Raw genomic sequence first — 114873 nt, 5'->3', positions numbered from 1 at the left:
GGAAAGCACCACGAAGGAAGGCACGCCGGTCTACACCGCGTTCAGCCGGTCGGCAGTGTCGGGCTGGACGGTCGCGGCTGGCGCGCCCATGACCCTGCTGACGATGGACCTATACCGGTCCATCGCCTGGTTGGCGCTGGGCACCTTGTTCGCGTTCGGCCTGGGGCTGTGGCTGGCCTTGCGCCTGGCCAGCCGCCTGACCTCGGCGGTGCAGGGCCTGGTCGGCCCGGCGCTGGCGCTGGGCGAGGGCCGCACCGTCGAATTGCCGCTGACCCGCGTGAAAGAGGCGCAAGAGGTCGGCACGGCGTTGTTGCAGGCCTCGCGGATGTTGGCGCATGCCCAGCATCTGGCGCACTACGATCCGCTGACGGGCTTGTGCAACCGGGTGCTGTTCGGCGAGCTGATCCTGCGCGAATTGGCGGTGGCCCAGCGCAGCGGAGAGTCCTTCGCCATCCTTGCGATCGATCTGGACGGCTTCAAAGCCGTCAACGACCTGCATGGCCATGCCGCCGGCGACACCGTGCTGAAGGAAGCCGCCGACCGGATGGCTCGCGCGATCCGGCTATCCGACGTGGCGGCCCGCCTGGGCGGCGACGAATTCGCGGTGCTGCTGATGGGCGTGGGCCAGGAAAACGCCCAGATCGTGGCCGAGGCGCTGGTCGAGAGCCTGTCCTTGCCCTATCCGGGTATCCGCGTCGCGGTGTCGGCCAGCGTGGGCATCGCCATCTATCCGCAGTCTGGCATCACGATGCTGCAATTGCTGGAACGTGCCGATGTGGCGCTGTACAAGGCCAAGGGGCAGGGCAAGCGGCGGGTGGCATCCGATCTGTGAGGCGGGAGCGGCTCCCAGGCGCTCAACCCGTCACGCCGGGGCAGGCGCCTGTTGCGGCGCCAGGGCCGTCAGCACTTCCCCTGATTTCAGGCGATACCGCTTGTCGCCCAAGGCGATGACGTGTTCCCCTTCCGACGTCCTGAGGATATAGCGTGTGGTGGGCGGCGGCGGGTCCATGGTTCCCGGGTCGTCCGCTTGCAAGAAGACTTCAATCCGATAAAGCCTGCCAGACTCCGTGCTGGCGAGCACATCGCTCAATCTACGTATGGAAATGGCCATGCGGATGCTACTCCCTCTTGTTCATTGTTCCAGTGGGTATGTCGCTTGTTGGCACGGATTTCCCCCCGTGCCGGCCGATCACTACGTTAACGCCTGGTATTCGCTACACTTGCCCGCCTGACGCCGCGCCTGGCTTGCAGGCAATGCGGCATGCAGCAGAGCAAGCGGAACGGTAATGCAAATTTCCCTTGGCCGGAATACGGCCACTATCCTAGGTTTGCTGGCGATCCTGCTATGGGGCACGGTGGTCGGCCTGATTCGCAGCGTCAGCGAGAGCTTCGGCGCCATCGGCGGCGCCGCGCTCATTTATACGGTGGGTTCGGTTTTTCTGGTGTGTCTGCTGGGCTTTCCGAAATTGCGCAGTTTTCCCCGGCGCTATCTTGTCGTGGGCAGTCTGCTGTTCGTCGCCTACGAGATCTGCCTGTCGCTGTCCTTGGGGTTCGCGCTTGACCGCGGGCAGGCCATCGAGCTTGGCATCGTCAACTATCTCTGGCCGTGCCTGACTGTGGTGCTGGCGATCGTCATCAATGGCCAGCGGGCCAACGCGTGGGTCGTGCCGGGAATTCTGCTGTCGGTATGCGGCATCGTCTGGGTCGTGGGCGGATCAGGCGGACTGTCTTGGGAACGCACCCTGGCCAATGTATCGAGCAACCCCCTGAGTTATGGATTGGCATTCAGTGGCGCCATTATCTGGGCCGTCTATTGCAACGTGACAAAGCGGTACGCCGACGGCAAGAATGGCGTCGCGCTGTTTTTCATGCTGACGGCGGCGGCATTGTGGATCAAGTATTGCTTCAGCGCCGAGCCGGCGCTGGCATTTACCGGATCCGCCACATTCGAACTGTGCGTCACCGGCGGTGCGATGGCGGCCGGCTATGCATTGTGGAACGTGGGAATACTGAAAGGCAACCTGACCTTATTGGCCACGGCGTCCTATTTCACCCCCGTGCTGTCCACCTTCTTCGCGGCCGTATGGCTGTCGACCCGCCTGACCCCGCCATTCTGGCAAGGCGTGGCGATGGTCACCGCCGGTTCATTGTTGTGCTGGGCGGCGACACGAGGCAAACCCGCCCGGGGCGGATAGCCCGGGCAGGTGGCCGCGATAGCGGTAGCGTCAGTCGATCAGCATGGTCTGGGCCACTGCGTAGCCCAGCGGGATCAACAAGAGCGAAGCAAAGGTTGAACTGACAATCGCCGCCGAAATCTTCAGCCAGGGCTCAGGCCCTGCGCTTTGAATCGTTTGAATCACCAACGCGACGATACCCATAACCATCAAACAGCTGATAACCACTGCTACATAAGTCATGTTGTCTCCGTCCTCGCCTGATTAAAGGGATGCGGCGCCGCTTGTGCGGTCTATATGTTTGTACTGATTGTGCGCCTGTATTCGCGGTGTGGACCCTAGGGTTTTCCTGGCGCGAACCCCGTGGTGTGGCATTTTTGCCGCGGGGCATGCAGCATGGAATCATGTGCGTCCGCAGCATTTCGAACGGCGTTCGGCGCATGGGCGGCGCGGTGCCGGTACGTTGCCGGCGATTCGCGGCTTTGCGCTACGATGACGGCATCCCATTACTGATAAGGCTGCCAGATGCCGCATAGATTGCGTCCCGGCACGCGTGCCACGCTACAGGTCAGGCAGCTGATGCCCGGCGAGTTCGCGTGGATCATCACCTTGCTCGATCCCGAATCGGGCAATGTGCATAGCACCAATTATTCCGAGAGGCGCTATGGGAGCCAGGACGAGGCGTCGGCCGCCGGCAAGGCGGCCGTGATGGCATTTCTTGGCGGCGACGGCATTAATGCCCTGGTGTTGCCCAAGGACGACAAGGCCAAGTCCTGATCCCGCATCGCTGAACGCCTTCGGCAAGCCCTCGGTAGAGGGCTTTTTTTGCGGCTGGCGGGACGGGTTTTCCGAATCGGGAACGCCAATTGCTGTAGAGCGGGCGGCGCGATTGGCGCCGGAGGAGCACACCATGACCCCATCCCCGCATCGAGAACCCGGCCTGCCCGACGACCTGTCGCCGGACGATCCCTCTCTACCCGGCAACCTGCCGCCCGACGATCCGTTGCCGGATCCCAACCAGCCGCCCGACGACCCGCCGTCGCACGATCCGACGCCGCCCGCGCCGGATCCGCGCTTGCCCGGCGCGATTGACCTGGCCTGAACGCCGGTGTCGCCGCGATTCAATGACAACCATGAGGAGTCCGATATGCGTTCCATCCTGCTGTGGCTGCTAGGGGTGCCCATTCCCATCATCATCCTGCTGGCGCTGTTCTGGCATTGACGTGCCTGCGGTTTCTTGCAACGGCACCGCTGCGGGCTTGGCCTGTGGCCGCCGCGACAAAACAATCAACAAGGAATCACCATGGAAAACGCATCTTCACTGAGCCAGCCTTATGCCGGCGCCGTGCCTCCCCATGAATCGGCTGTCTCGGCCGTATCCTGGGCCGCCGTATTCGCCGGCGCGGTGATCGCTGCCGCGCTGTCGCTGGCGCTGTTCGCCGGCGGCACGGGCCTGGGCTTCCTGTCGGTGTCGCCCTGGGCCGACGAGGGGGTGTCGGCGCCAGCGGTCGGCATCGGCATCATCGGATGGATGCTCTTCACGCAGATCGTGTCTTACGGCATCGGCGGCTATGTGGCCGGACGCCTGCGCACGAAATGGGTGGACGTGCATTCGGACGAGGTTTACTTCCGCGACACGGCGCATGGCTTCCTGGTGTGGGCGTTGAGCGCGGTGGTCAGCGCCGTGCTGCTGGGTTCCGTGATCGCCACGGTGGTGTCCGGCGCGGCCAAGACCGGCGCGACGGTGGCGGCCGGGGCGGGAGCGGCGGCCACGGCAGCCGCTGCCGCAGGCGCGAGCAGTGGTGGCATGGGTCAGGCCACGGACTACTTGACCGACACGCTGATGCGCTCGGATCGTCCCGATGCGGGCGGCGACCGCAGCACCGCCCGGGCGGAAGTGGGCCGCATCGTGGCGATGAGCCTGGCGCGCGGCGACATGGCGCCCGAAGACCGCGACTATGTCGTGAAGGTGGTGGCCGCGCAGACCGGCACGGAACCGGCCGTGGCGCAGCGCCGCGTCGAGCAGACGATCGCCAACGCCAAGAAGGCGGCCGAAGACGCCAAGCAAAAAGCCAAGGAAGCCGCCGACGCCGCCCGCAAGGCCGCCGCCGCCTTCGCGCTGTGGGGCTTTGCCTCGATGCTGATCGGCGCCTTTGTGGCAAGCCTGTCGGCAACCTGGGGCGGCAAGCGCCGCGACATGCTGCGCAAGGTGTAGTTGTTTCAGGCGCAGTTGTTTCAGGTGCAGTTGCTTCAGGCGCAGTTGCTTGGGATGTACCCCGCTTGGGATGTACCCCAGTTGCAGCGCTCGCCGCAATGCAAAAGGCCCTCACCGAAGTGAGGGCCTTTCTGAATTCTGGTGGCGCATCCCTGATTCGAACAGGGGACCTGCGGATTATGATTCCGTCGCTCTAACCGGCTGAGCTAATGCGCCAACTTGGGTCTTACTCTTGTCCTGCTTTTCCCCGCTATTCAGTGCTTGTTTTGTAGCGCTGAGTAACGAAGAACGAAATTCTAGCACGAAACTTTTTTGCCATGCAAGCGGGGGGCAAGGCAAAAACTTGAAGGGACGTGTCAGACGTCCCGGGCAAGGCGGATGCCCGAGAACTGCCAGCGGGCGTCAGGTGGAAAGAAATTGCGGTAGCTGGCGCGGACGTGGTCGCGCGGCGTGGCGCAGGAGCCGCCGCGCAGCACGTACTGGTTGCACATGAACTTGCCGTTGTATTCACCGACCGCGCCCGCGTCGGGCTTGAAGCCGGGGTAGGCGTCGTAGGCGCTTGCGGTCCATTCCCATGCGTCGCCGAACAGCTGGACCGGGCCGCCCGACCCATTGCGGGCCGGCGCGGGGCGCGGGTCCAGGTGGCCGTTTTCCAGCATGTTCGCGCGGCCGGGAAAGGCGGGGTCGGCCAGTTGGCGGGCGGCGTGTTCCCATTCCGCTTCGCGCGGCAGGCGCACGCGGGCCCAGCGGGCATAGGCATCGGCCTCGAAGTAGCTGACGTGGGTGACGGGGGCCTGCAATTCCAGTTCCTGCATGCCCCGCAGCGTGAACACGCGCCAGTCGTCGCGCTGGCCCTCCCAATACAGCGGGGCGCGCCAACCATCCGCGCACACGCGGTCCCAGCCGGCCGACAGCCAGAGTTCGGGCCGCTTGTAGCCGCCGTCGCGGATGAAGGCCAGGAATTCGTGCTGCGTGACCAGGCGGTCGGCCAGATGGAACGGCGCCAGCAGCACCTCGTGGGCGGGGCTTTCGTTGTCGAAGCCGAAGCCGCGGCCGTCGTGGCCGATGCGGGTGATGCCGCCGCCGTAGCGGGTCCAGCCGGCTGGCGTCCCGGGAGGAAGTGCCGGGGAGCCGCCGGTCACGTAGGCGGGCTTCAACGGGTTGGCCGACAGCATGTGCTTCACGTCGGTCAGGATCAGTTCCTGATGTTGCTGCTCGTGGTTCAGGCCCAGCTCCAGCAGGGCGTCGAAGTCCGGGTCATTGCCGCCCAGGCGGGAAATCAAGTCGTGCATGGCGGTGTCCACGTGCTGGCGGTAGTGCAGCACGTCGGCAAGCGACGGGCGCGACAGCAGGCCGCGTTGCGGGCGTGGATGCTTGGCGCCGATCGCGTTGTAATAGGAGTTGAACAGCACCCGGTACTGCGGATGGAACATCGTGTAGGGCGGATGGAATTGCGTCAGCAGGAAGGTCTCGAAGAACCAGGTGGTGTGCGCAAGATGCCATTTGACGGGGCTGCAATCGGGCATCGATTGCACCTGGCAGTCCTCGGGGCTGAGCGGTGCCGCCAGCGCCGTGCTGGTGGTTCGCACTGCGTCATAGCGGTCATGCTGGCCGGCCTGTCCGCTGGCATAGGGTCCGGTGGCGGGATGAGTCAGCAGGCAGGCAGGTTCCATGGCGATCCTCCAGTGGCGTTGATGGGGCGTCCGCGTCAGGCGCGGGCGCTGAAAACCGAAAACCAGCCGCGCGAATCCGACCAGTGCGCCACGTCCCGATACCCGGCGCTTTGCAGCAGGTCGGCAAAGGCTGGCGGGGTGAATTTGTAGGAATTTTCGGTATGGATGCGTTCGCCAGCGCTGAAGCCGCGTTCACCGCCTGGCCAGGCCACGCGTACCGCGCGTTTCGCTTCCAGGTGCATTTCGATGCGTGAGCTGGCGGCGTTGAACAGCGCGATGTGGCGCCAGTCGTCCACGTTGAAGTCGGTGCCCAGCACCTGGTTCACGTGGCGCAGCAGGTTCAGGTTGAAGGCGGCGGTCAGGTGCAGCGCGTCGTCGTAAGCGGGCTCCAGGACCTGCCTGGGCTTGACGCGGTCCACGCCTACCAGCAGGCCGCCGCCCTGGCATTGGGCCCGGATCCGTTGCAGCATGGCATGCGCGTCGTCGGGGCTGAGGTTGCCAATGCTGGAACCTGGATAGAAGAACAGCCGCTGTTCGGCGGGGATGCCGGGCGGCAAGGCCAGCGCTTGAGAGAAGTCCTGGCCGATCGCAGTCACGCGCAGGTCGGGATACGACAGCTGCAGGCGCCGCACGGCGGCTTGCAGATAATCGGCGGAGATATCGATCGGGACATAATGCCGCGGGCGCAAGCTGGCGAAGAGCCGTTCGGCCTTGACGCAGTCGCCCGCGCCCAGATCGATCAAGGACTGCACCGGCCCGATATGCCGCGCGATGTCTTGTCCGTGGCGCTGGAAGATCTCGGCTTCGCAGCGCGTGGGGTAGTACTCGGGCAGTTGGGTGATGGCGGTGAAAAGCGATGAGCCCAGCGCGTCGTACAGGAACTTGGGGTCGATGTGCGCCGGATGGTCCAGCAGGCCGTCGCGCAGTTCGGCCTGTTCGGCGCTGAGTGCCGGGGAGGGGCGCGCCTGATACTCCTGCGCGGTGTGGGCAAGCACTGCTGAAGGGGAAACCATGCGTTCACTTCCTTTTTTTAGGCGGTTGAATCGCATTGCAAAGGGCTATTGTTGCGGTCATGGGGGTTCCGCTGTCAAGCGCTAAGCCGCTGAATGCAATGGACTTTTACGAAATCGGAGCGGCTGGTCGGGGAATGGGGCGGCGGTTCCAGGCATTCGTCCAGCAAGTTTCGCTCCGCTGAAATATCGGATTACGGCTGGTTGCGAAAGCTCGGGCGGCGCCCGCGAATGCCCGGCACAATGGGGTCATGGTCGACCGCTTGTCGCTGCGGGCACGCAAGCGCCCCGGCACGCCGGAAGGCCCAATACCTTCACAAAAGGAGCGACTATGAATCGTAAGCACCAACGCGCGGAGATGGCTTTGCATCGCGACCGGGTCAACGACAGCTTCCATGAGCTGCTCGCCGGCACGGAAGACCTCTTGCGTTCGACGGCTTCCTATACCGGCTCCGAAATCGAATCGGCCCGCGCCCGCCTGAAGCAGCAGGTGGCGCAAGCCCGCGATCATGCGGGCGATTGGGAAGGCGCCGCGCGCGAACGCGCCCGCCGCGCCACGGCTTATGCCGACGAGTACGTGCACGAAAATGCCTGGAAGTCCGTTGGCGTGGCCGCATTGGTCGGCGCGCTGCTGGGCTGCCTGGTGGCGGGCGGCAGGCGTTAAGCCGCCTTCGCCATGAGGCCGCCCGCGCTGCCTCCGCCGCCAGCCCTGGCTGGATGCGGATCGCGATCGGGCGCGGCTTCATGGCTGCCCGCTGCCCGCCGCTGGGCGCAGGCGCTGCTGCTGGCCTGTGCCGCCGTTATTCTTGCGGCCTGCGCCAGCGTGCCGGATGCGCAAGACCGCGAGGCGCGCAAGGAGCAAGCGGGCTTGTCCGCCGATGCGGCCCGCGATAGCTACCGTCGCGGGCAGGACATCGCGGCGGATCCGAAGACTCCCAAAGACGATTTCCTGGCACGCCATCTGGCTGTCGAACAGGCCGTCAGCGGCACGCCGCTGACGGCGGGCAACCGTGTCCGCCTGCTTGCCGACGGCCCCAGCACCTATCAGGCCATGTTGCAGTCCATCGGGCAGGCCCGCCGCTACGTGCACATGGAAACCTATATCTTCGACGATGACGCTGAGGGCGCGCGGTTTGCCGAAGCCCTGATCGCGGCGCGCAACCGCGGGGTCGACGTGGCATTGATGGTGGATGCGGTAGGCACGATCAAGACGCCTGACGCACTGTTCCAGCGTCTGCGTGACGCGGGCGTGCAGGTAGCGGTGTTCAATCCCGTCAATCCCGCCGGCGCGCGGGCCGGGTGGTCTCCGAACCAGCGCAACCATCGCAAGGTGCTGGTGGTGGATGGCAAGGTGGGCTATCTGGGCGGCATCAATGTCAGCAGCGTGTACGAGTCGTCGCCGGGGGCCGGCTCGGGATCGGGCCCAGGATCAGGCTCGAGCCAGGCAGCAGGAAAAGACGCGGCGAAAACCGACGCGAAAGCGGCGCCTTGGCGCGATACGCACTTGCGCATCGAAGGCCCTGCAGTCGCGCAGCTGGAGCAGGTCATCCAGGCTGGCTGGGCATTGCAGTCCGATGAGCCGCTGGCCGGAGGCGGGGAGCGTGTCGCGCCGCCGGCCGGCGACACCCGCGTGCGCATCCTGGCCAACCAGCCCGACCGCAGTGACGGCTATACGGTTTACTTGACGCTGATGTCCGCTTTTGAAAGCGCGCAGAAGTCCATCCACATCACGATGGCGTATTTCGTGCCCGACCCGGCGTTCATCGACGTGCTGTCCGATGCCGCCCGCCGCGGCGTGGATGTGGTGCTGGTGCTGCCGGGTTTCAGCGATTCGTCGCTGGTGTTCAATGCGGGGCGATCGCACTACACCGATTTGCTGCGCGCCGGCGTGAAGCTCTACGAACGGCGCGACGCGCTGCTGCACGCCAAGACGGCTGTCGTCGACGGCGTGTGGTCCACGGTGGGGTCCAGCAACATGGACTGGCGCAGTTTCGCGCTGAACTACGAAATCAACGCGGTAGTGCTGGGGCCGGGATTCGCCGGCGAAATGGAGGCTTTGTTCCAGCGCGATGTGGCCGACTCGGTGCAGATCACGCCGGACGCGTGGCGCGACCGCGGCGCCGATGACCGTTTCATGGAGTTCTTCTCGCGGATGTTCGAACGCTGGCTGTAGCGTCCGGACATCCGCGCCGGCCCGGCTTCGGCTGGGCCTAGACGTGTTGCTCGGCCAGCGCCGTGGTGATGTCGCGAGTGGGTTGGAACGACTGCGCCTGCGCCATGGCCCAGCCCACGCGGAACACCTGGTGGCGGAATTCGCCGCGCAGCAGTTCGCCTGGCGCCAGTTCGGGGAACAGCGCCGACAGCAGCCGGATTTCACTGGAAGAGATGCGGCGCGCGATATGGTGCGGGCGCAGCTGGTTGGGATGCGTCAGGCCAGCCGCGGCCAGCAGTTCGGCCAGCGCGTGCAGCGTGTTGCTGTGGAAGTAGGTCACGCGCTGCGCCTTGTCCGGCACGACCAGCGCGCGTTGGCGCATGGGGTCCTGCGTGGTGACGCCCGTGGGGCATTTGCCCGTATGGCAGGCTTGCGCCTGGATGCAGCCGATGGCGAACATGAAGCCGCGCGCGGCGTTGCACCAGTCAGCGCCCATGGCCATCACGCGCGCCATGTCGAAGGCCGTGATGATCTTGCCCGACGCGCCCAGCTTGATGCGGTCGCGCAGGTTCACGCCGATCAGCGTGTTGTGCACCAGGCGCAGCGCTTCGCGCAACGGCGTGCCGACATGGTCGACGAACTCCACCGGCGCGGCGCCGGTGCCGCCTTCGGCGCCGTCCACGACGATGAAGTCCGGCGTGATGCCGGTCTCCAGCATGGCCTTGACGATGGCGAACCATTCCCACGGATGGCCCACGCAGAACTTGAAGCCCACCGGCTTGCCGCCGGACAGTTCACGCAGGCGCGCCACGAACTTCATCAGTCCGATGGGCGTGTCGAACGCCGAGTGGCTGGCCGGTGAATTGCAGTCCTGCCAGGCGGCCACGCCGCGCGCTTCCGCGATCTCGGGCGTGACCTTGCCCGCCGGCAGGATGCCGCCATGCCCCGGCTTGGCGCCTTGGGACAGCTTGATCTCGATCATCTTCACCTGCGGCGTACAGGCGTTCTTGACGAAGGCTTCTTCCGAAAACGCGCCATGCTCGTCGCGGCATCCGAAGTAGCCCGAACCGATGTTCCACACCAGGCTGCCGCCGGGCTGGCGGTGATAGCGGCTGATGCCGCCTTCGCCGGTGTCGTGCGCGAAATCGCCCTGGCGTGCGCCTTCGTTCAAAGCCATGATGGCGTTGGCCGACAGGGCGCCGAAGCTCATGGCCGACACGTTGAACGCCGACATGGAATACGGCTGCTTGCAGTCGGGGCCGCCCACGGTGACGCGGAAATTCGTGTCGTTGATGTGCGAGGGCGACATGGAATGGTTGATCCATTCATAGCGGTCGCCGTAGACGTCTTCCTGCGTGCCGAAAGGGCGCTTGTCGATCTCGCGCTTGGCGCGCTGGTACACGATGGAGCGTTGCGCGCGCGAGAACGGCGCGGCCTGGGTATCGTCTTCCAGGAAGTACTGGCGGATCTCGGGGCGGATGAATTCGAACAGGAAGCGCAGGTTGCCCAGAACGGGGTAGTTGCGCCGGATGGCATGGCGCGTCTGGATCAGGTCATAGACGCCCAAGGCGCCCAGCATCGCAAGCGGGACGGCGGCCCAAAGCCACCAGAGCGAACTCGTGAACGCCAGCACGGCGGTGACCGCCGCACCCGCCAGGGTCAATATAAAAGCCGTGTAGCGGCCGACAATCCAGCTCATAGTCCTCTCCGTGTTGCGGAATGGAGCAACCATACACCAGCTGAACCGTCGAAAAAAAAGAAAGCCCCCTAAACAGGGGGCTGTTCCTGGAACACTGTTTTCCGGCAGCGGGCCTCAGCAGCTGGAGGGCGGCGGAGTCTTTTCGACCGCCAGCCCGAAGGCGGGGCGCAGGCGCACGCCCAGCGCGCTGCCGGCGAACGCGGCCGGCAGCCACACCCACGCGTGCAGGCTGCCCGACAGGATACCGCTGAAGTAGGCGCCGATGTTGCAGCCGAAGGCCAGGCGGGCGCCATAGCCCAGCAGCAGGCCGCCGATGACGGCTCCTGCCAGCGAACGCGCCGGCACCTTCCAGATGGGGGCGAATTTGCCGGCGGCGCTGGCGGCGGCCAGCGCGCCCAGCATCAGGCCGATGTCCATGACGGTCGTGACGTCCTGGCGCAAGGGCGCGGCCAATGCCGGCTGCTTGCTCCAGTAAGCCCAGGTCGCCACGTCGCCGGCAACCGCGTTCCAGGCCTTGGCGCCCCACAGCGCGAAGGCCGAGGTGATGCCCCAGGGGCGGCCGGCCAGCGCCAGCGTCGCGAAATTCAGCACCACCAGCGCCACGCCGCCCCAGATGAGGGGCCACGGGCCTTGCAGCAGCGAGACTGGCCGCGCGGTGCGCGACGCGAACGAGATCACGTGGCCATGGCGGCGCTTTTCAAGCGCGGTGGCGCCCCAGGCGATCAGCGCGAACACCGCCAGGTTGGCGATGAGCGCAGGCGCCAGGCCCCAGGTTTTGATCAGCGATGTCGGTGCCAGCGCGGGCAGGGCGGACCACCAGCCGAAATTGGCGGTGGCGACCACGGAGCCGACGATGAAGAACAGCAGGGTGACCAGCATGCGCGTATTGCCGCCGCCCACCGCGAACAGCGTGCCCGATGCGCAGCCGCCGCCCAATTGCATGCCGATGCCGAACAGGAATGCGCCCAGCACGACCGACACGCCCGGCGGGGACACCAGTCCCGCGACGGGTTGGCCGAAGAGCGAACCCGAGGCCAGGAAGGGGAAGAACAGCAGCACGCCGACGCCCAGCATGAACATCTGCGCGCGCAAGCCGGCGCCACGGCGGTCGGACACGAACACGCGCCACGCCTGCGTGAAGCCGAACGAGGCGTGATAGAGCGTCACGCCCAGCAGCGCGCCGACGACCCACAGCGCGCCCTGGCGCCAGCTGACGGTCTGGTTCAAGTACAGCGCGCCGGCCAGCACCAGCAACAGCGCGATCCAGAGTGGTGCGCGGTTGATGCGGATGGGCGGCAGGGCCGAGGGTAGGGGCAAAGTAGAGGCGTTGGAGCTCATGGGGCGTCCCGGTGGGATCTGAATCGTCAATGCAAACGGGCGCGTAAGGGGCGCCCGTCGGAATGTTGGAAGTGTAAGGCGGGCCTTAACGCCCTCAAACCATCAAATAATCAGTCAATAATAACTAAAAGTTATATGGGGGTGCCGTGGCGCCTATTGCAGTCGCCAGACCAGGGCGGCCAGGGTCAGCAGCAGCACCGGCAGCGTCAGGACGATACCTACTTTGAAGTAGTATCCCCACGTGATGCGCAAGCCTTTTCGCGCCAGCACATGCAGCCAGAGCAGCGTGGCCAGGCTGCCGATCGGGGTGATCTTGGGGCCGAGGTCGCTGCCGATGATGTTGGCGTAGATCATCGCGTCCTTCACCGGACCCGTGACGCTGGTGTCCGCGATCGACAGCGCGCCGATCAGCACGGTCGGTAGGTTGTTCATGATGGACGACAGGAACGCCGTGATCAGGCCGGTGCCCATCGCGGCGCCCCACAGGCCGTATTCGGCGCAGCGGTCCAGCACTTGAGCCAGGTGCGCGGTCAGGCCGGCGTTGCGCAAGCCGTACACGACCAGGTACATGCCCAGCGAGAAGATCACGATGTGCCAGGGCGCCTCGCGCATGATCTTGCGCGTGCCCACGACGTGCTGCCGCCCGGCGATCAGCAGCAGGCCCAGCGCGCCGGCCGCGGCAATCGCGCTGACGGGGATGCCCATGGGTTCCAGCACGAAGAAGCCCGTGAGCAGCAGCGCCAGCACGATCCAGCCAGCGCGGAACGTGATCGGGTCGCGGATGGCCGAGGCGGGCGCCGGCAGCTGGCTCACGTCGTAGCGCGGCGGGATGCTCTTGTGGAAGAACAGCAGCAGCACGGCCAGCGTGGACGCGACCGCCATCAGGTTGACCGGCAGCATCACGGACGCGTATTCGCCGAAGCCGATGCCGAAGAAATCCGCCGACACGATGTTCACGAGGTTCGACACAATCAGCGCGATGCTGCCCGTGTCGGCAATGAACCCGGCGGCCATCACGAAGGCCAGCGAGGCGCCCGGCCCGAAGCCCAAGGCCAGCAGCATCTCCATGACGATGGGCGTCAGGATCAACGCCGCGCCGTCGTTGGCGAACAGCGCCGACACGGCGGCGCCCAGCAGCACGATCAGCACGAACAACAGTCGCCCGCGCCCGCCGCCCCAGCGGGCGACGTGCAGCGCCGACCATTCGAAGAAGCCCGCTTCGTCCAGGATCAGGCTGGTGACGATGATGGCGATGAAGGTGGCGGTGGCGTTCCAGACGATGCGCCACACGTCCGCGATGTCGGCCACGTGGACCACGCCCGTCGCCAGGGCAAGGCCGGCGCCGATCACGGCGCTCCAGCCGATCGACAGCCCTTTGGGCTGCCAGATCACCAGCGTGATGGTCAGGACGAAGATGGCGGCGGCAAGTAGCATGGGGGCGGTCAGGGCAAGGGGTGGGCGTTGATCCAGGCGACCAGCAGGCTGACGGTCAGCACCGACGCCACGGTCGATACGAGGATGGCGCGCGACGTCACCCGGGCGTCGCGGCCATACATCTTGGCCAGCATGAAGGGGCCGGTGCCGATCGGCAGCGCGCTCATCAGCACGGCGGTCCAGGCCCACAGGGGGGGCATGGAGAAAACGGCGAAGGCCAGTACGGCAGTCACGGCCGGCTGCAGCAGCAGCTTGCCTGTCACCAGGCGCAGCACGCCGGGGCCTGCCGTGGACGTTTCCGTCTGCGCCAGGAACAAGCCGATCGTGACCAGCGCGCAGGGGCTGGCCGATGCGCCCAGCAGCGACACGTAGCGGTCCACGCCTTCCGGCAGCGCCACGCCGGTGGATGCCCACGCCAGGCCCAGCACCGGGGCGGCCAGCAAGGGGTTGCGCATCAGCGCGCGGCCGACCTTGAGCAGGGTGGCCGCGATGTTGGGCGTCTGCTGGCGGTCGAATTCGATCATCGCGATGGCGAAGCCGAACAGGACGCTGGCGGTCAGAAGCGTGGTGAAGGCGGCCGGCGCCAGGCTTTCAGCGCCGAACAGCGCCAGGCAGAGCGGGATGCCCATGTACCCGGCGTTGGCGTAGGACGCGGCCAGGCCTTCGATGCTGCGGTCGGTCAACGCGCGCCGGCCGCCCCGTCCCGGCAGGAAAGACACGAGGAACGTGACGGCGATGCCGCCCGCGAACGCGCCGACGAAGCCCCAGTGCGCCATATGCGCCAGGTCCACCTGCGTCATCGCCCGGAACAGCAAGGCGGGCAGGGAAAGGTAGACCACGTAGCGGTTCAGCGCATCGGTGGCGCCGGGCCCCAGCAGCTTGAGGCGGGCGGCCAGCCAGCCAGTCAGGATCAGCGCAAAGACCGGCAAGGCGGCGGTGACGACGGCATTCATGGGTGAAGGTGCGGGCAGGCCAGAGGCGCGGGAAGGCGCCTATTCTACTTGCGGCGCCCGCGCGCTGCGGGTGACCAGCAGGATCCCGACCGCCGCCAGCGCCATGCCCGGCCACGCCAGCATCGGGACGGGCTCGCCCAGCGCCAGCAGGGCAAGGACAGCGGTGCAGGGCGGCACCAGGAAGAACAGCGCCGACACGCGCGAGGCTTCGCCGTGTCGGATCATGGTCAGCAGCAGCGTGATGGCGATCAGCGAATTGCCCACGACCAGATAGGCCAGCGACGCCAGTAGCGGGCCGGTCCATTCGATGCGCATGGGTTCCAGCCAGACGGCCAGCGGCGCCGACACGGCCAGCCCGACCGCGTACTGCACCAGGTTGGAGGTGACCGGGTGCGTCTGCGCGCCATAGCGCTTTTCGTACAGGGTGCCGCCCGTGATGCACAGCAGCGCGCCCACGGCGAACAGCAACCCCAGCGGCGCCAGCACGTCGATGGACGCTTTGGCGACGATGACGAGCGCGGCGCCCGCCACCCCCAGCCCCAGCCCGGCCCAGCGCCGGGCATCGACGCGTTCGTGCGCGATCAACGGGGCCAGCAGCCCGATCAGGATCGGCTGCAGCGAGGCGATCAGCGCCATGCCGCCCGCCGACATGCCCAGCTTCAAAGAGAGATAGGTGAAGCAGAAGTAGCCGGCCTGCAACAGCAGGCCGACCATCGCCAGATGGCCCCATGCGCTGGCGCCGTGCGGCAGGGGCGGGCGCAGGATCAGTATGAAGGGCAGCAGGATGAGGACGACGCAGGCGTAGCGCACGGCCAGGAACGTCATGGGGTCGGCGTAGGCCAGCCCGATCTTGAGCACGACGAATCCGCTGGACCACAGCAGCAGGAAAAGCGCGGGTGCGGCTTTCAGCCAAGCCGGTGGGGCGAGGGGCGTCATGTCGTGCCTGGGCAACGTGGGCAAGCCGCGATCGTACCCCTTTTCGTCCGATTGCCATCCCTGAGAGAATGCGGCGTAGGATATTTATTATTGATGCGCTGCACGCGAGGGAACGGAGATGTCGACCAACAAGCAATCAACGGTGCGTATCGCATTGGGTACGTGGGACCGGCTGCGCGAAGATGCCTACTCGGTTCGCTACGAGGTATTCGTCGTCGAGCAGCGGGTGCCGCCCGAGATCGAGCTGGACGACGACGACGCCGTGTCGGTGCATGCCGTGGCGTACGGACCGGACGGCACGCCGATGGGCACGGGCCGCCTGCTGCCCGACGGCCACATCGGCCGCATGGCCGTGCACAAGAAGGCGCGCGGCATGGGTGTGGGCGGCCAGTTGCTGGATGCACTGATCGGGCAAGGCCACGGCGACGGCCACCGCATGCTGGTGCTGCATGCGCAGACCCATGCGGCCGGATTCTACGAGGCGCACGGCTTTACCGTGGAAGGCGAGGAATTCGTCGAAGCCGGGATGCCGCACGTCGTGATGACGCGCGTGCTGAGATAGGGCAGCGAGGGCCCCGGTGATGCCGGGGCCGGAAAAGAAAAAACCCCGGTCGTTTTCACGAACGGGGTTCTTCTTGGCGCATCACGACAGGTACCTCGTGATGTAATAATTGGTGCCCAGGAGAGGACTCGAACCTCCACACCTTGCGGCACACGGACCTGAACCGTGCGCGTCTACCAATTCCGCCACCTGGGCGCTGATGCTTCACTTGTTGCGTCGCTTTCGCTTCGTTTCTTGTTCAGCAGCAGAGAAACGAGATTATGCATACTTTTTTTATGGCGTGCAAGTGACGACGGCGGCTGTTTTTCATTTTTTCCCGCATTTTTTCGAGCGGGCCAGTTTCGATATAGTGTCGCCCCATGTCCCGATCCCTTTGCACGCGTTGCCTGCGTCCTGAATCGCACTGCCTGTGCGCGCTTATTCCTTCCTTGTCATGCCGCACCCGCGTCGTGGTCCTGCAGCATCCCAGCGAATCGCGCCATGCGCTGAACACGGCCAGGCTGGCTGTATTAGGGCTGGCCGGCGCACGGCGCGTGGTGGGTGAATATTTTTCAATCGCCGATTGGGCCGAGCCGGGCTACGCGCCGCGCCTGTTGTTTCCCGGCCCCGCGGCCGACATCCTGAATCCGGGGTATGGCCAGGATCTGGGTCAACCGATCCAATTGATCGTGCCGGACGGAACCTGGGGGCATGCGCGCAAGCTGCTGCATATCAATCCCGAGCTTGCGGCGCTGCCTCGCGTGATGCTGCCGGCGGGGCTGTCGACGCGCTACCGTGTGCGGCATGCCGACATCCCGGGCGCGTTGTCCACGATCGAAGCCGTGACGCATGCATTGAACGCGCTTGAGGCGCCGATGCGTGCCGATGCGTTGCTGCGGCCTTTCGAGGCCTTGATCGACGGTCAGATCGAAGGCATGGGCGAAGATTTATACGCTCGCCATCATTTGCAGCGAAAAGTGCCGTGGCGTTGAGTGTTAATGCCAAAAAACCACAAACGCCACAAAGCAAAAGCCCCGAACATCTTTCGATTTTCGGGGCTTTCAGCCTTGCTATCCAAACCCAACTGAATGCGGGTCAGACTTATATGCGGGTGGTGCCCAGGAGAGGACTCGAACCTCCACACCTTGCGGCACACGGACCTGAACCGTGCGCGTCTACCAATTCCGCCACCTGGGCACTGGGAAGCGCTTGCGCGCTTCACTTCTGCTTCACTTCTTCTACTGACTGTACTGCTTTGTTTACCGCTTTACCTGTCAGGCCAGCCCGAAAGCTGATCCGATCTAAATTCCGTGGTGCCCAGGAGAGGACTCGAACCTCCACACCTTGCGGCACACGGACCTGAACCGTGCGCGTCTACCAATTCCGCCACCTGGGCACTGAAAGATACTGTCAGAACTATGTGATACGCTGCCGCTCTAGTTGCTTTGTTTTTATTAAGGGCTGTACGTTGTTTCCAGCGTACTGACTTAACTAAAACATGCGTCCCGAGCGCAGTTGGTTTTACAATGGGTCTTTCGACCCCTCTGACCATTTCTGCTTCAGTGTTCAGCCTTGGGCGAACCACAGAAGCTGCGCATTATATACGGAAATTTCAGCTTTGGCAAAACGATCGAATAACGAATCGAAAAACAATAGATCAACACCCTTGCCCGAAGCGCCGCCGGACTTCGATCCCGATGTCCCGTCCCGTGAAGCCATTTTGACCGCGCTCCGAGCCGCGGGTTCGCCGTTGTCTCCGGTGGAATTGGCCGAACGCATGGGCGTCGAGCGTGCCGCGACGATGGTCGGGTTCGAGCGCCGGTTGGGCGCCATGGAACGCGACGGGCAGTTGATGCCCAACCGCAAGGGCGTGTTGCTGCTGGCCACCAAATTGGACTTCGTCGCCGGCAAGGTGCTGGGGCACCGCGACGGCTTCGGCTTCCTGCTGCGTGACGACGGCGGCCCGGACCTGTTCCTGTCGCCGCGCGAAATGCTCAAGGTGCTGCATGGCGACCGCGTGCTGGTCAAGCCGGCGGGCGAATACCGCGGCAAGCCGGAAGGCACCATCGTCGAAGTCATCGAACGCCGCACCAACAAGCTGGTGGGCCGTTTCCTGCACGAGCACGGCTTGTCCATCGTCGTACCCGAAGATCAGCGCATCAAGCACGACATCCTGATTCCGCCCAGCGACACCAACGGCGCCCAGCACGGGCAGGTGGTCGCGGTCGAGATCATGGAGCAGCCCACCCGCCATACGCAGCCGCTGGGCCGCGTGGCCGAGGTGCTGGGCGAAATCGACGACCCCGGCATGGAAATCGAGATCGCGGTGCGCAAGTTCGACGTGCCCGTCGAATTCTCGGAAGCCGCCCGCAAGCAGGCCGCGCGCCTGCCGGACGTGGTGCGCAAGAGCGACCTGAAAGACCGTGTGGACTTGCGCGATGTGCCGTTGATCACGATCGACGGCGAAGACGCGCGCGACTTCGATGACGCCGTCTATTGCGAACCCGTCGAGCTGGGTTCGGGCCAGCGCAAGCGCCCGGGCTGGCGCCTGCTGGTGGCGATTGCCGACGTCAGCCACTACGTGCGTCCGGGCGACGCGCTGGATGACGATGCGATCGAACGCGGCACTAGCGTGTACTTCCCGCGCCGCGTCATTCCGATGCTCCCCGAGACGCTCTCCAACGGCTTGTGTTCGCTGAACCCCGACGTAGACCGCCTGGTGCTGGTCTGCGACATGGTGATTCCCGCTACCGGCGCCAAGGCCGGCACGGTCACGGCCTACCAGTTCTACAACGCGGTGATGCACTCGCATGCCCGCACTACCTATACGAATATCTGGGCGGCATTGCAGCAGCCCGGCGGCCCGGCCGCCGCGGCGATGCGCGCCGTCATGCCGCAGGTTCAGCATCTTTACGAGCTGTTCCAGCTGCTGGTGCAGGGCCGCAAGAAGCGCGGCGCCATCGATTTCGACACGGTCGAAACCAAGATCGTCTGCAACGAGCTGGGCCGCATCGAACAGATCGTGCCGTCGGTGCGCAACGACGCCCACAAGCTGATCGAAGAATGCATGCTGGCCGCCAACACGTGCGCGGCCGACTTCATGACGCGCAGCAAGCATCCTGGCCTGTACCGCATCCACGAAGGCCCCACGCCGGAACGCCTGCAATCGCTGCGCGAATTCCTGCGCACGATGGGGCTGTCGATGGGCGGCGGCGAAACGCCCACCGCCAAGGACTACGGCGATTTCCTGGACACCGTGCGTGGCCGTCCCGACTACCAGCTGCTGCAGACCATGTGCCTGCGGTCCATGCAGCAGGCCGTCTACAGCCCGGACAACATGGGCCATTTCGGCTTGTCGTACCCGGGCTACAGCCATTTCACGTCGCCCATCCGCCGCTATCCCGACCTGCTGACGCACCGGGTGATCAAGGCCTTGCTGGCCGGGCAGCGTTATGTGCCCAGCCTGGACGATCACCAGGCGGTGGTCATCGGCCGCACGCAGAAAGAGCACGAGCACGCCATCTGGGAAAAGATGGGCCTGGTGCTGTCGGCCAGCGAGCGCCGCGCCGACGAAGCCTCGCGCGATGTGGAGGCCTGGCTCAAGTGCTGGTTCGTCAAGGAGCGCGTGGGCGAGGACTTCAGCGGCACCGTCACCGGCGTGGCCAGCTTCGGCATCTTCGTCACGCTGGATACGCTGCACGTCGAAGGGCTGGTGCACGTCTCCGAACTGGGCGGCGAGTACTTCCAGTTCAACGACGCCCTGCACGAATTGCGCGGCGAGCGCACGGGCATGCGCTACCGTCTGACCGACAAGGTGCAGGTGCAGGTGGCGCGTGTCGACCTCGAAGCGCGCCGCATCGAATTCCGCCTGGTGCAGGGCACGAGTTTCGACGCGTTGCGCAAGGCAGCGGCCCGCGGGCCGGAAGAGCCGATGCGCCGCGTGAAGAAGGCGGCGGCGCCCAAGCCCGCCGCGCTGAAGGGACAGACCGCCAAGGAGCGGCGCGCCGACGCCAAGAAGGCGGGCAAGCCGCCCAGGGCGGCCAAGCACGCCGCGCCCGCCAAGAAGGCGACGCACAAGCGGCATTGACCCCGGCGATGTAAAACCCCTTCATGGCCGGCCCGCCTCCGGGCGGCGTGGCCATGCGGCCTGGCCATAAGGGGTAACATTGCGCTGATGGCCGGCTTGGTCCGGTGGCCCGCCCCCTTTGGGGCGGGTATTCGTTTATCTAAAGGTATTGCATTTATGGCGTCGACCCAAGTTCTGGCCGGGTTTCACGCGGTTGTCGCGCGGCTGCGCCACGCGCCCGAGTCGATCAAGGAAATTTATGTAGAGGCGTCGCGCCGCGACAAGCGGATGCAGACGCTCATCGAGCAGGCCGAGAAGGCGGGTTGCCGCCTGCATCCGGTGCCGATGGAGCGTCTGGATGGCCTGTCGCGCGGCACCCGCCATCAAGGCGTGGTGGCGCTGGCCGACGAACGCCAATTGGCGGTGGATGTGGACGAGGTGCTCGACGTGATCGAGGGCCCGCCGCTGCTGCTGATCCTGGACGGCGTGACCGATCCCCACAACCTGGGCGCCTGCCTGCGCACCGCGGACGCCGCCGGCGTGCATGCGGTGATCGCGCCGCGCGATCGTGCCGTGGGCTTGAACGCCACGGTGCAGCGCGTGGCCTGCGGCGCGGCCGATACCGTGCCGTACGTGATGGTCACCAATCTGGCGCGCACGATGCGCAGCCTGAAGGACCGCGGCGTGTGGCTGATCGGCACCGACGACCAGGCGACCGGCAGCATGCACCAGATTGATGCGCGCCAGCCGATGGCGTGGGTCATGGGCGCGGAAGGCGAGGGCATGCGCCGCCTGACCCGCGAGACCTGCGACCAGCTGGTCAATATCCCGATGCTGGGTTCGGTGGAAAGCCTGAACGTCAGCGTGGCCAGCGCCGTCTGCCTGTACGAGACCGTGCGCCAGCGCCAATCCTGATCCGTCCCGATCCGACCTATCCGTAGCTCTTCTTTTACGCGTCAGCCCATCATGCACCAGAACGGCTTTACCACCACGATCCTCCATTCCGACCGCCAACAATCCGTCGAGCACGGAGCGGTGCACAAGCCGATGCATCCGTCGTCGGAATTCGCCTACGACGACGCCCGAGAGCTGGCGGCGGTGTTCCAGGGCAAGGCGGGCTTCACGTATGCGCGCCAGGGCACCCCCACGACCACGGCGTTGGAAGCGAAGATCAACCATATGGAAGGCGGCAAGGGCACCGTCAGCTTCGCCACGGGGATGGCGGCGTTGTCGGCCATCTTCACGACGCTGCTGCGCCGGGGAGACCATCTGGTGTCCAGCCAGTTCGTGTTCGGAAATACCAACAGCCTGCTGGGCACGCTGCTGGAGCTGGGCGTGGAGATCACCTTCGTGGACGCGACGGATTCGGCCGAGGTGCGCGCCGCTATCCAGCCCAATACGCGCATGGTCTTCACCGAGACGATCGCCAACCCGGGCACGCAGGTTGCCGACCTGGCCGTCATCGGCGAGATCTGCCGCGAGAAGAACCTGGTCTACGTCGTGGACAACACGCTGACCTCGCCGTGGATGTTCCGTCCCTCGACGGTGGGCGCGTCGCTGGTCATGAATTCCCTGTCGAAGTACATCGGCGGCCACGGCAACGCGCTGGGCGGTGCCGTGACGGATACGGGCCTGTATGACTGGTCCGGCTACGCCAACATCTACGAGGCCTACCGCAAGGGGCCGTCGACCGGGTGGGGCCTGACGCAGGTCAAGAAGAAGGGCTTGCGCGACATGGGCGGCACGCTGGCCGCCGAGCCCGCGCACCGGATCGCCGTGGGCGCCGAGACGCTGGCCCTGCGCATGGCCAAGCACTGCGCCAACGCCCTGGCGCTGGCGCGCTTCCTGGAAGCGCATCCTGGCGTCGCGAAGGTGCACTATCCGGGCCTGGCCGGCCATCCGCAGCATGCGCGGTCGGCGGCGCTGTTCGGCGGGCGCTTCGGCGGCCTGCTGGGCGTCGAGCTGGCCGACGGCGTGGACTGCTTCGATTTCCTGAACCGCCTTCGCATCGTGCTGATGGCCACGCACCTGGGCGACACGCGCAGCCTGGCGCTGCCTGCCGCGCAAACCATCTATTACGAAATGGGTGCCGAGCGCCGCAAGCAGATGGGCATTGCAGACAGCCTCATCCGGGTGTCGGTGGGCATCGAAGACGAGGCCGATCTGCTGTTTGATTTCGATCAGGCACTAATGGGCTGCCTGAAGGGATAATGCGGCAAGCGCGCGCCGGGCGCGAAGTCGCGCCGGCTTTGCCGTCCGGAAAGGTCACATGCTTATACAAATCGCAGAAGTTTTCACGCCAGACGAGGCCGCGGACATCCGGCGCAGGCTGGACGCCGCCGACTGGGTGGACGGCAAGGTCACCGCCGGCTACCAGTCGGCCGAAGTCAAGCGCAACCGCCAATTGCCCGAGCAGCATCCGCTGGCCGAAGAACTCGGCAATCTGATCCTGCAGCGCCTGGCCGCGAACAACCTGTTCATGTCGGCCGCATTGCCCCGCAAGATCTTTCCGCCGCTCTTCAACCGCTACGAAGGCGGCGAAGCCTTCGGCTATCACGTGGACAACGCGGTGCGCGGCGTCCCCGGCACCGCCGAGCGCGTGCGCACAGACCTGTCCGCCACGCTGTTCTTCTCCGAGCCCGACTCCTACGACGGCGGCGAGCTCGTCATCGACGACACCTACGGGCCGCGGGCGGTGAAGCTGCCGGCGGGGCACATGGTGCTGTACCCCGGCACGAGCCTGCACAAGGTGAACCCCGTCACGCGCGGGGCACGCGTAAGTTCGTTCTTCTGGATGCAGAGCCTGGTGCGCGAAGATAGTCAGCGCGCCTTGTTGCTGGACATGGACGTAGCCATACAGCGTCTGAATCAGGACGCCGCGGGGCATCCTTCCATCGTGCAGTTGACGGGCATTTATCACAATTTGCTGCGTCGTTGGGTCGATGTTTGATAGAGGCTTGAAGTGATGTCGGGACGGTGTCGCGCAAACACCGAAATGCGCGTTTTTGTATATTGCGAAATCAGCTAAAAGCTAGTATTGGCGCGGGTTGTGGTGAGGTTTTCGCTTGACAGCCGCGCCACGCCAAGGCCTAATACATGTCTGCGTCGCTGACGGTTTGAAGGCATTAAAGCCATCAAATCCTAAGCGGCGCAGCAGTTTAAAAGTTGTGCTTTGCAGCGCAAGAAAAAAGTTTATCCACTGTCTGTTCGTCGTTTGTCGGGCCATGCGTTGGTTAGTGGCGTCCCATCATGACAGCCATGAACCGCACGGCCTCGCCGGACTCAATACCTTGTGAGGGGTACACCTGAATGAACAAAACCGAACTCATCGATCACATCGCCAGCAAGGCCGATATCTCCAAGGCTGCCGCCGGTCGTTCGCTCGACGCCTTGATCGGTGCCGTCAAGACCACCCTGAAGAAGGGCGGTACGGTCACGCTGGTTGGCTTTGGCACGTTTGCCGTGTCGGCTCGCGCTGCTCGCACCGGCCGCAATCCGCGCACCGGCGAAACCATCAAGATCAAGAAGGCCAAGGTGCCGAAGTTCCGTCCGGGCAAGGCCCTGAAGGACGCCGTCAACTAAGGACGGCATGGCGGTCGCCGGGCATTGGCCCCACGCGATTTGCCGACAACTACGCGGTCCGGTATACTCCGGCCCGCGTATTGCTTTTGAGTACCCCGAGTTAGCAGTTGCTTCGCAGGAATCGTCGCATTGACGGCCACCGCGTGCAGCCGCAAGCAGTCAGGATCGGGTGCTTAGCTCAGTTGGTAGAGCGGCGCCCTTACAAGGCGTAGGTCACAGGTTCGACCCCTGTAGCACCCACCAGAAGCCCACGCAGGCGGTTCGGCTCCTTCAAGGATCCGAAGCGCGCCGCACAGAAAACCCGCACACGTCGCCGTGGCGGGTTTTTTGTTTTCCGGCGCCGCTGGCGCGCTACAGGCGCCTCGTGCGCGCGGCCTGGGCGGCCCCAGGGGACGGACTTTTTCGTAAACGTTTTATGCAGCCGGATTGGATGTGCATCAAGGGTGCTACGCTAGCCCAGACGAAATAGGACGTGCGAATCATTCGCATTTGAGATATTATGTTCGGCTTGTACCGGTCAGCCGGCGTCACCATTTCGTGTGCGTCATTTCCCTGGCTGGCCGGATAAGTCAATGCACCCCTGGCTGATTCATGCCTAGTTTTCAACGCGGTTGGAATTCTTCTTCGCCGTCTTCATTTGGTATACGTGCAGGCGCTGGCCTGGCGGTTGTCGCCCTTCATGCGGCAGTAATCGGCGCCATTTTCATGGCCCCTGCGAATCTCCCTGAGCTGGAGGAGCCCGAGGCCGTCATGGTCAGCCTGGTGGATGCGCCCATCCCGCAGATCGCAAAGGCCGAGCCCACGCCGGAAGTGCCGCAGCCGGTGGTCGAGCCGCCGCCCGAGCCGCAGCCCGAGATCGAGCCGGAACCCGAGCCCGAACCCGAATTGAAGCCCGAGCCGGAGCCGGAACCCGAACCGGTGGTCGAGAAGCCGCCGATGCCGGCGCCCAAGCCCAAGCCCAAACCGAAGCCCAAACCCAAGCCCCAGCCCAAGCAGGAAGTCAAGCCCGAGCCCAAGCCGGAAACGCCGCCGCCGCAGACGCCGCCCGCCGGCGCGACGGATGGCGCGCAGGCCTCGCAGAGCCCGCAGCAAGGGCCGCCGCCGGACCAGCCGATCCTGGTGTCGAGCATTGAGTTCCAGGGCGCGCGCCCCATGCCCGTCTATCCGCAGACCTCGCGTCGCATGCGGGAAGAGGGACGGGTGCTGGTGCTGGTGGAAATCAATACGCAGGGTCTGGTGGACCGCGCTTCGATCGACACGTCCTCGGGTTTCCCGAGACTGGACGAATCGGCGCTGACCGCCGCCCGCAAGGCCAAGTTCAAGCCCTATACCCGTAACGGCGTGGCCTATCCCGCCAAAGCCAAAATTCCGTTCGATTTCGTAATGAGGAACTGAGATGTCCAACGCACTGCATAGCGCCACCCTGGTGGCGCAGGCGACCACCAGCCCGGCAGCGCCGGCTGCTGCCGGCGCCGCTGCGCCCGCCGCCGCCGCGGCTGCGCCTGCGGCCCAACAAGCCGCGACCGCCGCTGGCGGCGTCGTCCAGCAATCGGCGGACGCGCTGCACAGCGCCGCCGCCGCGCTGCCGTCGCTGCCGCCGGCTCCGGCCGCCGTGCCCGACATGGGCTTCCTGCACTTTGTCGCCCAAAGCGACTTCGTGGGCAAGAGCCTGTTCATCATTCTGATCCTGATGTCGCTGGTGACCTGGTACCTGATCCTGGTCAAGGCCGCCAGCAACGTCAGCATGCGCAAGCGCTCGTCTGACTTCCTGAACAAGTTCTGGAACGCCAGCTCGCTGGAGCAGGTCGAACACGAGATCAGCACGCACGGCGCGCGCGATCCGTTCTCGCACCTGGCCAGCCACGCCATGCACGCCCAGGCGCACCACAACAAGTTCGGCGCGACCAAGCTGGAAGAGTCGGGCACCAATTCCGATTTCGTCACGCGCACCATGCGCAAGGTCATCGACGAAGAAACCGCCAAGCTGGAAAACGGCCTGACGGTGCTGGCCTCGGTGGGTTCGACGGCCCCGTTCGTCGGCCTGTTCGGCACGGTGTGGGGCGTGTACCACGCGCTGGTGGGCATCGGCCTGTCGGATGGCGTGACCATCAACCGCATCGCCGGTCCGGTGGGCGAAGCCCTGATCATGACGGGCCTGGGCCTGGCGGTGGCCATTCCCGCGGTGCTGGCGTACAACACGTTCGTGCGCAACAACCGCGTGTTCCTGTCACGCCTGGATGCGTTTGCGCATGACCTGTTCGCGTTCCTGACCACCGGCCAGCAAGTGTCGCTGTCCGACGGCAAGGTGCGCGCCCTGCGCCGCCAGAACGGCAATGGCGCTGCGGCTCAACGCGGGAGCGAATAATGGCCTTTGGCAGCTTCGAGGGTAAAGGATCCGGGAGCCATACGGTTTCCGAGATCAACATGGTGCCCCTGATCGACGTCATGCTGGTGCTGCTGGTGATCTTCATCATCACGGCGCCGCTGCTGGCGCACTCGATCAAGATCAACATGCCCCAGGTGGCCGCCGAGCAGATCGAGGAAGAACCCAAGACCGTGGACCTGGCGATCGATGCCAGCGGCGCGCTGTTCTGGGACGAAAAGCCGGTCAATATCGATGACCTGCCCAATCGCTTCAAATCGATCGCCGGCACCAAGCCGCAACCGGAAATCCGCATCCGCGCCGACCAGAACACCCGCTACGAAACGCTGGCCAAGGTCATGGCCTCGGCTCGCCGCAGCGGAATGTCGCGCATCGGCTTCGTCACGACACCGCCTTCGGGCGGGGCTGCCGCCACCGAAGCGCCCGCGGGCACCGCCCCGGGCGGCGCCACCCCGGCTCCGGCCGGGGCACCGTCCGGCCGGTGAACGGATCCTGAGAGAAGGGGCGCATTTCGCGCCCCTTTTTTTTCGGATCGCGCTAGAATCGCGGCATGCGAGTACTGGTAATCGAAGACGACACCACCCTGGGCCACGCGCTCCAGGAATTCCTGGCCGACCAGGGTTATGCGGTCGACTGGCTGACTGAAGGCGACCGTGTCCTGGGCGCTTTGGCTGGCCAGCCGTATGACCTGATGCTGCTCGACCTCAATCTGCCCGGCATGAGCGGGCTTGATGTGCTGCGGCAACTGCGCCAGGACGGCAATCAGGTTCCCGTGCTGATCCTCACCGCCCGGGACGGTATCGAAGACCGCGTCGCGGGACTGGATGCCGGAGCCGACGATTACGTCACCAAACCTTTCGAACTGCCCGAGCTGGCGGCGCGTGTACGCGCCTTCGGCCGGCGCCGTGCCGGTCAGGCGCAGCCGCTGATCGAAGTCGGCCCGCTGGTGTTCGATACGGTCGGTCGCGAAGTCCGGGCCAATGGCCAGCGCCTGTCGCTGTCCGTGCGCGAGCTCTCCGTGCTGGAGATGCTGATGGCCCGCGTGGGCCGGGTCGTGACCAAGCGCCAGATCGTCAACTCGCTGTCCGCCTGGGACGCCGACTTCAGCGAAAACGCCGTCGAAGTGTATGTGTACCGCCTGCGCAAGCGCCTGGAAGGCACGGGCGCCAGCATTCAGACGGTGCGCGGCTTCGGCTACATGCTGGATGTGGAAACGGCCTGACGGGCCGGACGCGGCCGGCATGCTCCGGCTGCGCGCTTCCATCCGCTCAAGCGAGGGTATCGCGTCATGACGCAGGAACGCACTCCTTCCGCTCTTCCGAAAGCACGCCCCTTGCTCCCTTCCCGTTCTCTGGCGCGGCATCTGGTGATCCGCCTGATGCCGCCGATCCTGCTGCTGGTCCTGCTGGACCTGGCCGCCACGTGGGTCATCACCCACAAGATCGACATGTCGCTGTGGATGCTGGAGGATTTCTTCTGGCTGATGGTGGTGGGGCAGGTGGCGTTGATCGCCCTGTTCACCTGGGTGGTCGTGCAGGGCGTGCGCTCCGGGCTGCGGTCCGTGAACCATCTGTCCGAAGAGATCCGCCAGCGTTCCATCGACGACATGCAGCCGCTGGAAGTGGCGGGCGTGCCGGTGGAGATCGAACCGCTGGTGACCCACACCAATGACCTGCTGCTGCGCCTGGACGCCTCGCTGGCAGCGCAGCGCCGCTTCATCGGCCATGCCGCGCACCAGCTGCGCACGCCGCTGTCGGGCCTGAGGCTGGAATCTGAACTGATGTTGGCCCGGCCCCTGCCCGACGACGTGCGGGCCCGCGCCGAGCGCATCAAGGCCGTCAGCGACCGCATGATCCGGCTGGGCCAGCAGTTGCTGGTGCTGGCGCGCGCCGACCCCAATGCCCGTCCCCAGGACAGCTTTGTGCGCATCGACCTGTGCGAATGGGTCCGGGTGCACGGCGCCGAGTGGTTTCCGAGGGTGCGCGACGCCCGCTATGAGCTGGATCTGGTGGCGCCCGACGCGCCCATCTGGATCGACGCCGACCCCTTGCTGCTGGCCGAACTGCTGGGCAACCTGATCGACAACGCCTTGCGCTACGGCAACGAGACCGGACGCATCACGCTGATCGTGGGGGCCAACCCGCCGTCGCTGACGGTCGAGGACGACGGGCCCGGGATTCCCCCCGATGAGCGCGACCGCGTGTTCGAGGCCTTCTACCGGTCGCCCACCGCCACGGCGGGCGGCTCCGGCCTGGGCCTGGCGATCGTGCGCGAAATCGCGCACGCGCACGGCGCCTGGTGGAAGTTGACCAGCCGCCCCGATTTTTCCGGCACACGGCTGTCCGTCGTGTTCCCCGGCCCCCGCAAAGGGGCTCAACTAACTCGTCAAGAACCCACATCATGAGCCAAGCCACGGCTGGTGTTCCTTCATCGCCCGGTGCGCATGCGGGCGGCGCGCACGCGCCCTCGTCGCGCGCGGCGCTCATCATGGGCGCGCTGGGCGTGGTGTACGGCGACATCGGCACCAGCCCGTTGTACACCCTGCGCGCCTGCCTGACCGGCCTGAGCGTGCACACCGACCTCGAACCCGCGCATTTGCTGGGCGTGCTGTCCATCCTGTTCTGGATGTTGATGGTGGTGGTGTCGCTGAAGTACGTGACGCTGGTGCTGCGCGCGGACAACCGCGGCGAGGGCGGCACGCTGGCGCTGCTGGAGCTGGCAGTGCGCAACCGTGAAGGCAAGATGCGCTGGGTGCTGATCGTGCTGGGGATATTCGGCGCGGCACTGTTCTACGGCGACAGCATGATCACGCCGGCCATTTCGGTGTTGTCCGCGCTGGAAGGCATCGGGATCGTGTCGCACACGCTGGATAGATGGGTGGTGCCGATTGCGCTGGTGGTGCTGGTGGCGCTGTTCGCGATCCAGTCGCACGGCACGGGCGTGATGGGCAAGCTGTTCGGCCCGGTGATGCTGGTGTGGTTCAGCACGCTGGCCGCATTGGGCGCCTGGCAGATCTGGCAGGCGCCGGAAGTACTGGCCGCTTTGAATCCGATGTGGGGGCTGCGCTTCATCGTCGAGTTCCCGCTGATCAGTTTCGTGCTGCTGGGCGCGGTGGTGCTGGCGTTGACCGGCGCCGAGGCGCTGTACGCCGATATGGGCCACTTTGGCCGGCCGGCGATCCGCAGCGCCTGGTTCAGCATGGTGCTGCCGGCGCTGACGCTGTGCTATTTCGGCCAGGGCGCGCTGCTGTTGCGCGATCCCTCGGCGATCCGCAACCCGTTCTTCCTGATGGCGCCGGAGTGGGGTCTGGCCCCGTTGGTGGCGCTGGCCACCATCGCGACGATCGTGGCGTCGCAGGCGGTGATCTCCGGCGCCTATTCCGTGACGCGCCAGGCGGTGCAGCTGGGGTTCTGGCCGCGCATGCAGATCCTGCATACGTCGGCGGTCGAGAAGGGCCAGATCTACCTGCCGCAAGTCAATGCGCTGCTGTTGTGCGCCGTGCTGGTGCTGGTGCTGCTGTTCCGCAATTCGGACAATCTGGCCGCGGCCTACGGGTTCGCGGTGACGGGCACGATGCTGACGACGTCGGTGCTGGCGTTTGCGGTGCTGCCGCGCGGCACCACCGGCATCAAGCGCATGCTGTGGTTTACGGTGCTGGGGCTGTTGCTGTTGTTCGACGTGCTGCTGTTTTCAGCCAACGTGTTCAAGATCCACGAGGGCGGCTGGTTGCCGTTGCTGGTGGCGATCGTGGTGTTCACGCTGATGATGACGTGGCGCCGCGGGCGGCATCTGCTGTCGGACATGCAGCACCGCGACCGGCAGCCGCTCAAGGAATTCATGGAGCAGCTGGAGGCGTATCCGCCGTCCCGGGTGCCGGGCACGGCGATCTTCATGACGATGAATTCGAGCAATGTGCCGCCGGCGCTGCTGCATAACCTGAAGCACAACAAGGTGCTGCACGACCACGTGCTGTTCCTGACGATCCTGGTGGCGGATGTGCCTTTCATCTCGCCGGAAGAGCGTTTCGTGGTGAACAAGTTGAGCGCGTCCAGCTGGACGGCGACGATCAACTACGGCTTCAAGGAAGATCCCGACGTGCCGGACGCGTTGCGGCTGGTGGCCGAGGCGTATCCGGAATTGGATCTGGAGCCGATGCGGACGTCTTATTTCCTGTCGCGCCAGACGGTGGTGGCCGCGAGGAAGCCGGCGTTGTGGCGGTGGAGGCGGGCGGTGTTTTCGTTCATGGCCCGGAACTCGACGCGGAGCACGAAGTTTTTCAAGATTCCGGCGAATCGGGTGGTGGAGATGGGGATGCAGGTGGAGTTGTAGGGCGCTCTGATTTTTGTTGGTTCGCGGTTGATTGGTCCTTTAGACGCCCTGCGCGTCGGGGGCCTGGGGCGCGCGGGGCAACAATTGCGGTCCGGAGCCTTCGCTCCGGACTTCCCCTTCGTCATCTTCGTTGTTGCCTTCGGCAACTGCCTTCAGATTCCCTCGGGCTTATCGACGCCCCGCGCACCCCAGGCCCCCGCCGCGCAGGGCTCCAGTAGTTGAAACCTGACGGACGCTGGGGCGAGTGGCTTGCTTAGGGTTCGCGCCTACGGTGGCGGGTGATGGAAGAGCTTGCGGGGCCCGCGCCAGGCCGGCCGCGCGGGCGGCCTTTTGGCGCTTACGCGGCGTCTTGCGTCGAGGTGGGGGCGCTTCGCGAATGCGCGAAGGGGCGTTGGGGCGTGGGTCGAAGGATGGGTGGAGCGCGGGGAAATCTCTGCAATTGATCTGGTGCCCAACGCGCGCAACCCATCAAGCTGCCGTCACCACACGACGGTCCCCAACGAATCATCAGATTGCGCCCGCGCCGCCACGACGCCCGCACAATAAAAAAGCCCCTCGGGTTCGCCGAGGGGTTTTTTTTCGGGCGGAAGAATTACTTCTTTTTGCCGTCGTCCTTCAACTGCGGCAGCGAGGTGCCGCTGGAGGCCAAGAGGCCGGTTTTGACGTAGGTGAACAGCTTTTCGCGGGTGTCGACGATGTCGAGGTTGCGCATGGTGAGCTGGCCGATGCGGTCTGCCGGGGTGAAGGGGGCGTTTTCCACCTTTTCCATGGACAGGCGCTCGGGGGCGTACGTCAGGTTGGCCGATTCGGTGTTCAGCAGCGAATAGTCGTTGCCGCGGCGCAGTTCGATGGTGACTTCGCCGGTGATGGCGCGGGCGACCCAGCGTTGGGCGGTTTCGCGCAGCATGATGGCTTGCGGGTCGAACCAGCGGCCCTGGTACAGCAGGCGGCCCAGCTTGCGGCCGTTTTCGCGGTACTGCTCGATCGTGTCTTCGTTGTGGATGCCGGTGACCAGGCGTTCGTAGGCGATGAACAGCAGGGCCAGGCCCGGGGCTTCGTAGATGCCGCGGCTCTTGGCTTCGATGATGCGGTTTTCGATCTGGTCGCTCATGCCCAGGCCGTGGCGGCCGCCGATGCGGTTGGCTTCCAGCAGCAGTTCGACCGGGTCGCTGTATTCCACGCCGTTCAGGGCGACGGGTTGGCCTTCGTCGAAGCGGACGGTGACTTCTTCGGCCTTGACGGCCACGTCGTCGCGCCAGAATGCCACGCCCATGATGGGCTTGACGATGCGGATGCCGGAGTTCAGTTGCTCCAGGTCCTTGGCTTCGTGGGTCGCGCCCAGCAGGTTGGAGTCGGTCGAGTAGGCTTTTTCGGCCGACATCTTGTAGTCGAAGCCGGCTTGGCGCATGTATTCGGACATTTCCGAACGGCCGCCGAGCTCGTCGATGAAGCGCTGGTCGAGCCAGGGCTTGTAGATCTTCAGGTCCGGGTTGGTCAGGAGACCGTAGCGGTAGAAGCGCTCGATGTCGTTGCCCTTGAAGGTGCTGCCGTCGCCCCAGATGTTGACGTTGTCTTCCTTCATGGCGGCCACCAGCATCGTGCCGGTGACTGCGCGGCCGATCGGGGTCGTGTTGAAGTAGGTGATGCCGGCGGTCGAGATGTGGAACGCGCCCGCTTGCAGGGCGGCGATGCCTTCAGCCACCAGCTGCGCGCGGCAGTCGATCAGGCGGGCGTTTTCGGCGCCGTAGGCCAGGGCCTTGCGGGGGATCTCGTCGTAGTCGGACTCGTCGGGCTGGCCCAGGTTCGCCGTGTAGGCGTACGGGATGGCGCCGTTGTTGCGCATCCACAGGAGCGCTGCGCTGGTGTCGAGGCCGCCGGAAAAGGCGATGCCGACCTTCTGGCCGGTGGGAAGGTTCGGGAGGATAGTGGTCATTGTTTGAGGTGAGACGCCAACAGGACTTTGACAGCAACGAGCCGCCAAACAAGAAAGGTGACCGCATTTTAACTCTTTTGACCGGGGCGGGCGGCGCTGGGGGCCAGGGCGCCCGCGCGGACGCGGCGGAGGGCCGGGCATCCGTCCCCGGCCGCGGCGCCGAACCTGTCCGAATTGTCAGGATCCGGACAGCGTGGAGTCCCGGACGCCTTCCTACAGTGGGGGCGTACTGACTGTCGGCCGCGCGGGCGGCGCTGAAAATGAACACTGGAATGCGGATCGCGCCACGCTGGGCGGCGGCAGGGCTGGCGGCCTTGCTGGGTCTGGCCGGCTGTGCGGCGGGCCCCGATTACCGGCGTCCGGCGATGGACCTGCCGGACGGGTACAAGGAATCGGGGCCATGGAAAACCGCCGAACCCGGCGTGGTCGACGGGACAAGGCCCTGGTGGGAAGCCTATGGCGACCCGACGCTAAGCGGGCTGATCGTGCAGGCCAACGCCGCCAACCAGACCATCCAGCAGGCCCAGGCGCAATACCGGCAGGCGCGCGCCGCCGCCGATGCGGCCCGGGCGGGCTTCTGGCCCACGGCGGGCGTCAGCGCGTCGACGCAGCGGGCGCGGGCCAAGAGCAATGGCATGACCGGCGTGTCCAACGGCTATGCCGCCGCGCTCGACGTGTCATGGGAGCCCGACCTGTGGGGCGCGGTGCGCCGGCAGGTCGAGGCCAGCGATGCGTCGACCCAGGCCAGCCAGGCCAGCCTGGCCGCTGCCCGGCTGAGCATCCAGGCGGCGTTGGCGCAGGACTATCTGCAATTGCGGGCGGTGGACCGCGAAAAGGACCTGTATGCGCGGACGCTGGACGCCTACACGCGCACGCTCAAGCTGACGCAAAGTCAGTATGACGCCGGCGTGGCGCTGCGCTCGGACGTGGCGCAGGCAGAAGCGCAGTTGAAGACCGCCGAAGCCCAATCGATCGACCTGGACGCGAGCCGCAGCCAGTTGGAACATGCGATCGCCATCCTGACGGGGCGGGCGCCGGCGCAGTTCAGCCTGCCGCCCGTGGCCGCCGGGCAACCCTGGATGTTCCGGGTGCCCGCCGTGCCCACCGGCCTGCCGTCGGATCTGCTTGAGCGGCGGCCGGACATCGCCGCGGCGGAACGCGACGTGGCGTCGGCCAACGCCGGCATCGGTGTGGCGCGCGCCGCGTATTTCCCGTCGCTGGTGCTGTCGGCCAGCGGCGGCTTCGGCGCCGCCAGCTTTGCGCAATGGTTCAACGCCCCCGGCCGCGTCTGGTCGCTGGGCGCGCTGTTGGCGGAGACAGTTTTCGACGGCGGGTTGCGCAAGGCCCGAGATGCGCAGGCGGTGGCGGTCTTCGACGCCAGCGCCGCGCAATACAAGCAGACGGTGCTGGGCGCCTTCCAGGAAGTGGAAGACAACCTGTCCACCTTGCGCGTGCTGGACGACGAGGCCCGCGCGCAGGACGACGCGGTGGCCGCATCGCTGCTGAGCGAGCGGCTGGCCCTGGCGCAATACCGGGCTGGCACGACCACTTTTCTGACCGTCGCCGTCGCTCAGGCGCTGACGCTGTCCAACGAACGTGCCGCCGTGCAGTTGCGCGGCCGCCAACTGGTGGCCAGCGTGGCGCTGGTCAAGGCGGTGGGCGGCGGCTGGAGCGCCGACGCGTTGAAGACGCCCGATACGCAAGCGCTGGCGGTCGCCGGCCAGCCCCAGGCAGCAAACCAACCTACCGAGAACGAGTGAGTCCATGGACAAGGCGGTGACTTTCCCCAATCGACGCGCGGGATGGCGCGCGGGCGCCGCGGCGCTGGCCGTCGTGGCCTGCGTGCTGGTGGCCTGGCTGTTCCTGCGCGGGCGCGGCGGGCCTCCCGCGGCGCCCGAGCCCAAGGTGCCGGTGGCGACGACCGAGGTGCGCCAGCAAGACGTGGCGCGCTACCTGACGGGCGTGGGCACGGTCACGGCCGCCGCCAGCGTGACGGTCAAGGCGCGCATCGACGGGCAATTGGACAGCGTGGGTTTCGTCGAAGGGCAGGACGTCAAGGCCGGCCAGGTGCTGGCCAACATCGACCCTCGCGCCTTGCAGGCGCAGTTGTCCCAGGCGCAGGCGCAGCGGGCGAAAGACCAGGCGACGCTGCTGAACGCCCGCCTGGACCTGCAGCGCTATACCCGCCTGCAGCGCGAGGACGCGGCCACGCAGCAGACGCTGGATGCGCAGCGCGCGCTGGTGGCGCAGCTGGAAGCCGCCATACAGACCGACGACGCGCAGATCACCTACGCCCGGGTGCAGCTGGACTACACGCGTATCGTGGCGCCGATCTCGGGCCGGGTGGGCGCGCGGCTGGTGGACCCAGGCAATATCGTGCATGCATCCGACGCGAACGGCCTGGTCGTCATCAACCAGATCGATCCGATCACCGTGCTGTTCTCGGTGCCCGAAGAGGCGGTCCCGGCGATCAACGCGGCCATGGACCGGGGGCAGCCGCTGCCTGTCGTGGCTTATGCGCGGGACAGCAACGAGCCGCTGGAAACGGGAACGCTGGTCCTGCTGAACAACCAGATCGACACCACCACGGGCACGGTGCTGTTGAAAGGCCGCTTCGACAATCCCCACCACCGCTTGTGGCCTGGCTTGTATGTGAACGCCCGGCTGGTGCTGGACGCGCATGAAAGCGCGCTGACCGTGCCGGCCGCGGCCGTGCAGCGCAGCCAGACCGGCACGTATGTGTACGCGGTGGATGGCGAGGGTGTGGCCCAGCCGCGCGCCGTGCAGGTCGAGCGGATGCAGGACGGCGTGGCGGTCATTCAGGACGGGTTGTCCGCCGGGCAGCGCGTGGTGGTGGACGGGCAGTACAAGCTGAAGCCGGGCAGCAAGGTGCGCGAGCTGGCCGCAGCCCCGGCCACGGCTCCGGCAGGGGGGGCGAAATGAGCATCTCGGCCAGTTTCATCAAGCGGCCCATCGGCACGTCGCTGCTGGCGCTGGCGATCCTGCTGGTGGGGATCGCGGCGTGGCCGCTGCTGCCCGTGGCGCCGTTGCCCCAGGTGGATTTTCCCACCATCCAGGTGCAGGCGAACTTGCCGGGCGGCAGCCCCGAGACGATGGCGTCCAACGTGGCGCAACCGCTTGAACGGCAGTTTTCGCTGATCGCCGGCCTGTCGCAGATGACGTCCGTCAGCGCGATCGGCAATACGCAGATCACCTTGCAGTTCGACCTGAACCGCAGCATCGAATCGGCGGCGGTGGACGTGCAGGCGGCCATCAACGCCGCGACCGGGCAATTGCCGGCCAACCTGCCGAATCCGCCCACCTTCCGCAAGGTCAATCCCGCCGATGCGCCCATCATGGTGATGGCGGTGCAGTCCGACACGCTGCCGCTGATCCAGGTGAACGATTTCGCCGACAACATCCTGGCGCAGCAGATCTCGCAGATCTCGGGCGTGGGGCTGGTGAACATCGGCGGCCAGCAAAAGCCCGCGGTGCGGATCCAGGTGGATCCGGGCAAGCTGTCGGCGCTGGGCCTGAGCCTGGAAGACATCCGGGGCGTGATTGCCACCACCACGGTCAACCAGCCTAAAGGCACCATCGACGGCGCGCGCCAGAGCTTCACGACCTACACCAACGACCAGTTGCTGTCGGCCGCGCAGTGGAACGACATGGTGCTGGCCTATCGCAACGGCGCGCCGATCCGGGTGCGCGACGTGGGCGTCGCGGTGGACGGCCCCGAGAACACCAAGCTGGCGGGGTGGGCCTACGCGGGCAAGGCGTCGCCGCCGGACAACACGATCACCAATGGCCGTTCGATCGTGCTGCAGATCAGCAAGCAGCCCGGCGCCAACGTGATCGAGACCGTGGACCGCATCCGCGCGGCGCTGCCGCGGCTGGAGGCCTCGATTCCGCCATCGGTGCACGTCAACACCATCATCGACCGCACCCAGACGATCCGCGCGTCGGTCACCGACGTGGAGTTCACGCTGACGCTCACCATCATCCTGGTGGTGCTGGTGATCTTCCTGTTCCTGCGCAACGTGGCGGCCACGCTGATCCCGTGCGTGACGGTGCCGCTGGCGCTGATGGGCACGGCTGCCGTGATGTACGTGGTGGGCTTCAGTCTGGACAACCTGTCGCTGATGGCGCTGACGATTGCGGTCGGCTTCGTGGTAGACGACGCCATCGTGATGCTGGAAAACGTCTACCGGCACGTGGAGGCCGGCATGTCGCCGATGGAGGCAGCCTACAAGGGCGCCGGCGAAATCGGCTTCACCATCGTGTCGATCTCGGTGTCGCTGATCGCGGTGTTCATCCCGCTCTTGCTGATGGGCGGCATCGTCGGCCGCCTGTTCCGCGAGTTCGCGGTGACGGTGACGCTGGCCATCGTGGTGTCGGTGCTGGTGTCGCTGACGCTGACGCCGATGCTGTGTTCGCGCTATCTGAAGAACCATCACGGCGAGCGGCATGGCCGGCTGTACCAGATGTTCGAACGGGGCTTCGACGCCATGCTGCACGGCTACGAGCGCGGGCTGAAGCTGGTGCTTCGGCACCAGTTCGCCACGCTGTGCGTGTTCCTGGCGACGGTCGCCTGCACGGTGGCGTTGTTCCTGGTGATCCCGAAGGGCTTCTTTCCGCAGCAGGACACGGGCTTCATCTTCGGCTTTGCGGAGTCGGCGCAGGATTCGTCGTTCTCGCTGATGAACCAGCGCATGATCCAGATGGCCGAGGTGATCCGGCAGGATCCGGACATCGCAAGCTTCGGTTTCAACGGCAGCCAAAGCACCTATAACACCGGCAACTTCTATATCGGCCTGAAGCCCAAGGACGAAGGCCGTACGGCGTCGGCCGACGAGGTCATCGCGCGGCTGCGTCCGCAACTGGCCAAGCTGGAGGGCGTGACGCTGTTCATGCAGGCGGGGCAGGACATCAACGTGGGCGGGCGTTTGTCGCGCACCCAATACCAGTACACCCTGACGGACTCCAGCCTGGACGAGCTGAACGTCTGGGCGCCGAAATTGTTGACGGCGTTCCGGGGCTTGCCGCAATTGACCGACGTGGCTTCCGACCAGCAGAACGCGGCCGCCACGGCGTCGTTGACGATCGATCGCGCGCGGGCATCGTCCTTCGGTATCTCGCCCGCGCTGATCGACGCCACGATCTACGATGCGATCGGCCAGCGCCAGGTGGCGCAGTACTTCACGCAGATCAACAGCTACCACGTGATCCTGGAGGTGAGCCCCAAGCTGCAGCAGGACCCCAGCCTTTTTTCCAAGCTCTACCTGACGTCGCCGCTGACGGGCCAACAGGTGCCGCTGTCCACATTCGTGAAGCTGGATACCGACAAGACGGCCTATCTGTCCATCAGTCACCAGGGCCAGTTTCCGGCCGTGACCATCTCGTTCAACCTGGCGCCCGGGACGTCGCTGGGCGACGCGGTGCAGGCGATCCAGCAGGCGCAGAGCCGGATGGGCGTGCCCGCCAGCCTGGCGGGTGCGTTCCAGGGCACGGCCAAGGCCTTCGGGGATTCGCTGTCGACCCAGCCGTACCTGATCGCGGCGGCGCTGATCGCCGTGTACATCGTGCTGGGCCTGCTGTACGAAAGCTACATCCATCCGCTGACCATCCTGTCCACGCTGCCGTCCGCAGGCGTCGGGGCGCTGCTGATCCTGATGGCGGGGGGGTACGACCTGAGCGTGATCGCGCTGATCGGCATCATCCTGCTGATCGGCATCGTGAAGAAGAACGGCATCATGATGATCGACTTCGCGCTGACTGCCGAACGCGAGCACGGCATGGCGCCGGCCGAGGCGATCTACCAGGCTTGCGTGCTGCGCTTCCGGCCCATCATGATGACGACCATGTGCGCGCTGCTCAGCGGCTTGCCGCTGATGCTGAGCCACGGCCAGGGCTCGGAGCTGCGGCGTCCGCTGGGGTATGCGATGGTGGGCGGCCTGATCGTGTCGCAGGCGCTGACCCTGTTCACGACGCCTGTGGTCTACCTGTATCTGGACCGCGCGCATTACTGGTACATGGAGCGCAAGGCGGCACGGGCGGCCAGGAAGGCGAAGGCGACCGGGGCGAACGCAGCGACCGAGACAAACGGGGCGAACCCGCCCGCTATCGCGCCGGCGGACGGACTTGGGTCAAAATAGGGGTCAACCGTAGGGCTTGCGGGGCGGCACATGAAAATCCTGATAGTCGAAGACGAACTGAAGACGGCGGATTACCTGCGCAAGGGCTTGGGCGAGCAGGGCTGCGCCGTCGACGTCGCGCATAACGGCATCGACGGCCAGCACCTGGCCATGGAGCACGACTACGACGTGATCGTGCTGGACGCCATGCTGCCGGGCATGGACGGCTTTGCCGTGCTGCGTTCGCTGCGCACGGTGCGGCAGACGCCCGTCATCATGCTGACCGCCCGCGACGGCGTCGAAGACCGTATCCGCGGGCTGCACGACGGGGCGGACGATTACCTGGTCAAGCCTTTTTCCTTTCTGGAACTGCTGGCGCGCCTGCAGGCGCTGACCCGGCGCGGCCGCGCCCAGGAACCGGTGCAACTGCGCATCGGCGATCTGCAGATCGACCTGATCAGCCGCAAGGCGTGGCGGGCGGGCGCGCGCCTGGATCTGACCGCCAAGGAATTCGCGCTGCTGGCGGTGCTGGCGCGTCGCCAAGGCGAGATCCTGTCCAAGACGGCCATCGCCGAGCTGGTGTGGGACATGAACTTCGACAGCAATGTCAATGTGGTGGAAGTCGCCATCAAGCGCTTGCGCGGCAAGGTGGACGCGCCGTTCGGCCGGCGCCTGCTGCACACGATCCGGGGCATGGGCTATGTGCTGGAGTTGCGCGACGACGGGTCGCCGGAATGAGGGGCGCGTGGTGAGGACCTCGTTGAAAGCCTCGTTGAAGGCGCGGTTGCTGGTCCTGTACGCGGTGGCGGCGGCGACGACCTTCGCGCTGACCGGCGTGGCGCTGTACGGCGTGCTGGACCGCCAGCTGGACCGCATCCAGCAGGACGCGCTGCGCACCACGGCGCAAGAGGTCGGCTATTCGCTGACCCGCAGCGTCGACCCCGAGCGCTGGGGCCGCTTCAAGACCAAGCTGGATACCCTGACGCCCGCCGACGGCAGCCTGCGTTTCTGGGTGCTGTCGGATGATCCCGCCTACGAGTACGGCAAAGGGCTGGCCGACATCAGCAGCCTGGAGCGTCATTCCGACGGCTTCGGCAAGATCACCCTGCCGGACCGCGAGGACGCGTTGCTCACGCTGAGCGTCACGGTGGAGGCCAACCAGGCCCGCCCGCAGGTGCGCCTGATCGTCGGCATGGATTCCGCGCCCTATGCGCACACGCTGCGCTATTTCCTGTGGGCGATGGCGGGCTTGTCGCTGACGGCCATCCTGCTGATGGCACTGCTGGGATTCTGGGTGACCCGCGTGGGCCTGCGGCCGCTGAATCGCTTGTCGGCCGAAGCCCGCGCCCTGCGTCCCAGCGCGCTGTCGCAGCGCCTGAGCATGGCCGAGCTGCCGGTCGAACTAGAGGATCTGGCCACGTCGTTCAACGGGGCCCTGGCCCGGCTGGAAGGCGCCTACAACCAGCTGGAGGCCTTCAACGCCGACGTGGCGCACGAGATGCGCACGCCGCTGACCAACCTGATCGGGCAGACCCAGGTGGCCTTGTCGCGCCGCCGCAGTTCGGACGATCTGCAAGAGGTGCTGCAATCCAATCTGGAGGAACTGGACCGTCTGCGGACCATGATCAACGACATGCTGTTCCTGGCGCGCGCCGATCAGGGCGAGGCCGCCACCGGGCGCATCCATGCGGTGCTGGCGGATGAGGTCGGCAAGACGGCCGAGTTCTTCGAATTCCTGCTGGACGAGGCCGGCATGCGGGTGCGCATCGACGGCGACCGCGAGGCCAGCGCCTTGATCGACACGGCCCTGTTCCGGCGCGCGGTGACCAATCTGCTGCAGAACGCGATCCAGTATTCCGCTCCGGGGGCAGAGATCGCGGTCGACATCCTGCGCAGCGGCGACAAGCTGGAAGTCGCTGTCAGCAACACCGGTCCGCCCATCGCGCCGGAACACCTGCCGCACTTGTTCCAGCGCTTCTACCGCGTGGATGCGGCGCGGCGCGGAGACGGCGTGGAGCATAGCCACGGGCTGGGGCTGGCTATCGTGAAGGCCGTGGCCGCCATGCACGGCGGCGCGGTATCGGCCAGCAGCGCCGGCGGCACGACGCGCGTCGCGTTCAGCGTGGACGCGACGCCTCGTCAGGCCGGGCACCGTTAAGCCGCACAACGTTAAGCCGCGCACCGTTAAGCCGCCGGCGCGAACAGGCGGCCCAGCTCCAGTTGACGGATCAGTTGGCCGGTGGCCGTGGCCAGACGGGTCGCCGGCCGGTGGCGGGCGCTGGCCAGCACCAGGTTGTTGGTGATCCGGGGCGAGCCGATGTCGCAAAGCGACAACGCGTGTTCGGCGGCCGGGCCCCGGGCGGCGGAACGCGGCAGGATGGCATAGGCATCGCCTTGCGCCGCCAGTTCCACGATGGTCTGCACAGCGTCCACCTCGGCGGCCACTTTCAGGCGCACGCCTTGCGCGCGGCAGACGCTTTCCACCAGCGTGCGGATGGCGTTGGGCAGGCTGGGAAGCACCAGCGGATAGCCGCCCAACTGCGCCACGGAGACGCGGGCGGGCAGCGGCGGTTCGTGCCCGGCGGCGGCGGCCAGCACCAGGTCTTCCCGGAACAGCGATTCATAGGCCAATTGGGGGGAGGGCGCCGGGTCGTACAGCAGCGCCAGGTCCACCCGACCGGCCAGCAGCCACTCGCGCACCTGGGCGCTCAGGCCCTCGGCCACGGCGATGGACGCGTCGGGGAAACTGCGGCGGAAGGCCTGCACAAGCGGCGGGGTCAGCACGCGGGCGATGCGCGGCGGCAGCCCCACCACGACCTTGCCGGTTGGCGTTTCGCGCAAGGTTTGCAGGTCTTCCTTGGCGCGGTCGGCCAGGGTCAGGAGGGCGCGGGCATGTTCCAGGAAGCGCAGGCCGGCTTCGGTGGGCTCGGCGCCGCGGCCGTTGCGGTACAGCAGATGCTGGCCCAGCTCCAGTTCCAGCAGGCGGACCTGCCGACTGAGCGTGGGTTGCGCCACGTCCAGCATCTCGGCGGCGCGCGAGAAGCTGCGCCGCTCCGCGACCCTGACGAAATACTCGATCTGCTTCAGATCCATGGGATATTTAATTTAGCTATATCTGAAATCAAAGATATAGCATTGTTTGTCAGCCCGCAATCCGGGACGATGTCGTTTTTCACGCAGGAAACCGCCGTGCCCGATTGCCGTCCCCCGCTTGCGTCGCCCACCCGCCCTCGCCACGCGCTGCCGCCGGGCGCGTGCGACACCCATTGCCACGTCTTCGGGCCGGGCGACGTGTTCCCGTACGCCGAGGGCCGGTCTTATACGCCGCCCGACGCGCCCTACGTGAAGATGGCGGCGTTGCACGCGCTGCTGGGCATCGAGCGCGCGGTGGTGGTGCAGGCCAATTGCCACGGTTCGGACCACAGCGCCTTGCTGGACGCGCTGGCCCGAAGCGGCGGTCGTTATCGCGGCGTGGCGTTGCTGGGGCCGGATGCCACGGCGGCCAGCGTCCAGGCATTGCATGACGGCGGCGTGCGCGCCGCCCGGTTCAACTTCGTGCCGCATCTGGGCGGCGCGCCCGAGCCTGCGGTGTTCGACCACGTCGTGTCCCTGATCGCACCGCTGGGCTGGCACCTGTGCCTGCATCTGGACGGTGCGATGTTGCCCGGCCTGTTGCCGCGCCTGCAGGCGCTGCCGGTGCCCTTCGTCGTGGACCACATGGGCCGGCTGAAGGCGGCCGACGGGCTGGAGTCGCCCGCGATGCGCGCCTTGCTGAGCCTGGCCGGCGTGCCGCAGGCCTGGGTCAAGGTGTCGGGCATCGACCGCATCGCGTCGGGCCAGCGCCCGTTCGCCGAAGGCATCCCCTTTGTCCGCGCGCTGGTCGAGGCCTTGCCGGACCGGACCCTGTGGGGCACCGACTGGCCGCACCCGAATGTGGCGGGCGACATGCCCGACGACGGCGAATTGGTGGACACGTTCTTCCAGGCATGTCCGGATGCCGCGCTGCGCCAACGCGTGCTGGTGGACAACCCGGCGCGGCTTTACGGTTTCATGTAGACGGCAAGGCCAGCCTCCTGCGGGCGGCTGGCGACAAAAAAACCCATTCAACGAGGAGACACCATGTTCAAGAAAATTCTCTCGGCCACCGTGCTGAGTCTGGCCGCGTTCGGCGCGGCGCATGCCGACGGCCCCGTCCGCCTGATCATCGCGTTCCCGCCCGGCGGTCCGGTGGACCTGGTGGGGCGCGTGCTGGCCGAGCAATTGGGCAAAGAGCTCAAGCAGCAGGTCATCGTCGAGAATAAGGCCGGCGCTAACGGCAACATCGCCGCGGCGTATGTGGCCAAGGCGCCGGGCGACGGCTCGGTGCTGTTCCTGACCAGCGTCGGCGCGGTCGCGATCAGCCCGGCGCTGTACAAGGACCTGCCCTACGATCCGGTGCGCGATTTCGCGCCGGTGTCCAGGGTCGTGAACAACGCCACGGTGTTCGTGGTGAACCCTGCCAATCCGGCAACGGATGCCGCCGAATTCGTGAAGCAGTCGCAGGCCGCCAAGCAGTCCGTGGCGATCGGCTCGTCGGGGATCGGCAGCATCCCGCATCTGACGATGGAAATGTTCGCCGACGCCAGCAAGGCCAACGTGCTGCATGTGCCGTACAAGGGCGCGGCGCCCGTCATCAACGACGTGATGGGCAATCAGGTGGCCGGCTTCTTCGGTGACGTGCCGGGCCTGATCGGCCATATCCAGGGCGGCAAGCTCAAGCCGCTGGGCATCGCCTCGCCCACCCGCCACCCGCTGCTGCCGGACGTGAAGACGCTGGCCGAACAGGGCATCGCGGGCGTGGAATCGAACAACTGGTACGGCATCGTGGCGCCGTCGTCCACCCCGGCGGCGACCGTCGACAAACTGAACCAGGCGGTGCGCGCCGCCTTGGGCAACGAAGCCGTGCGCGCCAAGCTGGAGAAGTTCGGCGCCCAGGCCGCGCCCAGCTCGCCCCAGGAACTGGCCGCGTTGATCGCCTCTGACCGCGACAAGTGGACCGCGCTGATCCAGCGCAAGAACATCCGTCCGGAGTAAGCATGAGCGCCAGCCGAGTCACGCCCGTCGAGCCGGGCACCCGTCAGGAACTGGCCACGCTGGAGGCGCGCATCAGCGCCGCGCGCGGCCGGATTTCGCCGCTGTACCAGGTGCTGCTGAACAGCCCCGCCGTGGTCGAGGGCTGGGAGGCCATGCTGACGGCCATCCGCCAAAAGACGTCGCTGGCGCCGCGACTGCGAGAGCTGATCATCCTGCGCGTGGCGACGTTGAACAACGCGCCCTACGAATTCGAGGCGCACGTGCCGCACGCATTGGCGGGCGGCATGCCGCAGGCGGTGATCGATGCGTTGCGCGCCAGCCCCGCGCCGGACGCCGTCGCGGGGCTGGCGCCGGGCGAAGCCGAGGTGCTGGCGCTGACGGATGCGATGACGCGCGATATCGAGGTGCCGGACGCCGTGTTCGCGCCTTTGCGCGCGCGCTACGACGACACGCAACTGGTGGAATTGACGGCGACGGTGGGGGCGTACAACATGGTGTCGCGCTTCCTGGTGGCGTTGCGCGTTGGCCATTGAAAGGAGAAGAGCATGCAGGAAACGGTATTGCTGGTGTCGCTGGGTGAACGCTTCGACGAAGCGCGCGCGGCGGACATGGCCCGGCGTTTGACGCAAGGGCTGGCGGGCGTCGCGGTCAGCGCGTTCGCGGCGCTGGACGAAGAAGAGACCTACGTGTATCTGCGCGGCGCGCCGGATGCGCTGCCCGAGATCCAGGCGCGCCTGGCGGAAAGCTTTCCCGGCGCGCGGGCGCGGGTGCTGCATCAGACCCTGGACCTTGCGGGCGCGTCGGCGGGGCAGGACGCCCCGTGGCACTACATCGTTGAAACCGATGTCGTGCCCGAAGCCGAGGCGGACTTGAACGCCTGGTACGACCAGGAGCATCTGCCAGGTCTGGCGTCGGTGCCGGGCACCGTGCGCGCGCTGCGCTACGAATGCCGCGACGAGGCGCCGCGCTATCTGGCTTGCTACGACCTGCACACCCGCGAGACTTTCGGCAGCCCGCCGTGGCTGGCGGTGCGCGCGACCGACTGGAGCAGCCGGGTGCGGCCGTCGTTCCGCAATACGCACCGGACGATGTTCCGGAAGATCCTGTAGACGCGAGCGGGCATCAGACCCGGACGGAGGAGACATGATGATGAAGCAAATGCTGACCGGCCTGGCACTGTCGTGCGCGGTGGCGGCGGCGTCGCCCGCACTGGCCGATGCGCCCCGGCGCGTCAATGTGCTGGTGGGCAACGGCGCCAGTATCGAAGTGCTGGAAGAGGGGCAGGGCCCCGCCCTGGTGCTGCTGCCTTCGCGCGGCCGGGGCGCGGACGATTTCGATGATCTGGCCCAGCGTTTCGCCGCGGCCGGCTACCGGGTGCTGCGGCCGCAGCCGCGCGGAATCGGAGGCAGCACGGGGCCGATGTCCGGCATCACGCTGCATGATCTGGCCGAGGACCAGGCGGCGGTGATCCGCAACGTGGCGCGCCAGCCGGTGGTGATGGTGGGCCACGCCTTCGGCAACTGGGTGGCCCGCACGACCGGCGTGGACCATCCCGAGCTGGTGCGGGGCGTGGTGATCGTCGCCGCGGCGGCCAAGCAGTACCCCAAGGGCCTGAGCGAACATGTGGACCGCAGCGCCGAACTGTCGCTGCCGGATGCCGAACGCTTGAAGTCCATCCAGTACGCGTTCTTCGCGCCGGGCAACGACGCCCGCGTGTGGCTGAACGGCTGGTATCCGGACGTCAGCGAAAGCCAGCGCCTGGCGGGCAAGGCCACGCGGCAATCCGACTGGTGGTCGGGCGGGACCAAGCCGTTGCTGGACTTGCAGGCGGGGCTGGACCTGTTCAAGCCGCCCGCCACCCGCAACGAGATCAAGGACGAATTCGGCGGCCGGGTGTCGGTCGTGGTGATCGACGGGGCCGGGCACGCGCTGGTGCCCGAAAAGCCGCAGGACGTCGTGGACGCCATCGCGGCCTGGGAACACACGCTGCGCTGACCGCCGCCGGCGCGATGTAAAAAGGGCCTGGACACCTTGCGGTATCCAGGCCCTTTTCTTGTGCCGGACCGGCTTACTTGAGCTGGCCCAGCAGCAGGAACTCCATCAGCGCCTTCTGCACGTGCAGGCGGTTTTCGGCTTCGTCCCAGACCACGCTTTGCGGGCCGTCGATGACTTCGCCGGTGACTTCCTCGCCGCGGTGGGCGGGCAGGCAGTGCATGAAGACGGCTTCGGCGTCGGCTGCGGCCATCATTTCGGCGTCCACGCACCAGTCGGCGAAGGCGGCGCGGCGCTCGTCGTTTTCGGCTTCGTAGCCCATGCTGGTCCAGACGTCGGTCGTGACCAGGTGCGCGCCCTGGCAAGCTTCCATCGGGTCCTTGAACTGGCGCAGCACCTGGGGCGAGGGCGTGCCGATGCGCGACGCCTCAAGCTCGTAGCCGGCGGGCGTGGACACGTGCAGTGTGAAGCCCAGCATTTCGGCGGCGTGCAGCCACGTATAGGCCATGTTGTTGGCGTCGCCCACCCAGGCCACCGTCTTGCCGGCGATGGGGCCGCGGTGTTCGATGTAGGTGAAGATGTCCGCCAGGATCTGGCAGGGGTGGAATTCGTTGGTCAGGCCGTTGATGACCGGCACGCGCGAGTGCGACGCGAAGCGCTCGATGCGGGTCTGCTCGAACGTGCGGATCATGACGATGTCGACCATGCGCGAAATGACGCGCGCGGTGTCTTCGATGGGCTCGGAGCGGCCCAGCTGGGAATCGTTCGAGGTCAGGTTGATGACCGAACCGCCCATCTGGTACATGCCGGCTTCGAAGGACACGCGGGTGCGGGTGCTGGCCTTTTCGAACACCATCGCCAGCGTGCGGTCGTGCAGCGGCATATGGGGTTCGTATCGCTTGAATTTTTCTTTGATCAGGCGTGCGCGGTCCAGCACGTAGGCGATCTCGGCGGACGAAAAGTCCTTGAACTGGAGGAAATGCCGCAACGGGCCGTTTTGAGTCGTGGGAGGAGTCATGGTGATGTCGCAGGTCATTGGACCCGGCCGGGCTCGTGGCCCGGACGGGAATGGGATGTTTCGGCCAGGAACTGTTGGATGAGCGGAACCAGCGTGCTGACGATCTGGCCCGCCTCTTGCTTGTTCAGGATCAAGGGCGGCAGCATGCGGATGACGCGGTCGCGCGTGACGTTGATGAGCAGGCCGGCCTCAAGCGCGCGCAGGGCCAGCACGCCGCAGGGGCGCGCCAGCTCGATGCCCAGCATCAGGCCGCGGCCGCGCACGTCGGCGACGCCGTCGGTGCCTGCCAGGGCGCCAGCCAGCGCCTCTTTCAGATAAGTGCCCACCGTGTGGGCGTTGTCCAGCAGGCGCTCGGATTCCAGGGCGTCCAGCACGGCCAGCCCGGCCGCGCAGACAAGCGGGCCGCCGCCGAACGTGGTGCCGTGGCTGCCCGGGGTGAATACGCCGGCGGCGGGGCCCGCCGCCAGCATCGCGCCGATCGGCACGCCGCCCGCCAGGCCCTTGGCCAGCGTCATGACGTCGGGCGTGATGTCCGCCCATTGATGGGCGAACCATTTGCCCGTGCGGCCGATGCCGGATTGCACTTCGTCGATCATCAGCAGCCAGCCGCGCTCGGTGCACAGGCGGCGCACTTCCTGCAGGTAGGCGATGTCGGACGGGCGGATGCCGCCTTCGCCCTGCAGCACTTCCAGCAGCACCGCCGCGGTGCGCGGTTCGGCGTCGCCGGCGGCGCGCACGGCGCCGATGTCGTTGTAGGCAACCTGGATGAAACCGGTCGGCAGGGGTTCGAAGCCCTTGCGCGCCTTGTCGCTGCCCGTGGCCGCCAGCGTGGCCAACGTGCGGCCATGCCAGGACGAGTCCATGGTGATGATGTGGGCGTGCTTGTTGCCGCGCTGGTAGGCGTAGTAGCGCGCCAGCTTGATCGCCGCCTCGTTGGCTTCCGAGCCGCTGTTGTTGAACGCGACTTCCTGCATCCCGGACAAGGCCGTCAGGCGCGCGGCCAGCGCCGCCTGTTGCGGCACTTCATAGATGTTCGAGGTATGGATGACGCGCGCGGCCTGCTCGCTGATGGCGGCGACGAGTTTCGGGTGGGCATGGCCCAGGCACGACACGCCGATGCCGGCCAGCGCGTCCAGGTACTTGCGGCCGTCGGCATCCCACAACCAGACCCCCTGGCCGTGCGTGAACGCAACCGGCAGACGGGAATAGATATTGGCCAGAGGCGAGGTCATTGCGGATCCTCCTGGGGGATTACCAAAAAAGCCGGCCCTTTTTTCATGGTGTTTCCAGTCAGAAACGCCATTTGGAAGAGGGCAAAGGATCAATCATATACAATTCGCGGCGCAGGGCGCATGTTTGATCACGCCGAAGATCCGGCTTTCGTGAAAGGCGCGCTGTAGTGAAAGAACTCATGGCAACTCGCGTCAGACAATTCGTAATTCATGGCGTTACCGAAAGCGGTAGCCGATTCCGCCCCAGTGATTGGGCGGAGCGGCTCGCTGGCGTAATGGCACAGTTCCGGCCCGCCGGCTGTGCTGGTAACCACCTCACCTATTCGCCCTATGTGCTGCCCGTCGTCATCGACGGCGTGCGCGGAATCGTGGTCGACCTGCGTTTGCGCGACCTGGAGCCGCTGGCGTACAAGTTCGTGGTGGATTTCGCTCGCGACAACAACCTCAAGACGGAAGAACGCGAAATCTAGGCCCCAGAACCGAAAAGCGCCCCGACCGGGCGCTTTTCTCATTATTGGGGACTTCCTGCACGCCCATCGGGCGGGTCCGCGCCTAGGCGCCCCATCCGTGCGCGGCGCGCCTGCGCATTTGGGGTGCAGACGCGTCTGCGCGACTGCGGGTTCAGGTCCCGTAGCGGTCCAGGATCTTGCGGATGTCGCGCACGCCCGAGCCGTCCGTGCTCAGCAGCGCCCGCGCGGTGACCGACTCCAGGTGATGCTCCAGCAGATGCAGCACGTGCTTTTCATCCCGCGCGCGCAGGCCTTCGACGATCTCCATATGCTCGCTGACCGCGCATTCGCTTGAATGCGGTCGGCCGTAAAGCGCCAATATCAGCGAGCACCGCGAGACGATCTCGTTCACATAGCGGGCATACACCGCATTGCCCGACAGTTCGGCCATCAGAATGTGGAATTCACCCGACAGCCGGATGGATTCGTTCGTGCTGTTGCGCTTGCGGGCCTCTTCTTCTTGCGCCACGTGCTGGGCCAGGCGCGTCAGCCCGGCTTCGGTGATGTGCTGTAGCAGCCGGCGGGCCACGTCGCGTTCGAGGCAGCGGCGTGCCTCGAAGATATCGTGCGCTTCTTCCAGGCTGGGGCGGGCGACCGCGGCGCCCCGGTTCGGGCGCAGATCCACCAGGCCTTCGCTGAACAGGCGCGTCAGCACCCCCCGCACGATCGTCCGGCTGACGCCGAAGCGGTCGCCGATGACGTCTTCCGGCAGCTTGTCGCCGGGCAGCAGGGCTTGCTCGATGATGGCGCGGCGCAAATTAATGTATACGATTTCGCTGCGATTTATGTCTTTCTTGGCGGGCTCGTTAGCCGGCGGCGCGAGAGGTTTCATCTTCTTCTTAGGCTCCTGTGCATGCGCGTTTTCATTGTGTTGGAAAGGTCCGGCATCCGCTGCCGGCGCGCACGGCGGGGTGTAGGCAAGCATACTACACCGGGCGATAAGGGTTAGCGATAGCTTGAAGGCAGCATTGAAGCGCGTACATTGTCGGCATAAATCGTATACAAATATTTATACAAAATGGCATACGAAAGGCTAGTTTGTGAAATGTATTTGTATACAAACCGACTGAGGTTTGTTCCATGTCCGCCACGCCCGACGCCGTCGCCTTCGACCGGCCCGATTTCACGCCTTACCGCCTGCTGGTGGTCAACGGCAACACCACGTCCGACTTGACCGGCAGCCTGGCCGAGCAGGCCCGCGCCTTCTTCGGGGGCGCGGCCAAGGTGCATGCCGTCACTGCCGCGTTCGGGCCGGCCTACATCGCCAGCCGCGTCGAGGCGGCGGTGGCCGCCCATGCGGTGCTGGAAACCGTTGAACGGGAAGTGGCCCGGGCCGACGCTCCGTTCGATGCCTGTCTGCTGGCCTGTTTCGGCGAACCCGGCATCGGCGCCGTGCGCGAATGCCTGCCGGTCCCGGTCGTGGGCATGGCCGAGGCCTCCATCATGGCCGCCATGCAGCGCGGCGACCGCTACGCCATTGTGACGGTGGGCCAGCGCTGGCCCGGCATGTTGCGCGAGCAGATCCGCCAATTGGGGCTGGAGTCCCGCTGCGCGGGCATCATCGCCTTGCCCGGCAACGCGCTGGATTACGTGTCGCGTTCGCCCGAATCGGCGGCCGAGGTCAGCCGCGCGCTGGACGCCGCGGTGGCGCAGGGCGCCGACGTGGTGATCGTGGCGGGCGCGGCCCTGGCCGGCTATCTGCCCGCGCTGCCGCGCCGGCCGGCCGTGCCCATCATCGATTCCTACCGCGCGGCCCTGGCCCAAGTGCTGGCCCTGGCCTCGCTGGACCGGGCGCAGCGCCTGTACGCGCCGGCCTGACCTGCCAGGCCGATCCGATTGCTTCACACATCGCGCCGGGCCCGGTCCCGGCGGCATCAAACCCGTATTTCAGACCGCTAGACAAGGGAGAGTTGCAGCCATGAAGACGTTGCTCAAATGGACCGCCGGGGCGGTGATCGCGCTGTCCGCCATCACCGGGGCCGCCGCCGCCAACACGCTGAAGTGGGGCGCCGCGCGCGACCTCGATTCGCTCGACCCGTACTCCTACGGCAGCACCTTCAATCTGGCGTTCCTGAACCATGTGTACGAAGCGCTGATCCGCTACGACGACAAGTTCAACATCACGCCCGCGCTGGCCGAGTCCTGGGAGGCCGTCTCACCCACCGTGCTGCGCTTCAAGTTGCGCCATGGCGTGAAGTTCCACAACGGCGCGCCGTTCACCGCCGACGACGTGGTGGCATCGATGACCCGGGTGTCGGACGACGCTTCGCCGCTGAAGGGCAACCTGCCCGCCTTCAAGGCGGTGCGCAAGGTCGACGACTTCACGGTCGACATCGAGATGACGCATCCGTACCCGCTGATGCTCAACGATCTGACCAACATCTTCATCTTCAACCGCCAGTGGCTGGTGGACAACAACAGCACCAAGCCGACGGATGCCGCGAAGAAGATCGAAGGCTACGCCACGCACAACGCGAACGGCACCGGCCCGTTCAAAGTGGAGTCGTACCGCCCCGACACGCGGACCGTGCTGGTCGTGAACAAGGACTGGTGGGACACGCCGCGCCACAACCTGGACCGCATCGAATTCACGCCCATCGCGTCGGCGCCGACGCGAGTCGCGGCGCTGCTGTCGGGCGACATCAACTTCACGGAAAACGCGCCGCTGCAGGATCTGGACCGCCTGCGCGCCGCGCCGAACGTGAAGGTGCTGGCGGCAACCGAACTGCGCACGCTGTACTTCGGCTTCAACCTGGGCGACAAGCTTGTCGGCTCCAACATCACCGACAAGAATCCGCTGAAAGATGTACGCGTGCGCCAGGCGCTGTATATGGCGCTGTCGCCCGATCTGCTGCAAAAGCGCGTGATGCGCGGCCTGTCGCGCACCACGGGCGCGCTGGTGGCGCCGTCCATCCCGGGCTACGAGGCCCGCCAGGACGAGCGCCTGCCGTTCGATGCCGCGCGCGCCAAGACACTGCTGGCCGACGCGGGCTACCCCGACGGATTCACGCTGTCGCTGCTGTGCTCCAACGACATGTTCGTGAACGAGGAAGAGCTTTGCCAGGCTGCCGCGTCGATGTGGGCGCGGATCGGCGTGAAGGCGACGCTGGCCAGCGGCCCGCGTTCGCTGCAGAACCCCAAGCGTTCGCGCGGCGAGTTCGACATCACCATCCACGGCTGGGCCAACGAGCCGCAGATCGACGCGTTGTCGATTCTGCTGCAGGTGATGCACAGCCGCACGGGGCCTGCGGGCGTCTTCAACTGGGGGCAGTGGGGCGACGCCGCGCTGGACGCGAAGATCGATGCGGCCGCCGCCGAGATGGACCGCCCGAAACGCATCCAGATGATGGCCGAGGTGCTGCAGACCCTGCATGACGACGTGCGCTTCCTGCCGTTGCACCAGCAGCCCATGGCCTGGGCCGTGGGCGCCAAGGTGGGCGACGTGCTGCAGATGCCGGACAACAAGGCCCGGCTGTGGAACGTGCGCATGCAGTGACGCGTGCCTGAGCGGGCCGCCGCGCGCCGCAAGCGGCGCAGCGGCCCTGATTCCGACTTCGGGTCTGAAAGGAGCCGCACATGCTGGCATTCATTGTTAGACGGGTCGTAAACGCGGTCGGCGTGATGCTGGCGGTGGCGTTGCTGGCCTTCGTGATTTTCCGTTTTGTCGGCGACCCCGTCGACATGATGCTGAACGAGCAGGCCTCGCAGACGCAGCGCGACGAGCTGCGCGAGCGGCTGGGGTTGAACGCGTCGGTGGGCATGCAGTTCGTGCACTTCGTGACCAACGCGGCGCAAGGCGAGTTCGGCATTTCGTACCGCAACCAGCAGGACGTGTTCGCACTGGTGGCCGAACGCTTTCCTGCCACCTTCGAACTGGTGATGATGGCGACGCTGCTGTCGCTCGTCATCGGGGTGCCACTGGGCGTGCTGACGGCCATCTACCGCAAGTCGCGCCTGGCGCAGGCGTTGCAGTTCGTGTCCATCCTGGGCATTTCGCTGCCCAGCTTCGTGGTGGGCATCATGCTGATCCTGATCTTCTCGGTGCAACTGGGCTGGCTGCCCGGATTCGGCCGCGGCGACACGGTGAAGATCGGGTGGTGGTCCACGGGCCTGTTGACGCCGTCGGGCCGCGCGGCGCTGGTGCTGCCGTCGATCACGCTGGCGCTGTTCCAGATCACGCTCATCATGCGGCTGGTGCGGGCCGAGATGCTGGAGACGCTACGCACCGAGTTCATCAAGTTCGCGCGGGCCCGGGGCCTGCCGGACCGCGTGGTGCATTTCCGGCTGGCGCTGCGCAATTGCCTGATGCCGGTCATCACCGTGACGGGCATGCAGATCGGCAACCTGATCGCGTTCGCGCTGATCACGGAAACCGTGTTCCAGTGGCCGGGAATGGGGCTGCTGTTCATCCAATCGGTCATGTTCGTGGACATCCCCGTCATGGCCGCCTATCTGGTGATCGTGTCTTTCATCTTCGTGGCCCTGAACACGCTGGTGGACATGATGTACGGCGTGGTGGACCCGCGCCTGCGCAGCCAGCACGTCAAAGGAGGCGCCAATGCTCACTAAACCTTTTTCGGGCGGCGCGCAGAGTCGGCTGTCCCGCTTCCTGCAAAGCGACCTGTGGTGGAGCCTGCGGCACGACTATGTGGCGATGGGCGCGGGCATCGTGCTGGTAGTGGTGGTGCTGTTGGCCGCGTTCGCGCCGTGGATCGCACCACAGAACCCCTACGACCTGGCGCAGCTGGACCTGCTGAACGCCGAGCTGCCGCCATTCTGGGTGGACGGCGCCGACCCGCAATTCCTGCTGGGCACCGACACGCAGGGCCGCGACGTGTGGTCGGCCATCCTGTATGGCTCGCGCATGTCGCTCGTGATCGGGCTGGCGACGGTGGTGCTGTCGCTGGCGATCGGCCTGCTGGTGGGGCTGGCCGCGGGCTACTTCGGTGGCTGGATCGACAACGCGCTGATGCGGGTGGGCGACACGCTGCTCAGCATCCCCACCATTCTCGTGGCCATCCTGGTCACGGCGGTGTTCCGGCAAATGCTGCCGCCAGGCCTGCGCGAAACGCTGTCGTCCGTGATCCTGATCCTGGCCATCTCCATGACCAACTGGGTGCAGTACGCCCGCACGGTCCGGGCCTCGGCGCTGGTCGAACGCGGCAAGGAATACGTGCAGGCGGCGCGCCTGATCCGGGTCAGCCCCTTGCGCATCATGCTGACCCACATTCTGCCCAATACGCTGACACCCGTCATGGTGACCGCCACGCTTAACCTGGGGCTGGCCATCCTGATCGAGGCCACGCTGAGCTTCCTTGGCGTGGGCATGCCGCCCACCGAGCCGTCGCTGGGCACCCTGATCCGCCTGGGCAACCAGTTCCTGTTTTCCGGGCAGTGGTGGGTGGTGGTCTTCCCCGCGCTTTACTTGAGCCTGATCGTGCTGGTGGTGAACCTGCTGGGCGATTGGCTGCGCGACGCCCTGAATCCCCGTTTGCGCTAAGGCGCCTTGTTGAATAGAGGTCAAGCATGGAAAACGCAACGCTGTATACCCGAGTGCGCCCGGCGGGCGGCGAGCCGACGTCGGTGCTGGTGCGCGACGGGCGCATCCAGGCGTGGGGCGGCGACGCCCCTGCGGGCGTGCCGGTGGTGGACGGCGGCGGCGCCCTGTTGCTGCCGGGGCTGATCGACGCCCACGCGCATCTGGACAAGACGATGTACGGCATGCCCTGGTACCGCAACGACGTAGGGCCGCGGCTGATCGACAAGATCGAGAACGAGCGCGCGGAGAAGAAGCGCCTGGGCATCGACCCGTACCGCCAGTCGGCGCGGCAGATCGTCATGTCGATCGCCGACGGCACCAGCCATATCCGCAGCCATGTGGACGTGGATACCGACATCGGGCTGGCGGCCATCGAAGGCGTGATGCGCGCCCGCGAGCAGTACCGCGACCAGATCGACGTGGAGCTGGTGGCTTTCCCGCAAAGCGGGCTGCTGATCCGCCCGGGCACGCTCGAACTGATGGACGAGGCCCTGCGCATGGGTGCGGAAGTCGTGGGCGGGCTGGACCCGGCCGGGATGGACCGCGACCCCAAGGGACATCTGGACGCCATCTTCGGCCTGGCCGACAAGCACGGCAAGCCGATCGACATCCATCTGCACGAGGCGGGCGAGCTGGGCGCGTTTTCGATGCAGATGACGATCGACCGCGTGCTGGCGCTGGGCATGCAGGGCAAGGTCACCCTGTCGCATTCGTTCTGCCTGGGGATGACCGACACGCAGGCGGTGCAGGCGCTGACCGACGGCCTGCTGGAGGCGGGCGTGCACATCATGACGACCGGTTCCGCGTCGCGCCCGGTGCCCAACGTGGCGCGCCTGCGCCAGGCGGGCGTCACCGTCTGTACGGGCAACGACGGCATGCGCGATACCTGGGGCCCCTATGGCAAGCCCGACATGCTGGAACGCACCATGCTGGTCGGCTTGCGCAACAACTTCCGCCGCGACGACGAGCTGGCGCTGGCGCTGGACGTGGCTACCTATGGCAACGCGCGCGTCATGAATCTGCCGGACTACGGCCTGGCGCCCGGCTGCCACGCGGACTTCGTGCTGGTGGACGCTGAAACGGTCGCCGAGGCGATCGTGGCGCGGCCGGTTCGCAAGCTGGTCGTCAAGCGCGGCCGCGTGGTCGCGCGGGATGGCCGCGCGCTGGCGGAGGCGCCCTGATGCGCGCCGCCGAAGGTCCCATCCTGCTGACCGCCCGCTGGGTGGTCGGCCATGAAAACGGGCGCCACTGCCTGTATGAGAACGGCGAGGTCGTCTTCGAAGGCGACCGCATCGTCTACGTCGGCCACCGCTATCCGGGGCAGGCCGTGCGCCGCCACGACTACGGCCGGGCGGTGATCGGCCCGGGCTTCGTCGACCTGGACGCGCTGTCCGACCTGGACACGACCATTCTGGGTTTCGACAATTCGCCCGCCTGGCGCAAAGGCCGCATCTGGCCGGACACGTACATGAAGCAGGGGCCGTACGAGATGTACACCCCCGCCGAACTGGCCTTTCAGAAGCGCTACGCGTTCGCGCAGCTGATCCGCAACGGGATCACCACGGCGCTGCCCATCGCGTCGCTGTTCTACCGCGTCTGGGGCGAGACCCGCGACGAATTCCTGTCGGCGGCCAACGCGGCCGGCGAGCTGGGGCTGCGCGTGTATCTGGGGCCGGCGTACCGCAGCGGCCATACGTATGTGGATAGCGCGGGCAAGATCCGCTGCCACTACGACGAGGCGCGCGGCATGGCCGGCCTGGCCGAGGCCGTGGCGTTCTGCGACGAGATCGAAGGGCGCCACGACGGCCGCGTGCGCGCCATGCTGTCGCCCGACCGCATCGAGACGTGCACGCCCGGCTTGCTGCGCGCCTCGGCCGCGGCCGCGCGCGAACGCGGTATTCCGATCCGGCTGCATTGCTGCCAGTCGCGCCTGGAATACGACCTGGTGCTGGAGCAGCACGGCATGAGCCCGCCGGAGTGGCTGCAAAGCCTGGACTTCCTGTCGGAGCGCGCCTTGCTGCCGCACGGCACCTACGTGTCCGGTTCGCGCCATATCGACCGGCCCGGGCACGATATCGAGATCATCCGCGACGCGGGCGCCAGCATCGTGCATTGCCCGCTGGTGTCGGGGCGCCACGGCGCGACGCTGGAATCGTTCGCGCGCTACCGCAAGATGGGCGTGAACATCGGCATGGGCACCGACACCTGGCCGCCCGACATGGTGTTGAACATGCAGGTCGGGATGATGCTTTGCCGGGTGGCGGATGGGTCCACCGAGGCCGTCCGATCCGAAGACTACTACGACGCCGCCACCGTCGGCGGCGCGGATGCCCTGGGCCGGCCGGACCTGGGCCGGCTGGCGGCGGGCGCCAAGGCGGATATCGTCGTGTTCGATTTTTCGCACGGCCGCAACGGCCAGATGATCGATCCGATCCAGACGCTGATGGTCAGCGGCAGCGGGCGCGACGTGTCGCAGGTGATCATTGACGGCCGCTTCGTGATGGTGGACGGCCATATCTCCGGTTTCGACGCGCGCCTGGCGCAAGAGCAGGCGCAATCGCAGTTCGACGGCATGATCGCGCGCTACCCCGACCGCACCTGGGGCCATCCCCCGGTCGACCAGATTTTCTCTTCCAGCTATCCGCGTCCCGCAAGGAGCCCGTCATGATGGCAATCCTGTCCCGGCCGGCACCGCCCGCCGCCCACGCCGTGCCCGCCGGCATCCCGACCTTGTCGGTGCGCGGCCTGTCCGTGGAATTCCCCACGCGCCACGGCGTCCTGGTCGCCACGCGCGACATCAGTTTCGACATCCAGCCCGGCGAGATCCTGGGCATGGTGGGCGAGTCCGGCGCGGGCAAGTCACTGACCGGCATGGCCGTGATCGGCCTGCTGGAGCCGCCCGGCCGATTGGGCGGGGGCGAGATCCATCTGGCGGGCAAGCGCATCGACAACCTGCCGCCCAAGGCACGCCAGCGCTTGCGCGGCAAAGAGATCGGCGCGATCTTCCAAGACCCGCTGACCAGCCTGCACCCGTTGTTCACGGTTGGCGACCAGCTGGTCGAAACCATCCGCCACCACGACAAGTCTTCGGCCGCCGCCGCGCGTGCCCGTGCGCTGGAACTGCTGCTGGCCGTGGGCATCCCTGCGGCCGACAAGCGCATCGACCACTACCCGCACCAGTTTTCGGGCGGCATGCGCCAGCGCGTGGTCATCGCACTGGCCTTGGCGGCGCGCCCCGCGCTGATCATCGCCGACGAGCCCACGACGGCGCTGGACGTCTCCGTGCAGGCGCAGATCACGGCGCTGTTGCGCCGGCTGTGCCGGGAGCAGGGCACCTCGGTGCTGCTGGTGACGCACGACATGGGTGTCATCGCCGAAACCGCGGACCGTGTGGCCGTGATGTATGCCGGCCGCATCGTCGAGGTCGGCCCGGTGCTGGACGTGCTGCGCCGCCCCGGACATCCCTATACCCAGGGCCTGATGAACGCCATTCCGGGCCTGCGCAAGCGCGCCGCGCGGCTGAACCAGATCGACGGCGCCATGCCTCGCCTGCACGCCATGCCCGACGGCTGTGCCTTCCACCCCCGTTGCGCTGCGGCGGGACCGCGCTGTGCGCAGTCCCGCCCGCCATTGGCCGCGTCCCCCGCGGGCGCCACCGTCAGCGCCTGCTGGCTGCACCAAGGAGGAGTCGCTCATGCCGCGTAACGATGACCTGCTGTTGCGGGCGGATGACCTGGCCTGCTGGTTCGACGTGTCGCCGCCCTGGCTGGAACGCACGCTGTCGCGCCAGTCCGAACAGACGCTGAAGGCGGTGGACGGCGTGTCGCTGGCGGTGCCCCGAGGCACCACGTTGAGCATCGTGGGCGAATCCGGCTGCGGCAAGTCCACGCTGGCAAAGCTGCTGGTGGGCCTGGTCGCCCCGACGCGCGGCAAGCTGGAATACGGCCGCAACCGCACGGGCGGCGTGCTGCACCCCCAGATGATCTTCCAGGACCCGTACGCCAGTCTGAACCCGCGCTGGCGCGTCGGCAACATCGTGGCCGAACCCATCATCACGCTGGGCCTGCGGGCCACCCCCGCCGACACGCGCCGCCGCGTCGACGAGCTGCTGGAACTGGTGGGCCTGTCCGCCAGCGACGCGGGCCGCTTCCCCCACGAGTTCTCGGGCGGCCAGCGCCAACGCATCTCGATTGCCCGCGCATTGGCGACGGAAGCCGAGTTCCTGGTCTGCGACGAGCCCACCTCCGCCCTGGACGTATCGGTGCAGGCGCAGATCCTGAACCTGATGGGCGACCTGCAAAAGGAATTCGGCCTGACTTACGTATTCATCAGCCACAACCTGTCGGTGGTGCGCCATGTGTCGGACAGCGTGGCGGTGATGTATCTGGGCCGGATCGTCGAGCAGGCCTCCGCGGACCAGCTGTTCGATTCGCCGCAGCATCCGTATACGAGGATGTTGCTGGACACAATTCCGGACTTGGAAGATCCCAGGCGGGACCGGGAACCAATGGGCGGCGAAGTGCCGAACCCGATCCAGCCGCCGGCTGGGTGCACGTTTCATCCCCGATGCCCGGATGCCCGGGAAGAGTGCCGCGTGGATGTACCGGAGGTTAGTAGCGTGGGTGGGCGGCAGTTACGGTGTCATGCGGTGAGGTGGGAGAAGAGGGCGGTGGCGGCTTAGTTGTTGTTGTTGTTGTTGTTGTTGTGCTGCTTGCGGAGCGAGGGAGTTCTTTTGACGCCCGGCGCGTCGGTCGCCTGGGCAGTGCGGGTCAACGATTGCGGTTCGGAGCCTTCGCTCCGAACTCCCCCATCGTCATCTTCGTTGTTGCCTGCGGCAACTGCCTTCAGATTCCCTCGGGCTTATCGACGCCCCGCACCGCCCAGGCGACCGACGCGCCGGGCTCCAGCAGTCGCAATCTTGCGTCAGCAGGGGCGGGCGGCTTGCTTGGGGTTCCCACCCACGGCGGGTGGTGGTGGAAGATCTTGCGGGGCCCGCTCCATGCCGGCCGCGCGGGCGGCCTCGTGGAGCTTACGCAGCGTCTTGCGTCGGGGCTTTTTTCGCTTCGCGTGTGGGAGATGTTGTTGAACGTGTGCGTGATGCCGTCAATCGTGTGGGGCATTGTCGATGGTGCGAATGACGCTGTCGACCGTGCCGCAGGATGGGTGGAGTGCGTCCCGGCCGGCATGAACACATGGACGCGTGCCGCACGCAACCCATCATCGATGCGTGCAGCCATGATGGGTTGCGCGCGATGGGTGTTCCGATCCTTCTGCGAGGTTTGCCGCGCTTCACCCATCCTTGTATGTTTTTATAGCACTTACCGATCTCACGTCGGGGGTGCTGGGGACCGGGACGCACCCATCCATCAGCCGTCATTAGCGGACTGACGTCGGTAGATATCCCACCCCGCCCAAATACGTCGATTAAGAATCTAGCGGCCGTGACCGCCGATTGATCGCAAGGTAACGCATCGGGCGCGGCTTCCCCAGCAGACACAACGCTATCGCAGGGAGCCTAGAGATGCAAACTTCTCAATCTTTCTTTGGTGTGGATGTGGGGAAATCCGAAGTTGTTGTGGCGATGCACGGGGCGGCCAAGCCGTTGACCAGGGTCGTCAAAAACTCAACGACTGGCTTGGAAAAATGGTTGCAAACGCTGCCGCCCGGAAGCGTTCTTGCCATGGAGTCCACCGGTGGCTACGAGCGCCTGTTGGCCGACCTGGCATATGAACGTGGGCTACGCGTCTATGTGCTGAACCCCAAGGCCTTGCACCATTACGCCAAGTCGCAGGCTCAACGGGGCAAGACCGACCGACTCGACGCTGTGATGATTGCGCGTTACGTGGCGCTCGAGCACGAGCGGTTGCACAGCTACGAGCCCTGCCCGGAGCACATCGAGCGCCTGAGTCAGATCCAACGCTTACGCAAGGTGGCGGTCACGACGCGCACGAGGCTGCGCCTGTCCAGCGATCGGCATAAGCACGTGGGATCGCAAGCTCAGGTCCAGCACGCGTTGGATGCCTTGGCGCAGTTGGCAGATGCTCTTGAGCGCGAAATGCTGGATCAGATCGCTGCCGAACCCGCCTTGGCCGACGACTTCAACTTAATCACTAGCATTACCGGTGTGGGAAAGCTGACTGGGGCCGCTCTGGTGACGGCCTTCGCCCGCATCCCGTTCGCCTCTTCGGACGCAGTGGTGGCCTACGCGGGGCTAGACCCCAGGCCCAAAGAATCTGGAGCCTACAAAGGCCTGCGCAAACTCAGCAAGCAGGGCGATGCGGCCCTGAGAAGCCTTGCCTATAACGCGGCAACTTCAGCCAGCCGAACGGCTGCCTTCAAACCCCTCTATGCAGCGTTACGAGCCAAGGGCTGGGCCTCAACACAGGCCCTAAACATCATCGCCAGAAAACTCCTACGCATCGCCTTCGGCGTATGGAAATCGCGCAAACCCTTCGACGTCAATCGATTTATCGCCAACCAGGCTTGCGCCAAACCATAGAATCTACGAATGGTGGTTGGTCCGTTCGATGAACGACGGCCTTTCTATTAGACGGGTGGCGCGCGTACAGGTCGGCAAAAACGTGCGGTTGCTTGCCGCGCGCCACCCGTCGCTCCACTCCCCCAATGACTGCGGGAAGCACCAAAAAACCACCTGTCACCCGCGCGCAAGCGAGCATCGCAACGACGTATCCACAGCGCGTATGCCGATTGCGGCCGCCCGGGCGGCCGCAATCGGCGGGCCCCGCAGCACTCGTCAGTCATCCCACCCCTAGCAGCGGACCAAGCCAAGACGACGGCAGCCCGTCGGCGGGGGCGCCATGGCTGCGAGCAACCTCGATGCGCCCGAGGGAATCTGAAGGGAAGGCCGCAGGCCTGGACGAAGATGACGAAGGGGGGGCCGCCGAGGCAAGTCCGGCGCCTGGGCGCCGGACCGCAATCGTGGGCGCGAGCGGCCATGGCGCCCCCGCCGATGGGCGACCTACGAAGCACTGCCCGGACCTACGAAGCACTGCCCCGACCGATCCAAGCAAAGACCGCCCCAAGAACCCAACTTCACTTCCCGTAAACCAAATCCCTTAACCCCAACGACAACCCCGGCCAATAAGTAATCACGATCAAGCAAACAATCACCACCCCGACAAAGGGGATCAACGGCCTGATCAGTCGCTCCAACGGCAACTTCGCCACCGCGCACGCCGCAAAAAGATTCACCCCGAACGGCGGCGTAATCATCCCCAGCGCCAGGTTCACCACCATGATGATCCCGAAGTGCACCGGCTCCACCCCGAACTTCAGCGCCACCGGCAGCAGCAGCGGCGCCAGCACCACGATCGACGCCGACGTCTCGATGAACATCCCGATCAGGAACAGCGCTGCATTCACGCCCATCAGGAACGTGAACTTGGTATCGAAGACCTGCGACAGCCACATGCCCAGGGCATCCGGGATGCCTGCGCGGTTCAGCAGGAAACTGAACACGCCCGCGTTCGCGATCACGAACATGATCACCGCCGTGGACACCACCGACTTGTGCAGCGTCGCCGACAGCTGCTTGAACGTCAGCCGGCGGTAGATGAACTTGCCCACCACCACCGCGTACATCACCGCCACCACCGACGCCTCCGTCGGCGTGAAGACGCCGCCGTAGATGCCGCCCAGGATGATGACGGGCATCATCAGCGCCAGCCAGGCGTTCTTGAACGCCGGCCACAGCGGCAGGCGGCCTTCGCCGTCGCGCTTGCCCAGGTTGTTGCGCTTGGCGTAGAACCACACGTAGAACATCAGCGCCACGCCGATCAGGATGCCGGGCATGACGCCGGCGATGAAGAGCTCGCCGGTCGACGTGTCCGTGGATACGGCGTACAGGATCATCGGGATGGACGGCGGGATGATCACGCCCAGCTCCGCCGCGCTGGCCTGCAGCGACGCGGCGAACGGGGCGGGGTAGCCATGGCGGATCATCGCCGGGATCAGGATCGCGCCCACGGCGAAGGTCGTGGCTACGCTGGAGCCGGCGACCGCCGCGAAGATCATGCAGGTCAGCACGCAGGTGCAGGCCAGGCCGCCCTGGATGCCGCCGACCACGCTCTTGGCGAATTCGACCATGCGTTCGGAAATGCCGCCGGCTTCCATCAAGTTGCCGGCCAGGATGAAGAAGGGGATGGCGACCAGCGGGTACTTGTCCAGCGCGGCGAACAGCTGCTGGGCGACGACCACCCAGGGCAGGCCGGCGGTGCCGACGCCCGCCAGGCTGGCCAGGCCGATCGACACGGCGACCGGCACGGACAGCCCGAAGAAGATCAGCATCGAGACAATCATTATTTGGGACATGGCGATATCTGCTGCTCAGGTTCGATAGGGGGCGGCTTAGCCTTGCGCGTCGTTGCGCACGGGCACGTCTTCTTCTTCGCCCGCGCACCAGCGGGCCAGCACGGCGATGGCGGCCAGCGTGGCGCCCACGGGAATCGCCAGGTAGATCCAGGAAATCGAGATGTCCAGGCTGGGCACGGTCTGGAAGCGCACGCGGTAGGTCATGTTGCCGCCGATCCAGGCCAGGAATCCCAGGAAGGTGGCGCAGATCAGGCCGATGATGGCTTCAAGCACGCGACGTTTCGTGCCGCCCAGCAGGTTGCGCAGCAATTCCACGCTGATCATGGCGCCGTGGCGGAAGGCCAGGGCCACGCCCAGCAGAACGGTCCAGATCAGCAGGGCGCGCGTCAGCACCTCGCTCCAGTCGGCGGGCGAATGCAGCACGAAGCGGGCAATGACCTGATAGAAGGCGGCTGCGGCGGCGGCCACCAGCAGGAGTTGGGCAAAGACCGAGACCAGCTTGAACAGGCCGCGGTCGAAAGCGCAGAGCAAACGCATGATGAATCCCGGTAGCGATGGGCGTATAAGGCAGGGGGACGGCAAGCGGCGGGATATCGATCCCGCCGCTGGGCCGAACCGGGGCGGTGGCCCGGCTTACTTGGTGTCGCGGATCGAGTCGATCAGCTTCTTGTCGAACTTCTTGTAGTACTCGGGGTAGGCGGGTTCGACGGCGGCCGCGAACGCGGCGCGATCTACCTCGGACACCTGCATGCCTTCCTTCTTCAGCTGCTCGACGCCCGTCTTCTCGATGTTGTCCACATAGGCGCGCATGGCCAGCGCGGAGTCCTTGCCTGCCTTGTCGAAGTTGGCCTTGTCGGCGGCCGACAGGCCGTCATAGACGTTGGCCGACATCAGAACCAGGGCGGGGCCATAGACGTGGCCGGTCAGGGACAGGTACTTCTGCATCTGCGACAGCTTGGCCGACGTGATCACCGACAGCGGGTTTTCCTGGCCGTCGATGGTGCCTTGCTGCAGGGCGGTGGCTACTTCGGGCCAGGCCATGGGCGTGGGCAGGATGCCGATCTGGCGGAAAGCCGTGATGTGGATGGGGTTTTCCGTGGTGCGGATCTTCAGGCCCTTGGCGTCAGCCGGGGTCTTGACCGGGCGCACGTTGTTGGTCAGGTGGCGGAAGCCCTGTTCGCCCCATGCCAGCGCGATGATGCCGCGGCTGGGGAACTTGGCCAGCATGTCCTGGCCGATCTTGCTGTCGAGCACCGTGCGGGCGTGCTGCAGGTCGCGCAGCAGGAAGGGAATATCGAAAACCCCAGTCTCGGGAACAAAATTGAGGGTAGCGCCTGTCGAAACGATGGCCAGGTCGATGGTGCCGATCTGCAGGCCTTCGATGACTTCGCGCTCGCCGCCCAGCGCGCTGTTGGCGAATTGCTGTACTTTGTACTTGCCGTTGGTCGAGGCCTCGATGGACTTGGCCATGGCGTCGGCGCCCGCGCCGTAGTGCGACGACGTCGACAGGGCGTAGGCCATCTTCAGGGTGGTCTGGGCTGCCGTGGGCAGGGAGGTGGTGGCCGCGCAGGCGGCCAGAATCGTGGCCGCAAGCCAGGATTTACGCATTGTCTTCTCCGGTATTAGGTATCTTTATGGGCGGCTTCGCCTCCCGCCCCGGGATGATATCGGGATTCGGACGCCTTATAGGCGGTTAGTTAACATTGATGAATGATGGATTTCCCTGATATGTCACAGGCCAAGCGCCCCGGTTTCTGGTCCACCCTGCGTCTGGGCGCCAGGATGATGATGCGCGACGCCCGTGCGGGCGAACTGCGCTTGTTAGTGCTGGCTCTGGTCGTGGCGGTGGCTGCCGTCACCAGCGTCGGCTTCCTGGCGGACCGCGTCGGGCGGGCGCTGGAGCGCGACGCCGGGCAGATGCTGGGCGCCGACCTGGTGCTGGACGCCGATGAGCCGGTGCCCGCCGCGTTCCTGGATCAGGCGCGGGAACGCGGCCTGGCGCTGTCCAGCACCTGGCAGTTCCCGTCCATGGTCGGGGCCGGCGACGGCGCGCAACTGGCGGCGCTGAAGGCCGTCGAGCCCGGCTATCCGCTGCGCGGGGCCCTGCGCGTGGCCGACGCCCCGTTCGCGCCGGACGCGCCCACCCGCGACATCCCGCCCGAGGGCGCCGTCTGGGTGGACGCCCAACTGCTGTCGCTCTTGAACCTGAAAGTGGGCGGGACGCTGAACGTGGGCGATGCCCATCTGCGCATCGACCGCGTGATCACCTACGAGCCGGACCGCGGCATGCAGTTCGTCAACGTGGCGCCGCGCGTGCTGCTGCGCGCCAGCGACCTGCCGGCCACCGGCCTGATCGCGCCGGGCAGCCGCATCGGCTACGCCATGCTGGTGGCCGGCCAGCCTGACGCCGTGGCCGGCTATTCGGCCTGGCTCAACCAGAACCTGAAGCGCGGCCAGAAGGTCGCCACGCTGGAGTCCGGCCGGCCGGAGGTGCGCCGCACCCTGGACCGCGCGCAGCGCTTCCTGTCGCTGGTGGCCCTGCTGGCCGTGCTGATCTCAGCGGTGGCGGTGGCGCTGGCCGCGGGCCGCTACATGACCCGGCACCGCGACGGCATCGCCGTCATGCGCTGCCTGGGCGCCGTGCAGTCGCAGGTGTCGCGGATGCTGACGCTGGAGTTCACGCTGGTCGGCCTGTTCTCTTCCGCCGCCGGCTGCCTGCTGGGCTACGCGGTGCACCAGGTGCTGGTGATGCTGCTGGGCTCGCTGATCGATACCCAGTTGCCCGCGCCCTCGGCCATTCCTGCGCTGCAGGGCGTGCTGACGGGCCTGTTGTTGCTGCTGGGCTTCGCCTTGCCCGCGCTGGCGCAGCTGCGCCATGTGCCGCCGGCCCGGGTGCTGCGGCGCGACGCCGACACGATCAGCGCCCGCAGCGCCTTCGGCTACGCGCTGGGCGCCACGGGGTTTGCCCTGCTGATCTGGTGGTTCGCGGGCGACGCCAAGCTGGGCGGCGTGGTGGCGGGGGGCTTTCTGGGCGCCTTCGCCGTGTTCGCGCTGGTGGCGTGGCTGTGCATCCTGGGCCTGGCGCGCGTGCGCGGGCTGGCCGCGGGGCTGCCCGCGCTGCGTTTCGCGCTGGCCGGGGTGGTGCGCCGGCGCGCCGCCACGATCACGCAGGTCTGCGCGCTGGCGGTGGGGCTGATGGCGCTGCTGCTGCTGACCATGACGCGCACCGACCTGATCGATGGCTGGCAGCGCACCATGCCGCCGGATGCGCCCAACCGTTTCCTGATCAACGTGCAGCCGGACCAGCGCCAGGCCGTGACCGATGCGCTGACCCGCGAGGGCCTGGGCCGCATCGCGCTGTCGCCGATGGTGCGCGGGCGGCTGATCGCCATCAACGGCAAGCCGGTGGGGCCGGACGACTACGAAGAACCCCGCGCCAAGCGGCTGGTGGACCGCGAGTTCAACCTGTCCTACGGCGACGAGATGCCCTCATCCAACAAGATCGAGCAGGGCCGCTGGCTGGCGCCCGGCTCGTCCGAGGTGTCGCTGGAGTCGGGGCTGGCCAAGACGCTGGGCCTGAAGCTGGGCGACAAGATGACGTTCGACGTGGCCGGCCAGCAGGTCGAGGCGGCCGTGTCCAGCACCCGGCGCGTGGATTGGGATACGATGCGCGTCAATTTTTTCGCCATCCTGACCCCGGCCGCGCTTGCCGACATGCCTCAAAGCTGGATCACTTCCTTCTATCTGCCGCCTGAAAAGGCGGCGGTGCTGCCCGCGCTGGTGCGCGAGTTCCCGAACCTGACCGTGTTCGACGTGGGCGCCATCCTGCAGCAATTGCAGTCCGTGCTGAACGAGGTGGGCAAGGCGGTCCAGCTGCTGTTCCTGTTCACCCTGGCGGCCGGCGTGCTGGTGCTGTCGGCGGCGTTAACGGCCACCCGCGACGAGCGCATGCGCGAAGCCGCGGTGCTGCGGGCGCTGGGCGCCACGCGCAGCCAGCTGGCGCGCTCCCAGCGTATCGAGCTTTGGGCCGTGGGCGGTCTGGCCGGCTTGCTGGCGGCCGCCGGCGCCACCGCGATCGCATGGGTTTTATCAACCCAGGTGTTCGATTTCACCATTACCCTCAGCCTCTGGCCGTGGCTGGCGGGCATCGGCGCCGGCATGCTGGGCGCCTGGGCGGGCGGCGCCCTTGCCCTGCGCGGCGTGTTGCGCACGCCGCCCCTGGTCACCCTTCGAGAAACCTGATGACGTCCCGCGTCCAAACCATTACTGAACCCGTGGAAAATACCCGCAGCGTTTTTGACCTTCTTGGCGGCGAGCCCGGCGTGCGAGCGCTGGTCGACCGTTTTTATGACCTGATGGACATGGAGCCCGACCTGAAGGAGCTCCGCGCCGCCCACGGGCCCAGCCTGGACCAGGCGCGCGACAAGCTGTTCTGGTTCCTGTGCGGCTACTTCGGCGGCCCCGACCACTACATCGAACGCTTCGGCCATCCGCGCCTGCGCGCCCGCCATTTGCCGTTCTCGATCGGCGAGGTCGAGCGCGACCAGTGGGTGACCTGCATCGGGCGCGCCATGGAAGACCAGGGCATCGCCCCGCCGCTGGTGGAGCGACTGCTGGAATCGTTCTATGGCGTGGCCGACTGGATGCGCAACCGTGAAGGCTGACGACCTGGGAGGCGCCCAGCGCCAGGCCTGGCCCGGCCCGCTTGCCGGCGCCATGCTCAGCGACGCGTCCCGCCTGGCCGGATCCGGCCCGGAAATCTTCAACCCCGCGCACTATGGCGACCGGGCCCGTCCCGTGGACGCCGGCGGCCGCCAGGCGGCCTGGTTCGTGCAGGGGCAGGGCTGGCAGGGCGTGCTGCGCCGCTATCGCCGCGGCGGCATGATCGCCCGCGTCAGCCGCGACGCCTATCTCTGGAACGGCGAAGACCGTACCCGCAGCTTCCGCGAATACCGGCTGCTGGCCGCCATGCGCGCCCAGGGGCTGGCCGTGCCTGCGCCGCTGGCCGCCGCCTACTGGCGCCAGGGGCCCATCTACCGCGCGGCCATCGTGGTCGAACGGATCCCTGGCGTGCGGCCCTTGGCCCACGCGCTGGCAGACCCGATCTGGGGCGCGGTGGCGCACGCCATTGTGCGCATGCACCGCGCGGGCGTCTGGCATGCGGACCTGAACGCCTTCAACATCCTGATCGGCGGCGACGGGCAGGTCTGGCTGATCGATTTCGACCGGGGCACCCAGGGCGGGTTGTCGGAGCGGCAGCGCCAAGGCAACCTGGACAGGCTGCGCCGGTCGCTGGTCAAGGTGGCGGGGGAAGAGGGCGACCGCTTCTGGATGAAGCTGCGCGACAGCTACTGGACGGCCTGGGGCGTCGGCGTCCAGCCCTGATCCGCGTGCAGGCGCCCATTTGCCGTCATCGGGCCCTAATTGCGTCGAGTCTCTCCCAAAGTTGGGCGGGCGACCGCTAAAAGGCTTTATGATTTCGCCTTTTGGTAGTCCTGACATACACGGCATACGGCTAAGGGGGCACGTAATGGAACTAAGGGCGGGAATGCGCTGGGCGCTAGGCGCGGTGTTGGTCGCGGCATCGGCATCGTCGGCGGTCGCGCAGAACAAGGTCGTCAACGTCTACAACTGGGCCGAATACACGGCCCCGGACACGATTCCGGGTTTCGAAAAGGAAACCGGCATCAAGGTCCGCTATGACGTCTACGACAGCAACGACACGCTGCAAGCCAAGCTGCTTGCCGGCAAGTCGGGCTACGACGTCGTTGTCCCGTCCACCCATTACGCCTCGCGCCAGATCGAGGCGGGCCTGTTCCAGAAGCTGGACAAGTCCAAAATCCCGAACTGGAAGTACCTGGACCCGGAAGTGATGGCGCTGGTGGCGACCGTCGATCCCGGCAACGAGCACGCGATCCCCTGGGGCTACGGCACGAATGGCCTGGGCTACAACGTCACCAAGGTCAAGCAGATCATGGGCGACAACGTCGACCTGGCCAACTGGGACATGATCTTCAAGCCCGAGAACGCCGCCAAGCTGAAAGAGTGCGGCATCTCGATGCTGGACGAGGCCGCGCAGGTGTTCCCGGCGGTGCTGAAGTACCTGGGCAAGGATCCCAACAGCACCAATACGGACGACTACAAGGCCGCGCTGGACGTGCTCAAGCAGATCCGTCCGTACATCCGCCAGTTCAGCTCGTCGGGCTATATCGACGAACTGGCCGTGGGCGACCTCTGCATGGTCTACGGGTTTTCGGGCGACGTCATGATCGCCAAGAAGCGCGCGCAGGAAGCCAAGAAGACGTATGAAGTGAACTACTTCATCCCGAAGGGCGGCGCGCCCGCGTGGTTCGACCTGATGGTCATCCCCAAGGATGCCCCGCATCCCGAAGAGGCGCTGGCGTTCATCAACTACATCGAAACGCCCAAGGTCCATGCGGCCATCACCAACACCATGTTCTACCCGAATGCCAACAAAGAGGCGCGGCAGTACGTGGTGAAAGACGTGGCCGAGAACCCCATGATCTACCCGCCGGCCGAAGTCGCGAAGACCCTGTACGTGATCAAGGCACTGCCCTTGAACGTGCAACGCCTGCAAAACCGGATGTGGTCCGAGCTGAAGTCTGGAAGATAAGTCATCATGAGCGATAGCCGTTACTCGGCGCCGCATGCGGTCGACCCGGACGAGTTCGTCCGGGTCTCCGATGTGGTCAAGATTTTTGGCGATGTGGTCGCCGTGCGTTCCGTCAACCTGTCCGTCAAGCGCAACGAGATCTTCGCGCTGCTGGGAAGCTCCGGCAGCGGCAAGTCCACCTTGCTGCGCATGCTGGCGGGTTTCGAGGAAGCGACGTCCGGGCAGATCCTGCTGGACGGCGAAGACATCACCAGCGTGCCGCCGTACCGGCGCCCCGTGAACATGATGTTCCAGTCCTATGCGCTGTTCCCGCATATGACGGTCGAAGCCAACGTCGCTTTCGGCCTGAAGCAGGAAGGCGTGGACCGCGCGGAAATCCACGACCGCGTGTTCGAAGCCCTGGACCTCGTCCAGATGGCGGGCTATTCGCGCCGCAAGCCGAACCAGCTGTCGGGCGGCCAGCAGCAGCGCGTGGCCCTGGCGCGCAGCCTGGTCAAGCGGCCCAAGCTGCTGCTGCTGGACGAGCCCATGTCGGCGCTGGACAAGCAGATCCGCCAGAAGACGCAGATCGAACTCGTGAAGATCCTGGAGCAGGTCGGCGTGACCTGCATCATGGTCACCCACGACCAGGAAGAGGCCATGACCATGGCGCATCGCCTGGCGGTCATGACCGAAGGGCAGATCGTCCAGTGCGGCACGCCGCAGGACGTCTACGCGTTCCCGAATTCGCGCTTCGTGGCCAGCTTCATCGGGTCGACCAACATGTTCACCGGCGTCATCGTGGTCGATGAACCCGACCACGTGGCGATCGAATGCCCCGAGCTGACGCGGCCGCTGTTCGTGAACCACGGCGTCTCTGAACCGCTGGGCATGGAAGTGCACGTGTCCATCCGGCCCGAGCGCCTGGTGGTGTCGCGCGAACAGCCCGCGGGCGAATACAACTGGGCCCACGGCATGGTCAGCCACATGGCCTGGATGGGCAGCTACGCGCTCTATCAGATCCGTCTGGATTCCGGCAAGACAGTCGAGGCCAGCGTGCCCAGCCTGCTGCTGGCCCAGATGGATGCCCCAGGGATCGACGAAGAGATCTTCGTCAGCTGGGACGCCGACAGCGCGACGGTGCTGGCGTCATGATCCGGTTCTCGCCCCGCGACTGGTTGCCGTCGGGCCGGGCGCTGGCGGTGGTGCCGCCGTTCGCCTGGCTGGTGCTGTTCCTGCTGCTGCCCTTCCTGCTGGTGCTGAAGATCAGCTTCGCCGAAGTGACGTTCGGCATTCCGCCTTACACCGCGCTGGCGGAATTCAAGGACGAGGCGGTGCAGTTCAGCCTGCACCTGCGCGGCTATATCCTGCTGTTCACCGACAGCCTGTATTTCAAGACCTACCTGAGCTCGGTGAAGATCGCCGGCATCACCACGCTGATCTGCGTGCTGATCGGCTATCCCATCGCGTACTACATCGCCCGATCGTCGCCGCGCGTGCGCAACCTGCTGCTGCTGGGCGTGATCCTGCCGTTCTGGACGTCGCTGCTGCTGCGCGTGTATGCCTGGGTCGGCATCCTGCGCAACGACGGCCTCTTGAACAATCTGCTGCAAAGCCTGGGGCTGATTTCCAGCCCGCTGGAAATCTACCGCACCGATGTCGCCGTCTATATCGGCATGGTCTATGCGTACCTGCCGTTCTTCATCCTGCCGCTGTACGCGACGCTGGTGAAGATGGACCTGCGCTTGTTGGAAGCCGCCTACGACCTGGGCGCCAAGCCCTGGCAGGCGTTCTGGCAGATCACCGTGCCGCTGTCGCGCCAGGGCGTGATCGCGGGCGCCATGCTGGTGTTCATCCCGGCCGTGGGCGAATACGTGATCCCCGAAATGTTGGGGGGCGCCAATACGCTGATGATGGGCCGCGTCATGTGGAACGAATTCTTCAATAACGCCGATTGGCCCATGGCGTCGGCGGTGACCTGCGTGATGGTGCTGCTGCTGCTCGTGCCGCTGGTCTACTTCCAGTACAACCAGGTCAAACAGCAGGAACAAGCCGGCGGAGGCCGCAAATGAAGGGTCCCAACAAGACAATGCGCGCCGTCGTGCTGGGGCTGGGGTACCTCTTCCTGTATGTGCCCATCGTCAGCCTGATGGTGTTTTCGTTCAACGAGTCGCCCACGGTCACGTCGTGGGCGGGCTTTTCGTTCCGCTGGTATCACGCGCTGTTCAATGACGACGCGCTGCTGCGGTCGGCCTGGCTGTCGTTCCGCATCGCGGCGATGACGGCGACAGCGGCCGTCATCATCGGCACGTGGGCAGGGTACGTGCTGGGGCGCATGGGGCGCTTCCGCGGGTTCTCGCTGTACGTCGGCATGCTGAGCGCGCCGCTGGTCATCCCCGAGGTCGTGCTGGGCATTTCGCTGCTGCTGATGTTTGTCGAGCTGCGGGGCAGCCTGGGCTGGCCGGCCGAGAACGGCATCTTCACGATCTGGGTGGGGCACGTGACGCTGTGCATGGCGTTCGTGGCCGTCGTCATCCAGACCCGCATCCGCGACCTGGACCGGTCGCTGGAAGAAGCGGCGCTGGACCTGGGCGCGACGCCCATCACCGTGTTCTTCAAGATCACGCTGCCGCTGATCGCGCCCGCGCTGGCCTCGGCGTGGCTGCTGTCGTTCACCCTGTCGCTGGATGACGTCGTCCTGGCGTCGTTCCTGTCCGGCCCCAGTTCCAGCACGCTGCCGATGGAAGTGTTCTCGCGCGTGCGGCTGGGCCTGAAACCCGAGATCAACGCGCTTGCCACCCTGTTCATCCTGGCGGTGGGCACGTGCGTGATCCTGGCCAACCGCCTGCAATGGCGCAAGGAGTCCGAATCCAAATGAAGCAGCAAACCACCCTGTATGGCCTGACCAAGTGCAGCACCTGCATCAAGGCGCGCGACTGGTTGTCGGAACATGGCGTCGAGCACGCGTTCATCGATTACCGCGACCAACCTGTGCCGGCGGCCACGCTGAAGGCCTGGTCGGACCAGGTCGGCGGTTGGGAAAAGCTTGTCAACCGCACGTCGATGACGTGGCGCAACCTGCCCGAAGACCGCAAGACGGCGCACACCGATGCCCAATGGAGCCAACTGATCGCGGAATATCCCGCGCTGGTGCGCCGCCCCGTCACGGTGACGCCGGACGGGGAAGTTACCGTGGGCTTCAGCGAAAAGCGCTACGGCGAACGCTTCGCCTGACACGGCGCCCGCGGCGATGGCAGCCTCCATCCAGGCATCAGGCAACGCCGGACCGGCGTTGCCTGATGCCTTTTTCGACCGCGACGCCGCCGAACTGGCGCGCGACCTGCTGGGCAAGGTCATCCGACACCGGCTGGACGGCCAGTGGTTGTCGGTTCGCATCATCGAGACCGAAGCCTATTACCTGGAAGAGAAGGGCAGCCATGCATCGCTGGGCTACACGCACAAGCGCCGCGCCCTGTTCATGGATGGCGGCGTCATCTACATGTATTACGCGCGGGGCGGCGATTCGCTGAATTTCAGCGCCGCGGGCCCCGGCAACGCCGTGCTGATCAAATCCGCCCACCCCTGGACGGACGCGCGGTCGGGCCCTGATGCGTTGGCCCGGATGCAGCAGTTGAATCCGGATGCGCAAGGCCAGCCGCGCCCGCCGTCGCGGCTGTGCGCCGGGCAGACGCTGCTGTGCCGGTCGCTGGGTTTGAAGGTGCCGGAGTGGGACGCGCGCCGCTTCGATCCCAACGCGCTCTATGTCGAAGATGTGGGAGACTCGCCCCAAGCCTTGATCTGCACGACGCGCCTGGGCATCCCGCCGGGGCGGGACGAACATCTGCATTACCGCTATGTGGATCCCGCCTACGCCGCGGTCTGCACGCGCAATCCGCTGCGGCGCGGGCAGCGCGCCGGGCACGACTACGTGTGGGTGGATCGCCAGGGCGTGGTGCTGCCCGAGGATCCCCGGCCGGGCATGCGCTAGGCGCGGTCCACGCCCTGGATGCGTCTCAGCAGGGCGGCGCGCATTTCCCTGTATTTGCGGGCGATGCGCATGCGGTTCAGCGACTTGCTCCATGCGTAGAGCGGAACCAGTGGCAACACCCCGAACCCGTCGATCAGGTACAGGCCCTGTTTGCCGTCGGCATTCAGGCCACAGGCGATGTTGCTGGCCGACACGTCATGCAGCACGACGTGGGCGTCGGCCAGATCTTCGAAGAACTCGTCCAGTTGTCCGAAGAAGGTGTCGTCCACCTTGCCCTGTTTGGCCAGATCGGCCACGGTGGGCGCGATGTTGCCCGCCGGGTCCGTGATTTTCTCGACCAGCAGGCCGAGTCCCAACGTGGTTTGCGCCACGCCCAGGATGCGCGCCATGGGCACCTGCCATACGCCGGAGGGGCGGGTGGTCGTGGTGACATACTCGGAAAACTCGTTCAGATAGACACGATAGGCGCTTTCACGCTGGTACTGCTTGTACCAGCGCTTGAACGGCCGTGCTTCCAGGTACACGGCGCGGGCGCGCATGTCCATCACCTTGACCAGCAGCGAAGGCGCGTGCGGGTGCTGGAAAATGTGGCGGTCGCCGCCCGTCGCAAGAGGGCGCTCGGTGTTCAGGTCCAGCGGGCCGAACACCGACTGGAACGACACTGAGGGTCGACAGGAAGGGAGATCAGCGGGATTCAAATGGAGCCGAGCGATCAGTTCAGGGTCCCCGAAGTTTAATCCCGTTGCCGGCCGGCTGCGCCGAAGCGAGCCGCAAACTGATGTCGTTTGGTTACAGCGCGGCGCTGATGCGTCCTACAATCCCGGCTTTGGAGATGCCTCTTTTGAACGACATTCTGCTTTGGGTTGCCGCCGGTGGCGCGGTGTTGGCTTGCCTGGCGGCCGTGCTGGCGTGGCTTCGGCCCCCCGCAAGGGATGCGCGGCTGGACGCGCTGCTGGAAGGCCTGGAACGCACCGAACGCGCGCTGCGCGCCGACATCACCGAAGGCCAGCGCGGCTTGCGCAGCGAGTTCGCGGAGTCCACCCGCGCATTGCGGCTGGAACTCTCGCAATCGCACGGCGACCTGCGTGCCGGCTTGTCGCGCGACGCCCAAGCCGCGCGCGCGGAGTCGGCCGAGTCCCTGGCCCGGTTCGCCGCCGGATTCGGCGAGCAGCTTCAGGGGCTGATTCAGATCAACGAACGCCGCCTCATGGAGGTGCGCGCCACCGTGGACCAGCGCCTGCAATCGTTGCAGGCGGACAATAGCGCCAAGCTGGACGAGATGCGCCGGACCGTGGACGAAAAGCTCCATGCCACGCTGGAGCAGCGGCTGGGCGAGTCTTTCAAGCTGGTGTCCGACCGGCTGGAGGCAGTGCATAAAGGCCTGGGCGAAATGCAGGCCCTGGCGGCCGGGGTCGGTGACCTGAAACGCGTGCTGACCAACGTGAAGTCGCGCGGCACCTGGGGCGAAGTGCAACTGGCCCGGCTGATCGAAGACAACATGACGCCCGATCAGTACGCCAGCAACATCAAGCCGGTGCCGGGCAGCGACGCGGTCGTCGAATTCGCCATCCGCCTGCCGGGTCGGGGCGATGGCGGAGAGCCGGTCTGGCTGCCGATCGACGCGAAGTTCCCGAAGGAAGAATACGAGCGGCTGATGGACGCCCAAGAGGCGGCGGACACGGAAGGCGTGAAGGCGGCCGGCGCCGCGCTGGGCCGCGCCGTCGAGGTGCAGGCCAGGCTGATCGCCAGCAAGTACGTCGCGCCGCCGCACACGACCGACTTCGCCATCATGTTCCTGCCCACGGAAAGCCTGTACGCCGAGGTGCTGCGGCGGCCGGGCCTGCTGGACAAGCTGCATGACCTGCGCATCAACGTGGCGGGGCCCAGCAATCTGGCCGCCTTGCTGAACAGCCTGCAGATGGGATTTCGCACGCTGGCGATCGAGCAGCGGTCGTCCGAGGTCTGGCAGGTGCTGCGCGCGGTCAAGACTGAATTCGGCAAGTTCGGCGAAACGCTGGCCAGCGTCAAGAAGACGCTGGATACCGCCAGCAACAAGATCGGCCAGACCGAGGTGCGCACGCGCGCGATGCTCAGGAATCTGAAAAGCGTCGAAGCCTTGCCCGAGGCTGATGCATTGAGGTTATTGGGGGCAGGGCCGGAAGCCGAAGCCGAAGCCGAGGGGGACGCCGATGGCGGCTTGAACGACGACGCCGAGGGCGTGCGCGCACCCGCCAGCGGCGGAATCTGATCCGGTTGGCGGGGCCGGGCGGTCGCCAAGGCGGTGCAGCCCGGCCGGCAAGCTTGTTGCCTGCGCGGACTGTCGATATCCTGGCACGTGCGGCATGTTGCCGTCGAACCCTGGAGCATCGTAAGCATGAGCACCGCTGAACGCCATGATTCCTCTTCCCTCGACGCGACGGCGCTGGGCGCCGAGATCGCCCAGGGGGTCACGACCGCGCTTGCTGCAATGCAGCAGGCGGTGGACCGGGTGGCGGCGCGCAATCCCTCGATCAATGCCGCGTGCGGCATGCAGCCCGAAGCCGGGCTGCGCCTGGCTCAGGCGCTGGACGCCGAACTGGCCGCGCTGACGCCCGAGCAGCGCGTGGCGCAATTGCAGGACCGGCCTTTCCTGGGCGTGCCCACCTTGCTGAAAGACCTGGGTACGGCGGCGCTGGGCCTGCCCAGCGCGATGGGCTCGGTGCTGTATGGCCACGTCGACTGGAACGTCGACGCTGAAATCGTCAAACGCTACCGCCGCGCGGGCCTGATCCCGTTCGGCCGCACGACCAGCGCCGAGCTTGGGTTAAGCCCCACCACCGAATCGCCGGCCTACGGGCCGCCCACGCAGAACCCCTGGAAAGCCGGCCATAGCGCGGGCGGGTCCAGCGGCGGCGCGGGGGCGGCGCTGGCCAGCGGCATGGTGCGGATCGCGCACGGCAGCGACGGCGGCGGCTCCATCCGCATCCCGGCTTCGTGCTGCGGCGTGCTGGGCCTGAAGCCCTCTCGCGGGCTGATGCCGCTGGGGCCGCTCAAGGGCGAAGGCTGGGGCGGACTGGCGACCGAACACATGATGACCTTGTCGGTGCGCGATTGCGCCGCGTCGCTGGATATCAGCGCGGGCGCCGACGTGGGCGCGCCCTATGCGGCGCCGGCGGTCCCGCGGGAATCCTTCCGTGCCGTCGCGGCGCGGGTGGCGGCCGATCCGCACGCGGCTCCGCGCCGCCGCATCGCATTCATCAACACCACTTACGAAGGCGGTGCGATCCATCCGGAAGTGGCCGAAGCCGTGGACGAGGCCGCGCGCCTGTTCGCCAGCTTGGGGCACGAACTGGTGTTGGCCGCGCCGCCGGTCGGTTCCGAAGAGGTGCTGTCGCCGATGCTGCCGCTGATCGCCAGCGCCGCGGCCAATGCCATCGACAGCTTCGTGGCCGCGCGCGGCCGCCGGCTGGCCGCCGACGAATTGCAGCCCACCACGCTGGGCGCGCGCGAGTACGCACGCGCCATTTCCGGCGCGCAGTACGTGGCCTGCGTCGACACCTGCCATGAAATCACGCGCCGTATCGGACGCTTCCTGCATCGGGACGGAACCCAGGGCTACGACCTGTTCCTCAGCCCCGTCCTGGCGCAACCGCCGGCGCCCATCGGACGCTACGCCATGGACAACGCCGACTACCTGGCCTACCGTCTGGGCAAGAAGGGCGTGATCGGCTATTCGCCCTTTGCACCCCTGGCCAACCTGACCGGCATGCCCGCGATTTCGATCCCGTTCGCCGTGTCGTCCGACGGATTGCCGATCGGCATCCAGGTCATGGGGCCGCTGGGCAGCGAGGCGCTGCTGCTGGAATTGGCGGCGCAGGTCGAAGCATTGCGGCCCTGGGCCCTGGTGGCGCCCATGGCCAGATAGCGGGGTTTCCACGGAGCAGCCATGTCATCGTTTGCGACGCACACCGTACAGAACCAGGTTCCGCCCCTGGAAGACTATTCGCTGTACGACACCGACCCCGCCCTGCGCGAGGCGGTGCGGCGCGAGGGGGCGGAAAACTGGGCGGGCGACCTGTCCGCGCATGGCGCCTGGCTGGGGCGCGCGCAGACGCTGGCCGCAGGCGCCGAGGCCAACCGCTGCCCCCCCAGGCTGGTCGGCTACGATCGCGGCGGCCATCGTATCGATCATGTGGAATTCCACCCCGCCTGGAACCTGCTGATGGGCGGCATCCTGGCTCGGGGCCTGCACAGCCGTGCGTGGGCGCAGCCCGTGCCGGGTGCGCAGGTCGCGCGGGCCGCCGCCTACCTGATGCAGGGCCAGGTCGAAGCCGGCACGCTGTGCCCCACCACCATGACCTTCGCCGCAGTGCCGCTGTTGCAGCGCGAACCGGCCGGCGCCATCGACTTTGCCGGGCAATGGCTGCCCGCGCTGTATTCGCGCGAATTCGACGGGGCGGATGCGCCCCTGTCGGCCAAGCGCAGCGCGTTGATCGGCATGGGGCTGACGGAAAAGCAGGGCGGTTCGGACTTGCGCGCAGTCAGCACCCGCGCCGTGCCGCTGGGCACGCCGGGCCGGGGCAACGCGTACGAACTGGTGGGCCATAAATGGTTCTTTTCGGTGCCGCAGGCGGATGCGCATCTGGTGCTGGCCCAAACGGATGAAGGGCTAAGCTGCTTCTTCGTGCCGCGCTGGATTCCGGACGGCCCGCGCAATGCCATCCGCGTCCGCCGCCTGAAAGACAAGCTGGGCAACCGCAGCAACGCCAGCGGCGAAGTCGAATTCGAAGGCGCGTGGGGCGTCATGGTGGGCGAGCCCGGACGAGGCCTGGCCGTACTGCTGGAAATGGCGGCCACGACCCGGCTGGACTGCGTGCTGGGCAGCGCGGCCCTGCTCAGGCAGGCGCTGGTGCAGTCCGTTCATCACGCGAGGCATCGCATGGCCTTCGGCAAACCGTTGATCGAACAGGCGCTGATGCGCAACGTGCTGGCCGACCTGGCGCTGGAAAGCGAAGCCGCCATGGTCCTGGCAATGCGCCTGGCGCGGGCGGTGGACGCGCGCGCCGATGCCCAGGCGCGCGCGCTGGTGCGCGTGGGCACGCCCGCGGCCAAGCTCTGGATCTGCAAGCGCGCCATCCATGCGGTGGCCGAGTGCATGGAAGTCTGGGGCGGCAACGGCTACGTGGAAGAGGGGCCGATGCCCCGGATTTACCGCGAAACCCCAGTCAACTCCATTTGGGAAGGGTCCGGCAACGTCATGGCGCTGGACGTGCTGCGCGCCTTGCAGCGCGAGCCCGAGGCCTTGCCCGCGCTGGAGCAGGAATTCGCGCAGGCGTCCGGGCAGCATCCGGCGTTCGACGAGGCCGTGACGCGCTGGCGGTCCTTGCTGGCCGACGGCGCGCAGGCGGAATTCCAGGCGCGCCGCGTCGCAAGCGGGCTGGCGCGGTTGTGGCAGGCCACCTTGCTGATCCAGCATGCGCCAGGGCCCGTCGCGCAGGCCTTTGTCACCAGCCGCCTGCAAGCGGACGGTGGCATTTTCGGCGAGCTGGCGGCCGGCGTCGACACCCGGGCGATCCTGTCGCGGGCCTGGCCTGCCGCCGCATGCTAAATTTCCCGGCTTGACCAACCTACCCGCATTCTTCACCGCCATGCTCTCCCAACAAGCACTCAAGCAACAAGCCGCCGACGCCGCCCTGGAATTCGTGGAACAGGTCGCCGGCCCGGACGCCATCATCGGCGTGGGCACCGGCTCCACGGCCGACCTGTTCATCGATGGCCTGGCGCGTTTCAAGGGTCGGATCGCCGGCACGGTGGCCAGTTCGGAGCGCAGCGCGGCCCGCCTGGCGGGCCATGGCCTGAAGGTGCTGGACTTGAACGACGTGTCGACCATGCCGATCTACGTGGACGGCGCCGACGAAATCGATGCCAACCTGCACATGATCAAGGGCGGTGGCGGCGCGCAGACGCGTGAAAAAATCGTGGCGTCCGTCGCCGAGCGCTTCATCTGCATCGTCGACGAATCCAAGCTGGTCCAGACCCTGGGCAAGTTCCCGCTGCCGCTGGAAGTCATCCCGATGGCGCGGGAATCGGTGGCGCGCGCGCTGGCGGCCCTGGGTGGCCTGCCGCGCCTGCGCGAAGGGTTCGTCACGGACAACGGCAACATCATCCTGGACGTGTCGGGCCTGGCCATCACGGACGCGCCGGCATTGGAAGCCCGCGTGAACAATCTGGCGGGCGTTGTCACCTGCGGCCTGTTTGCGTTGGCCGGCGCCGACGTGGCGCTGTTGGCCACGCAGAACGGCATCCGCCGCCTGGATCGCGCCGCGTAAGCATCCTGGTCCGTCAGCGGCCTGGCCGGCGCGGCCTGCGACCCGCCCCGTTTTCCCGCCTTGCGGGGGGCGGGGCCTCGATTCATAATCTTGTCACACTTGGGTCATAACCTTGCCGGTTGTGCAGGCCCATCTCGTAACTCTCTTATTTCGGGGCAATGCAATGAGATCAACCACGCAGGGAGCCCGGATGACGGAGCATACAAACAAGCAGTTCGACGCCGATCTGGAAAGCGTCCGTTCGCAGTTCTTGCAAATGGGCGGCTTGGTGGAAGCCATGATCCAGGAAGCGATCGACGCGCTGGCCACGGGCGACTTGTCGCTGGTGGAAAAGGTCCGTGAGCGGGAAAAGGAAGTCAACCGCCACGAAGTCGAGATCGACGAAAGCATCAGCCGCATCCTGGCCCGGCATCAGCCCACGGCCATCGACCTGCGCATGCTGATGGCCGTGTCCAAGATGCTGACCGACATGGAGCGTTCCGGTGACGAGGCCGAGAAGGTGGCTACCGTCGCCCGCCGCATCCACGAAGCCGAAATGCGCCACATCCCGGTGATCGAGCTGCGCCACATGGCCGCTAATGTGCGCACCATGCTGCACCAGGCGCTGGACGCGTTCGCCCGCCTTGACCCGATCCAGGCCGCCGCCGTCGTGCGCAGCGACAAGGAAGTGGACAAGGAATGGAAGGGGGCCTTGCGCCACCTGATCACCTACATGATCGAAGACCCGCGCACCATCTCGCGCGCCATCGACATGATCTTCATCGCGCGCGCGCTGGAACGCATCGGCGATCATGCCAAGAACATGTCCGAACGCGTGATCTACATGGTCAAGGGCGCCGACGTGCGCCACACCGGCGTGAAGAACACCGAGCGCCTGGCGCGCGGTGACGAGGGTCCGGAAGAAGAAGACCAGCCCCCGGGTCAATAAGCTACAACGGCAGCGCGGCGCCCTGGCACAGGCGCGGATCCGGCACGCCGGGCTTGCCGGCGTCGACGCGGCCCGCCAGGCGTCGCCCGAACGCGGGCAGGGCAGGGGCGCTGATCTCCAGGTCGTACCAGCCTTCGCTGCCCGCGTACTTGAGCTCCAGCGCGCCGCCCGCCTGCACATGCGCCATGGCGCGCCAGCCATCGCCCATGTGGGATTCCACTTTCACGGGTTGCGGCGTATCGCTGTGATTGACCAGCCGCAGACGCAGGCCTGACGTCACCGGCACCAGTTGCGTTTCAAGCATGCCGGCATCCCGCGCATCGCCGCGGAATTGGCGGTGGAAACCGTCGGGACCCAACAGCCATAGATCGTAAGCACCGTGCTCGGCCAGGCGCCAGCCGTCATCCAGCCGCGCACCCTGCCCCACGGTGTAGCGCCGGGGCGCATGCGCCAGATCCAGGCGGTCGTACACATGCAGCACGGCGCCCGCATTGCCCGGGTTGCGCAAGGTCAGCCGGTAGTGCTCACCGTCGGCCGTCATGCGGCCCACGGCTTCCAGCGCGTAGGGCAGCGGGCAGGCATGGCGGTGGCTGTCGGGATGGAGCACGCCGCGGTCGCCGGCGAAGTCGAATGCCGAGGTCAGATCGCCGGCCACGGTGCGGCGCCAAGGGCTGATGTTGGTTTCGGCTACCCCGAAACGGGCTTCAAGAAAGCGGATCACCGAGGTGTGGTCGAACACTTGCGAATTGACCCAGCCGCCGCTGCTCCAGGGCGAAACGACCAGCATCGGCACGCGTGGGCCCAGCCCGAAGCCGCGGCCGTGCAGGCTGGCGGGATCGTCGTTCGAGCCGGCGCTGGGGCCGTGGCGGGTGTCGTGGTATTCACCGTCCAGTTCCACCGTGGACAGTCCGCCCGAGCGGTCGCCGGCGTGGCGGGAGGGCGGCGCGGGCGGCGGCATGTGATCGAAGAAGCAGTCGTTCTCGTCGTAGGTGACGAGGAACACGCACCGGCTCCAGACCTCGGGATTGCGGGTCAGGATTTCCAGGACGCGTTCGGTGTACGCCCCGCCCTGGCGGGGCGAGGAGACCTCGGGATGCTCGGAGTCGGCCGTGGGCGCGATGATCCAGGACACCTGGGGCAGCGTTCCCTCGTCCACGTCGCGGGCCAGGTCGTCCAGCGTATGGGTGGACAGGCCGCGGTCGCGCAAGGGAGCATCCGCCGCGCCGCAAGCGTGTTCGCGCCGGTACTGCCGGAAGCCGGCCAGCGGGTTGTCGTGGAAATTGTCCGCCATGTCCTGATAGACGCGCCAGTCCACGCCGGCCGCTTGCAGGCGTTCGGGGTAGGTGGTCCAGGCGTAGCCTTTATCCGGCGGGCCCAGGCGGTCGTGGGTGTTGACCAGGGCGGGGCCGCCGGCCTGCCCGAGCGGATCGTTGGTGCCGGTCCACAGGAACAGCCGGTTGGGATTGGTGCCGGCATGCAAGGCGCAGTGGTAGGCGTCGCACACGGTGAAGGCGTTGGCCAGCGCCGTCTGGAAGGGCACGTCGGCGGCGGTGTAGGCGCCCAGCCCCAGGCGGCCCTTGGCGGGCAGCCATTGGTCCATGCGGCCGTCGTTCCAGGCGCGTTGCGCGTCGTCCCAGGTGTGCGGGGTGATGTAGCCCACCGGCGTGCCGCTGGCGTATTCCGGTTGTAGCGCATACGGCCGGCATTGCGTGCCGCCATCCGACTGCGTCAGCACGTTGCCGGCGGCCGTGGGCACCGGGTGCGGGTCCGCGAAACCGCGCAACCCGGGCAGCGTGCCGAAATAGTGGTCGAACGACCGGTTCTCCTGCATCAGGACGACGACATGCCGCACGTCGGCAAGCGTGCCGGTTTTGCGGTCCGGGGAAATCGCCAGCGCGCGTGCGATGGACGGCGGCAGATCGTCGGAGGAAGGCAAGCGCGATTCTTCTTTCATGACAGCATTAATACGGCCAACAATGTTCGAATCTTAAGCGCAGCAGGGGACGGCGTCTTGGCGATGCGCGGCCAGGGTCCGCAAACACGAAGCCCCTCGCGGGCGAGGGGCTTCGAACGTGGCCGTCCGACGCCGTCAGGCACCGGTGGCGCGGCCGGAATCAGGCCGAGGGCGGGACGTAGCCGTGGGCTTCCACGGTGCCGTCTTCGAACAGGAAGCGTTCCATTTGTTCTTTCAGGTACTTGCGCGCGCGGGCGTCGGCCAGATTCAAGCGGTTTTCATTGACCAGGCGGGTCTGGATGGCCTTCCATTCTTCCCAAGCTTCCTTGGAAATGCTCTGCCAGATCTTCGTGCCGAGCTCGCCGGGGTAGGGAGGAAAGTCCAGCCCTTCGGCTTCACGCTTCAATTTCACACAGTTGACGATACGGGACATGGTTCGCTGCCGGAAAGATAGATAACGGCGTATTTTAACGGGCTTGGCGTCCAGAGGGCGCCAAGCCCCTTCGAACCCTGCGGTCAGGGCCCGATGCGGCGGTTACAGCTTCTTGATGAAGACCATGCTGTTGCGCGACCGGTTGTAGTTGTTCTGCTTTTCGCGGGGCAGGTCGGTGACGCCGCCCTGCACGAATCCGCGCTTGATGAACCAGTGGGACGTCCGGGTGGTCAGCACGAACAGCCGTTTGGCGCCGGTGGCCCGTGCGCGGGACTCCATGTGGCGCAGCAGGATTTCGCCTTCGCCGGAGCCCTGCCATTCGGGATGCACGATCAGGCAGGCCATCTCGGCCATCTGTTCGTCGGCGAACGTGTGCAAGGCGGCGCAGCCGTAGATCACGCCGTCGTGCTCCAGCACCGTGAAGTTCTCCACGTCGCGCTCGATCACGCTGCGCGGGCGCGGCACCAGGGTGCCGTCGGCTTCCAGCGGTTCGATCAGGCTCAGGATGGCGCCCACGTCGTCGATCGTCGCGGCGCGCAGATCGTCCAGCGTGTCTTCCACCACCATGGTGCCCACGCCGTCGTGGGTGAAGATCTCAAGCAGCACGCTGCCGTCCAGCGCGAACGGCAGCAGGTGGGCGCGGGCCACGCCGCGCTTGACGGCTAGCGACGCGTATTGCAGGAAGGCGTGGGTTTCTTCGTCCAGTTCGCCGCCGGCCAGCAGCGCGTCGGCATCCACGCGGGCCAGTTCGGTGTCCAGCGTGCCGTCGTCGTTCAGCACGCCTTGCGAGCTGGACAGGAAGATCAGTTTTTCGGCGCGTAGCGCCACGGCGACGCTGGTAGCCAGGTCTTCCATGGCCAGGTTGAACGCGTCGCCCGTGGGCGAGAATCCCAGCGGCGACAGCAGCACGACCGACGAGCCTTTCTCGATGGCGAACTTCAGCGCGTCGATGTCGATCTTGCGCACCTGGCCGGTGTGCTTGTAGTCCACGCCGTCCAGCACGCCGGTGGGGCGCGCCGTCACGAAATTGCCGGAAATGACGCGGATGTGCGCGTGCGACATCGGCGTGTTGGGCAGCCCCTGGCTGAACGCGGCTTCGATGTCCAGCCGGATCTCGCCGGCGGCTTCCTTGGCGCATTCCAGCGCGGCGGCGTCGGTGGGCGCCAGGCCGCGGTCGAATTGCTGCGTGAAACCCTTCAGACGCAGCTGTTCATTGACCTGCGGGCGCGACCCGTGCACCAGCACCAGCCGGATGCCCAGCGACGACAGCAAGGACAAGTCCTGCACCAGCGTGTTCAGCGCGCCGGCCTGCACCAGTTCGCCGCCGAACGCCACCACGAACGTCTTGCCTCGGAAAGCATGCACATAGGGCGCCACGTCTCGAAACCATCGGACGAACTGGGCGGGTGCGAATTCTGGGGCTTCGAGGGCGGAGACGGTGTCTGGTTCCAGGTCGGGCATGATGGGCGGAGGGATTCCTGAGAGTCGGTAAAAACGCGGCGCTTTGCCGCGCCATAGCGCCGTCCGGTGACGGCGTGGCGAAATTATATGACCGTCGGGGGCGGGCGCAGGCGGAAAATCAGCGCTTATTTCGTACCCGTTTTCCAAGCCGTCAGGCCGGCCTTTGGTCAGGGGCGCCATAGAAATTTATAATGCCGGGCTAACCGGACTATCGTACATGCCTGAATCCTCCCGCCCGCGGGCGCCCAAGACGGCTTCCCCGGGGGCTCCTGCCGCCGCGGCCGACGCCGCCCGTGTGGCCAATGCCCCCCGCGAGGCCGACGCCTCCCGGGCCGCCAAAAGGCCGCCGCGTCCCCAGCGGCCCGAACGCCCCGAACGTCCCATTCCTGTGGTGACCTACCCCGAAGACCTGCCCGTCAGCGCGCGGCGGCAGGAGATCGCGCGCGCGATCGCCGGCCACCAGGTCGTGATCGTCAGCGGGGAAACCGGCTCGGGCAAGACCACTCAGTTGCCCAAGATCTGCCTGGAGCTGGGCCGCGGCCGCCAGAAGATGATCGGCCATACCCAGCCGCGCCGCCTGGCGGCGACCTCGGTGGCCAAGCGCATCGCCGAAGAGCTGAATACACCGATGGGCGAAGTCGTGGGCTATCAGGTGCGTTTCAACGACCGCACCGGCCCCAACGCGTCCATCAAGCTGATGACGGACGGCATCCTGCTGGCCGAGTCGCAGCGCGATCCGCTCTTGCGCCGCTACGACACGATCATCATCGACGAGGCGCACGAACGCAGCCTGAACATCGATTTCCTGCTGGGCTACCTGAAGCAGCTGCTGCCGCGGCGTCCGGACTTGAAGCTGATCATCACGTCGGCCACCATCGACGCCGACCGCTTCGCCCGGCACTTTGCCGCGTCCGAAGACAAGCCCGCGCCCGTCATCGAAGTGTCGGGCCGGCTGTACCCGGTCGAAGTCCGCTACCGTCCCGTGCGCGAGGAGCTTGCCCAGGACGAGGCCGCGCCGGCCGCCAAGCCCGGCCGCGACCGCGAGCGCATGTCGGGCGACGAGGAACGCGATCTGATCGACGCCATCGTGGACGCCGTGGACGAATGCGCCCGGCATGGACCGGGCGATGTGCTGGTGTTCTTGCCCGGTGAACGCGAAATCCGCGAATCGGCCGAGGCGTTGCGCAAGCGCCATCCCGCCGGCACCGAGGTGCTGCCGCTGTATGCGCGCCTGTCGCAGGCCGAGCAAGAGCAGATCTTCCATCCGCGCACCAATGCGCGGCGCATCGTGCTGGCCACCAACGTGGCGGAGACCTCGCTGACCGTGCCCGGCATCCGCTTCGTGGTCGACAGCGGGCTGGCGCGCATCAAGCGCTATTCCTGGCGCAACAAGGTCGAACAGCTGCGGATCGAGCCGATCAGTCGGGCTTCGGCCAACCAGCGCGCCGGCCGTTGCGGCCGCGTGGGGCCGGGCCTGTGCATCCGCCTCTACGACGAGCTGGACTTCAACAACCGCGCGGCCTTCACCGACCCGGAAGTGCTGCGTTCGTCGCTGGCGTCCGTCATCCTGCGGATGAAGTCGCTGAAGCTGGACGATATCGAGCAGTTCCCCTTCGTCGAGGCCCCTCCCGGGCGTGCCGTGGCCGACGGCTACCACCTGTTGCAGGAGCTGGGCGCGATCGAGCTGGCCTCCGCCTCGGACGACGAGGCCGAGGCGACCCGCACCGGCGCGTCGTTCGTGCTGACCGAGACCGGGCACGAACTGGCCAAGCTGCCAGTCGACCCGCGCATCGGCCGCATGATCCTGGCCGCGCGAGAACACCAGTGCCTGGCCGAAATGCTGATCATCGCGTCGGCCCTGTCGGTGCAGGACGCGCGCGACCGCCCCATGCAGGAGCGCGAGGCGGCCGAGGCGGCGCACGCCAAGTTCGCCGATGACAAGTCGGAATTCATTTCCTTCCTGAAACTGTGGCGCTGGTACGGCGAACAGGTGCAGCACAAGGCCTCGCAGCGCAAGCTGGTGGGCCTGCTGCGGCAGAACTTCCTGTCGCCGATCCGGCTGCGCGAATGGCACGACGTCCACACGCAACTGGCGGCGCTGGTCGGCGAGCAAGGCTGGCGCGTCAATCAGGTGGAAGCCACGTACGAGCAATTGCATCTGGCGCTGCTGTCCGGGCTGTTGGGCAATATCGGCTTCAAGAGCGACGAGGGCGGCCACTACCAAGGCGCCCGCGAGATCCGCTTCCACATCCACCCGGGCTCGCGGCTGGTGAAGAAGGCGGGGCGCTGGATCATGGCGGCCGAACTGGTCGAGACCACACGCCTGTACGCGCGCTGCGTGGCGCGGATCGATCCGGTGTGGCTGGAAAAGATCGGCGCCCACCTGATCCGCAAGAACTGGTCGGACCCGCGCTGGGAAAAGAAGGCCGGGCAGGTCGTGGCCAACGAGCGCGCCACGCTGTACGGGCTGACCATCTACACGGGCCGCCGCATCCACTACGGCCGCGTGAACCCGACCCATGCGCGAGAATTGTTCATCCGCCAGGCGCTGGTGCCCGGCGAGATCGACACGCGGCTGCCCTTCGTGGCGCACAACCGCAAGCTGATCGCCGGCATCGAAAAACTGGAGCATCAGACGCGCCGCCCGGACATTCTGGTGGACGATGAGCTGATCTTCGCCTTCTACGACCGTCAGTTGCCCGCCGACATCTCGCAGACGGCGTCGCTTGAGAAATGGGTGTCCGGCCTGGACAAGGCGGCCGCCGCCAAGCTGATGCTGACCCGCGACGAGCTGATGCGGCACGAAGCCGCCGGCGTCACGACCGACGTGTTCCCCAAGAAGGTGGAATGGCAAGGCGTGTCGATGGCGCTGGACTACCACTTCGAGCCCGGTTCCCCACGGGACGGCGTGACGCTGTCGGTGCCGTTGTTCGCACTGAACCAGATCGATCCGGAGCGTTGCGAATGGCTGGTGCCGGGCATGCTGAAGGAAAAGGTGCATTTGCTGCTGAAGTCGCTGCCGCAAAAGCTGCGCCGGCATTGCGTGCCATTGCCCGACTATGCGGCCGGCTTCTACGAGCGCTGGTTCGAACGGCAGGGCGATCCGAAGCAAGGGCTGGTGGACGCCATCATCGCCGACATGTGGGACCAGGTGCAGGTGCGTCCGGCAGTGGGCGACTTCAAGCTTGAAACCTTGCCCGCCCACCTGTTCATGAATTTCCGCGTGGTCGACGAGCACGGCCGCATGCTGGCCGCCGGGCGCAATCTGGCGCAGCTGCGGGCGGAGTTCGGCAAGCAGGCGCAGGCCACCTTCCAGCAATTGGCGGCCAGCGATACGCAGGTCGCCCAGGCGTTGGCGCACGAGAATCTGACGACCTGGTCGTTCGGCCCCTTGCCGGAGATCATGGAGATCAAGCGGCGCGGCCAGTCCGTCATCGGTTATCCGGCGCTGGTGGACCGGGGCGCGTATTGCGACCTGGACGTGTTCGACGACCCGGACGAGGCGCGCAAGCACCATCGCGCGGGCCTGCTGAAACTGTTCCGGCTGGGGTTGCGCGAGCAGGTCAAGTTCCTGGAAAAGAACCTGGCCGACCTGACCAAGATCAGCATGCTGTACATGACGCTGGGCACGCAAGAGGAACTGCGCGACCAGGTCATCGATTGCGCACTGGGGCAGGCCTGCCTGGCCGAGCCGTGGCCGGTGAACGAACAGCAGTTCGACGCGCGCCGCACGGAAGGCAAGGGCCGGCTGGGCCTGCTGGCGCAGGAAGTGGCCAGGCTGGCCGGCGCGGTGCTGACGGAGTACGCGGCCCTGCAACGCAAGCTGCCGCAAGCCAAGCCGCACGCGGCGGCGTACGCCGACCTTCAGCAGCAGATCGGCGCGCTGATGCCGAAGATGTTCATCCGCGACACGCCATATTCGCAACTTTCGCACTATCCGCGCTACCTGAAGGCGGCCGTGGCCCGCATCGACAAGCTGCGGGCGGACCCGGGGCGCGATGCGAAGCTGGTTTCGGAAATGGCGCCGCTGGTGACGCAGTATCAGCGGGCGAGGGCCGCGCTGAAGGGCGCGTCGGATCCGCGGCTGGACGAGTTCCGCTGGTTGCTGGAGGAACTGCGGGTGGCGTTGTTTGCCCAGGAACTTCGGACGCCGATGCCGGTGTCGGTCAAGCGGTTGATGAAGAGTTGGGAGTCGTTGAAGCGGTGATCGCGAAGCTTCGGCTCTTCTTGCTTCGTGGTCCATGCGTTGTGCTTCGTAGGCCGCTGGTCGGCGAGGCGGCCTGACTGCGCGCGCCCACGATTGCGGTCCGGAGCCTTCGCTCCGGACTCGCCTCGGCGGCCCCCCCCGTCGTCATCTTCGTCCTCGCCTTCGGCGACTCCTTCAGATTCCCTCGGGCGCATCAAGGTTGCGCGCAGTCAGGCCGCCCCGCCGACCACCTGCCGCCGTCTTGGCTTGGTGCGCCGCCAGGTCCAGGATCCTTGACGAGTCTTACGGTGCCCGCCGATTGCGGCCGCGCGGCCGGCCGGGGACGGGCCCCGCAAGATCTTCCTCACCCTCTCCATCCGGGGCAAGAACCCTAAGCACCCGGTCCTCCCCCACTGACGTGAGATTGCACCTGACCGAGCCTGGTGTGGCGGGGGCCTGGGGGGCGCGGGGCGTCGATAAGCCCAAGGGAATCCGAAGGCAGTTGCCGCAGGCAACAACGAGGATGACGCAGGGGCAGTCCGGAGCGAAGGCTCCGGACCGCAATCGTTGCCCCGCGCCCCCCAGGCTCCCGCCACGCCGGGCGTCTCAAGAACCCCACCTCGTAAACCCATCTCAAGAACCCACCTTTCCAAACAACACCCCAAATCCCCAAACCCCAAAAAAACCGACAAAAACCCTAATTCAGACCGCCGTCATCTCGTTATGCTCCAATGCGCTGGCCTCTCCCCTTGCGCCCTGGAACATCCCCGATATGTTCGAGTTATTCAGCCCCCGGACCCGCCCGAAAACGGGCTCCCGTTCCACCCCTAACCGTTGGGATTGGGCGCTATTGCCCTTGGTGCTGGGCATCCTGGCCGTGATGGCTTACGGCGCCTCCCAGATGAGCCGCCCGTTCGCGTTGGGCGAGGAGCTGCCGATCTCGCTGGATCCGGCCTACCTGCCGTATTACCTCCTGCGCACCATCCTCCGGATGTTCACGGCGCTGGGCTTCTCATTGCTGTTCAGCTTCGTGTTCGCCGCCATCGCCGCCAAGTACCGGACGGCTGAAAAAGCGATGATCCCCATGCTGGACATCCTTCAGTCTGTGCCGATCCTGGGCTTCCAGGCCATCGCTATCGCCCCGTTCATCGCACTGTTCCCAGGCAACCTGCTGGGCGTGGAGTGTGCGGCGATCTTCGCGATCTTCACCTCGCAGGCCTGGAACATGGCGTTCAGCCTGTATCAATCCATGCGCACCGTGCCGGCCGAACTGAATGAAGCCGCGCGGATCTTCCGGCTGTCGGGCTGGCAGCGGTTCTGGCGGCTGGAATTGCCCTATGCCACGCCCGGGCTGCTCTGGAACATGATGATGTCCATGTCGGGCGGCTGGTTCTTCCTGGTGGCCGCCGAAGCCATTTCGGTGGCGGGGCAAGACATCAAGCTGCCGGGCATCGGGTCCTACATCGCGGTGGCGATCCAGGCCGAGGACGGCCGCGCCATCGCCTGGGCCATCGGCGCCATGATGGCGGGCATCCTGCTGTACGACCAGCTGTTCTTCCGGCCGCTGCTGGCCTGGGCGGACAAGTTCCGGTTCGAAGAATCGCAGGGCGATGCCGCGCAGCAGTCGTGGCTGCTGGACTGGACGCGGCGCAGCCGCTGGATGCAGGCGGTATCGAACGCGTTCTGGGCGTGCATGCGGCGTGCGCTGGGGTGGTTCAGCGTGCCGTACGACGGCACCTCCATTCGGGCGCGGGCGAAGACGCCCGATCCGCGTTGGACCCGGGTCTGGGATGCCTTGCTGGCGGCGGCGGCCCTGCTGGCGACCTACAAGCTGGTGGTGTTCGTCCACCAGGACGTGGGCTGGGGTGAAGTGCTGCATGTGCTGGGCCTGGGCGGCATCACGCTGGTCCGGGTCATGCTGCTGATCGCGCTGGCGTCGGTGGTCTGGGTGCCGGTCGCCGTGTGGATCGGGTTGCGTCCCCGATATTCGCAACGAGTCCAGGCAGTCGCGCAGTTCCTGGCGGCGTTCCCCGTCAACTTGCTGTTTCCCGCCGTGGTCTACATCATGGTGGCCTGGCGCCTCAACCCCAATATCTGGCTCAGCCCGCTGATCATCTTCGGCACCCAGTGGTATATCCTGTTCAATGTCGTGGCCGGGGCGTCCACCATTCCCAACGAATTGCGGCTGGCGGCCGATAACCTGGGGTTGAAGGGGTGGCTGCGCTGGCGCCGGGTCTATCTGCCCGCCGTCTTTCCCAGTTTCATCACGGGCGCCATCACCGCCAGCGGCGGCTCCTGGAACGCCAGCATCGTGGCCGAGTACGTGTCTTGGGGCAAGACCTCGCTGGTCGCCGACGGCCTGGGCAGCTACATCAAGCAGATGACCGAGCTGGGCGACTTCCACCGCATCGCGCTCGGCATCGGCGTGATGTGCGTGTTCGTGATGCTGTTGAACCGATTTTTCTGGCGCAAGCTGTATCTGCTGGCCGAAGACCGCGGCCGCTAGGAGTTGTCATGACCCCCAATGTCTTGATCGATCTGCACGACGTCGGCAAGTCTTTCCGCGCCGCCGACGGGACGGCGAGGCATGTGCTGGAGCATGTGGATTTCACGCTGAAAGAAGGCGAAATCGTGGCCCTGCTGGGGAAATCCGGCTCGGGCAAGTCCACGTTGCTGCGCATCATGGCCGGGCTGGTCAATGCCGACCAGGGCACGGTCACGTACCGCGGCCAGCCGGTGTATGGGCCGGCCGCGGGCATCGCGATGGTGTTCCAGTCGTTCGCCCTGTTCCCGTGGCTGACCGCGCAGCAGAACGTCGAGCTGGGCCTGGAAGCCCAGGGCGTGCCGGCCGCCGAACGCGCCAAGCGTGCCGACGCCGTGCTGGACCTGATCGGCCTGGGCGGTTTCGGCGGCGCCTTGCCGCGCGAATTGTCGGGCGGGATGCGCCAGCGCGTGGGCATTGCGCGCGCGCTGGTCATGAATCCCGACGTGCTGCTGATGGACGAGGCGTTCTCGGCGCTGGACGTGCTGACCGGCGAGACGTTGCGCGACGACATGCTGGAGCTCTGGGACGAAAGCCGCATCTCGACCAAGGGCATCCTGATCGTGTCGCACAACATCGAGGAAGCGGTGATGATGGCCGACCGCATCATCGTGTTCGACAGCGATCCGGGCCGCGTCCGCAGCCAGGTGCTGATCGGCTTGCCGCGTCCACGCGACGCGGACTCCCCCCAAGTACGCGCGCTGATCGACGAGGTCTACGCCTTGATGACCATGCGTCCGGCGCACGGCGTGCCCACGCCGCGCCAGCAAGGGCTGGGCTACCGGTTTCCGCAGACAGAGGTCGAACGCATGGAAGGGGTGCTGGACGTGCTGGCCGAGGCGCCGTTCAACGGCCGAGCCGACCTGCCTAAACTGGCCGAAGAGGCCGAGATCTCCGACGACGATCTGCTGCCGGCCTGCGAAGCGCTGGGCTTGTTCGGCCTGGCCCAGATCGAGCGCGGCGACATCTTCCTGACGCCGCTCGGTCAGCGCTACGTGCAGGCCGAACAAGGGCAGAAGCAGGCCATCTTCGGGCGCCAGCTGCTGGCGCACGTGCCGCTGGCCGCGCATATCCGCCACAGCCTGGAACAGGAGCCCGCGGGCGCCTTGCCCGAGAAGGACTTCCTGGATTCGCTGGAGGAATTCCTGAAGCCCGACGAGGCGGAGCGGGTCTTGAAGATCGCGGTGGAGTGGGGCCGGTACGGCGAGATCTACGGCTACGACTACCACACGGGGCTGTTGACGCTGCCGGTACGCGAAGCGGCCTGACTTTCGGGACGGCGACGCCCGGGGGGGCGAAGCCGCCCGGGGATCCCTCGGGATTACAGGGCGATGAAGCCGATGACGACCAGCGCGATCAGCGCGTACTTGGTGGCCTTGTAGACGGTGCGGTTCCACGCCTTGAAAGCCTTGCGCTTCTGGTCGATGACCCAGTGCGCGTGCGTCAGCTTGTTGATGGCGCCGGTCTGGTCGCCGCCGTCGTTGGGCGAGCTGGCGGCAGACATCACCACCCGGCCGAACCAGCGGTTGAACGCCTCGGCCCAGCCCCATTTCAGCGGGCGCTCTACGTCGCAGAACAGGATGATCCGGTTCTGGTCGGTGTGGTTGTAGGCCTCGTGCACGTAGGTTTCGTCGAACACCACGCTTTCGCCGTCACGCCAGCTATAGGATTCGCCGTCAACGATGATGTGGCAGCGGTCGTCGTTCGGCGTCACCAAGCCCAGGTGGTAGCGCAGCGAACCGGCGAACGGATCGCGGTGCGGGTTCAACTGGCCGCCGGGGGGCAGTTCGGCGAACATCGCGGCCTTGACCTTCGGCAGGGTCTTCAGGATGGCGACGGTCTTGGGGCACAGTTCTTCGGCCGACGGGTGGCGGGCGTCATACCACTTCAGGTAGAAGCGCTTCCAGCCGTACTTGAAGAAGGAATTGAAGCCAATGTCGTTATGGGAGTCGGCCGCCTTGATGCGCCGCATTTCGGCCATCTGCACCGCTTCCTCGCGGATGGTCTCCCAATGGTCGTCCAGTACCTTGAGTTCGGCGATTTCGCTGGTCGTCAGATAGGGGGTGGACGGCACGCGGGATGCCAGCACCATGAACGCGTTGATCGGGGCCAGAAGCACCGAATGGTCCAGCATCTGCCGGCCCAGCGGCAGTCTGACTCGGCCTCGGAAGTGCGCAAACAGGATGGCGGCCAGCCAGATCCCGGGAATTAGCCATTTCATACGTAATCGATGTCCTGAGACAGGTGGGTCATGTCTACCTAGTATTGTTACACAAGGTCCAGGGGGCGCCCTTTGAGGAATCTCAGGCACATCGGCTTGGACCAGGATCACTAGGTACAATTCCCGGTATGTCCGAAGCCGTAACAACCCCGATCCCTTTTGTGCATCTTCGCGTCCACTCCGAGTTTTCGGTGGTGGACGGCATCGTGCGCATCTCCGACCTCATCAAGCGCGTCGCCAAGCTGGGCCAGCCAGCCGTGGCGCTGACCGATCTGTCGAACCTTTTCGGCCTGATCAAATTCTATAAGGGCGCGCGCGGCGCAGGGGTAAAACCCATCGCCGGCTGCGATGTCTGGCTGACCAACGACGACGATCCGGCCAAGCCGTTCCGTTTGCTGTTGCTTGTGCGCAACCATCAGGGCTACCTGAACCTGTGCGAACTGCTGTCCAAGGCTTTCCTGACGAACCAGGGCAAGGGCCGGGCGGAAATCCGCCGTGAATGGCTGCAAGGCCAGCAAGGCCTGATCGCGCTGTCCGGGGGACGGATGGGCGACGTGGGCCAGGCGCTGGACGCCGGCAACGCCGTATCGGCGCTGGCCCTGGCGCGGCAATGGGCGCACTTGTTCCCGGGGAGCTACTACATTGAATTGCAGCGCGCCGGCATGGACGGCGACGAAGCCTATACGCAGGCGGCCATGCGGCTGGCGGGGGAAGCCGGCCTGCCGGTGGTGGCCACGCACCCGGTGCAGTTCCTGGACGAATACGAATTCCAGGCCCACGAGGCCCGCGTCTGCATCGCCGAAGGCGAAATCCTGGCGAACCCGCGCCGCGTGCGCCGCTTCACCAAGGAACAGTACCTGCTCAGCTCCGAGGAAATGGCCCGGCGCTTCGCCGACGTGCCCTCGGCGCTGGCCAACACGGTCGAAATCGCCAAGCGCTGCAACCTGAGCCTGGTGCTGGGCAAGCCGCGCCTGCCCAATTTCCCTACGCCCGATGGCGTGACGCTGGATGACTACCTGGTCCAGTTGTCGGAAGAGGGCCTGGAGAAGCGCATGGCGTTCCTGTTCCCCGACGAGGCGGAACGCGAGTCCAAGCGCGAGCAGTACTACGAACGCCTGCGCTGGGAATGCAAGACCATCATCCAGATGGGCTTCCCGGGCTACTTCCTGATCGTGCAGGACTTCATCAACTGGGGCAAGAACAACGGGGTGCCGGTGGGGCCGGGGCGGGGCTCGGGCGCGGGTTCGCTCGTGGCTTACGCGTTGGGCATCACCGACCTGGACCCGATCCGCTATGACTTGCTGTTCGAGCGATTCCTGAATCCCGAGCGGGTCTCCATGCCCGACTTCGATATCGATTTCTGCCAGGACAACCGCGAACGGGTCATCGACTACGTCAAGGAAAAGTACGGCCGCGCCGCCGTGAGCCAGATCGCCACTTTCGGCACGCTGGGCGCCAAGGCCGTGGTCCGCGACGCCGGCCGCGTGCTGGACATGCCCTACATGTTCTGCGACGGACTGTCCAAGCTGATCCCATTCAACCCGATGGATCCCTGGACCCTCGAACGCACCCTGAAGGACGAACCGGCCTTCAAGGACCGCTACGAGCAGGAAGAGGAAGTGCGCGCGCTGGTCGACCTGGCCAAACCGCTGGAAGGCCTGACCCGCAACATCGGCATGCACGCGGGCGGCGTGCTCATCGCGCCCGGCAAGCTTACCGACTTCTGCCCGCTGTATTGCCAGCCGGGCCAGGAGAACAGCGCCGTTTCGCAGTTCGACAAGGACGACGTCGAAGCCGCCGGCCTGGTGAAGTTCGACTTCCTGGGCTTGCGCAACCTGACGATCCTGGACTGGGCCGTGCGCTATGTGCGCCAGTTCAACGAGGGCAAGCGCGACTTCGACGTCATGGCGCTGGAACTCGACGATCCCGCCGCCTACAAGATCCTGTGCGACGCCAACACCACCGCCGTGTTCCAGCTGGAATCGCGCGGCATGAAGGAACTGCTGAAAAAGCTGCGGCCGAACACCTTCGAAGACATCATCGCCATGCTGGCCCTGTACCGCCCGGGGCCGCTGGAGTCGGGCATGGTGGACGACTTCGTCAACCGCAAGCACGGCCGCGCCGCGGTGGACTACTTCCACAACGACCTGGAAGGCACCCTGAAGAGCACCTACGGGGTCATCGTCTACCAGGAACAGGTGATGCTGATCTCGCAGATCATCGGGGGCTACTCGCTGGGCGGCGCCGACCTGCTGCGCCGCGCCATGGGCAAGAAAAAGCCCGAAGAAATGGCCAAGCACCGCGAGCTGTTCGAGCAAGGCGCCAAGGAAAAGGGCCACGACCCTGACCTGGCGGTGAAGCTGTTCGACCTGATGGAGAAGTTCGCGGGCTACGGCTTCAACAAGTCGCACTCGGCCGCCTACGCGCTGATTTCCTACCAGACCGCCTGGCTCAAGGCCTATCACCCGACCGAGTTCCTGGCCGCCACCATGTCGTCCGACATGGACGACACGGACAAGGTCCAGATCTTCTGCCGTGACGCCCAGGACAACGGCGTCGAGGTGCTGCCGCCGGACGTCAACTTCTCGGGCTACCGCTTTGAGCCGGTCGCCGACAAGCACACCGAAAAGGGCAAGCCGCCGCGCACCATGCGGTACGGACTGGGCGCAGTCAAAGGCACCGGCCAGGGCGCCGTCGAAGACATCCTGCGCGCACGCAAGGAAGGCGGGCCGTTCCTGAACCTGTTCGACTTCTGCCGCCGCGTGGGCAAGCAGGCGGTCAACCGGCGCACCATCGAGGCTCTGATCAAGGCGGGCGCATTCGACACCATCGAGCCGAACCGCGCCGCGATGCTGGCGTCAGTGCCTACGGCCATGGAAGCCGCCGAGCAGGCGGCCCGCAGCGCCAACCAGGCGTCGCTGTTCGGTGACGACAGCGGTGACGTGGTCGCGGGCGAGCTGGCCAAGGTCGCGCCCTGGGACCTGCACAAGAAGCTGACGGAAGAAAAATCCGCGCTGGGCTATTACTACAGCGGCCACCTGTTCGACGCCTGGCGCGACGAAGTGCGCCGCATCGTGCCGATGCAACTGGCGCGCGTGGAGCCGCAGCGCGATCTGCAATGGATGTGCGGCGTGCTGGCCAGCGTGCGCGTCATGATGACCCGCCGCGGCAAGATGGTGTTCGCCGTGCTGGACGACGGCACCGCGCAGGTCGAGATCTCGGTGTTCAACGAACTCTACGAGAAGCACCGCAACCGCTTGCGCGAAGACCAGCTGGTCATTGTCCAGGGCAAGGTCAGCAACGACGACTATTCCGGGGGCATGCGCATCGTGGCCGACCAGTTGTACGACCTGCAGCTGGCTCGCGAAGCGCGCGCCAAATCCTTGCGGGTCAAGCTCAACGGGGCGGCCGATGCGGCGCGCCTGCGCCAGATGCTGAACCCGTTCCGCGCCGAGCCCGAAAACGGCATCCCCGGCGTGCCGATCGATATCATCTACACCAAGAACAATTTCCTGTGCACGGTCCGGCTAGGCGAGGAATGGCGGGTCCGCATGGCGGACACGCTGCTCGAAAACCTGAACGCCTGGACCAAGCCAAACGGAGTGGAGGTCACTTATTGATGCCAAAGTTGCGTATCGTGCATTCGGAAGCCGCCACCAGTTTTGGCGGCCAGGAGGGGCGGATCTTCAAGGAAATGACGGCCATGCGCGCGCGCGGCCATCATGTTGAAGCCATTTGCCAGCCTAGGGCCTTGCTGGTCGAACGTCTTTCCGATGCCGGTTTCACCGTGCACAAGGTCAACATGGACGGGCCGGTGAACTACCTGAAGGGTGTGGCCGCGGTCCGCGGCATCCTGAAGGAAGGGCGCTTCGACGTGCTCAACACGCACAGCCGGCGCGATACGGTCATTGCGGCGGTCGGCGCCAGATTGGCGGGCACCCCGCTGATCGTGCGGACCCGCCACCTGTCCAACAAAGTGGGGTCGATGTGGTCCTACACCTGTCTGCCGCACAGGGTCACGACGGTCAGTGACCATGTGCGCAAATACTTGATCGAACGCGGCGTGCCGGCCAACAAGGTGGCCACCGTCTATTCGCCCATCGTGCTGCCGCCGCCCGTTGAGCGGTCGACCCTGCGCGACGAGCTCGGCCTGGCCGACGACGACGTCGTCGTGGGCTGCGTGGCGGTCATGCGCGCTACCAAAGGCCACAAAGACCTGATCGACGCGATCGTGCCGCTGATGACCGACCGGCCCAAGCTGCACCTGGTGTTCGTCGGAGGCGGGTCGCCTGTCTTCGAACAGACGCAGGACTACATCGCAGCACTCGGCCTGCAAGACCGCATTCACCTGATGGGCATGCGGCGCGACGTGCCGAACCTGCTGGCCGGATTCGACGTCTTCGCCCTGGCCACGCAGCAGGAAGCGTCCGGCACCGTCTATGTCGAAGCGCAGGCCAGCGGCCTGCCGGTGATCGGCACCGACGTGGGCGGCGTGTCCGAGATGTTCCGCAATGGCGATACCGGCTTCCTGGTACCCCCGAAGGATCCCCAGGCCTTGACCGACGCCCTGCAGCGCCTGATCGACGACCCGGCGCTGCGCCGGCGCATGGGCGACGCCGGCCGCAAGATGGTCTGGGAAGAAGCGGTGTTTTCGCCTGCCCGCCTGGCTGAAACCACCGAAGCCATCTATCTCAAGTGGCTGGCGGAGCGCGCGGGATGAACGCGCCCAACGTCCCCGTGCTGATGTACCACCATGTCACCCCTGCGGGCGGCATGATCGCGGCGACGCCGGACGTGTTCGACGCCCAGGTCTCGCGCCTGGCGCGGGCGGGATATCAATCGCTGTCCGCCAGCCAGTTCGCCGCGTACCTGGCGGGCGGTCCGGCGCCAGAACGGTCGGTGCTGATCACCTTCGACGACGGCTACCTGAACAATTGGGTGCACGCGCACCCGGTGCTGGCGCGCTACGGCATGCGTGCCGTGCTGTTCACCATCACGGGCTGGATCGGCGACGGTCCCGTGCGGCCGCACGCGGGGCAGGGCGGCCCGCTGCCGGCCACCCCCGACCACGACGCCTGCAAGCAGCTGGTGGCCGCCGGCCGTGCCGACGAGGCCATGCTGCGTTGGAGCGAAATCGAAGCCATGCAGGCCGCGGGCACGTTCGAATTCCATTCCCACACACATACCCACACCCGCTGGGACAAGGTCTGCGGCGCAGACGTGGACGCCAAGCGCGACCACATCGCACAAGAGCTGCACGATTCCCGCGACACCTTCGTGCGCCGCCTGGGCGCCGTCAGCGACCATCTCTGCTGGCCGCAAGGCTATTTCGATGCGGATTACGTGGCCGCCGCCCGGCAGGCGGGTTTCGTGCACTTGTACACTACCGACCCTTTCGGACAGAACACCCCTGGCGCCGACCCCGGACACATCTTTCGTTTCGCGGTTCGCAATCAGGGCGGAACCTGGCTGAACCGGCGTATCTGGCTGTCGCGCGACCCCTTCTGGGGGCCCCGCTACCACGCCTGGAAAGCCTGGAAAAAGCGTCTTAGGAATCGCGGATGAAGCTATCGGTCATCATCATCACCAAGAACGAAGCGGCGAACATCGCCGCCTGCCTCAAGTCCGTGGCCTTTGCCGACGAATTCATCGTGGTGGATTCGGGCAGCACCGATGGCACCGTCGAACTCGCGCAGGCGCTGGGCGCTCGCGTTGAAATCACGTCCGACTGGCCCGGCTTCGGCCCCCAGAAGAACCGTGCGCTGGACTTAGCGACGGGCGACTGGGTGCTGTCGATCGACGCCGACGAGCGCGTCACGCCCGAGCTGGCCCGCGAAATCCAGGACGTGCTGGCGAACCCGCGCGCCGACGCCTACGAGATCGCCCGGCTGTCGAATTTCTGCGGGAAAGACATCCGCCATAGCGGCTGGTGGCCGGACTACGTGCTGCGCCTGTTCAAACGCGGCACGGCACGCTTCACCGACGCCGCCGTGCATGAACGCGTCGTGCCGGCCAACGGCCAGCCCCTGAAACTGCAGGGCTATTTCAACCACTATCCCTACGACAACCTGGATGCGCTGATCAACAAGGTCAACCGCTATTCGTCCGACGCGGCGGCCATGATGTACGCCAAGGGGCGACGCACCTCGATCTTCGGCGCGCTGGGCCATGGCTTCTGGACGTTCGTGCGCATCTATCTGATTCGGCGCGGTTTCCTGGACGGCAAGCACGGCCTTGTGCTGGCGGTGACGGCGGCGGCAGGCAGTTTCTTCCGCTATTCCAAGCTGATGTTCCTGGCCGAGAAGCAGAAGTGAAGATCCTGTACACGAACTTCCACGCCGGCAACGGCGGGGGGCACGTCACCTACATCATCAACCTGGCGAAGGCCTTGGCGCGCGACCACGAGATCACCGTGGCGGCGCCGCCCACCAGCCGGCTGTTCCGCTACGCCCGTGCCATTCCCGGTGTGACCGTGGTCGACATGCAATACAAGACCCGCCCGTCGTCCTGGTTCAAGGACCGCGCGCAACTGCGCCGCTTGATCAAGGCCGGGCGTTTCGACATCATCCACGTCAACGGCTCGGCCGATCACAAGCAGGTGATGCTGGCCACGCTGGGCATGGCTCGCCGCCCGCGCATCGTGTTCACCAAACACAACGACCATCCGCTCTCCAGCTTCGGCCACAAGTTGCGCGTCGCGCTGGCGACCGACCACGGCATCGCCGTCAGCGACTACGTGCATGGCCTGATGCAGGATTCGCCTTACAACAAGCGTCCCATCACCACGATCCGGCACGGCATCGACACGAATTTCTTCGCGCCGCCGCCGCCCGAAAGCCTGGATAAGCTGCGCGCGCTGATCTTTGGCCCGGCATGGCAGGGCAAGCTGCTGCTGGGCAGCGCGGGCGGGACCGACTACGACAAGGGCTGGCTGGATCTTGTCGCCGCCGTGGCCGCCTTGCCGCCGGCCGACAAGGCGCGCGTGCTGCTGATGGTGGCGGGCGATCCGCCGTCCGAGGCCAAGCTGGCCCGCGTGCGCGAGCTGGGCATGATCGACCAGGTCCGGTTCCCCGGATTGCTCGACGACGTGCGCGCCGCGCTGGCGTCATGCCATGCCGGCTTCGTGCTGTCCTACCGCGAAGCGCTGTCCTTCGCATGCCGCGAGATCATGGGCCTGGGTCTGCCCGCGCTGGTGACCGACGCCGGCGGGTTGCCCGAGAACGTCACGGACGGCGTGGACGGCTGGATCGTGCCGGTGCGCGACGTGCCTGCCATGACGGCCAAGCTGCGTTTCATGCTGGACCACCCGGACACGGTGCGCGCCATGGGCGCCCGCGCCCGCGAAACCAGCCTGCGCGACTTCAATCTTGACCGTTTCGCCGCCGCCACAGTCGAGGTCTACCAACGTACGCGGGATGGACGCCGGGCCCTATAATCCGGTCCTATGTCTATCCCCATTCTCATGTACCACCAGATCGGCGAGCCCAACCCCAAGGGCACGCCGTTTCGCGGATTGACCGTACATCCCGACAGCTTCGCCCGCCAGATGCGCTGGATGCGCCGGCTAGGCTATCGCGGCCTGTCCATGCGCGACGTCATGCCCTATGTGCGCGGCGAGCGCCAGGGCAAGGTGTTCGGCATCACCTTCGACGACGGCTACCGCAATGTGCATCACAACGCGATGCCCGTGCTCAGTGAACTGGGCTTCACCGCCACCAACTATTTCGTCGCGCGCCAATTCGACGGCGGCAACGTCTGGGACCTTGAAAAAGGCATCCCGTTTTCGGCCCTGATGACCGTGCAGGAAATGCGCGAATGGGCGCAGGCCGGCAACGAGGTCGGTTCGCATACGCTGGACCACGTGCATCTGCCCGAAATGGCGCCCGAGGAAGCCAAGCGCCAGATCGTTGAATCCAAGGACGAACTGGAGCAGGCGCTGGGCGGGCCTGTCACGGCTTTCTGCTACCCCTACGGCGACCATGGGCCGGAACATCGCGCCATGGCCCGCGAGGCCGGCTACGACAACGCCACGCTGACGCAGCGCGGCCTGGCTGCGGCGTCCGACGATCCGTTCGGGCTGCCTCGGGTGACAGTGGCGCGTTCCACCAACATCATCCGCTTCCTCCAGAAGTGCCTGACCCGGTATGAAGACACCCGCCGGCGCCGCTGAGCGGCGGCTTCGCATCGCGTTGCTGGTCGACCGCTTCGGCAATCGCTTCGGAGGCGCGGAGGCCTATGGCGTCGAGCTGATGCGCGTCCTGAGCCAGCGCCACGACGTCTCCATCGTGGCGCGCGACTTCGACTGCGACCTGCCGTTCCGATTCCTGCCGGTGCGCTTTCCCGGTTGGCTGCCCAGCTGGATGCGGGTGCTGTACTTCGCCTGGCGGGCCGACCGGCTCACGCGCGGCAAGTTCGACATCGTGCATTCGCACATGAACGGCTGGGCCGGAGACATCCAGGTGATGCACGTGACGCCCGTGCGCTACAACCGCATCACGCGCGTCAGGCCGCTCGCCCGGGTGACGGCGTGGCTGAGTCCGCGCCTGGTCACCTATCTGCTGCTGGAAAAGCTGCGCGTGCGCTGCGTGCCCGCGCGGCGCGTGGTCGCCGTGTCCGGCTTGATCATGGATCAACTGCACCGCAGCTACGGCCCGCAATTGCGGGTGGACATCATCGCGCCCGGGGTCAAATTGCCGTCGGGCGAGGATTCCCGCGGCCGCGACGCCACGCGTGCGCGCCTGGGCTGGGACGCGGGCACGATGGGTTGCCTGCTGGTGGCCCGCAACCCGTTGCGCAAAGGGCTGCCGGCTTTGCTGGATGCGCTGGCGCAGTTGCCTGGCCATTACAAGCTGCTGGTCGTGGGCGCGGATGCGCCCACTCGCGACCGGGTCCGCGCCGCCAGCGGCATCGCGCACCGCGTCACGCTGGTCGACCCGACGCCGGAAGTGGCCCAGTATTTCAGCGCGGCGGACATCTATGCGCATCCCACGCTGAACGACAGCTACGGCATGGCGCCGCTGGAAGCGATGTCGCACGGGCTGCCGGTCGTGGTCAGTTCCCCGGCGTATTGCGGCTTTGCGCAATATCTGTCCGCCGGCAAGGACGCCCTGATCCTGCAAGATCCGCGCGATGGCGCGCAATTGGCGCAGGCGCTGGAGCGCTTGGGTTCAGAGCCCGAATTGCGGGCGGCATTGACCGAGCGCGGCCTGGAGATCGCCCGCGATCAGAGCTGGGAAACGGTTGCCTCAAGATATGAGGAACTGTACGAAAAGGTGCTGCAAGCGCGCCCAAGCCGGGTTTGACCTTTCCCCGCGCGGCGCTCGCCTCAGTGGCCAGGTGCTGTCGCCCGTTCCAGCTCCCCCAGCCACAGGACCGCGTGTTCGCGGTCGGGGCCGCACATGTCGTGCTGGGGTTGCAGGCCGCCGCAGAAATCCGGCCGTGAGGGCTGGCCGAAGATCGCGCAGCGCATGTCCGGCAGTAGCTGGATACACGGCACGCCCGCCGGCTTGCCGTCAGGCATGCCCGGAATCGGCCGGGTGATCGACGGCGCGATGCAACAGGCGCCGCATCCCGCCCGGCAGTCCAGCGCGGGCGCGGACCGCCCGGTCAAACTCATACCCATCCGCGCAGCCAATACACGAACAGGCCGGCGTATTCCTTGATGATGGAACGGCTGGCGTCGAAGGTGCGCTCGTCGGGCACCCACAACGACAGCGAACCGTCCGTGGGCGCCACGATCTGGGGCGGGGCGGGGGCGGCAATCGCTTCCACGCCCTGCTTGGAGAAGGCGGCCATGGCGCGCGGCATATGCAGCGCCGACGTCACCAGCAGCACCTTGCCGATACCGCGCGATTTGAGCTGGTCTTCGGTCAGGGCGGCGTTCTCGTAGGTGGTGCGGCTGGCGTTTTCCAGGATCAGCGCGGTTTCGGGCACGCCTTGCTGGCGGATGGCGTGCGCCATGCCGCGGGCTTCGCTGATATCGCCTTCCAGCGCGCCGCCCGACAGCACCACCTTGGGCGCGCGTCCGGCCAGGTAAAGCTGGGCCGCCGTGTCCACGCGCACCACCGCCGTGCCCTTGTCATAGGGCAGGAACCAGTTCGCGCGGCCATTGGCCGTATTGCCGCCCAGCACCACGATGGCGTCGGCGGTCGGCGAATCCTCTGGAGGCAAGTGCGGGTAGCGGCTTTCCAGCGCGCCGCCCAGCCACAGCGAGGTGGCCGGCAGCGACCACGCCAATGCCCAAAGCAGGCCTGCGGCAATGATGGCGCCGCCGGTCTTGCGCAGCCGGAACAGGCACAGCACCAGACCGATGATGACAAAGGTCACGCACAGGTTGTAAGGGATGATCAGATTCGTGAGGTAGCTGGAAAAGGTCATGTCAAAACTATCCTGATTACTTCGTCCCGCCCAACAGGGTGATGGCCTGCTGTTCCACTTCTTCGACGGACGGCCAAGCTTGATCCGATCCGACGCAGACGGCCCGCGGCGACCACGGGCCGGTTCGTCCTGGCCGGGTCACACCAAACAGCGCAAGTTCCCGGGCGGAAGCCGCCGCGGCGACGTGCGAGACGCCGGAATCGTTACAAATCACCAACGCCGCCTGGGCCGTCAGCGCGGCAAATGCGCCCAACGGCAAGGGCGGCAGCAGTTGCGCCGTCGGCGCATTGCGCCGGGCCTCGTCGGTTTCAGCCGGAGGGGGGCACATTACCACGGTATGGCCGCGCGCTTGTAAGGCGCGGGTCAGTGTATCGAATCCTGGCCAGACCTTGATCTTGCCCTTGTGCAGCCCGGTGGCAGTCGGGGCGATCAGCACGAAACCGTGGGGCGCCAGCCCGGCGGCCTGCAGCGCCTGGCCGGCGGCTTCCTGGTGGGCGGGCGTCAGCGGCAGGTCCAGGGTCGGGCCGGGCTGGGCGGGGCCGGACGGCAGGCCCCAGCGGGTCAGGGCTTCGCGGGTCAGGTAATGCCAGGACTGGACGGCGTGCAGCGACTCGTCGGGTTTGGCGACGGGCCAGCGCAGCAGGAAGCTGCGGCCGTCGTCCCGGTAGCCCGCCGAAGGCAGGCCCGCCAGCCGGAAGACCAGCGCGCTGGACAGCGAATCCGGCAGCAGCAGGCCGCGGGCGCGCCGCCCCAGGGCGCCCAGGCTGCGCCGGTGTGCGCTGACGGCGGCCCGGTCGGGGCCGACCTTGCCGCGCATGGGGATGAAATCCTGTTTGGCCACGCCATCCAGCAGGTCGCGGGCCCAGGGGCGGGCGCAAATGACCAGGGGCAGGCCAGCGGCCTGCAGGGCGCGCAGGCTGGGCAGGCTCATGCAGACATCGCCCACCCAATTGGGCAACCGGACGTATAAGCAACTGATTTCGGACATGGGCGGATGAGGGGAAAATGAGGCTGGAATGAGGGGGGGCGCTACAGCGCGTCGGCGCGTAGCCGGTACAATCCCGGGCACAATTGTATAAAAGCGAGTGTTCCCTTTGAATTCTGCCGCACGCAACGCACCCGCGGATTCCAACCCCGTCAAGTCTGAACTCTGGAGCCGGATATACAGCCGGGTGGGTTCTTACTGGAAGGGCTTGCTGCTGGCTGTCCTGCTGATGGCGGGCGCGGCGGCCACGCAACCCGTTCTGGCCGTCATTATGAAGCCCTTGCTGGACGGCGGCTTTTCGGGGGCCAAACCCTATTATGTCTGGGCCTTGCCGCTAGCGGTCGTGGGTTTGATCCTGCTGCGCGGGATCTGCAACTTCTTCAGCGACTACCTGCTGGCCTGGGTGGCCAACAATGTGCTGCTGGGCATGCGCCGCGACATGTTCGAACGCCTGCTCGGCCTGCCTGATTCCGATTTCAAGCGCGGCGACACCGGCCGGCTGCTCAACCGCTTCACGATCGATGCCGGCAACGTCACGGGCTACGCCACCGACGTCATCACGGTGCTGGTGCGCGAAACCCTGGTGGTGCTGGCCCTGATCGGCGTGCTGCTCTACATGTCGTGGGTGCTGACGCTGATCATCCTGATCATGCTGCCGGTGTCGGTGCTGATCTCGCGCTTCTTCATCAAGCGCCTGCGCCGTATCAACCGCGACACCGTCAACATGAACGCCGAACTGACCCGCGTGGTCGGCGAAGGCATCGACGGCCAGCGCGTCATCAAGCTGTTCGACGGCTATGAAGTCGAACGCGGCCGTTTCGATTTCGTCAGCCGCCGCCTGCGCCGCTTCGCCATGCGCACCGCCACGGCGGATGCCGCGCTGACGCCGCTGACGCAGGTCTGCATCTCGATTTCGGTCGGCGCGGTCATCGCCGTCGCGCTCAGCCAGGCCAACAGCGGAGCGCTCACCGTGGGCAGCTTCGCGTCGTTCATGGCCGCGCTGGCGCAGATTTTCGACCCCATCAAGCGCCTGACCAACGTCGCGGCGCGCATGCAGAAGATGCTGGTGTCGGCCGAAAGCGTGTTCACGCTGATCGACCAGACGCCCGAGAACGACACCGGCACCAAGGAACTGCCCGAACCCGTGCGCGGCAAAGTGGAGTTCCGCAACGTCACGCACCGCTTCCCCGATGCCGACCGCGACACGGTCAATGACATCTCCTTCACCGTGGAACCCGGCCAGACCGTGGCCCTGGTGGGCCGTTCGGGCAGCGGCAAGACGACGCTGGTCAACATGTTGCCGCGCTTTGTGCTGGCCGACAGCGGCACCATCCTGGTGGACGACACGCCGATCAACGACCTGACTTTGCGCAGCTTGCGTTCACACCTGTCGCTGGTCAGCCAGGACGTCGTGCTGTTCGACGACACCATCGCGGCCAACGTCGGGTATGGCGCATTGGGCAGCTCCAGCGAACAGAAGGTGCGCGACGCCCTGGCGGCGGCCAACCTGCTGGAGTTCGTGGAAGGCCTGCCGCAAGGCATCAACACGCAGGTGGGTGAAAACGCCGCCCGCCTGTCGGGCGGCCAGCGCCAGCGCCTGGCGATCGCCCGCGCACTGATCAAGAACGCGCCGATCCTGATCCTGGACGAAGCCACCTCGGCGCTCGACAACGAGTCCGAACGCCAGGTCCAGGCATCGCTGGAACGCCTGATGAAGGGTCGCACTACGCTGGTCATCGCGCACCGCCTGTCCACGGTCCAGAACGCCGACCGCATCATCGTGCTGGACGCGGGCAAGATCGTCGAACATGGTCCCCACTCTGAACTGCTGGCCGCCAACGGCCTGTACGCTTCGCTGTACAAGATGCAGTTCCGCGACGACTGAGCGCGACGCCACCGCCCCGACCGCCGCCTTTCGCGGCGGTTTTTTTTGTCGCGGGCCTGCCGTAGTTCCGGATTGCCAATCCCCCGGATTGACGGAAAATGGGGCAGGCCCCCCCGCCGCACAACCTGGAGCGCCACATGGCTCTGCCCGCCGAAGGCAATCAACTCGTCAACGTCGTCGTCCTGCTGGGCGCGGCCGTCATCGCCGTTCCGATCTTCAAGCGGCTGGGGCTGGGGTCCGTGCTGGGCTACCTGGCGGCCGGCCTGGCCATCGGCCCGTTCGGGATCGGCTTTTTCTCCGATCCGAAATCCATCCTGCACGTGGCCGAACTGGGCGTGGTGATGTTCCTCTTCATCATCGGGCTGGAAATGCAGCCGTCGCGCCTATGGAAGCTGCGCGGCGAGATCTTCGGCCTGGGGGTGGCGCAGGTGGTCACCTGCGGCGGCCTCCTGACGGTGGTCGGCCTTCTGGCCGGCCTGTCCGGCCCCGCCGCCTTCATGGCGGCGATGGGCTTCGTGCTGTCGTCCACCGCCATCGTGATGCAGATCCTGGGCGAACGCGGCGACAGCGCCACCGCGCAAGGCCAGCGCATCGTCTCCATCCTGCTGTTGGAAGACCTGGCCATCGTGCCCTTGCTGGCGCTCGTCGCCTTGCTGGCGCCAGCAGGTGGGGCCGAGCACGGCGATCCGTGGATGCAGTCCGCCATCGCCGTCGGGTGCATCCTGGCCCTGTTGGCGGCGGGCCGCTGGCTGCTGAATCCGCTGTTCCGGCTGCTGGCGGCGGCCCATGCCCGGGAAGTCATGACCGCAGCCGCCTTGCTGGTCGTGCTGGGCGCGGCGCTGCTGATGGAACTGGGCGGCCTGTCGATGGCCATGGGGGCGTTCCTGGCCGGTGTCCTGCTGTCGGAGTCCACGTTCCGTCACCAATTAGAGGCCGAAGTCGAGCCCTTCCGCGGAATCCTGCTGGGCCTCTTCTTCCTGGGCGTGGGCATGTCGCTCGACTTGTCCGCCGTCGCCCGGGAATGGCCGCTGATCCTGGCGGCCGTGCTGGTGTTCATGCTCGTGAAATCCGTGGGCGTCTACGTGGTGGCGCGGTTGCTGCGCGCCTCCCACGCCGAGGCCATGACCCGCACCGCGCTGCTGGCCCAAGGCGGCGAATTCGCCTTCGTGCTGTATGGCGCGGCGGCTGCGGCCGGCATTTTCGATGCGCATACCGGCGCCGTGCTGACGGCCGTCGTCATCATTTCGATGGCGTTGACGCCGCTGTGCGTGCTGGCGCTGCGGTGGCTGCTGCCCAAGCCCGCGCCGTCCATGGACGGCGTGGATGTCGCCAAGGATCTGGACGGCTGCGCCCTGATTGTCGGATTCGGCCGTTTCGGCCAGATCGTCACGCAGGCGATGCTGGCCCGCGACCTGACGGTGTCCATCCTGGATACCGACACCGACGCGATCCGGGCAGCGGCCAAATGGGGGGTCAAGGTCTATTACGGCGACGGCACCCGCATCGACATGCTGCGCACCGCTGGCGCGGAGCACGCCTGCGCGATCCTGATCTGCATCGACAATCCCCAGGCCGTGAATCACATGGTCAAGCTGATCAAGGCCGAATTTCCGCTGGTCAAGGTGGTGGTGCGCGCCTATGACCGGATCCATTCCCTGGCGCTGGCCAAGGAAGGGGTGGACTATCAGGTGCGCGAAACCCTGGAATCCGCGCTGGTCTTCGGCGAGGCGGCGCTGCGCGCGATCGGGGTGCCGGCCGACGAGGCGTCCGAGGTGGTGGAAGACGTCCGCAGGCGCGACACCGAGCGGTTCGACCTCGAAGTGGCCGGCGGCCTGTTCGCGGGCCGTTCGCTGCTGTACGGGAACATGACAGGCCCGGCGGACGGCAGGAATGACCAGCCCGACCGAGAAACGGCCGAGGCGGCTGCTAACCCATTGGCATGACAGTCTTATTTCGCGCGCTATATTTCCGCATCTTTGCATTACTTTACGTATCATTTCACGCGCAAAACCAAAAGACTGCGGTAGTCTCAATCGCACTGACTCTTCACTGACGAAGAGCATTTGCCAGGGGGCTGCCATGCTGCAATCGGATCGTAGTTTCGCGACGCCGCACGCTGTGGGTGTCGAGCTTGCCCGGCGCCAGGCCTTGGCCTTGCAATGCGGGTTTTCGGCCGGCGCCATGCGCCAGTTGATGTCATCCACTGGCGGGGCCGGGCCTGCCTGGGCGATCAACGCGCAACGCGAGACCGACAAGGTACGGGGCGTCCGCGCCTTCCCCTTCCGCATCGCCGCCACGGCGGTGTCGTAAGGGCGGCTCCGGGCGCGGGGCGTCCGGAGTTCAGGCCTCGGCCATCGCCGTCCGGCGTTTGCCGGCGGATTTCGCCAGGTAAGCGCCTGGTCAGCGGCGTGCAGCACGGCCGCGGTATCGGCGCCGTGGCGTGGAATCAGCGCAATGCCGACGCTTCCGCCAATCAAAACCGGATTTTCTTCTTTCACATCATAGGGTTGCGAGACCGATTGCACGATTCGGTCGCCAATCGCCTGCGCTTCGGTCTGCGGACTTTGGCGGATCAGCAGCACGAATTCATCGCCGCCGATGCGCGCCGCCACGGCACCATCGGGCATCAGCGCCAGCAGGCGTTCGGATACCTGCTTCAGCAGTGTGTCGCCGGCAGCATGCCCGTAGGTGTCGTTGACCGCCTTGAATCCGTCCAGGTCCAGATACAGCACGGCGAATTCCATGCGTCCCGGGCGGGCGTCCGCCACGGCCTGGTCCAGTGCCTGGAACAGCCCGTGGCGGTTCAGCAGGCCGGTCAGCGAGTCCTGGCGCGCGTGCCGCTCGTTCTCGCGTTCGGCCAACATGGTCGCCACCAGCATGCCGTTCAGCCGGTAGGACGCCATCGACATCGACGTCATATAAAGCGGCACCTGCACCAGGACCAGCCAGAAAATGGGCTCTTCAGTGAAGAGGGCACCCATCGCACAAGGTCCGACGCTTAGCGCGACCATGACGGCCGACATCCGCGGCGCGCCGAAATTGCGCACGCAGATGCCGCCCACCATCGATGCGGCGGACAGGCAAGCCACCGTCGCCGCGATCCAGTCGCCGCTGATCAGGCTGATGAACGTGCCATAGCCCACGCTCAATGCCCAAAGCAGGGCCAGCACCACGTACAGGTCGGTAGGGGTGGGGCGGCCGGCCAACGCCGCCTTGCGGGCGGTCACCAGGACTTTGATCCGGGACAGGCAGACAAGCAGCTCCAGGCCCAGCCACAGCAGGAATGGTGGCTCGGGATGGCGGAATGTGATCAGGGCCGCCACCAGCAGCGTGTTGATGATGCCGCCGAAAAAGATGGGCAGTGATCCGAATAGCCCGCCGATCAGCGCGACGCGGATTTCCGCCGGCACATCCCCTCCGGGATTGACCAGCCATTGGGTCGCCCGCCAGCGGGGCAGGGTGTAGACGCGATCATTGTGATTCATAGGGGCCACATCGTAGCTGGGCGGCGCTGGCGATGCACGGGATCGTGCTCTGCTTGCCTTGCAGCGATCTTGCGCAGGCAGCAGGGTAGCGGCATTATCTTGCCGCATGGGCTGCCGAAGGCATATGCCACGACATTTCCGACCGTCCTCGTGAAGGAGCGCCGCATTGAAGTCCCGTGGATTTTTGCATCGCACCCTGTACGCGCTGGCCGGGCTGGTCGCGATCGGCATCTGTGCGGCCGCGGTGGCGTTGCTGTGGATCGACCGGCGCCTTACCTGGGAATCTGCCTATACGGCGGGGCATAACCTCACCGGCATGCTCGCGGCGGACATCGGCCGCACGTTGCTCTTATACGACTTGTCGCTGCAAGGCGTGGTCGAACGCCTGCGCGAACCCGGCATCGAACGCATTCAAGGCGAAGCGCTGCACCGTTTCCTTTTCGACCGGTCGTCGTCGGCGGAGTACCTGGGTGCCATCGCCGTGCTGGACGAAAACGGCAACGTGCGCTATGCCTCGATGGACATCAGTCCCTCGGAACGGAATTTTTCCGACTGGGACTACTTCCAGGTCCATCGCGACGCCGATGACGTCGGCATGTACGTCAGCCGTCCGTATCGCAGTCCCTTGCGCGGCGGAGACGAGAGCATCGCCATCAGCCGGCGAATATCTCGTCCCGACGGAAGTTTCGCGGGCGTCGTCGTCGGATCGCTGCGGCTGGCGTATTTCCGCGACCGCTTTGGCACGCTGTCGATCGGCGAACGCGATGCCATCACGGTGTTCCGCAATGACGGCGTGGTGCTGGTCCGCAATCCCTACTCGCTGTCGGACATGGGCCGCGAACTCGAATTCCCGCAGGACTTCCAGCAATTCCTGGTCCGCCGCGAGGGCGCGTTCGTCGGCACGTTGTCGCGGGACTCCATCAACCGCCTGCACACGTTCCAGAGGATTGAAAACACGCCGCTGGTGATCAACGTGGCCCTGGCGGTGGACGATATCCTGGAGCCCTGGGTCAGGCGCGCCGTGCTGGTCATTCCAGTCACGCTTGCGCTGTTCCTGTCGGTCATCGCGCAGATCGTGCTGTTCCGGCGCGAAATGCGCTTAAGGCGTGCGTTCGAGGCGCAGCTGGAAAAGCAGGCACGGACGGACGGCCTGACGGGCATCCCCAACCGACGCACGTTCGATGAGGCGCTGACGCGCGAGTGGCAGGCTGCCCGGCGCGACGGCCATCCGCTGTCGCTGCTGTTCCTGGATGCGGACCGGTTCAAGCTCTACAACGATCGCTACGGTCACCAGGAAGGCGACGAATTGTTGAAGGCGATGGCGTCGACGCTGAAGAAAAAAGCCCGCCGTCCGCGCGATCTGGCGGCGCGCTACGGGGGCGAAGAATTCGTGGTGCTGTTGCCCAACACCAGCCGTCAGCGTGCGATAGGCATTGCGGAAACCATCCGGCGCGCCATTGCGGATCGGCAGGTCCCGCACCAGGACAACGACAGCGGCATCGTCACGGTCAGCATCGGCGTTGCGACCGTAGTCCCCAAGGCGGACCAGGAATCGTCCACCTTGGTCGAAGCCGCGGATGCCGCCGTCTATCAGGCCAAGAAATCCGGCCGGAACCGGGTGGTCGCGCTGTAGCGGGCCACGGCAACCAGGCGGGCGGTCAGCGGCCCAGCATCACCGCTTGCATGCGCGTCTGCGCCTGCTGCAGGTTCTTGGCCTGGGCATTCAGGTCTTGGAGCAGTTGGTTCAACTCGGTCTGCACCGCCGGATCCTGGACCTTGACGATCGACCCCGAGATGTCGATCTGCGCCTTGTGGGCTTCAACGTAATCGGCGATCTTCAGGCTGCTGTCGAACGTGGCGTTCAGTTGCGGCAACACGTCGCGGAACGTATCGGCCGGCAGGCTCACGGTCTTGTCGTAGGCCTTGTCGTACACGGCTTTCAGGTCGTCGGGCTGCTTGAGCTGGGCGCGTGCGGCGTCAGCCTTCGATTTCTGTTCCTTCAGCGCGGCGCCCATGTCGTTCAGCGACCCTTGCATGCCCTTCAGGTCGTCGCGGCGCGTCAGGATATCGTTCAGTGAACGCACGGAGCCCTTCTGCATGATGCCGGACAGCGGCTTGACCGATGCGTCCATGCCCGAATTGAAGTCGGTGATCACCGCGTAGTGCGCGGCGTAATCGCCAAAAGATCTCTTTTCTTCATCCGTCAACGCGGGCACGCGCACGCCGGGCTTGTCGACGATGCGGGTCTGCAGGTACTGCGTGAACGCGGCGCGCTGCTCGGGTTCCTTGTCGCCGCAGGCTGCCAGCACCAGCGGCAACGCCGCGACCAGCAGTAGGAACGGACGGAATAGGGACTTCATTGCATTGATCTCCGAAAGCAAAAAAAAGGGCGCCAGGCAGGGGTAGACCCCGCAAAAGCGCCCGCAGCTTATCGGCTACCCCTGATTGCCGCCATGGGTTTCAAACTTCATTTCAATCGAACCATTAGGACACACAATCCATACAGGTTGAGTTGAAAAGGAGCCTGTAACCTGCTAACGCGCGTGCCGCGCTAGCGCTGATGCCTGGCCAGTGGTCCGGAAGACTAGACCAGGATGATGTCGTACTTCTCCTGGGAATACGTGCTTTCCACTTCCAGCGACACGCGCTTGCCGACGAAGTCCCCCAGCATCGCCAGGTGTTGGCTTTCCTCTTCCAGGAACAGGTCCACCACGTCTTGCGAGGCAAGGATGCGGAATTCCTTGGGATTGAACTGGCGTGCTTCGCGCAGGATCTCCCGCAGGATTTCATAGCAGACCGTGCGCGGCGTGCGCACGTTGCCGCGCGATTCGCACATGGGGCAGGGTTCGCACAGCTGATGCGCCAGCGAGTCGCGCGTGCGCTTGCGCGTCATCTCCACCAGGCCCAATTGCGTAAAGCCATTGACGGTCATACGCGTGCGGTCGCGCGACAAGGCTTTCTTGAGTTCGGCCAGAACGGTATCGCGGTGCTCCTGTTCCTCCATGTCGATGAAGTCCAGGATGACGATGCCGCCCAGGTTGCGCAGCCGAAGCTGGCGGGCGATGGCCTGCGCCGCCTCCAGGTTTGTCTTGAAGATGGTGTCGTCGAAATTGCGGCCGCCCACGAAACCGCCCGTGTTGACGTCCACGGTCGTCAGCGCTTCGGTCTGATCGATGATCAGGTAACCGCCGGACTTCAAATCCACCCGCCGCGACAGCGCGCGTGCGATCTCGTCGTCCACATTGGCGGTATCGAACAGCGGCCGTTCGCCGCTGTAGTGCTGGATGCGGTCGACCACCGACGGCGTGTAAATGCGAGCCCACTCCAGCATGGCCGCGCTGGTCGTGCGCGAATCCACCAGGATGGTCCCCGTGCCCGGGCCCACCATGTCGCGTAGCACGCGTTGCGCCAGCGTCAGGTCCTGGTGAAGCAGGGCGGGGGCGGGCTGGGTGCGGGCGGCGGCCTGGACGCTGGCCCACAACTTGCGCAAATACTCCAGATCAGCCGTCAGCTCCTCGTCATTGGCGCCCTCGGCTTGGGTGCGGACGATAAATCCGCCTTTCTCCTCGGCCGGCATCAACGCCTGCACGCGTTCCCGCAGCTGGATGCGTTCGGATTCGGAGTCGATCTTCTGGGAAATCCCGATGTGCGGATCATGCGGCAGGTAGACCAGCATTCGCCCGGCCATGCTGATCTGGGTCGAGAGCCGCGCGCCCTTGGTGCCCAAGGGGTCCTTGACCACCTGGACCATAATGGTCTGTCCCTCGAATAGCAGCTTCTCGATGGGCGTGGGCGTCAGGCCCTGGCTGCGTTCTCCCCGGTTCTCGCGCAGGTCGGCGATATGGATGAAGGCGGCCCGCTCCAGCCCGATGTCGATGAAGGCGCTTTGCATGCCGGGCAGCACACGCACCACCCGTCCCAGATAGATATTGCCGACATGGCCCCGCTGGATGCTGCGTTCCACATGCAGCTCCTGCACGGACCCCAGTTCCACCAGCGCAACGCGGGTTTCAAAGGGGGTGACGTTGATCAGGATATCTTCGCTCAGGGCGATGGCTGGGGGCATAGCGTGTTCGTCTCCAATTGGGTGCGGCGTACAGGCGAATAGTAAACGTACCCCAAGCGTAGGCAAGCCGGGCGCGGCAACTATATATAGAGGGGGGAGGAAAGCCGGCCTCTATAAGTCGGCCTCTATATATAGGGATGCAGAGAGGAAGCTGGGGGTTCGCTTGCGAAGCCCATAATTTTCTTGGCTTTCGCGGATGACGGCCCAAAAACTTGTGCTATAGTCTCGCTCCTTCGCAGTTCAGACAGTTTTTGAACTGCGGGGCCAGGCAAGCACAACAGGCAAGGCAAGGTGAAAACCCGGGGTAACCCAGCCAAGTCTGCCGCGACGGGTTCAGGAATGAGCGCCCAGCGGTTGTTGCAAGGATTGACGCAAATCAGGCAAAAGCCAGTTGCACAATCTGCAAAAATCGTGCTATAGTCTTGGGCTTGGCTGGTGATAAGAATTCAGGGTTTACCCGGATCGAATCGCTAGCCGCCTGAAGTAGTAACCAACCCCTGAAATTCAGGGCTGCCGCGAAAGCGGCGGGGTTGCAAGATAGGATGCAAGTCAGGCAAAAGCCGGTTGCATAATCTGCAAAAGTTGTGTTATAGTTTCAGGCTTGGCAGTTGCCGAAAACTTAGGGTTAACCCTGATGGGTTGTTCTGATGTTTCGATAGCTGCTAAAGAGAGCAGACCCGAGAGCAGACCTGAAGGGGTCGCAAGCAAGAAAGCAGGGGCGCGAAAGCGAACGACGCTGACTTGACAAGCGATAAAAACTCCTTCATAATCTTGCCTCTCTGCTGCTGAAAACAGCGAGCGACGCAAAGCGAAAGCAGCGCGAAGCTGGCGGGTTCAGCGAAATGGCAGTGAAGAATTTAGCAGTACCGCTCTTTAACAATTAAACAACCGATAAGTGTGGGCGCTTGATGCGATGCACTGTGATTAGGTTAGGCGTTAAACCCTGACCTCTTCACAAGCACAATGAAATCAAGTGCTCACTAGAAGTGAAGTACCTTAGACGTCAAGTTTAAGAACATACCTCACTTCCTTTGAGTAGCGACGTATGACCTGGTTCGGATTTATTCGGACCAAGAATACGAAACAAATACAGAGATTAAACTGAAGAGTTTGATCCTGGCTCAGATTGAACGCTAGCGGGATGCCTTACACATGCAAGTCGAACGGCAGCACGGACTTCGGTCTGGTGGCGAGT

General features: G+C 66.0%; 95 protein-coding genes, 5 tRNA genes, 1 rRNA gene and 1 pseudogene (1 of these 102 only partly in view). 70 read left to right on the top strand and 32 right to left on the bottom strand.

Annotated features, from left to right (window positions below; all coding sequences use genetic code 11):
- Window positions 1-832: the 3' portion of a sensor domain-containing diguanylate cyclase gene (locus A9973_RS23670; RefSeq protein WP_183016101.1), read on the top strand. Its footprint begins 743 nt before the window's first position; 832 of the gene's 1575 nt are visible here — the last part of the coding sequence; its start codon lies off the left edge, out of view; its stop codon occupies window positions 830-832.
- 30 nt (window positions 833-862) lie between these two features.
- Here A9973_RS23670 and A9973_RS23665 read toward each other — a convergent pair whose 3' ends face one another.
- A complete protein-coding gene (locus A9973_RS23665; RefSeq protein ID WP_183016100.1) occupies window positions 863-1111 on the bottom strand; it encodes a 6-phosphofructokinase in 249 nt (82 codons plus the stop codon).
- A 175-nt stretch (window positions 1112-1286) separates the two neighbouring features.
- Here A9973_RS23665 and yddG point away from each other — a divergent pair, with 175 nt between their 5' ends.
- Window positions 1287-2195 carry an aromatic amino acid DMT transporter YddG gene (gene yddG, locus A9973_RS23660; protein WP_183016099.1) on the top strand — a complete coding sequence of 303 codons (909 nt, stop codon included), beginning with the start codon at window positions 1287-1289 and terminating at the stop codon, window positions 2193-2195.
- A 30-nt stretch (window positions 2196-2225) separates the two neighbouring features.
- Here yddG and A9973_RS23655 read toward each other — a convergent pair whose 3' ends face one another.
- A complete protein-coding gene (locus A9973_RS23655) occupies window positions 2226-2417 on the bottom strand; it encodes a hypothetical protein (RefSeq protein ID WP_105558470.1) in 192 nt (63 codons plus the stop codon).
- Window positions 2418-2699: 282 nt separating this feature from the next.
- Between A9973_RS23655 and A9973_RS23650 the strand changes: the two genes are divergently transcribed.
- From A9973_RS23650 to A9973_RS23640, 3 genes are all read left to right on the top strand, one after another.
- Window positions 2700-2951 carry a hypothetical protein gene (locus A9973_RS23650; protein ID WP_183016098.1) on the top strand — a complete coding sequence of 84 codons (252 nt, stop codon included), beginning with the start codon at window positions 2700-2702 and terminating at the stop codon, window positions 2949-2951.
- Between the two features lie 133 nt (window positions 2952-3084).
- Complete coding sequence (locus tag A9973_RS23645; RefSeq protein WP_183016097.1) at window positions 3085-3276, top strand: hypothetical protein; 192 nt, start codon at window positions 3085-3087, stop codon at window positions 3274-3276.
- A gap of 201 nt (window positions 3277-3477) precedes the next feature.
- Window positions 3478-4389, top strand: coding sequence for a hypothetical protein (locus A9973_RS23640; protein WP_183016096.1), 912 nt, complete (start codon window positions 3478-3480; stop codon window positions 4387-4389).
- A 139-nt stretch (window positions 4390-4528) separates the two neighbouring features.
- On the opposite strand, the gene A9973_RS23635 is transcribed toward A9973_RS23640, so the two are convergent.
- The 3 genes from A9973_RS23635 to egtD form a co-directional block, all read right to left on the bottom strand.
- Window positions 4529-4605: transfer RNA gene (locus A9973_RS23635), tRNA-Met, on the bottom strand.
- 140 nt (window positions 4606-4745) lie between these two features.
- Window positions 4746-6062 carry an ergothioneine biosynthesis protein EgtB gene (gene egtB, locus A9973_RS23630; RefSeq protein ID WP_183016095.1) on the bottom strand — a complete coding sequence of 439 codons (1317 nt, stop codon included), beginning with the start codon at window positions 6060-6062 and terminating at the stop codon, window positions 4746-4748.
- 35 nt (window positions 6063-6097) lie between these two features.
- Window positions 6098-7075 (bottom strand): L-histidine N(alpha)-methyltransferase, encoded by a 978-nt coding sequence (egtD, locus tag A9973_RS23625; RefSeq protein ID WP_183016094.1) that lies wholly within the window; start codon window positions 7073-7075, stop codon window positions 6098-6100.
- A gap of 328 nt (window positions 7076-7403) precedes the next feature.
- Here egtD and A9973_RS23620 point away from each other — a divergent pair, with 328 nt between their 5' ends.
- Window positions 7404-7736, top strand: coding sequence for a YqjD family protein (locus A9973_RS23620; protein WP_183016093.1), 333 nt, complete (start codon window positions 7404-7406; stop codon window positions 7734-7736).
- 12 nt (window positions 7737-7748) lie between these two features.
- Window positions 7749-9245, top strand: a complete 1497-nt coding sequence (locus A9973_RS23615; protein WP_370539527.1) for a phosphatidylserine/phosphatidylglycerophosphate/cardiolipin synthase family protein — start codon at window positions 7749-7751, stop codon at window positions 9243-9245.
- A gap of 37 nt (window positions 9246-9282) precedes the next feature.
- Here the strand turns inward: A9973_RS23615 and A9973_RS23610 are convergent, their stop codons facing one another.
- The 5 genes from A9973_RS23610 to A9973_RS23590 form a co-directional block, all read right to left on the bottom strand.
- The gene (locus tag A9973_RS23610; RefSeq protein WP_183016092.1) at window positions 9283-10923 is read right to left on the bottom strand and encodes an FMN-binding glutamate synthase family protein; all 1641 of its coding nucleotides are present in this window, start codon (window positions 10921-10923) and stop codon (window positions 9283-9285) included.
- A 114-nt stretch (window positions 10924-11037) separates the two neighbouring features.
- A complete protein-coding gene (locus A9973_RS23605; RefSeq protein WP_183016091.1) occupies window positions 11038-12261 on the bottom strand; it encodes a YeeE/YedE family protein in 1224 nt (407 codons plus the stop codon).
- Between the two features lie 153 nt (window positions 12262-12414).
- Window positions 12415-13695, bottom strand: coding sequence for an arsenic transporter (locus A9973_RS23600; protein ID WP_183016090.1), 1281 nt, complete (start codon window positions 13693-13695; stop codon window positions 12415-12417).
- An 8-nt stretch (window positions 13696-13703) separates the two neighbouring features.
- Window positions 13704-14648 carry an AEC family transporter gene (locus A9973_RS23595; protein ID WP_183016089.1) on the bottom strand — a complete coding sequence of 315 codons (945 nt, stop codon included), beginning with the start codon at window positions 14646-14648 and terminating at the stop codon, window positions 13704-13706.
- Window positions 14649-14687: 39 nt separating this feature from the next.
- Window positions 14688-15584: a DMT family transporter gene (locus A9973_RS23590; protein ID WP_183016088.1), complete on the bottom strand. Its 897-nt coding sequence runs from the start codon at window positions 15582-15584 to the stop codon at window positions 14688-14690.
- 118 nt (window positions 15585-15702) lie between these two features.
- Here A9973_RS23590 and A9973_RS23585 point away from each other — a divergent pair, with 118 nt between their 5' ends.
- On the top strand, window positions 15703-16146 hold the full coding sequence (locus A9973_RS23585; RefSeq protein WP_183016087.1) for a GNAT family N-acetyltransferase: 444 nt from the start codon (window positions 15703-15705) through the stop codon (window positions 16144-16146).
- 110 nt (window positions 16147-16256) lie between these two features.
- Here A9973_RS23585 and A9973_RS23580 read toward each other — a convergent pair.
- Window positions 16257-16341: transfer RNA gene (locus tag A9973_RS23580), tRNA-Leu, on the bottom strand.
- 164 nt (window positions 16342-16505) lie between these two features.
- Between A9973_RS23580 and A9973_RS23575 the strand changes: the two genes are divergently transcribed.
- Window positions 16506-17117, top strand: a complete 612-nt coding sequence (locus tag A9973_RS23575) for a tRNA-uridine aminocarboxypropyltransferase (RefSeq protein WP_183016086.1) — start codon at window positions 16506-16508, stop codon at window positions 17115-17117.
- Between the two features lie 120 nt (window positions 17118-17237).
- Here the strand turns inward: A9973_RS23575 and A9973_RS23570 are convergent.
- Window positions 17238-17322, bottom strand: a tRNA-Leu gene (locus tag A9973_RS23570).
- Window positions 17323-17436: 114 nt separating this feature from the next.
- Window positions 17437-17521 (bottom strand) — tRNA-Leu (locus tag A9973_RS23565).
- A gap of 222 nt (window positions 17522-17743) precedes the next feature.
- On the opposite strand from A9973_RS23565, the gene rnr reads away from it, so the two are divergent.
- The 12 genes from rnr (at window position 17744) to A9973_RS23505 (ending at window position 30485) form a co-directional block, all read left to right on the top strand.
- Window positions 17744-20212 carry a ribonuclease R gene (gene rnr / locus A9973_RS23560; RefSeq protein ID WP_183016085.1) on the top strand — a complete coding sequence of 823 codons (2469 nt, stop codon included), beginning with the start codon at window positions 17744-17746 and terminating at the stop codon, window positions 20210-20212.
- Between the two features lie 156 nt (window positions 20213-20368).
- On the top strand, window positions 20369-21106 hold the full coding sequence (gene rlmB, locus A9973_RS23555) for a 23S rRNA (guanosine(2251)-2'-O)-methyltransferase RlmB (RefSeq protein ID WP_183016084.1): 738 nt from the start codon (window positions 20369-20371) through the stop codon (window positions 21104-21106).
- Between the two features lie 51 nt (window positions 21107-21157).
- Entirely contained in the window at window positions 21158-22402 is a 1245-nt protein-coding gene (locus tag A9973_RS23550) for a cystathionine gamma-synthase family protein (protein ID WP_183016083.1), read from the top strand.
- Between the two features lie 58 nt (window positions 22403-22460).
- Window positions 22461-23141: a Fe2+-dependent dioxygenase gene (locus A9973_RS23545; RefSeq protein ID WP_183016082.1), complete on the top strand. Its 681-nt coding sequence runs from the start codon at window positions 22461-22463 to the stop codon at window positions 23139-23141.
- A gap of 359 nt (window positions 23142-23500) precedes the next feature.
- On the top strand, window positions 23501-23773 hold the full coding sequence (locus tag A9973_RS23540) for an HU family DNA-binding protein (RefSeq protein WP_003812968.1): 273 nt from the start codon (window positions 23501-23503) through the stop codon (window positions 23771-23773).
- 167 nt (window positions 23774-23940) lie between these two features.
- Window positions 23941-24016, top strand: a tRNA-Val gene (locus tag A9973_RS23535).
- 348 nt (window positions 24017-24364) lie between these two features.
- Complete coding sequence (locus A9973_RS23530; RefSeq protein WP_183016081.1) at window positions 24365-25168, top strand: energy transducer TonB; 804 nt, start codon at window positions 24365-24367, stop codon at window positions 25166-25168.
- A 1-nt stretch (window position 25169) separates the two neighbouring features.
- Complete coding sequence (locus tag A9973_RS23525; protein WP_183016080.1) at window positions 25170-26138, top strand: MotA/TolQ/ExbB proton channel family protein; 969 nt, start codon at window positions 25170-25172, stop codon at window positions 26136-26138.
- Window positions 26138-26641 carry a biopolymer transporter ExbD gene (locus A9973_RS23520; RefSeq protein WP_183016079.1) on the top strand — a complete coding sequence of 168 codons (504 nt, stop codon included), beginning with the start codon at window positions 26138-26140 and terminating at the stop codon, window positions 26639-26641. The genes A9973_RS23525 and A9973_RS23520 overlap by 1 nt, the downstream gene beginning before the upstream one ends.
- 65 nt (window positions 26642-26706) lie before the next feature.
- Complete coding sequence (locus A9973_RS23515; protein WP_006218435.1) at window positions 26707-27378, top strand: response regulator transcription factor; 672 nt, start codon at window positions 26707-26709, stop codon at window positions 27376-27378.
- A 66-nt stretch (window positions 27379-27444) separates the two neighbouring features.
- Window positions 27445-28560, top strand: coding sequence for a HAMP domain-containing sensor histidine kinase (locus tag A9973_RS23510; protein WP_255469272.1), 1116 nt, complete (start codon window positions 27445-27447; stop codon window positions 28558-28560).
- Window positions 28557-30485, top strand: a complete 1929-nt coding sequence (locus tag A9973_RS23505) for a potassium transporter Kup (protein WP_183016078.1) — start codon at window positions 28557-28559, stop codon at window positions 30483-30485. The genes A9973_RS23510 and A9973_RS23505 overlap by 4 nt, the downstream gene beginning before the upstream one ends.
- A 592-nt stretch (window positions 30486-31077) precedes the next feature.
- Here A9973_RS23505 and argG read toward each other — a convergent pair.
- The gene (gene argG, locus A9973_RS23500; protein ID WP_183016077.1) at window positions 31078-32418 is read right to left on the bottom strand and encodes an argininosuccinate synthase; all 1341 of its coding nucleotides are present in this window, start codon (window positions 32416-32418) and stop codon (window positions 31078-31080) included.
- Between the two features lie 260 nt (window positions 32419-32678).
- Here argG and A9973_RS23495 point away from each other — a divergent pair, with 260 nt between their 5' ends.
- From A9973_RS23495 to A9973_RS23475, 5 genes are read left to right on the top strand one after another with little or no spacing between them, the layout of a single operon-like run.
- A complete protein-coding gene (locus A9973_RS23495; protein WP_183016076.1) occupies window positions 32679-34178 on the top strand; it encodes an efflux transporter outer membrane subunit in 1500 nt (499 codons plus the stop codon).
- 4 nt (window positions 34179-34182) lie between these two features.
- A complete protein-coding gene (locus tag A9973_RS23490) occupies window positions 34183-35361 on the top strand; it encodes an efflux RND transporter periplasmic adaptor subunit (protein WP_183016075.1) in 1179 nt (392 codons plus the stop codon).
- A complete protein-coding gene (locus tag A9973_RS23485; RefSeq protein WP_183016074.1) occupies window positions 35358-38573 on the top strand; it encodes an efflux RND transporter permease subunit in 3216 nt (1071 codons plus the stop codon). Before A9973_RS23490 ends, A9973_RS23485 begins: the two co-directional genes overlap by 4 nt.
- A 30-nt stretch (window positions 38574-38603) precedes the next feature.
- Window positions 38604-39290 carry a heavy metal response regulator transcription factor gene (locus A9973_RS23480; protein WP_183016073.1) on the top strand — a complete coding sequence of 229 codons (687 nt, stop codon included), beginning with the start codon at window positions 38604-38606 and terminating at the stop codon, window positions 39288-39290.
- A 22-nt stretch (window positions 39291-39312) separates the two neighbouring features.
- On the top strand, window positions 39313-40710 hold the full coding sequence (locus tag A9973_RS23475) for a heavy metal sensor histidine kinase (RefSeq protein ID WP_183016139.1): 1398 nt from the start codon (window positions 39313-39315) through the stop codon (window positions 40708-40710).
- A 26-nt stretch (window positions 40711-40736) separates the two neighbouring features.
- Here the strand turns inward: A9973_RS23475 and A9973_RS23470 are convergent, their stop codons facing one another.
- Window positions 40737-41645: a LysR family transcriptional regulator gene (locus A9973_RS23470; protein WP_183016072.1), complete on the bottom strand. Its 909-nt coding sequence runs from the start codon at window positions 41643-41645 to the stop codon at window positions 40737-40739.
- Window positions 41646-41741: 96 nt separating this feature from the next.
- Between A9973_RS23470 and A9973_RS23465 the strand changes: the two genes are divergently transcribed.
- The 5 genes from A9973_RS23465 to A9973_RS23445 all read left to right on the top strand — a co-directional run bounded on the left by A9973_RS23465 (window position 41742) and on the right by A9973_RS23445 (window position 45620).
- Window positions 41742-42608 carry an amidohydrolase family protein gene (locus A9973_RS23465; protein ID WP_183016138.1) on the top strand — a complete coding sequence of 289 codons (867 nt, stop codon included), beginning with the start codon at window positions 41742-41744 and terminating at the stop codon, window positions 42606-42608.
- Window positions 42609-42671: 63 nt separating this feature from the next.
- Window positions 42672-43625, top strand: coding sequence for a tripartite tricarboxylate transporter substrate binding protein (locus tag A9973_RS23460; RefSeq protein WP_183016071.1), 954 nt, complete (start codon window positions 42672-42674; stop codon window positions 43623-43625).
- Between the two features lie 2 nt (window positions 43626-43627).
- Window positions 43628-44158, top strand: a complete 531-nt coding sequence (locus A9973_RS23455) for a carboxymuconolactone decarboxylase family protein (protein ID WP_183016070.1) — start codon at window positions 43628-43630, stop codon at window positions 44156-44158.
- 12 nt (window positions 44159-44170) lie between these two features.
- The gene (locus A9973_RS23450) at window positions 44171-44734 is read left to right on the top strand and encodes a DUF4286 family protein (protein ID WP_183016069.1); all 564 of its coding nucleotides are present in this window, start codon (window positions 44171-44173) and stop codon (window positions 44732-44734) included.
- Between the two features lie 34 nt (window positions 44735-44768).
- On the top strand, window positions 44769-45620 hold the full coding sequence (locus A9973_RS23445; protein ID WP_183016068.1) for an alpha/beta fold hydrolase: 852 nt from the start codon (window positions 44769-44771) through the stop codon (window positions 45618-45620).
- A gap of 73 nt (window positions 45621-45693) precedes the next feature.
- Here A9973_RS23445 and argF read toward each other — a convergent pair whose 3' ends face one another.
- Together argF and A9973_RS23435 are read right to left on the bottom strand one after the other, a co-directional pair.
- The gene (gene argF, locus A9973_RS23440; protein ID WP_183016067.1) at window positions 45694-46635 is read right to left on the bottom strand and encodes an ornithine carbamoyltransferase; all 942 of its coding nucleotides are present in this window, start codon (window positions 46633-46635) and stop codon (window positions 45694-45696) included.
- 14 nt (window positions 46636-46649) lie between these two features.
- The gene (locus A9973_RS23435; RefSeq protein WP_183016066.1) at window positions 46650-47867 is read right to left on the bottom strand and encodes an aspartate aminotransferase family protein; all 1218 of its coding nucleotides are present in this window, start codon (window positions 47865-47867) and stop codon (window positions 46650-46652) included.
- Between the two features lie 179 nt (window positions 47868-48046).
- Between A9973_RS23435 and A9973_RS23430 the strand changes: the two genes are divergently transcribed.
- A complete protein-coding gene (locus A9973_RS23430) occupies window positions 48047-48337 on the top strand; it encodes a DUF3579 domain-containing protein (protein WP_013392635.1) in 291 nt (96 codons plus the stop codon).
- Window positions 48338-48488: 151 nt separating this feature from the next.
- On the opposite strand, the gene A9973_RS23425 is transcribed toward A9973_RS23430, so the two are convergent.
- Window positions 48489-49208, bottom strand: a complete 720-nt coding sequence (locus A9973_RS23425; RefSeq protein ID WP_006224914.1) for a GntR family transcriptional regulator — start codon at window positions 49206-49208, stop codon at window positions 48489-48491.
- A gap of 248 nt (window positions 49209-49456) precedes the next feature.
- On the opposite strand from A9973_RS23425, the gene A9973_RS23420 reads away from it, so the two are divergent.
- The 9 genes from A9973_RS23420 to A9973_RS23380 all read left to right on the top strand — a co-directional run bounded on the left by A9973_RS23420 (window position 49457) and on the right by A9973_RS23380 (window position 60414).
- The gene (locus A9973_RS23420; RefSeq protein ID WP_183016065.1) at window positions 49457-50194 is read left to right on the top strand and encodes an aspartate/glutamate racemase family protein; all 738 of its coding nucleotides are present in this window, start codon (window positions 49457-49459) and stop codon (window positions 50192-50194) included.
- 100 nt (window positions 50195-50294) lie between these two features.
- Complete coding sequence (locus tag A9973_RS23415) at window positions 50295-51872, top strand: ABC transporter substrate-binding protein (protein ID WP_183016064.1); 1578 nt, start codon at window positions 50295-50297, stop codon at window positions 51870-51872.
- An 80-nt stretch (window positions 51873-51952) separates the two neighbouring features.
- Window positions 51953-52945 carry an ABC transporter permease gene (locus A9973_RS23410; protein WP_183016063.1) on the top strand — a complete coding sequence of 331 codons (993 nt, stop codon included), beginning with the start codon at window positions 51953-51955 and terminating at the stop codon, window positions 52943-52945.
- Entirely contained in the window at window positions 52935-53876 is a 942-nt protein-coding gene (locus A9973_RS23405; protein ID WP_183016062.1) for an ABC transporter permease, read from the top strand. Before A9973_RS23410 ends, A9973_RS23405 begins: the two co-directional genes overlap by 11 nt.
- Before the next feature lie 26 nt (window positions 53877-53902).
- Window positions 53903-55096: an amidohydrolase family protein gene (locus A9973_RS23400; protein WP_183016061.1), complete on the top strand. Its 1194-nt coding sequence runs from the start codon at window positions 53903-53905 to the stop codon at window positions 55094-55096.
- Window positions 55096-56583 carry an amidohydrolase family protein gene (locus tag A9973_RS23395; RefSeq protein ID WP_183016060.1) on the top strand — a complete coding sequence of 496 codons (1488 nt, stop codon included), beginning with the start codon at window positions 55096-55098 and terminating at the stop codon, window positions 56581-56583. Before A9973_RS23400 ends, A9973_RS23395 begins: the two co-directional genes overlap by 1 nt.
- Window positions 56580-57620: an ABC transporter ATP-binding protein gene (locus tag A9973_RS23390; RefSeq protein ID WP_183016059.1), complete on the top strand. Its 1041-nt coding sequence runs from the start codon at window positions 56580-56582 to the stop codon at window positions 57618-57620. The genes A9973_RS23395 and A9973_RS23390 overlap by 4 nt, the downstream gene beginning before the upstream one ends.
- Window positions 57610-58596, top strand: coding sequence for an ABC transporter ATP-binding protein (locus A9973_RS23385; protein WP_183016058.1), 987 nt, complete (start codon window positions 57610-57612; stop codon window positions 58594-58596). The genes A9973_RS23390 and A9973_RS23385 overlap by 11 nt, the downstream gene beginning before the upstream one ends.
- An 840-nt stretch (window positions 58597-59436) precedes the next feature.
- Window positions 59437-60414, top strand: a complete 978-nt coding sequence (locus A9973_RS23380; RefSeq protein WP_183016057.1) for an IS110 family transposase — start codon at window positions 59437-59439, stop codon at window positions 60412-60414.
- Window positions 60415-60968: 554 nt separating this feature from the next.
- On the opposite strand, the gene A9973_RS23375 is transcribed toward A9973_RS23380, so the two are convergent.
- From A9973_RS23375 to A9973_RS23365, 3 genes are all read right to left on the bottom strand, one after another.
- Window positions 60969-62246 (bottom strand): TRAP transporter large permease, encoded by a 1278-nt coding sequence (locus A9973_RS23375; RefSeq protein ID WP_183016056.1) that lies wholly within the window; start codon window positions 62244-62246, stop codon window positions 60969-60971.
- Window positions 62247-62282: 36 nt separating this feature from the next.
- Window positions 62283-62783 carry a TRAP transporter small permease gene (locus tag A9973_RS23370; protein WP_183016055.1) on the bottom strand — a complete coding sequence of 167 codons (501 nt, stop codon included), beginning with the start codon at window positions 62781-62783 and terminating at the stop codon, window positions 62283-62285.
- A gap of 96 nt (window positions 62784-62879) precedes the next feature.
- Window positions 62880-63854 (bottom strand): TRAP transporter substrate-binding protein, encoded by a 975-nt coding sequence (locus tag A9973_RS23365; protein WP_183016054.1) that lies wholly within the window; start codon window positions 63852-63854, stop codon window positions 62880-62882.
- A 102-nt stretch (window positions 63855-63956) separates the two neighbouring features.
- Between A9973_RS23365 and A9973_RS23360 the strand changes: the two genes are divergently transcribed.
- The 9 genes from A9973_RS23360 to A9973_RS23320 all read left to right on the top strand — a co-directional run bounded on the left by A9973_RS23360 (window position 63957) and on the right by A9973_RS23320 (window position 72847).
- Window positions 63957-66488, top strand: a complete 2532-nt coding sequence (locus A9973_RS23360) for an ABC transporter permease (RefSeq protein WP_183016053.1) — start codon at window positions 63957-63959, stop codon at window positions 66486-66488.
- Window positions 66488-66910, top strand: a complete 423-nt coding sequence (locus A9973_RS23355; RefSeq protein ID WP_183016052.1) for a group II truncated hemoglobin — start codon at window positions 66488-66490, stop codon at window positions 66908-66910. Before A9973_RS23360 ends, A9973_RS23355 begins: the two co-directional genes overlap by 1 nt.
- Window positions 66900-67631: a 3-deoxy-D-manno-octulosonic acid kinase gene (locus tag A9973_RS23350; RefSeq protein ID WP_183016051.1), complete on the top strand. Its 732-nt coding sequence runs from the start codon at window positions 66900-66902 to the stop codon at window positions 67629-67631. Before A9973_RS23355 ends, A9973_RS23350 begins: the two co-directional genes overlap by 11 nt.
- A 145-nt stretch (window positions 67632-67776) precedes the next feature.
- Entirely contained in the window at window positions 67777-68880 is a 1104-nt protein-coding gene (locus A9973_RS23345) for a polyamine ABC transporter substrate-binding protein (RefSeq protein WP_183016050.1), read from the top strand.
- A gap of 6 nt (window positions 68881-68886) precedes the next feature.
- Window positions 68887-70014: an ABC transporter ATP-binding protein gene (locus A9973_RS23340; RefSeq protein WP_183016049.1), complete on the top strand. Its 1128-nt coding sequence runs from the start codon at window positions 68887-68889 to the stop codon at window positions 70012-70014.
- Window positions 70011-70931: an ABC transporter permease subunit gene (locus A9973_RS23335; protein WP_183016048.1), complete on the top strand. Its 921-nt coding sequence runs from the start codon at window positions 70011-70013 to the stop codon at window positions 70929-70931. The genes A9973_RS23340 and A9973_RS23335 overlap by 4 nt, the downstream gene beginning before the upstream one ends.
- Window positions 70928-71737, top strand: coding sequence for an ABC transporter permease subunit (locus tag A9973_RS23330; RefSeq protein ID WP_183016047.1), 810 nt, complete (start codon window positions 70928-70930; stop codon window positions 71735-71737). The genes A9973_RS23335 and A9973_RS23330 overlap by 4 nt, the downstream gene beginning before the upstream one ends.
- Window positions 71734-72093, top strand: a complete 360-nt coding sequence (locus A9973_RS23325) for an arsenate reductase (protein ID WP_183016046.1) — start codon at window positions 71734-71736, stop codon at window positions 72091-72093. Before A9973_RS23330 ends, A9973_RS23325 begins: the two co-directional genes overlap by 4 nt.
- A gap of 16 nt (window positions 72094-72109) precedes the next feature.
- Window positions 72110-72847, top strand: a complete 738-nt coding sequence (locus tag A9973_RS23320) for a DNA-3-methyladenine glycosylase (RefSeq protein WP_183016045.1) — start codon at window positions 72110-72112, stop codon at window positions 72845-72847.
- Here A9973_RS23320 and A9973_RS23315 read toward each other — a convergent pair.
- On the bottom strand, window positions 72844-73509 hold the full coding sequence (locus tag A9973_RS23315) for a PhoP regulatory network YrbL family protein (protein ID WP_183016044.1): 666 nt from the start codon (window positions 73507-73509) through the stop codon (window positions 72844-72846). The two genes, A9973_RS23320 and A9973_RS23315, sit on opposite strands and share 4 nt — an antisense overlap.
- Before the next feature lie 170 nt (window positions 73510-73679).
- On the opposite strand from A9973_RS23315, the gene rmuC reads away from it, so the two are divergent.
- The 5 genes from rmuC to phoU all read left to right on the top strand — a co-directional run bounded on the left by rmuC (window position 73680) and on the right by phoU (window position 80083).
- Window positions 73680-75095, top strand: coding sequence for a DNA recombination protein RmuC (gene rmuC / locus A9973_RS23310; RefSeq protein WP_183016043.1), 1416 nt, complete (start codon window positions 73680-73682; stop codon window positions 75093-75095).
- A gap of 126 nt (window positions 75096-75221) precedes the next feature.
- Window positions 75222-76751 (top strand): amidase, encoded by a 1530-nt coding sequence (locus tag A9973_RS23305; protein WP_183016042.1) that lies wholly within the window; start codon window positions 75222-75224, stop codon window positions 76749-76751.
- A gap of 21 nt (window positions 76752-76772) precedes the next feature.
- Window positions 76773-78434: an isovaleryl-CoA dehydrogenase gene (locus tag A9973_RS23300; protein WP_183016041.1), complete on the top strand. Its 1662-nt coding sequence runs from the start codon at window positions 76773-76775 to the stop codon at window positions 78432-78434.
- Window positions 78435-78474: 40 nt separating this feature from the next.
- Window positions 78475-79155: a ribose-5-phosphate isomerase RpiA gene (rpiA, locus tag A9973_RS23295; protein WP_183016137.1), complete on the top strand. Its 681-nt coding sequence runs from the start codon at window positions 78475-78477 to the stop codon at window positions 79153-79155.
- A gap of 190 nt (window positions 79156-79345) precedes the next feature.
- Window positions 79346-80083 (top strand): phosphate signaling complex protein PhoU, encoded by a 738-nt coding sequence (gene phoU, locus A9973_RS23290; RefSeq protein WP_183016040.1) that lies wholly within the window; start codon window positions 79346-79348, stop codon window positions 80081-80083.
- Window position 80084: 1 nt separating this feature from the next.
- On the opposite strand, the gene A9973_RS23285 is transcribed toward phoU, so the two are convergent.
- The 3 genes from A9973_RS23285 to argA all read right to left on the bottom strand — a co-directional run bounded on the left by A9973_RS23285 (window position 80085) and on the right by argA (window position 83931).
- On the bottom strand, window positions 80085-82037 hold the full coding sequence (locus A9973_RS23285) for a phosphocholine-specific phospholipase C (RefSeq protein WP_183016039.1): 1953 nt from the start codon (window positions 82035-82037) through the stop codon (window positions 80085-80087).
- A gap of 160 nt (window positions 82038-82197) precedes the next feature.
- Window positions 82198-82470: an oxidative damage protection protein gene (locus tag A9973_RS23280; protein ID WP_006218476.1), complete on the bottom strand. Its 273-nt coding sequence runs from the start codon at window positions 82468-82470 to the stop codon at window positions 82198-82200.
- Between the two features lie 102 nt (window positions 82471-82572).
- Entirely contained in the window at window positions 82573-83931 is a 1359-nt protein-coding gene (gene argA / locus A9973_RS23275) for an amino-acid N-acetyltransferase (RefSeq protein WP_183016038.1), read from the bottom strand.
- Window positions 83932-84148: 217 nt separating this feature from the next.
- Here argA and hrpA point away from each other — a divergent pair, with 217 nt between their 5' ends.
- The 3 genes from hrpA to A9973_RS23260 all read left to right on the top strand — a co-directional run bounded on the left by hrpA (window position 84149) and on the right by A9973_RS23260 (window position 91927).
- Window positions 84149-88138, top strand: coding sequence for an ATP-dependent RNA helicase HrpA (gene hrpA / locus A9973_RS23270; protein ID WP_183016037.1), 3990 nt, complete (start codon window positions 84149-84151; stop codon window positions 88136-88138).
- A 751-nt stretch (window positions 88139-88889) separates the two neighbouring features.
- Complete coding sequence (locus tag A9973_RS23265; protein ID WP_183016036.1) at window positions 88890-90623, top strand: ABC transporter permease subunit; 1734 nt, start codon at window positions 88890-88892, stop codon at window positions 90621-90623.
- A gap of 8 nt (window positions 90624-90631) precedes the next feature.
- Window positions 90632-91927, top strand: coding sequence for an AAA-associated domain-containing protein (locus tag A9973_RS23260; RefSeq protein WP_183016035.1), 1296 nt, complete (start codon window positions 90632-90634; stop codon window positions 91925-91927).
- A 53-nt stretch (window positions 91928-91980) separates the two neighbouring features.
- Here A9973_RS23260 and lpxO read toward each other — a convergent pair whose 3' ends face one another.
- A complete protein-coding gene (gene lpxO, locus A9973_RS23255; RefSeq protein ID WP_183016034.1) occupies window positions 91981-92880 on the bottom strand; it encodes a lipid A hydroxylase LpxO in 900 nt (299 codons plus the stop codon).
- Window positions 92881-93008: 128 nt separating this feature from the next.
- On the opposite strand from lpxO, the gene dnaE reads away from it, so the two are divergent.
- The 7 genes from dnaE to A9973_RS23220 are packed head-to-tail and all read left to right on the top strand — an operon-like array spanning window position 93009 to window position 102182.
- Entirely contained in the window at window positions 93009-96500 is a 3492-nt protein-coding gene (gene dnaE / locus A9973_RS23250) for a DNA polymerase III subunit alpha (RefSeq protein ID WP_183016033.1), read from the top strand.
- Entirely contained in the window at window positions 96500-97600 is a 1101-nt protein-coding gene (locus A9973_RS23245) for a glycosyltransferase family 4 protein (RefSeq protein ID WP_183016032.1), read from the top strand. Before dnaE ends, A9973_RS23245 begins: the two co-directional genes overlap by 1 nt.
- Window positions 97597-98445 carry a polysaccharide deacetylase family protein gene (locus tag A9973_RS23240; protein WP_183016031.1) on the top strand — a complete coding sequence of 283 codons (849 nt, stop codon included), beginning with the start codon at window positions 97597-97599 and terminating at the stop codon, window positions 98443-98445. Before A9973_RS23245 ends, A9973_RS23240 begins: the two co-directional genes overlap by 4 nt.
- Entirely contained in the window at window positions 98442-99194 is a 753-nt protein-coding gene (locus tag A9973_RS23235; protein WP_183016030.1) for a glycosyltransferase family 2 protein, read from the top strand. The genes A9973_RS23240 and A9973_RS23235 overlap by 4 nt, the downstream gene beginning before the upstream one ends.
- Window positions 99191-100315 (top strand): glycosyltransferase, encoded by a 1125-nt coding sequence (locus A9973_RS23230; RefSeq protein ID WP_183016029.1) that lies wholly within the window; start codon window positions 99191-99193, stop codon window positions 100313-100315. Before A9973_RS23235 ends, A9973_RS23230 begins: the two co-directional genes overlap by 4 nt.
- 9 nt (window positions 100316-100324) lie before the next feature.
- On the top strand, window positions 100325-101050 hold the full coding sequence (locus A9973_RS23225) for a polysaccharide deacetylase family protein (protein WP_183016028.1): 726 nt from the start codon (window positions 100325-100327) through the stop codon (window positions 101048-101050).
- The gene (locus tag A9973_RS23220) at window positions 101025-102182 is read left to right on the top strand and encodes a glycosyltransferase family 4 protein (protein WP_183016027.1); all 1158 of its coding nucleotides are present in this window, start codon (window positions 101025-101027) and stop codon (window positions 102180-102182) included. The genes A9973_RS23225 and A9973_RS23220 overlap by 26 nt, the downstream gene beginning before the upstream one ends.
- A gap of 23 nt (window positions 102183-102205) precedes the next feature.
- On the opposite strand, the gene A9973_RS23215 is transcribed toward A9973_RS23220, so the two are convergent.
- The 3 genes from A9973_RS23215 to A9973_RS23205 are packed head-to-tail and all read right to left on the bottom strand — an operon-like array spanning window position 102206 to window position 104245.
- The gene (locus A9973_RS23215; protein ID WP_183016026.1) at window positions 102206-102496 is read right to left on the bottom strand and encodes a YkgJ family cysteine cluster protein; all 291 of its coding nucleotides are present in this window, start codon (window positions 102494-102496) and stop codon (window positions 102206-102208) included.
- Window positions 102493-103257, bottom strand: coding sequence for a YdcF family protein (locus A9973_RS23210; RefSeq protein WP_183016025.1), 765 nt, complete (start codon window positions 103255-103257; stop codon window positions 102493-102495). Before A9973_RS23210 ends, A9973_RS23215 begins: the two co-directional genes overlap by 4 nt.
- A 16-nt stretch (window positions 103258-103273) precedes the next feature.
- Entirely contained in the window at window positions 103274-104245 is a 972-nt protein-coding gene (locus A9973_RS23205; RefSeq protein ID WP_183016024.1) for a glycosyltransferase family 9 protein, read from the bottom strand.
- 106 nt (window positions 104246-104351) lie between these two features.
- Between A9973_RS23205 and msbA the strand changes: the two genes are divergently transcribed.
- From msbA to A9973_RS23190, 3 genes are all read left to right on the top strand, one after another.
- Window positions 104352-106127, top strand: coding sequence for a lipid A export permease/ATP-binding protein MsbA (gene msbA, locus A9973_RS23200; protein ID WP_183016023.1), 1776 nt, complete (start codon window positions 104352-104354; stop codon window positions 106125-106127).
- A 137-nt stretch (window positions 106128-106264) separates the two neighbouring features.
- The gene (locus A9973_RS23195) at window positions 106265-108070 is read left to right on the top strand and encodes a monovalent cation:proton antiporter-2 (CPA2) family protein (RefSeq protein ID WP_183016022.1); all 1806 of its coding nucleotides are present in this window, start codon (window positions 106265-106267) and stop codon (window positions 108068-108070) included.
- Window positions 108071-108206: 136 nt separating this feature from the next.
- The gene (locus A9973_RS23190) at window positions 108207-108437 is read left to right on the top strand and encodes a hypothetical protein (RefSeq protein ID WP_183016021.1); all 231 of its coding nucleotides are present in this window, start codon (window positions 108207-108209) and stop codon (window positions 108435-108437) included.
- 30 nt (window positions 108438-108467) lie between these two features.
- On the opposite strand, the pseudogene A9973_RS31390 reads toward A9973_RS23190, so the two are convergent.
- A pseudogene (locus tag A9973_RS31390) lies at window positions 108468-109612 on the bottom strand (diguanylate cyclase domain-containing protein).
- Window positions 109613-109778: 166 nt separating this feature from the next.
- Here A9973_RS31390 and A9973_RS23180 point away from each other — a divergent pair.
- Entirely contained in the window at window positions 109779-111245 is a 1467-nt protein-coding gene (locus A9973_RS23180) for a sensor domain-containing diguanylate cyclase (RefSeq protein ID WP_183016020.1), read from the top strand.
- A gap of 25 nt (window positions 111246-111270) precedes the next feature.
- Here A9973_RS23180 and A9973_RS23175 read toward each other — a convergent pair whose 3' ends face one another.
- On the bottom strand, window positions 111271-111972 hold the full coding sequence (locus A9973_RS23175) for a DUF3053 domain-containing protein (protein WP_183016019.1): 702 nt from the start codon (window positions 111970-111972) through the stop codon (window positions 111271-111273).
- Between the two features lie 224 nt (window positions 111973-112196).
- Entirely contained in the window at window positions 112197-113660 is a 1464-nt protein-coding gene (rng, locus tag A9973_RS23170) for a ribonuclease G (RefSeq protein ID WP_183016136.1), read from the bottom strand.
- 1116 nt (window positions 113661-114776) lie between these two features.
- Here rng and A9973_RS23165 point away from each other — a divergent pair.
- Window positions 114777-114873, top strand: a 16S ribosomal RNA gene (locus A9973_RS23165); the annotation flags it as partial.

Origin of the sequence: Achromobacter sp. UMC46 (assembly GCF_014170335.1) — a bacterium.
In the GTDB taxonomy this organism is placed as follows: Bacteria; Pseudomonadota; Gammaproteobacteria; order Burkholderiales; family Burkholderiaceae_B; genus Achromobacter.
Note: the sequence above shows the minus strand (reverse complement) of the source record. Positions and strands in the feature narration are given on the sequence as shown.

Bases quoted from the DNA above. Each gene is read 5' to 3' on its own strand.
- A9973_RS23665 (WP_183016100.1), bottom strand. From the start codon at position 1,111: ATGGCCATTTCCATACGTAGATTGAGCGATGTGCTCGCCAGCACGGAG.
- yddG (WP_183016099.1), top strand. From the start codon at position 1,287: ATGCAAATTTCCCTTGGCCGGAATACGGCCACTATCCTAGGTTTGCTG.
- A9973_RS23655 (WP_105558470.1), bottom strand. From the start codon at position 2,417: ATGACTTATGTAGCAGTGGTTATCAGCTGTTTGATGGTTATGGGTATC.
- A9973_RS23650 (WP_183016098.1), top strand. From the start codon at position 2,700: ATGCCGCATAGATTGCGTCCCGGCACGCGTGCCACGCTACAGGTCAGG.
- A9973_RS23645 (WP_183016097.1), top strand. From the start codon at position 3,085: ATGACCCCATCCCCGCATCGAGAACCCGGCCTGCCCGACGACCTGTCG.
- A9973_RS23640 (WP_183016096.1), top strand. From the start codon at position 3,478: ATGGAAAACGCATCTTCACTGAGCCAGCCTTATGCCGGCGCCGTGCCT.
- egtB (WP_183016095.1), bottom strand. From the start codon at position 6,062: ATGGAACCTGCCTGCCTGCTGACTCATCCCGCCACCGGACCCTATGCC.
- egtD (WP_183016094.1), bottom strand. From the start codon at position 7,075: ATGGTTTCCCCTTCAGCAGTGCTTGCCCACACCGCGCAGGAGTATCAG.
- A9973_RS23620 (WP_183016093.1), top strand. From the start codon at position 7,404: ATGAATCGTAAGCACCAACGCGCGGAGATGGCTTTGCATCGCGACCGG.
- A9973_RS23615 (WP_370539527.1), top strand. From the start codon at position 7,749: ATGAGGCCGCCCGCGCTGCCTCCGCCGCCAGCCCTGGCTGGATGCGGA.
- A9973_RS23610 (WP_183016092.1), bottom strand. From the start codon at position 10,923: ATGAGCTGGATTGTCGGCCGCTACACGGCTTTTATATTGACCCTGGCG.
- A9973_RS23605 (WP_183016091.1), bottom strand. From the start codon at position 12,261: ATGAGCTCCAACGCCTCTACTTTGCCCCTACCCTCGGCCCTGCCGCCC.
- A9973_RS23600 (WP_183016090.1), bottom strand. From the start codon at position 13,695: ATGCTACTTGCCGCCGCCATCTTCGTCCTGACCATCACGCTGGTGATC.
- A9973_RS23595 (WP_183016089.1), bottom strand. From the start codon at position 14,648: ATGAATGCCGTCGTCACCGCCGCCTTGCCGGTCTTTGCGCTGATCCTG.
- A9973_RS23590 (WP_183016088.1), bottom strand. From the start codon at position 15,584: ATGACGCCCCTCGCCCCACCGGCTTGGCTGAAAGCCGCACCCGCGCTT.
- A9973_RS23585 (WP_183016087.1), top strand. From the start codon at position 15,703: ATGTCGACCAACAAGCAATCAACGGTGCGTATCGCATTGGGTACGTGG.
- A9973_RS23575 (WP_183016086.1), top strand. From the start codon at position 16,506: ATGTCCCGATCCCTTTGCACGCGTTGCCTGCGTCCTGAATCGCACTGC.
- rlmB (WP_183016084.1), top strand. From the start codon at position 20,369: ATGGCGTCGACCCAAGTTCTGGCCGGGTTTCACGCGGTTGTCGCGCGG.
- A9973_RS23550 (WP_183016083.1), top strand. From the start codon at position 21,158: ATGCACCAGAACGGCTTTACCACCACGATCCTCCATTCCGACCGCCAA.
- A9973_RS23545 (WP_183016082.1), top strand. From the start codon at position 22,461: ATGCTTATACAAATCGCAGAAGTTTTCACGCCAGACGAGGCCGCGGAC.
- A9973_RS23540 (WP_003812968.1), top strand. From the start codon at position 23,501: ATGAACAAAACCGAACTCATCGATCACATCGCCAGCAAGGCCGATATC.
- A9973_RS23530 (WP_183016081.1), top strand. From the start codon at position 24,365: ATGCCTAGTTTTCAACGCGGTTGGAATTCTTCTTCGCCGTCTTCATTT.
- A9973_RS23525 (WP_183016080.1), top strand. From the start codon at position 25,170: ATGTCCAACGCACTGCATAGCGCCACCCTGGTGGCGCAGGCGACCACC.
- A9973_RS23520 (WP_183016079.1), top strand. From the start codon at position 26,138: ATGGCCTTTGGCAGCTTCGAGGGTAAAGGATCCGGGAGCCATACGGTT.
- A9973_RS23515 (WP_006218435.1), top strand. From the start codon at position 26,707: ATGCGAGTACTGGTAATCGAAGACGACACCACCCTGGGCCACGCGCTC.
- A9973_RS23510 (WP_255469272.1), top strand. From the start codon at position 27,445: ATGACGCAGGAACGCACTCCTTCCGCTCTTCCGAAAGCACGCCCCTTG.
- A9973_RS23505 (WP_183016078.1), top strand. From the start codon at position 28,557: ATGAGCCAAGCCACGGCTGGTGTTCCTTCATCGCCCGGTGCGCATGCG.
- argG (WP_183016077.1), bottom strand. From the start codon at position 32,418: ATGACCACTATCCTCCCGAACCTTCCCACCGGCCAGAAGGTCGGCATC.
- A9973_RS23495 (WP_183016076.1), top strand. From the start codon at position 32,679: ATGAACACTGGAATGCGGATCGCGCCACGCTGGGCGGCGGCAGGGCTG.
- A9973_RS23490 (WP_183016075.1), top strand. From the start codon at position 34,183: ATGGACAAGGCGGTGACTTTCCCCAATCGACGCGCGGGATGGCGCGCG.
- A9973_RS23485 (WP_183016074.1), top strand. From the start codon at position 35,358: ATGAGCATCTCGGCCAGTTTCATCAAGCGGCCCATCGGCACGTCGCTG.
- A9973_RS23480 (WP_183016073.1), top strand. From the start codon at position 38,604: ATGAAAATCCTGATAGTCGAAGACGAACTGAAGACGGCGGATTACCTG.
- A9973_RS23470 (WP_183016072.1), bottom strand. From the start codon at position 41,645: ATGGATCTGAAGCAGATCGAGTATTTCGTCAGGGTCGCGGAGCGGCGC.
- A9973_RS23460 (WP_183016071.1), top strand. From the start codon at position 42,672: ATGTTCAAGAAAATTCTCTCGGCCACCGTGCTGAGTCTGGCCGCGTTC.
- A9973_RS23455 (WP_183016070.1), top strand. From the start codon at position 43,628: ATGAGCGCCAGCCGAGTCACGCCCGTCGAGCCGGGCACCCGTCAGGAA.
- A9973_RS23450 (WP_183016069.1), top strand. From the start codon at position 44,171: ATGCAGGAAACGGTATTGCTGGTGTCGCTGGGTGAACGCTTCGACGAA.
- A9973_RS23445 (WP_183016068.1), top strand. From the start codon at position 44,769: ATGATGATGAAGCAAATGCTGACCGGCCTGGCACTGTCGTGCGCGGTG.
- argF (WP_183016067.1), bottom strand. From the start codon at position 46,635: ATGACTCCTCCCACGACTCAAAACGGCCCGTTGCGGCATTTCCTCCAG.
- A9973_RS23435 (WP_183016066.1), bottom strand. From the start codon at position 47,867: ATGACCTCGCCTCTGGCCAATATCTATTCCCGTCTGCCGGTTGCGTTC.
- A9973_RS23430 (WP_013392635.1), top strand. From the start codon at position 48,047: ATGGCAACTCGCGTCAGACAATTCGTAATTCATGGCGTTACCGAAAGC.
- A9973_RS23425 (WP_006224914.1), bottom strand. From the start codon at position 49,208: ATGAAACCTCTCGCGCCGCCGGCTAACGAGCCCGCCAAGAAAGACATA.
- A9973_RS23420 (WP_183016065.1), top strand. From the start codon at position 49,457: ATGTCCGCCACGCCCGACGCCGTCGCCTTCGACCGGCCCGATTTCACG.
- A9973_RS23415 (WP_183016064.1), top strand. From the start codon at position 50,295: ATGAAGACGTTGCTCAAATGGACCGCCGGGGCGGTGATCGCGCTGTCC.
- A9973_RS23410 (WP_183016063.1), top strand. From the start codon at position 51,953: ATGCTGGCATTCATTGTTAGACGGGTCGTAAACGCGGTCGGCGTGATG.
- A9973_RS23405 (WP_183016062.1), top strand. From the start codon at position 52,935: ATGCTCACTAAACCTTTTTCGGGCGGCGCGCAGAGTCGGCTGTCCCGC.
- A9973_RS23400 (WP_183016061.1), top strand. From the start codon at position 53,903: ATGGAAAACGCAACGCTGTATACCCGAGTGCGCCCGGCGGGCGGCGAG.
- A9973_RS23395 (WP_183016060.1), top strand. From the start codon at position 55,096: ATGCGCGCCGCCGAAGGTCCCATCCTGCTGACCGCCCGCTGGGTGGTC.
- A9973_RS23390 (WP_183016059.1), top strand. From the start codon at position 56,580: ATGATGGCAATCCTGTCCCGGCCGGCACCGCCCGCCGCCCACGCCGTG.
- A9973_RS23385 (WP_183016058.1), top strand. From the start codon at position 57,610: ATGCCGCGTAACGATGACCTGCTGTTGCGGGCGGATGACCTGGCCTGC.
- A9973_RS23380 (WP_183016057.1), top strand. From the start codon at position 59,437: ATGCAAACTTCTCAATCTTTCTTTGGTGTGGATGTGGGGAAATCCGAA.
- A9973_RS23375 (WP_183016056.1), bottom strand. From the start codon at position 62,246: ATGTCCCAAATAATGATTGTCTCGATGCTGATCTTCTTCGGGCTGTCC.
- A9973_RS23370 (WP_183016055.1), bottom strand. From the start codon at position 62,783: ATGCGTTTGCTCTGCGCTTTCGACCGCGGCCTGTTCAAGCTGGTCTCG.
- A9973_RS23365 (WP_183016054.1), bottom strand. From the start codon at position 63,854: ATGCGTAAATCCTGGCTTGCGGCCACGATTCTGGCCGCCTGCGCGGCC.
- A9973_RS23360 (WP_183016053.1), top strand. From the start codon at position 63,957: ATGATGGATTTCCCTGATATGTCACAGGCCAAGCGCCCCGGTTTCTGG.
- A9973_RS23355 (WP_183016052.1), top strand. From the start codon at position 66,488: ATGACGTCCCGCGTCCAAACCATTACTGAACCCGTGGAAAATACCCGC.
- A9973_RS23345 (WP_183016050.1), top strand. From the start codon at position 67,777: ATGGAACTAAGGGCGGGAATGCGCTGGGCGCTAGGCGCGGTGTTGGTC.
- A9973_RS23340 (WP_183016049.1), top strand. From the start codon at position 68,887: ATGAGCGATAGCCGTTACTCGGCGCCGCATGCGGTCGACCCGGACGAG.
- A9973_RS23335 (WP_183016048.1), top strand. From the start codon at position 70,011: ATGATCCGGTTCTCGCCCCGCGACTGGTTGCCGTCGGGCCGGGCGCTG.
- A9973_RS23330 (WP_183016047.1), top strand. From the start codon at position 70,928: ATGAAGGGTCCCAACAAGACAATGCGCGCCGTCGTGCTGGGGCTGGGG.
- A9973_RS23325 (WP_183016046.1), top strand. From the start codon at position 71,734: ATGAAGCAGCAAACCACCCTGTATGGCCTGACCAAGTGCAGCACCTGC.
- A9973_RS23320 (WP_183016045.1), top strand. From the start codon at position 72,110: ATGGCAGCCTCCATCCAGGCATCAGGCAACGCCGGACCGGCGTTGCCT.
- rmuC (WP_183016043.1), top strand. From the start codon at position 73,680: ATGCCTCTTTTGAACGACATTCTGCTTTGGGTTGCCGCCGGTGGCGCG.
- A9973_RS23305 (WP_183016042.1), top strand. From the start codon at position 75,222: ATGAGCACCGCTGAACGCCATGATTCCTCTTCCCTCGACGCGACGGCG.
- A9973_RS23300 (WP_183016041.1), top strand. From the start codon at position 76,773: ATGTCATCGTTTGCGACGCACACCGTACAGAACCAGGTTCCGCCCCTG.
- rpiA (WP_183016137.1), top strand. From the start codon at position 78,475: ATGCTCTCCCAACAAGCACTCAAGCAACAAGCCGCCGACGCCGCCCTG.
- phoU (WP_183016040.1), top strand. From the start codon at position 79,346: ATGACGGAGCATACAAACAAGCAGTTCGACGCCGATCTGGAAAGCGTC.
- A9973_RS23285 (WP_183016039.1), bottom strand. From the start codon at position 82,037: ATGAAAGAAGAATCGCGCTTGCCTTCCTCCGACGATCTGCCGCCGTCC.
- A9973_RS23280 (WP_006218476.1), bottom strand. From the start codon at position 82,470: ATGTCCCGTATCGTCAACTGTGTGAAATTGAAGCGTGAAGCCGAAGGG.
- argA (WP_183016038.1), bottom strand. From the start codon at position 83,931: ATGCCCGACCTGGAACCAGACACCGTCTCCGCCCTCGAAGCCCCAGAA.
- hrpA (WP_183016037.1), top strand. From the start codon at position 84,149: ATGCCTGAATCCTCCCGCCCGCGGGCGCCCAAGACGGCTTCCCCGGGG.
- A9973_RS23265 (WP_183016036.1), top strand. From the start codon at position 88,890: ATGTTCGAGTTATTCAGCCCCCGGACCCGCCCGAAAACGGGCTCCCGT.
- A9973_RS23260 (WP_183016035.1), top strand. From the start codon at position 90,632: ATGACCCCCAATGTCTTGATCGATCTGCACGACGTCGGCAAGTCTTTC.
- lpxO (WP_183016034.1), bottom strand. From the start codon at position 92,880: ATGAAATGGCTAATTCCCGGGATCTGGCTGGCCGCCATCCTGTTTGCG.
- dnaE (WP_183016033.1), top strand. From the start codon at position 93,009: ATGTCCGAAGCCGTAACAACCCCGATCCCTTTTGTGCATCTTCGCGTC.
- A9973_RS23245 (WP_183016032.1), top strand. From the start codon at position 96,500: ATGCCAAAGTTGCGTATCGTGCATTCGGAAGCCGCCACCAGTTTTGGC.
- A9973_RS23240 (WP_183016031.1), top strand. From the start codon at position 97,597: ATGAACGCGCCCAACGTCCCCGTGCTGATGTACCACCATGTCACCCCT.
- A9973_RS23235 (WP_183016030.1), top strand. From the start codon at position 98,442: ATGAAGCTATCGGTCATCATCATCACCAAGAACGAAGCGGCGAACATC.
- A9973_RS23225 (WP_183016028.1), top strand. From the start codon at position 100,325: ATGTCTATCCCCATTCTCATGTACCACCAGATCGGCGAGCCCAACCCC.
- A9973_RS23220 (WP_183016027.1), top strand. From the start codon at position 101,025: ATGAAGACACCCGCCGGCGCCGCTGAGCGGCGGCTTCGCATCGCGTTG.
- A9973_RS23215 (WP_183016026.1), bottom strand. From the start codon at position 102,496: ATGAGTTTGACCGGGCGGTCCGCGCCCGCGCTGGACTGCCGGGCGGGA.
- A9973_RS23210 (WP_183016025.1), bottom strand. From the start codon at position 103,257: ATGACCTTTTCCAGCTACCTCACGAATCTGATCATCCCTTACAACCTG.
- A9973_RS23205 (WP_183016024.1), bottom strand. From the start codon at position 104,245: ATGTCCGAAATCAGTTGCTTATACGTCCGGTTGCCCAATTGGGTGGGC.
- A9973_RS23195 (WP_183016022.1), top strand. From the start codon at position 106,265: ATGGCTCTGCCCGCCGAAGGCAATCAACTCGTCAACGTCGTCGTCCTG.
- A9973_RS23190 (WP_183016021.1), top strand. From the start codon at position 108,207: ATGCTGCAATCGGATCGTAGTTTCGCGACGCCGCACGCTGTGGGTGTC.
- A9973_RS23175 (WP_183016019.1), bottom strand. From the start codon at position 111,972: ATGAAGTCCCTATTCCGTCCGTTCCTACTGCTGGTCGCGGCGTTGCCG.